The organism is Amycolatopsis coloradensis (assembly GCF_037997115.1).
In the GTDB taxonomy this organism is placed as follows: domain Bacteria; phylum Actinomycetota; class Actinomycetes; order Mycobacteriales; family Pseudonocardiaceae; genus Amycolatopsis; species Amycolatopsis coloradensis_A.
The window spans coordinates 3,209,556-3,301,486 of the sequence record NZ_CP150484.1; the positions used below are offsets into that span (position 1 = coordinate 3,209,556).

Genomic DNA, 91,931 nt, shown 5'->3' on the forward strand with positions numbered 1-91,931 from the left:
CGCTCTTCCGATCTGGCGACGAGATCCAGGTCCCGCAGGCCGACCTCGCCCAGCAGATCCCTGTGGAACGTTTTCGGTTTCGGCGGTCTGGTCTGCCCCCTCGGCAGGCCAGACCGCCGGTGTGCGCCGCGCCGCGGGTGGCGAACTTTCGGCTACACAAGAGAAGAGGCGGGCGGGGCTGCCCAGATACATCAAGATCGGCGTCCATTGGAGTGATCCGGGCCGCGAGCGGCGATCACGCAGAGCGACTAGGCCGTGTCCTGGAAGCCCATCGAACAGGCTCGCAGGACACACCTAGGCGCGAATGAGCCGGTTCGCCAAGGTCGACATCGTGTAGGCCCCGATGCCCATGACGACTTCGAGGGCGTTCCGTTCGGTGTATCCGTACCCGAAGAAGGTCCGCAGGGTCTCGTCGTCGACACCGCCGGCGGTTTCGAGTACGGCGAGCGTGAACTGCCGGACGGCTTCCAGGCGCTCGTCGGGCACCGGCTCCTGCGCGCGAAGCGCCGCGATGACGTCGTCGTCCGCGTGGAGAGCCTTCAGCTTGCCGGTGTGGATCTCGACGCACACCGCGCAGCCGTTGCGGGTCGCCACGGTCATCACGACCGTCTCCCGGGCGAGGGGTTCGAGTGTGGTCCGCTCGAAGCTCGCGCTCAGTTTCAGGAACCCGTCGAGCAGTTCCGGTGACGACGCCTGCCGGGCGACGGCGGTGGGGAGGTGGCCGAACTTCCGGATGGTCGCCTCCATCGAGCGACGCGAGGCTTCGGGCGCGGTTTCGACGGTGTGATCGGTGAACAAGGCTTTCCCCTTAAGATGGTCAACGTGGTTGACGAAAAGGTAAACCAAGTTGTCGATTCGGGCAAGCGCGATTCCGATCCGCCCGGCTTCGAGCTGCCGCTCCTGCTGTTCGCGGGCTTCCGCTCGATCATCGACCGGATGCACGCAGAGCTGGCCGAGCAGGGGCATCCCGACGTCCGCCCGGCGTACGGCTTCGCCATGCAGGCGATCGGCCGCGAGGGCGCGACGGCGAGCGAGATCGGGCGGCGGCTCGGCGTGAGCAAGCAGGCGGCGGGCAAGACCGTCGACAAGCTGGAACAGCTCGGCTACGTCGCGCGCGTCGACGACCCGGCCGACGCCCGGCGCAAGGTCGTGCGGCTCACCGGCCGCGGGTACGACTCACTCGGCCGGACGGCGGCGATCTTCGAGGAGCTGCGCAAGGAGTGGGCCGCCACGCTGGGCGTCGAAAGGGTCCGCGCGCTCGAAACGGACCTCCGCACGATGGCGCCCGCGGACGGCTTCCGTCTCGACGTGGCGGGCTGGTTCGGGGCCTAGAAAGGGCAACCGGGGTTCGGCGCGTCCTGCGACAGCGGGCTTCCGTGCGGCAGCACGTAGAGCACTTCCAGTACCACCGGCGTCGTCCCGAGATTTCGTCCGATGTGGACGGTGTCGCTCGGTTCGGTGAAGACGGCACCCTTGCGGTACAAGCCGTCGAGCCCGCAGTCGGCCGAGTTGTGCGTCAGCGTGCCGGCCTTGACGTACGCGTGCAGCGTGCCGTCGTGGTAGTGCCAGCCGGTGTAGCCGCCGGGCTGGATGACGACCTCGCGCAGCACGTAATCGGTGTCCCCGACCGTCTTCTGGTGGAAGATCGTCCCGGTCACACCGGAGCCGGGCGTCGCCTCGGCCGTCGCTGGGACGGCCAGGGCGAGAACGAGGGCGGCGAGCAGTGTGGTCACGGACCGCAGGCGCATGAGCGAACCGTACCGCGACAAGCACTGCCCGAAAGGGCCGTTCACTCCGCCCGAAGCGTCCGTCGCAGCATCTTGCCGCTCTCGGTCCGCGGCAGCCGCTCGCGGAAATCGAACCGGCGCGGCGTCTTGAACCCGGCGAGCTCGGCTCGGCAGTGCTCTTCGAGCCGCTTCGCCAGGGCGGAGTCCCCGATCGTCCCCTCGACCGGTTGGACGACCGCGACGACCCGTTGTCCCCACTCGGGATCCGGTTCCCCGATCACCGCGACGTCGGCGACATCGGGATGGCCCAGCAGCCGCGCCTCGATCTCGGCCGGGTAGATGTTCACGCCACCGGAAAGGATGAGATCCGTCCGGCGATCGCACAGGAATACCCGCCCCGCGGCGTCGAGATAGCCGACGTCCCCGACGGTGACGAACTCCCCGGAACGCGCGGCGGCCGTCTTGTCCGGATCGTCGTGGTAGTCGAATTTCGTGTGCGCGGAACTGAAGTAGAGCGTCCCGGTCTCGACGGCGGGGAGTTCGCGGCCGTCGTCGTCGAGCACCACGACCCGCACGCCGTCCAGCGGTGTGCCGACCGTGCCCGGCGCGGCGAGCCAATCGCGCGCGTGCACGGCCGCGATCAGGCCCTCGGACGCGCCGTAGTACTCGTGGACCACCGGTCCGAGCCAGGCGAGCATCCGCTCCTTGACCTCCTTCGGGCACGGCGCGGCATCGTGGATGACCGACGTCAGGCTCGACAGGTCGTACCGCGCGCGGACGTCCTCGGGCAGCCGCAGCATCCGGTGGAGCATCGTCGGCACCAGATGCGTGCTCGTCACGCGGTGCCTTTCGGTGAGCCGCAGTGTTTCCTCGGCGTCGAACCGATCCATCAGCACGAGCGTGTGCCCGAGATGCAGGATCGCCGTCGAGAACATGCCCGGCGCCGCGTGGTAGAGCGGGCAGGCGACGAGGTGCACACCGTGCCCCGGCCGGACGTCCAGGCGTTCGAGGACGTTCGCGTGGATCGGGTGCAGCGCGGGCGGCCGCCCGGACAGGGCGCGCCGGACGCCTTTGGGCCGTCCCGTGGTCCCGGAGGTGTACAGCATCGTCTGGCCCGCGGTCCGCTGGCCCGGCGTGGTGGTGGGCAGGTCCGCGCCCCAGGTCGCGTAGTCCGCCCAGCCGGCCGTCTCTCCGCGCGAAAACCGGTGCAGGCCATCCAGTTCCGCGGTGCACGTGGCGGCGATGTCCGTGTCCGCGACGGCGACCTTGGCGCCGCTGTTGGCCGCGATGTAGGCGATCTCGCCCGGTGAGGACCGGTGGTTGACCGGCGTGAAGTACATCCCCGCCTGCAAGGTCGCCAGCAGGAGCTCGTAATAGGCGAGTCCATTGTGGATGATCGCGACGATGCCGTCGCCCTCGCCGAGGCCGAGTGCCCGCAAGGCGTGGGTCAGCTGATTCGCACGCGCCGACAGCTCGCCGAAGGTGGTCTCGCGCCCGTCGACGTCTATCACCGCGACGCGGCCTGGATCCCGCTCCGCGACTTCGTAGAAGGTGCTCATTTCGTCTCCGATTCGGGGCGCCGCAGGCTCTCCAGATGCCGCCGGAGCACCGTGCGCATCAGCTCCGGCGACGTCCGGCCCGTCGACAACGCGAGCCCGTCCAGCAGCGCGGCCAGCCGTTCGGTCTCCACAGCCAGGTCGAGGCCTTCGAGGAGGCCACCCGCTTCGTTCGCGCCGTCGAGCACCCGCCGGACGAGGGCACGGACCCCGTCGTACATGCGGGCGGCCTCCTCGGCGAGGTCCGGGCGGTTCTTCGCGGCGGCCGAAAACGCCAGCCAGACGTCGGTCTCGGCCCGGGTCTGCTCGGTGAGCGGGAGTAGTTCGCCGAGCAGTTCTTCGGTGATCTCCTGCCGCCGCGAGCGCGGTGTCGCGGGGTCGAGCAGGTCGGGGAGATGCCCCAGCAGCCTCGCCTCGAGCCGGTCGCCGAGTGACCGCATGGCGAACACGATCAGCTCGTCGTGGCCGCGGAAGTAGTGCCGCACCGAACCGATCGCGAGACCGGCCTCCTCGGCCACGCTCCTGAGCGACGCCTGCGCGAGGCCGTCGCGCTGGATCACCCGGAAGACGGCTTCGGCTATCTCCAGGCGCCGGGCATCGGGATCGACGATCTTGGGCATGTTGCCTTTATAGCACGACCTTGCTATTTTATTTGGCACAGTCATGCCACAAAGGGGGAGTTCATGAGGACCTGGTTGCTGATCGCGCTGGTCGTCGGCGTGGTGATCGTGATCGTCGTGCGCAGGTTGCGTGGGGAGCCACTGGTCGCCCGCGATGTGTTCGGGGGGCCGGTGATCCTGCTCGCGATCGGTGCCTACGGCCTGAGCAAGCTGGCGATCTTCACCTTCACGGACGGCCTGTGGCTCGTGCTGGGCTCCGTGGTCGGCTGCGTCCTCGGCGCGGTCCGCGCCACCACCACGAAGCTCTTCGAGCGCGACGGCGTGCTGTGGCTGCGCTACACCGGCTGGACGTTCGGCGTCTGGGTGCTGTCGCTCGTGGTGAACTTCGGGGTCGGCTTCCTGGCCACGATGGCCGGGGCGCATCCCGACGCGCGGCCGGTGACGTTGTCGATCGGTGTCAGCCTGCTGGGGGAGGCGTTGGTGCTCGGCAAGCGCGCGAAGACGACGGGGCTGCCGTACGCCCCGCCGTCCGAGTCGGTGCTTTCCCGTCGCTAGGCCAGTTTCCCGACTTCGCCGATGAGGAGGGCGATGTCGTCTTCGGTGTTGAAGTAGTGCACCGAAGACCGGACCAGTGGCGGCAATCCACGCTCGACGAAATCGAACTGGGCGGACGTCGCTTCAGCGACACTGACGTTGATCTTCGCCGCGGCCAGGCGCTGTTTCACTTCCTGCGACGGTGTTTTCGCCACGCTGAACGTGACGATCCCGCACTGTCGCGTGCCTTGGTCGTGGACGCGGACACCGGGTACCTCGCGCAGCGCGTCGCGTAGTTTCGCCGCGAGGGCGGCGACGCGAGCTTCGATGGCGGGCATGCCCCATTCGAGGGCGTAGTCGATCGCCGCGCCGAGGCCGTGCAGGGCGGCGTGATCGCGTTCCCAGACCTCGAACATCTTCGCCGTCGGATCGACTTCGTAGGTTTCGGGCTCGGTCCAGGCCGCCGAGTGAAGGTCGAGCATCGCGGGCTCGACGCGCTCGCGCAGCCGTGGGTGCGCGTACAGGAATCCGGTGCCCCGCGGGCCGCGCAGATATTTGCGGCCGGTGACGCTGACGGCGTCGCAGTTCAGGCGCGCGACGTCGAGGTCGATCTGACCGGCGCTCTGGCACGCGTCAAGCAGGAACGGGATCCCGGCCTCGCGCGCGACCGCGCCGATCTCTTCGGCGGGGTTCACCAGCCCGCCCTGGGTGGGCACGTGGGAGACGGCGATCAGTTTGACGTCGCCGTCGACGCGGCGCTTGAGGTCCTCGACGTCCAGTTGACCGGACTCGTCGTTGCCGACCACCTCGACGACGGCGCCGGTGCGCTTCGCGATCTGCAGGAAGGAGATGACGTTGCTCGCGTACTCGGATTTCGCCGTCAGGATCCGGTCTCCCGCGGCGAACGGCAGCGCGTAGAAGATCGCCTGCCACGACCGGGTCGCGTTGTCGGTCAGGGCGATGTCTTCGGGGCCGGCGCCGACGAGGCGCGCGGCCGAGGCGTAGACGCCGTTCATCCGCTCCACGGTCGCCGCGGCCTGCTCGTACCCGCCGATCAGGGCTTCTTCCCGCAGGTAGCCGATTACGGTGTCGGTCACCCGGGCGGGTGGCAGAGACGATCCGGCGTTGTTGAGGTGGACCACTTCCGCGCAGCCCGGTGTCTCGGCGCGGGCGCGGTGCACATCGAAGTCCGTCATGCCTAACTGAATACAGTACGGCTGAAGTGCATGCAATACTGCACCGGTGACGAGGAACCTGCTCCGGCGCGACCTCGCGGAGGAGATCACCGCCCGCGTGCTCGACGGCCGCATCGCCGCGGACAGCCGCATCAACGAGGTGCACCTCGCCCGCGAACTGGGCGTCAGCCGGACCCCGTTGCGCGAGGCGCTGATCGGGCTGGCCGACCGCGGCCTGCTCGTCTCGGCGCCGAACCGGGGTTTCCTCGTGCCGCCGTTCGACCCGGACGAGGCCCGGCAGCTGTACCCGCTCGTCGCCGAACTCGAATCGCTCGCGTTGCGCTGGAGTTCGCCGCAGGACCTGGCCGGGCTCACCGGCGGACTGGACCGGATCACCGCCGAGATGGCCGCGGAACTCGCCCGGCAGGGCGATCTGTCCAATTTGGACGACCGGTGGCACGCGCTGCTCGTCTCGCGGTGTACGAATCCGCATCTGCTGCGCCTGCTCGAGCAGACGAAGCCGCTGCTGAAACGCTATGACGCGCGCTATTTCGGTGGCGTCGAACGCGCCAGGGAGAGTATCGACGAGCACCACCGGATCGCCGAGGCGATCCGCGTCTCCGACCTCGCGACGGCGATGGAGCTGCTCGTGCGGAACTGGGTGAAAACGTTGGCATATCTGGAAGACATGGGGTGACACGATGTTCGTGACGGCACATCTGAGCGACAACCATCTCGACGGCGGGGAGCGCGCCGACGAACGCACCGCACGGGTCATGCGGTACCTGGAAGGCCTGGCGACACCGGTCGACGCGATCCTGGTGACCGGCGACATCACCGACCACGGCACCCTCGAGGAATACCGGCGCGCGGCCGAGCTCTTCAAGACCGACGTCCCGCTCTTCGTCTGTCCTGGCAACCACGACAAGCGCGGCCCGTTCCGCGAAGGGCTGCTCGGCCAGGCGCCGGACGATGCCCCGGCCAACGCGGCGCACACCGTCGGCGACGTCACGTTCGTCATGGCGGATTCGACCATCCCCGGCAAACCCGACGGGCAGTTCGACGACGAGACAATGGCCTGGCTGGACGACGTACTCGGCGACGGCGACGGCCCCGCCTTCATCGCCTTCCACCACCCACCGGTCGCGCTCGGGCTGCCGCTGGTGGACGCGATGCGCCAGTACGGTGAGGAAAAGCTGGCCGAGGTGCTCGCGCGTCACCCGCGCGTGGTCGCCCTGCTCTGCGGGCACGTCCACGCCGCGGCGTCGACGACGTTCGCGGGAGTGCCGCTGCGGTCGGCGCCGTCGGTCGGGTCGAGCATTCTGTTCCCGTGGGAACGGGACGGACTGCGGTCCTGGGGTGAAGGCGGACCGATCGACTACGACCTGCCGCCGTCGCTGCTGTTCCACGTGCTGCACGACGACGGCAGGCTGACCACGCACCAGCGGGTCGTCCCGGCCTGACGAGGAGTCAGGCGAGGCGGCGCCGTCGCGAGGTGTCGCGAAAGCCACTTTCGCGACACGCTCCTGTGCTCTCCACCTCACTGGCCGCCGAACACCGGCAGCGTGATTTGGGACGGGTGCGCGGGGTCGTGGAAGATCTCGAACCGCGCGGGTTTCCCGTCCACCGCGCTGAAAACCGGCTCGCCGGTGCCGTGGTTGCGGGCGAAGCGCGGGAACGCGCCACCCGCGACCTGCACCCGCAGGCGGTGCCCGCGCCGGAACCGGTACGCCGTCGGGTCGAGCAGGATCTCGGCGGCGACCACACCGTCCACATCGGACCCGGGGTGACCGGGGCGCAGGCGGAGGATGCCGTCGGTCACGTTGCGAGAGACACCGCGACGGTCCACATCGCACAACCGGACGAAGACGTCACCATGCCCGATGTCGGTCCGGACGTGCACCAGCGCGGAGATCTCGCCGATGATGTCGAGATCGCGCTCCAGCACGTCACCGGTGAACAGCAGTACGTCCGGCCGGGCCTCGATGTCCTTGTTGTCCTGCTGTTTCTGCACACCCGACAGAAGCGGGCCGCCGACCGTCGGCGTCGGGTCGGCCGGATCGAAGGTGAACTTGCTCGGTTTCGACTCCACCGGCGCATCGGGGGAAAGCTTGCCGGGACGCAGGAAGTACGGGGTGGCGTCGGACTTCGGCGGCCAGCTTGCGAAGTCGAGCCACCGCCCAGAACCCTGGAGATACAGGCGCACTGGTGACTGCCTGAGCGGCGCGCGATCACCCAGGAGGTGGGCGGAGAGGAAGCCGATCTGGTCGGTGATCAGGGTTTTGAGACTGGCGGGTTCGCCGTGCGCCCACGGGCCGATGGTGATCCGCGGTGCGCGTCCGGCCGCGGCGAGTTCCTTGAAGTCGCGCAGCTGGGCGGAGATGAACAGGTCGTACCAGCCGGTCACCATGGACACCGGGGTCGTCAGCGCGGCGACCTCGGCGCTGTGATCCGACGGCGCCCAGAAGTCGTCGCCGGGTTCGGCGTGCGCGGAGACGTCCTGCAGGAACCGCACCTGCTTGCCGATGGCCGCGACGTCGGCGCCGGAAACCGGCAGATATGCCATGGCGCGGCGGGTCTTCTTCGTCTGCCAGGGATTCGGCAGGCCGGCGAACCGGCCTTCCTGGCGGCCGATCAGCGCCGACCACGAGACCATGTTGTCGACAGCGAGGATCCCGCCGGGATAAAAGGTCGACACGAACTCCGAAGCGGTGACGCCGAGACACAGCGCTTCGAGCGGCTCGTCGAGATACGGCGCGACGGCCCACTGCGTGTGGCCGAGGTAGCTCGCACCGGCCATCGCGACCCGGCCGTCACACCATGGCTGCTCGCGCAGCCACGCGACGGTGGCGAGGCCGTCCTCCTTCTCCAGGTGGAAGGGCCGGAATTCGCCGCCTGAGCCGAAGGTTCCGCGAGTGCTCTGGAGGACCACCTGCAGCCCATGCCGCGCGAACGTCTCGCCGAAGACCTTGCCCATCACGCCTTTGCGGCCATACGGCGTGCGGATCAGCACGACCGGCCGGGGCTCGTCGCCCGGAACGGCGTAACGATCCGCCAGCAGGCGGACGCCGTCGGGCATCGGGACGGGGATCGCCTTGGTCACCGAGGGGGCGGGGCCTTCGGCGGGTGGGAGGCCGAGGTACCGGTCGAGAAGTCGGTCGAGCACACTGGCCGCCTTTCGTGCGGAGGATCACCTTCCGCTTAAGACCGTACCCGCATGTCAGGAAAGTGGCTTTCAGGACGAAAAATGTCCTGAAAGCCACTTTCCNTGGGGTGCCTGTGCCGGACCAGCTCGCTGTGACCGCCGAACCTCTCGGTACCGCCCCGCGGGTCTCAGGAAAGCCGGGCGAGGGTCTCCGGCTTCAGCAGCTTCGCCAGCTCTTCGGCGGGCAGAAGCCCCTTCTCGACGACGAGTTCCGCCACGCCGCGCCCGGTCTGAAGCGCCTCTTTGGCGATCTCGGTCGCCGCCGCGTACCCGATCTTCGGGTTCAGCGCGGTCACCAGCCCGATCGAATTCTCGACGTAGCCCCGCATCACGTCCGCGTTCGCGGTGATCCCGGAGACGCATCGCTCCGCCAGCACGAGGCACGCCGACCGCAGATGCGTGATGCTCTCCGAAAGCGAGTGCAGGATCAGCGGCTCGAAAGCGTTGAGCTGCAGCTGCCCGGCCTCGGCCGCCATCGTGACGGCGACGTCGTTGCCGATGACCTCGAACGCGACCTGGTTGACCACCTCGGGGATCACCGGGTTGATCTTGCCGGGCATGATCGACGACCCGGCCTGCACCGGCGGCAGGTTGATCTCGTTGAGCCCTGCCCGCGGCCCGGACGAGAGGAGCCGCAGATCGTTGCAGCTCTTGGAAAGTTTCACCGCGATCCGCTTGAGCACGCCGGAAAGGTGCACGAACGCGCCGCAGTCCTGTGTCGCCTCGACGAGGTCCGCCGCGGACACGACGGGCAGGCCGGTGATCTCGCGCAGATGCGCGACCGCGGCTTTGGCGTACCCGGGTGCGGCGTTGAGCCCGGTGCCGATCGCGGTCGCGCCGAGGTTGATCTCGTGCAGCAGGGTCACCGCTTCGGTGAGCCGAAGCCGGTCTTCGCCGAGCATGACCGCGTAGGTGCCGAATTCCTGCCCCAATGTCATCGGGACGGCGTCCTGCAACTGCGTGCGGCCAATCTTCAGCAGATCGCGGAACTCGACGGCCTTGGCCGCGAAAGCCTGTTCCAGCACGACCATCGCCCCGGCCAGTTCGCGGACGGCGATGATCGTCGCGACGTTGACCGCGGTCGGGTACGCGTCATTGGTCGACTGCCCGAGGTTCACGTGCTCGTTCGGGTGCACACGGGCGTAGTCACCCTTCTCGTGCCCGAGCAGTTCGAGCGCGCGGTTCGCGATCACCTCGTTGGCGTTCATGTTCGTCGAGGTGCCCGCGCCGCCCTGGATGACGTCGACGACGAACTGGTCGTGCAACGCGCCTTCGCGGATCTCACGGCACGCCCGGCGGATCGCGTCGGCGACGTCCGGCTCCAGCAACCCGAGGTCGGCGTTGGCACGGGCGGCGGCCTCCTTGACCGAGGCGAGCGCCGCGATCAGGTGTGGGTACGCGGAGATCGCGGTGCCGGTGATGGGGAAGTTCTCCCTGGCACGGGCGGTGTGCACGCCCCAGTAAGCGTCGGCGGGGACTTCCTTGTCCCCCAGCAGATCGTGTTCCACGCGGTGCATCGAAGACTCCTCAGGCGGCGAGGTCGAGTTCGGCCAGCGCGCCGGTCACGCGCAGGCCGGGGGTGGGCTCCAACACGTTCTGGTCTACACCGCACAACGCGAGCGTGGCGGCGAGCACGGGCCGTCGCGCACGGTCACCGCCGTCGGCGATCTTGAGCGCGATCGCCGTCCCGTCCGGGAGGGCGGCGACCTGGACGGCTTCGAAACCGTCCTTGGCGATCAGGCCGGGCACCGCGCGCATGAGCGTGGTGACGTCGCGACGGGTGCCGGCGACCAGTTCCGGATGCTTCCGGATCCCTTCGGCGACAAGGCCTTCGGGTGTTCCCGGCGCCGACGCGGCGATCTTTCCGACCGCACGGGCGAGCCCGCGCAGCGAGACCGCGAACAGGGGAGCGCCGCAACCGTCGACGGCCACCTTCGGGACGCGTTGCCCGGTCAGGTCTGCGACGCACTCCGCGATCGCGCGCTGAAGCGGATGGCCGGGATCCAGGTAGTCCTTCGTGGACCAGCCGTGCAGGCGGCACGTCGCGAGCATGGCGGCGTGCTTGCCGGAACAGTTGTGCGCCAGCCGCGAAGCTTTCCGCCCCGAAGCGACCCACGCGTCGCGTTCGACCGGGTCGAACGGCAGGTCTTCCGGCGTCCGCAGATCCTCCGTGGTGAGCCCGGCGCCGTCGAGCGTCCGGCGCACCTCGGCCAAGTGGAACTCCTCGCCGGAGTGACTGGCCGCGCCGACGGCGAACCCGGCGGGGCTCAGTGCGACCCCGAGTCGCGCCATCGCCGTGGCCTGCAAGGGTTTCGCCGCCGAACGCGGATAGAACGCCGCCTCGATGTCGCCCGCGGCGAACAGCACGCGGCCGTCGGGAGCGAGTACCACGGCCGAACCGTGGTGCACCCCCTCGACCATTCCGTCGCGGAGGAGGTGCACCAGCGGTTCGTGCGCGGGGACGCGGATCTCCGGGATCACAGCTTCGTCTTTTCGAACACGTCCATGTTGATCCGCTTGCGGACCCCGAACCAGCCCGCCACCAGCGCGAGCCCGATGACCGGCAGACAGTACAGGGTGATCCGGCCGGTCTCGTCGAAGCCCATCAGCACCACGACCGCCGCGAGGAAGATCAGCGTCGCGATCTCGGTGTAGGGCGAGAACGGCAGGCGGTACGACGGGCGCTCGACCTCGCCGCGCTTGGCCTTGCGGACGAACAGCAGATGGGACAGCACGATGATCGCCCAGGTGCCGAGGATGCCGATGGCGGCGAAGTTCAGCACGATCTCGAAGGCCTGGCTCGGCACGACGGCGTTCAGGCCGACACCGACCACGCAGACCGCTGAGGTGAGCAGGATCCCGCCGTAGGGCACATGGTTCTTGTTCATCACGCCGGTGAACTTCGGCGCGGAACCGGCCAGCGACATCGACCGCAGGATGCGGCCGGTGGAGTAGAGGCCCGAGTTGAGGCTGGACAGGGCCGCCGTCAGCACCACCAGGTTCATGACGTTGCCCGCCTGCGGCACCCCGATATGCGAAAGCACGGTGACGAACGGGCTTTCCTGCTTCGAGTAGGAGTCCCACGGCATCAGCATCGCCAGCAGGATCACCGAGCCGACGTAGAAGATCCCGATCCGCCACATGATCGAGTTGATCGCCTTCGGCATGATCTTGCGCGGGTTCTCCGTCTCCCCGGCGGCGACGCCGACCAGTTCGACCGAGGCGTAGGCGAACACGACACCCTGGACGATCAGCACCATCGGCAGCAGGCCCGCGGGGAAGATCCCGCCATGGTCGGAGATCAGCGAGAAGCCCGGCGTCGTGCCGTCGATCGGCTGCTGCGTGACCAGCAGGAAGATCCCGATCCCCATGAAGGTCACCAGCGCGGCGACCTTGATGATGGCGAACCAGAACTCCATCTCGCCGAACAGTTTCACCGAAACCATGTTCAGCGCCAGCACCACCGCGAGCGCGATGAGCGCCAGTACCCACTGCGGGATCGGCGTGAAGAACGACCAGAAATGCGCGTACAGCGCGATCGCGGTGATATCCGCGATACCGGTCGTCGACCAGTTCAGGAAGTGCATCCAGCCCGCGACGAAAGCGCCCTTCTCGCCCATGAATTCCCGGGCGTAGGAGACGAAGGCGCCGGAGGAGGGGCGGTACAGGATGAGTTCGCCGAGCGAACGCACCACGAAGAACGCGAAGAGGCCGCAGACCGCGTACACGATCGCGAGCGCGGGGCCCGCCTGCGCGAGCCTGCCGCCCGCGCCGAGGAACAGGCCGGTGCCGATCGCGCCGCCGATCGCGATCATGTTGACGTGGCGGGGTTTCAGCGCCTTGTCGTAGCCGGCGTCACCGGCGTCGGCGAGCACCGGCGCGGATTTGCTGTCGTCCGCGCTGAGGGTCTGTTCGGTCACGATGTCAGTCGTCCTTGTCCTGCTGCGTCGTGTGGCCCGGCCGCACGATGGTGGTGAGCGCGTCCTCGACGTGTTCGAGATGGGAGGTCATCGCCGCGACGGCGTCGGCTTCGGAGCCGGCGGCGATGGCGGTGACGATCTCACGGTGCTCGGTGTTCGAGCGGGTCCGACGGTCCCCCAATTGGTTGAGAAAGGACGACTGGCGGGCCAGCGCGTCCCGGATCTCTTCGATGACCTTGCCGAACACCGGATTGCCCGAAGCCTGGGCGATGGTGATGTGGAACAGCGAGTCCAGCGCCACCCACGCGGTGTTGTCGGTTTCGACGTCCATCCGCTCGACGAGGTGACCGAGCAGATCCAGGTCGTCGGTGCTGCGGCGCAAGGCCGCGTAACCGGCGACGGGGATCTCGACGTGCCGCCGGACCTCGAACAGGTCACGGGCCGAGTAAGTCCCGAAGGTGGGGTTCTCGACCGGCCCGGTGGCGGTCACGAAGGTCCCTTTGCCCGTTTTGGACACGGTGAGCCCAAGTGCCTGCAGCCCCCGCAACGCTTCGCGGACGACCGAACGGCTGACCTCGAACTCCTTGCCGAGCGCGGATTCCGACGGCAGTTTCTGGCCGACGGGGTACTCGCCGCGTTCGATGGCACCGCGGAGGTGGGCCAGAACGGCCTCCATCGCGCTGACGCGTCGTGGACCACCTTGTCCGGCTGTCTGGCTGTCAGACAGGTTCATGGGACGAGATCGTGCGGTCAGCCCCAAGTCTTTGTCAAGCGTTCGGCCGAGTGCCTCGATCCAGCCTGCGAGGCCCGCTTCAGCGGGGTAAGGGGAAGCCGTACTGCGGGCTTCCACGGCCACGAACCTCTGGCGCGGCAGTGTTCTTGCCATCGGAGGTGGTGAGCGTCACAGCTCCGCGTGAGGTGATCGTGAGTGTTTGGGTCCGTCAGAGCCAAGGGTTCTTAAGTGCGTACTGCCGCTGCGCGGGTGAGCTTGGTCGCGGGCCTTCACACACTTCAGGCGGGTACGGGCGCCGGTACCGAGCCCACCGAACGCGTCGTGAGTGGCGATTCGGGTTAGAACCCGAATCGNGGGTTAGAACCCGAATCGCCACTCACGACCCCGCGAGCTTCAGACGCGGTGGAGCGCGATCACCGGGAATGGCCGTGTGGTCTTCGACTGATGTTCGGCCAACCGCGGGAAAGCCTTCGCCTGCTTCGCGAACAAACGGTCCCGAGCCGCTCCGGTGACCTCGACCGCGTGCGCGGTGAAGGCCTCTCCGTCCGCCTCGACGTCGACCGACGGCTCCGCGACCAGGTTGCGATACCAGTCCGGATGCCCGGGCGCGCCACCGTTGGCGGCGAAGACGACGTAGCGGTCGTCGTCGGCCAGGAACAGCATCGGCGTCACGTGCCGTCGTCCGCTGCGGGCGCCGGTGGTGGTGAGCAGCAACGTCGGGAGACCGTCGCCGTGGCGGCCGTTCGCGCGGAACTCCGCGATCACGCGCTCGTTCATGGCCTGCAGGTCGATCATCAACTCTCCGGGCGGTTCGGTGATCTTGGCGGCTGGCCAGTCTGCCCATCCACGCCCAGGTCGGCAAGCATTTTTCGATCCTGGCTGCTCACGGCGCCGAAACTGTCGGTGCCGGTGGCGATACTGATCCCGTGTCCCCCGTCAGCCGCGGCCGCGAGCCCGCCAAACGACCGAAGAGCCCGCGCTCCCGCCGTCCACGTCCGCCTCTGGACGTGGCCAGGGTGGAGCGCTGGCCGAAGCTGCTCCACGGGCCGATCGAGCTTTCGGATTGTGTGGCCCAAGGCCAGGTGGATCAGGACCTGGTCGTCCTGGCCGCCAGGTTGACCGCAGGCAAACGCTCGGTCGGGGTCGAGGTGGTGGTCAACGATCGCGAGGTCGACGTGATCGAGCTCCATCCCGGACCCGAGGACGCCCTGGCGGTTCTTCGCAACGGCTTCGAGGTGACCCAGGCACCGCTGAAACCCGAAGAGTTCCGGAGCCAGGTCGAAGCGGCCTTGATCGCCAAGGCGGACCGCGACGCCTGGATTCGGGAGAGGGTTCCCAAGCTCCTGGAACTGGGGACCGATCCGAGACCCGATCTGCCCGAACGCGCGATCCAGCTGCGCCGGTGGCTCGGTCTTCCCGGCTACGAACCGGTGCCCCGCCTGCCGTCGGACGATCAGCTGCCGCTCGTCCTGCCCCCGCCCGTGCCGGTCACCGGGCTCCGGCTGGCGGTAGCCCTGTCCGAGCAGGACGACGCGATCTGGCGACGGCTCGAAGTCCGCTCCGACGTCACTCTCGCCGGGCTGCACCGGATCCTCGCGGCCGCGTTCGACCACGACGAGCGGCGGTATCACCGGTTCGAGACCGCGTACGGAGGCTTCAGCGTCGATGCCCAGAGCTGTGACGGCGACCGTCTGGACGACGAAGTGATACTCGGCCAGGTCGTCGCGTCGCCGGGGCACCGGCTCGTCTACGAGGTGGAGAAGTGGACGCACTGGATCCGCGTCGAGCGGCGGGTCTCCCTCCCCGGAGGACCGAGCTGCCTCGACGGCGAACGCGCCGCCCCTCCGGCGGAGTGCGAGGACCAGCAGAGCTACGAGATGTTGCTGGAGGCACTGCGCGATCCGGACGGCGAAGACAACGAAGACCTGATCGAAGAACTCGGCGCCGGGTTCGATCCGGAGTGGTTCGACCGGGAGGTGGTCAACGAGCGGCTGGCCCGGCTGGGCTGATCCGGCGCCCCGTTCGGGGGTAACCGAGGTCATCGCGAACCGCGCCGAGTCGGTGCTTGGCGGCGGCCGGTCGGAGGTGGAGACTGGCCTTCGCCGGGGTGCCATCCCGCCCGGGCGCCGTCGAGCCCCGGCGCATAAGGTGGGAGGACCGGCCCGCGTCAAGCAGCCAGGGATCCGTCTGCCTAGGGGAGGTTTTCGCTGGTGTCGAACGATTCCTTCGTCCACCTGCATGTGCACACCGAGTACTCGATGCTCGACGGTGCGGCGAAGATCGCCCCCTTGTTCAAGGAGGCGGCGCGCCTGGGCATGCCCGCGGTCGGGATGACCGACCACGGCAACATGTACGGCGCGGACGAGTTCTACCAGCAGGCGGTCAAACACGACCTCAAGCCGATCATCGGCATCGAGGCCTACGTCGCGCCGGAGAGCCGGTTCCACAAGAAGCCGGTCTTCTGGGGTCAGTCGAACCAGCGCGGCGCCGACGAGTTCGGTGAGGGCGGTGACGTCTCCGGTGGTGGTGCCTACACCCACATGACGATGCTCGCCGAGAACTCCACCGGTCTGCGCAACCTGTTCAAGCTCTCCTCGCTCGCGAGCATGCAGGGCTACTACCGCAAACCCCGGATGGACCGCGAGCTGATCGCGGAGAACCACCACGGCATCATCGCGACCACCGGCTGCCCCTCGGGCGAGGTGCAGACGCGGCTGCGGCTGGGGCAGCGCACCGAGGCGATCCAGGCCGCGTCGGACTACAAGGACATCTTCGGCGCCGACAACTTCTTCCTCGAGCTGATGGACCACGGTCTGCCGATCGAGCGGTCGGTCCGTGAGGGCCTGCTCGAGATCGGCAAGCTGCTCGACCTCCGCCCGCTGGCCACCAACGACTCGCACTACGTCACCAAGGACCAGGCCGACACCCACTCCGCGCTCCTGTGCGTGCAGGCGGGCAAGACGCTGAACGACCCGAACCGCTTCAAGTTCGACGGCGACGGCTACTACCTGAAGTCGGCCGCCGACATGCGCGAGTACTGGGACAAGGAGGTTCCCGGCGCCGCCGACTCGACGCTGCTGATCGCCGAGCGCGTCGAGTCCTACAAGGACGTGTACACGCACAAGGACCGGCTGCCGTTCTTCGAGGTCCCCGAGGGCTACGACCAGGGCACCTGGCTGCGGGAAGAGGTCGCGCGCGGCCTCAAGTGGCGGTACCCGGACGGCGTGCCGGACCCGTACTACAACGAGCGCATCGAGATCGAGCTCGACGTCATCATCGGGAAGGGCTTCCCCGCCTACTTCCTCATCGTCGCCGACCTCATCAACTACGCCCGCAAGGTCGGCATCCGCGTCGGCCCCGGCCGTGGTTCCGCCGCCGGCTCGCTGGTCGCGTACGTCCTCGGTATCACCAACCTGGACCCGATCCCGCAGAAGCTGCTGTTCGAGCGGTTCCTGAACCCCGAGCGCGTCTCGATGCCCGATATCGACATCGACTTCGACGACCGCCGACGCGGCGAGATGATCCGTTACGCCACCGAGAAGTACGGCGTCGACAAGGTGGCGCAGGTCATCACCTTCGGCACCATTAAGACCAAGGCGGCCATCAAGGACTCCGCCCGCGTCCACTTCGGTCAGCCGGGGTACGCGATCGCGGACCGGATCTCGAAGGCGCTCCCGCCGCCGATCATGGCGAAGGACATCCCGCTCTCGGGCATCGTCGACTCGAAGCACGAGCGCTACGGCGAAGCGGCCGAGGTCCGCGCCCTCGTCGAGACCGACGAAGAGTGCAAGACGATCTTCGAGACCGCCCGCGGTCTCGAGGGCCTGATCCGCAACGCCGGCGTCCACGCCTGCGCGGTCATCATGTCGTGCGACCCGCTGACCGACGCCATCCCGCTGTGGCAGCGTGACGACGGTTCGATCATCACAGGCTGGGACTACCCGTCGTGCGAGGCCATCGGTCTGCTGAAGATGGACTTCCTCGGCCTGCGGAACCTCACCGTCATCGGTGACGCGATCGACAACATCAAGGCCAACCGCGGGATCGACATCGACCTCGACACCCTCGGCGTCGAAGACCCGGAGACGTACAAGCTGCTCTCCCGCGGTGACACGCTCGGCGTGTTCCAGCTGGACGGCGGGCCCATGCGTGACCTGCTCCGCCGGATGCAGCCGACGGTGTTCGACGACATCGTGGCGGTGGGCGCGCTGTACCGCCCCGGCCCGATGGGCATGAACGCGCACAACGACTACGCCGACCGCAAGAACGGGCGGCAAAAGGTAAAACCGATCCACCCCGAGCTCGAAGAGCCCCTGAAGGAGATCCTGGCCGACACCTACGGCCTGATCGTCTATCAGGAGCAGATCATGCACATCGGCCAGAAGGTGGCCGGTTACTCCATGGGCCGCGCGGACGTGCTCCGCCGCGCCATGGGTAAGAAGAAGGCGGAGGTCCTCGAGAAGGAGTTCGTCGGCTTCGAAGAGGGCATGAAGTCGAGCGAGCTGGTTCCCGGCGGCTTCTCGTCCGAGGCGATCAAGGCGCTCTGGGACACGATCCTCCCGTTCGCCGGCTACGCGTTCAACAAGAGCCACGCGGCCGCGTATGGCCTGATCTCCTACTGGACCGCGTACCTCAAGGCGAACTTCACGCCGGAGTACATGGCCGCGCTGCTCACCTCGGTGGGTGACAACAAGGACAAGTCGGCGGTCTACCTCTCGGAGTGCCGCCGCCTCGGGATCAAGGTGCTCCCGCCGGACGTCAACGAGTCGGCGCTGAGGTTCGCGGCCGTCGGGGAGGACATCCGCTTCGGCATGGGTGCCGTCCGCAACGTCGGCGCGAACGTCGTCGAGTCGATCATCAAGACCCGTGAGGAGAAGGGGAAGTACTCCTCGTTCACCGACTTCCTCGACAAGTCCGAGCTGGTGGCCTGCAACAAGCGGGTCATCGAATCGCTGATCAAGGCCGGCGGGTTCGACTCGCTCGGCAACACGCGGCTCTCGATGATCCAGGTGCACGAGGACGCGGTCGAGGCCGTGGTCCCGCTCAAACGCCAGGAGGCGATGGGCCAGTTCGACCTCTTCGGCTTCGGCGGGGACGACGACGCCGAAGCCGCGGTGTCCTCTTCTCCGCTCGCGCACCTGAAGTTCGGCGAAGAGGAGTACCCGCGCAAGCAGCTCCTGGCCTACGAACGGGAAATGCTCGGCCTCTACGTCTCGGCGCATCCGCTGGACGGCGCCGAGCGCATCCTGCGCAAACACGCGCCGCGGCCGATCGCCGCGATCCTCGCCGACCCGCCGAAGGAAGGCGAACTGGTCGTCTCCGGGCTGATCACCTCGCTGGAACGCCGGGTCAACAAGAAGGGCGAGCCCTGGGCGATCTGCACCATCGAGGACATGGACGCCTCGCTCGAGGTGCTGTACTTCCCGAAGTCCTACGCGATGTTCTCCGCCGACCTCATCGAGGACAACGCGGTGCTGGTCAAGGGCCGGGTGAACTGGCGCGAGGACAAGATGTCCATCTTCGGTGGCGGTCTCGTGCCGCTCGACCTGTCCGAGGTCGGCAACGGCGACGACGACCTGCCGCTGGTCCTGCTGGCCGCGGCGGAGAAGATCGACCAGTCGGTGGTCAGCGAACTGAAGCAGACCCTGCTGGCGCACAAGGGCGAGACTCCGGTGCACCTCAAACTGGTCGGCAAGAACCAGACGGTCTTCGCGCTCTACGACTATCCGGTCAAGGTGACGTCGATGCTGATCGGTGAGCTCAAGGGCATCCCCGGGATCGCCGCCAGCACCTGATGAGCGCGTACGAACCCGACCCCCGGCGCTGGAAGGCGCTCGCCGTCTCCCTCGCCGCCGGGTTCATGGGCCTGCTCGACGTCAGCATCGTCAACACGGCACTGCCCTCGATCCAGAAGGACCTCGGCGCGTCGAGCGGCGGGATCCAATGGGTGGTTTCGGGCTACGCGCTGGCTTTCGGGTTGGTGCTGGTGTCCGGCGGCAGGCTCGGCGACGCGCTGGGCCGCCGCCGCATGTTCCTGTTCGCGCTCGCCGCGTTCGTGCTGACCAGCGCGTTCGCCGGCGCGGCACCGAACGAGACGACGCTGATCATCGCGCGGCTCCTGCAAGGGTTCGCCTCGGGCATGATGACGCCGCAGAACAGCGGGATGATCCAGGACCTGTTCCGCGGCGCGGAACGGGGCCGCGCGTTCGGCATGTTCGGCGCCACCGTCGGAATCTCGACCGCGGTCGGCCCGGTGCTCGGCGGTGTGATCCTCGCCGTCTTCGGTGACCCGGAAGGCTGGCGCTGGGTCTTCTACGTGAACGTGCCCATCGGGATCCTGGCGTTCGCGCTGGCACTGAGATGGCTGCCGAAACCAGAGACACCGGCGAGAAGCCTGCGGGGTGAGATCGACTTCGTCGGCATCATGCTGCTGGGTGTCGCCGTGCTCGGTGTCCTGCTCCCGTTGATCGAGTCCGAACAGGGCGGGCTCAGCAGCCTGTGGTGGCTGTTCCTCGTCGCGGTGGTCTTCGGTTTCGCTTTCGTGCGCTGGGAACGTTCGATGGTGCGGCGCGGCCGTCCGCCGCTGCTGGACACCCGCCTGTTCACCGGAACCCCGGGCTACGCGACGGGTGCGGCCGTCGGCGCGCTGTACTTCAGCGGGTTCACCGGGATGTGGCTGGTCTTCGCCATCTTCTTCCAGCAAGGCCTCGGCTACACGCCACTGCAATCCGGACTCGCCGTCACCTCCTTCGCCCTCGGCTCGGCCGTATCGGCGGCGATCGCGGGACGGCTGGTGCCGAAGTGGGGCCGCAAGCTCACCGTCACCGGGCTGGTCATGGTGATCGCCGGGATGATCACGGTCGCCGTTCTCGCCGGTCAGGATCCCGGTGCCGCGGCGGGCTGGTGGTTCGCGCCGCCGTTGCTCGTCGCCGGGGTCGGTGGCGGCATGGTCATCTCGCCCAACACCACGTTGACGCTGGAATGCGTCCCGACGTCGATGGCCGGTGTGGCCGGGGGAGCGTTGCAGACCGGACAGCGGATCGGCACCGCGATCGGCACGGTGGTGCTGGCCTCGGTCTTCCACGCGGTACTCGGTGCGAACGGTGCCTATCCGTCGGCGCTGACCGCCGCGATGCTGTGCGCCGCCGTCCTGACGAGCTCGGCGCTTTTACTCGCCGTGATCGAACTTCGTGCCCGCCGGAAGCGGCGTTTGCTCACCGAGCGGGAGGAAGCCGAGCGGGCTGCCGCCGACAGTCAACGCGGCTGAGTCTTCCGCACGTGCCGATGACTACTTTCGGCAAGATCGGATGCTCCATCCGAGTGACTGAAGCTGTCATCCTCTGGTGCTACTCAGAGCAACCGGGTACACCTAACGGAGCCTTCACCGCTGTGACTTGGCTACCGACAGTGGTATTTCTGTCGATCGATCGGGGATGGATCGATCGGCGGGAGCGATCGTGGTGAGTCCGGAGTTCTCAGGAATGGACACCCGCGGTCACGAACCGGTGGACAGCCGTCGGCGTCCGCGGGGGACCGTTCGGCGGCGGCCGGCTCAACACCACTGGCGAGCCGAGTTCCGGTGAGGCATTCGCGCGGGTGGGTTCGTGCGGGGTCGCCTGGGGAGGTGCACCCGGCCGGACCCACCCGCCGCGCGTTTCCTCCGAGTGTGTGAACCGCTTTCGGCTGCGAAGATCTCCGCAGATCGACGTGGCGAGGAGCACTGATGGCGGAGAGTTCTGTACGGCGGAGCCGGCTGCGGGTCTGGTACCGGCCGATGACGATGCGCGATTCCGGTGAAGGGCACCGGGTCGCGACCCCGCTGGAGCTGCTGTTCGACCTGTGTTTCGTGGTCGCCGTCGCGCAGGCCGCCGCCGGTCTGCACCACGCGATCGCCGAAAACCACATCGGGCACGGGGTGCTCAGCTTCGGGATGGTGTTCTTCGCGATCTGGTGGGGCTGGCTGAACTTCAGCTGGTTCGCGTCGTCGTTCGACACCGACGACGTCCCGTACCGGCTGGTGACGCTGGTGCAGATCGCGGGCGGGCTGACCGTCGCCGCCGGCGTCTCATCCGCCTTCGAGGGTGACTTCAAGATCGTGGTCGCCGGCTACGTGCTGATGCGGCTGGCGATGGTCGTGCAATGGCTGCGCGCCGCGCGGACCGATCCGGAATGCCGTCCGGCCGCGCTGCGCTATGCCATCGGCATCACGATCGTCCAGATCCTGTGGGTCGTCCGCCTCGGCCTTCCGGAGTCGCTGGCGCTGCCGTCGTTCTTCCTGCTCCTGCTGGCGGAACTCGCGGTTCCGGTGATCGCCGAACGCAAGCGCTGGACGGGCTGGCACCCGCACCACATCGCCGAGCGCTACGGCCTGTTCACGATCATCGTGCTGGGTGAATCCATCCTCGGCGCGACCACCGCGGTCAAGGAGGGGCTGGACGAAGGCAAGCACACCGCCAGCTTGATTTCGCTCGCCGCCGCGGGTCTCGTGCTGGTGTTCTCCTTGTGGTGGCTGTACTTCGACCAGCCGGGTCACGTCCGGCTCGAAAAGGCGAAGAGCCTGTTCACCGTCGCGAGCTGGGGTTATGGGCACTACCTGATCTTCGCCTCGGCGGCCGCGCTCGGCGCCGGTCTCGAAGTCGCGGTCGACTACGACACCCACACCGGGCATGTCGCGTCCCTGCCCGCCGCCATGGCGACGACCGTGCCCGTCGCGATCTATCTGCTCAGCGTCTGGCTCATGCACATCGGACCCACCAACGAATGCCGTCCGATCGCGATCGGCTTCCCGGTGACCGCGGTGCTCGTGCTCGGCGCGTCGTTCACGCCGGCGCCCATCCACATCACCGCCGGGCTCGCCGCCGCCCTCGTCGTGCTGACGGTCGTCGCGACCCACGGCGAGCCGGTTCCGGGAGAGAGCCCGATCGATGCAGGTCAGAGCCCCGGCGCGAAAAAAGGGACCCCCCTGTAAACGCCGGTTTCGGGCCGTGTAATGTTCTCTTCGTCGCCAGGGAAACCGAGCGGCCGCCGGGAACACGAACCAAGCTCCCACCGGATGGTGGTAGAGTGGGTGGTCCCGAACCGGAGAGGTAACTCTACCCCCGCTGAAACGGCAGTTTCGAGCAGGTGCTAGAGTGTGCTCCGGACAAAAGCCAAGAAATGACTGCTTCGGATAAGGCCGCTTGGTTGCGGTGCGATCTGGGGTGTGTTGCTTGAGAACTCAACAGTGTGCTAGTGAACTAAGCCAGTAGAGCTTATGTATTTTGAACCTCGTTTTGGGGTTCCTTTGAGAGCATTAGATTGCCTCGATCAAATTTGACATTGTTGGAGAGTTTGATCCTGGCTCAGGACGAACGCTGGNCCCTTCAGCGCAAAATTTGCGATGAAGGGGCCTTTCATTGCACTCGGTGGCCTCGACCTGCCGAAGTTCTCTCAGCGTGTCGTGAAGCTTGCGTTCCGTTTACGCCGCCGATCTGGCACCCTGGAGTGGTGTTGCGGCTTGCAGGTGCACGGCTGCTCGATGATCGGGACTATCCCGCGGTCCGTGCCGCGCTCGCCACAGACCCGGTCGGCAGCTGCATGGTGAGTGCCAGGGTGGAGACCGCGGGTCTCGACCCCTGGCGGCTCGGTGGTGAGCTCTGGGCCGCGGATTCCCGCCCCGTTCGCGCGGGCAGGCTCCAAGGGCTGTGCTTCTCCGGGCCGAACTTGATCCCCTTGCGCGGCAACGCCTCCGCTTTGCGTTCCTTCGCCGATCGTGCCCTGCGGCGGCAGCGGACCTGTTCGTCACTGGTCGGCCCGGCCGAGCAGGTGCTGGGCCTCTGGGACGAACTGGAGCCGGAATGGGGTCCCGCCCGCGAAGTCCGGCACGACCAGCCGCTCCTGGCGCTCGACGGGATCCCGTCCGTCGCCACCGATCCGCTGGTCCGCGCGGTACGCCCGGAGGAACTCGACCGGTATCTCCCGGCCGCGATCGCCATGTTCATCGAGGAGGTCGGCGTCGATCCCCGCACCGGTGACGGCGGCGCCGGGTATCGCGCCCGCGTCGCGGAGCTGATCGCCGGCGGCCGGGCGTTCGCGCGGTTCGAGGACGGCGAGGTCGTCTTCAAGGCCGAGATCGGCGCGATGTCCTCGACGGTCGGCCAGATCCAGGGCGTCTGGGTGCATCCGGAACGCCGCGGCGGCGGGGTCGGCACGGCCGGGACGGCGTCGGTGGTGACCAGGCTCGTCCGCGGGATGGGCCGCACGGCGAGCCTGTACGTCAACGCCTACAACGGCCCCGCGCTCGCCGCCTACCGCAAGATCGGCTTCCATCAGGTCGGGCAGTACGCGACGGTTCTCTTCTAGGCCGTGTCGTGTCCGGCCGGAAAGGGCCGGGACTGGCAGGATTCGCGGCATGCCTGCAGGTCGTCGTGTCGCCGTCGTCGTGCTCGCGGGGGTGGTGGGCCTCTCGGCCGCCGGGTGCGGACTCTTCGCCGACTCCGGTCCTGAAGACGCCATCTCGGGCTTCCTCGGCGGACTCTCTTCCGGTGACGTCGCCGCCGCGGCCTCCTTCACCGATTCGCCGGAGGCTGCGCGAGCGTCGCTGGAGATGGCGCGGAAAGCGCTTTCGCCCGAGTCGATCACCGTCGTGGACAAGCAGGTCCGGCATTCGTCCGGGGCGGACGACGGGACGGCGACCTATCAGCTCAGCTGGAAGCTGCCGCGCGGCCGGACCTGGACGTACAAGGCCGACGCGCAGATCCATTCCACGCAGGACGGCTGGAAGGTGCGCTGGTTGCCGACGGCGCTCCATCCGCAGCTCGCCGCGCAGCAGAGCATCGCGCTGAAGGCCGATCCGCCGGATCTCGCGCCGGTGCTGGACCGCGACGGGATGCCGTTGCTGCGCCCGCAGACGGTCGTCAGCGTGGTGCTCGACCCGGCGAAGGCGGGCGATCTGGTGGCCGTCACCGACAAACTCGGCGCGGCGCTCAACCGGTTCGAGGCGTCGGTGACCGGCCAGTCGATCCGCGACGGGGTGAAGACGCTCAAACCCGGCTCCGGCTATCCGGTGGTGAGCTTGCGGGCGAACAGCTACCAAGAGGTGAAGCCCGAGATCTACGATCTGCCCGGCGTCCGGTTCAGTCAGCAGGAAAGGCTGCTGCCCGACGACAAGAACTTCGGCAAGCAGGTGCTGCCCGCGGTCCGGTCGCTCGTCGAGGACCAGGTGGAGGGCTCCGCGGGCTGGCGCGTCGTCACGCTCGACACGGGCGGCGGCGAGATCATCGACCTGCACTCCGAGAACCCCAAGCCCGCGCCCGCGGTCGTCAGCACGCTCAGCGTGAAGGCGCAGGGCTCGGCGGAGCGGGCGCTCGCGCCGGTCCCGACGGCCTCCGCGCTGGTCGCGATCCAGCCGTCGACCGGCGAACTGCTGGCGGTGGCGCAGAACGCCCCGGCCGATACCCAGGGCGCGATCTCGCTCACCGGCCGGTTCCCGCCCGGCTCCACGTTCAAGATGGCCACCGCCGTCGCGGGGCTGACCGCGGGTTCGGTGCGGGCGGACAGTCCCGTCGACTGCCCCGGCACGGCCACGTTCGAAAACCGGACCGTGCCGAACGAGGGCAAGTTCGCGCTCGGTGTCGTCCCGCTCTCCACGGCGTTCGCCAAATCCTGCAACACGACGTTCGCGAAACTCGCGACCGACCTGCCGCCCGCCGCGCTGACCGACGCCGCGCGCGACCTCGGCGTCGGTGCCGACTTCGTGATTCCCGGCCTGACCACGATCACCGGTTCGGTCCCACCGGCGAACACCGTCGCGCAGCGGGCCGAGAACGGCTTCGGGCAGGGGACCGTCGTGACGAGTCCGTTCGGGCTGGCGGTCGCCACCGCGACGGTCCAGTCCGGGAAGGTGCCGGTGCCGACGCTGGTGCGCGGGATGGCCACGACGTCGTCCGGGCTCGGCAAGCCGATCAAGCCGGAGGTGCTCGACGCGCTGCGCGGGATGATGCGTGAGGTCGTCACCGACGGCACGGCGACGCTGCTCAAGCCCTTGGCGGACGTCCGGGGCAAGACCGGGACGGCGCAGTTCGGCGACGGCACGCATTCGCACGGCTGGTTCGTCGGCTACACCGGCGACCTGGCGTTCGCGGTGCTGACGACCGACGCGGGGACGTCCAAGCCCGCGGTCGAGGCCGCCCAGCGCTTCCTGGCGGGGCTCGGCTAGCCGTCAGGTCGTAGGCTGGGCTCATGTCCGTTCGCTCCCCCTTGAAGCCCGGCGTCCAGACGCCGAGGCGAGTCGTCCCCGCCGGCATCGCCCGTCCCGAGTACGTCGACCGGCCGGCGCCGAAACGCGACACGGGCAACGGGGTCCGCACGCCCGAGGTCATCGAGGCGATGCGTGTCGCGGGCCGGATCGCGGCGCAGGCGCTCGAGGAGGGCGGCAAGGCCGTCAAACCCGGTGCGACCACCGACGACATCGACAAGGTGATCCACGAGTTCCTGCTGGACAACCACGCGTACCCGTCGACGCTGGGCTATCGCGCGTTCCCGAAGTCGTGCTGCACCTCGCTGAACGAGGTGATCTGCCACGGCATCCCGGACTCGACGGTGATCGAGGACGGCGACATCTGCAACATCGACGTCACCGCGTTCATCGGCGGCGTCCACGGTGACACCAACGCGACGTTCCTGGCGGGTGACGTCTCCGAGGAGGCGCGGCTGCTGGTCGAGCGCACGCGCGAGGCGACCATGCGCGCCATCAAGGCCGTCCGCCCCGGCAGGCAGCTCAACGTCATCGGCCGCGTCATCGAGTCCTACGCGAAGCGGTTCGGCTACGGCGTCGTGCGGGACTTCACCGGCCACGGCGTCGGCCCTGCGTTCCACACCGCGCCGACCGTCCTGCACTACGAGGAGCCGTCGGTCGACACGGTGATCGAGCAGGGCATGACCTTCACGATCGAGCCGATGATCACCCTCGGGACGATCGAGTACGACATCTGGGCCGACGACTGGACCGTCACCACCAAGGACAAGAAGTGGACGGCCCAGTTCGAGCACACGCTCGTGGTGACCGAGGACGGCGCCGAAATCCTCACCCTGCCCTGACGTGGGCTGAAAGGGCCCTTCACCGCATCCGATGCGGTGAAGCGGGCTCCGGCCGGGCCATCGCGAAATCTGCGATGAAAGGCCCCTTCATTGCGGGCTAGGGCCGGACGGACCGGCTCTGATCAGCTGTCGTAGCTGCGACGCGGGCGTCCGCCCGGACGCTGCGGACGGCCGTTGCCGCCACCGGACTCGCCACGACGCGGGCGGCCGCGGAAGCCGCCGGGACGGCCGCCTTCGCGGTGACCGTGACCCTCGCGCGAGCCCTGGTAACCGCCGCGGTCGCCGCCACCGTAGCCGCGGCCACCGCCACGACGCGGGGACTCACGACGACGCTCGACGACCGGCTCGCCGCTGGGCTGCTGCGCACCGGTGATACGAGCGAGCTCGGCGTCGCCCGGGCGGACCGTGGTCTGCTCGGCGCGGACACCGGCGCGGTCGGTCATCCGGCGCACCATGCGGCGCTGGTCGTGGGTGACCAGCGTGACCACGACACCGGACGCCCCGGCGCGCGCGGTGCGGCCGGCACGGTGCAGGTAGTCCTTGTGGTCGGCGGCCGGGTCGACGTGCAGCACCAGCGAGATGTCGTCGACGTGGATACCGCGCGCGGCGACGTCCGTGGCGACGAGGACGGGCGCGTAGCCCTCCTTGAAGTCCGCGAGTACGCGGTTGCGCTGGCCCTGGGTCTTGCCGCCGTGCAGCGCGGCCGCGTGGACGCCCTTCTCGCGCAGGCGCTCGGCGAGGCGGTCCACGTGGTGCTTGGTGCGGACGAACATGATCGTGCGGCCCTCACGGGCGCCGATCTCGGTGATGATGTCCTGCTTGTCCTGGTGCGACACCTGGAACACGTGGTGGTCCATGGTGGTGACGCTCGCGGTCGACGGGGCGACCGAATGCGTGACCGGGTCGGTCAGGTACGCGCGGACCAGCCTGTCGACGTCACCGTCGAGGGTGGCCGAGAACAGCAGGCGCTGGCCGCGGGCCGGGGTCAGGTCGAGGATCTCGCGGACCTGCGGCATGAAGCCCATGTCGGCCATCTGGTCGGCCTCGTCGAGCGCGACGAAGTTGACGTCGGACAGCGACGCGGTGCCCTGGCGGACGTGGTCCGACAGCCGGCCGGGGGTGGCGATCAGCAGGTCGACGCCGCGGGAAAGCGCGTCGGCCTGGCGGGTGAAGGCCATGCCGCCGACGGCGGTGCGGCACCACAGGCCGAGCGACTTGGCCAGCGGGGTCAGCGAGTCGGCGACCTGCATCGCCAGCTCGCGGGTCGGGACCAGGATCAGCGCGCGCGGGTGCTTCGGACGGGCACGGCCGCCGTTGAGCCGGGTCAGCATCGCGAGGCCGAAGGCCAGGGTCTTGCCGGAACCGGTCTGGGCGCGGCCCAGCACGTCGCGGCCGGCGAGCGCGTCGGGGATGGTCGCCGACTGGATCGGGAACGGGGAGGTGATACCGGCGTCGGCCAGTGCCCGCAGCAGCGGCTCGGGAAGCCCGAGCTCCGCCCAGGTGGTGGCCTTGACACTCTCGACGGCGTCGTTGTGCAGCATCGCGTCACCCGCGGGGCGGGTGCGCGGCTTGCGGTGCTGCCGGGCCGACGGTGAGGTGTGGCCGGAGTTGAACGTGACTGTCACAAATGCCTCTCGGACGTGGCACGTCACAAGGAGGCCCGGGCTGCCCGCACGCAGGCAAGGCAAGATGGTGTGCACAGATGGGCGTTCACAGGGACGAACCCGGCACACCGCGTCTGCGTGACACCGCGCGCCAATTGGTTGATACGGATACCGCGAGCCATTCGGTTGGCTTTGGAGGCGACGGACACCAACTCATCCACGCCGCCGGTTGCGGTCTGTCACTACTGTACCGGACCGTTATCCGGCCTCCCAACCGGAGGGACCGATTGTGGGCAGGGTCTCCACCGCGGGGTCCTTCCCGGCGTGATCGTGCCGGGAAGGACCCCGCGAGCCACTGTGGACGGTCACCGGAGACCGGCGATCTCCTTCAGCTCCTCGATCAGCTCCGGGACCGCCGTGAGCCGCTCCGGCAGCCCCCGCGAGTGGAACCACGTCGCGATGTTCCGCACGTCCCGCGCGAGGAACTCCAGCCCGCCGGGGTTGGCCACGATGTCGACCACCTGCGGCAGATCGATCACCATGATCCGCTCACGGTGGACGAGCAGGTTGTACGCCGAGAGGTCGCCGTGCGCGAGCCCCTGCGACGCCAGCAGTTCCAGCATCGCCGCGGTCTGGAACCACAGTTCCCGCAACTGCTCGGGCTCCGGCCGGACCTGTGCCAGGCGCGGCGCGGCCGTCTCGCCGTCGCCGAGGAATTCCAGCAGCAGCTCGGTGCCGTCGCGCTGCACCGGGTACGGCACCGGCGCGCCGACCGTCCAAAGCCTGCTCAGCGCGCCGAATTCGGCCACCGCCCACTGTTCGGCGATGAGGTTCCGGCCGAAGCTGCTGCGCGACTCCATGGCCCGCATCTCCCGCGACCGCCGCATCCGCCTGCCTTCGAGGTAGCCGGCGTCGCGGTGGAACAACCGGTGCTCGCCACTGCGATACCGCTTCGCGGCGAGCACGACACCCTCGGTGCCGGGCAGATTGCGCCGGACGAGATGGACGTCCGCCTCCTTGCCGGTCTTGAGGATGCCGAGTTCGGTGTCCACCGCCGCGAGTTCGGTGATCACCCAGTCCGGGCGCGGCAGCGGCCCGTGCTCCGCGTCTCCCCACGTGCTCCAGCGGTCGGCGCCGTCGGGGATGGCGGTCTCGGTGTAGGCGTCCTCACGCAGCCGGGCGAGCCGGACGCGTTCGGCTTCGGTGAGCCGTCCGCCGCGGGTGGGTTCGGGCTCGTCGTCGAACCGGGCACGACGGGTGCGGCGAGGGCGTTGTTCGTAGGACTCTTCGAGATCGTGCTTGCGCACTGGTGGGTTTCTCCTAGTCAGGGATGCCCCACCGGGCGAGCGTCGTGCTCAGCCTCGAGGGGCGAGTGGATGGGGGCGGCCAAGGCCCCGGACAGTCATCAGCACGAGGCACCTCCCTGTCGCATCCACCGGCTCCCTGCCGGATCGCGCACGATCATCGCGGACGCCGTCAGGCGCGCGCAACCGAATTAATTTCCGGCGCGTCGAAGTGACAAGCATGGCGGTGGCGCGGGTGCCCGGCTGGTCGACGTCCCGCCGATTCCGTGGCGGCACGAANGCGGACCTCGTCCGACGTCGCGGTCGTCACCGCGCTGCTGCGGCAGTGGCTCACCGAACCGCAGCCGTTCGAGTCGATGCGGGAGCCGGCGGGTAAGGCGCTGGAGGCGCTCATCGCCGCCACTCAGCTCCGTTTCCCGGTGGTCGGCACCAAAACGCCACTCACGACCTCCATCCGGGCCTCAATCGGACATTGAGTCAGCGAAAGTGTCCTTGGTGGACACTCAGGGGCGCGGTCGGCTCCTGTCGGCCAGGGCAACCGAGTGCGTGACCTGCGGCAACCCTCACCGCTTACGATCAAGACCCCCATCCAAGATCAACTTAAGCTACGTGGCATTGGGTTAAGACGCTCATTGCCGCTCACGACCCCGCTCCCCACTGCTGACTCGACCACCCGCGTGGGGGATCCCTTCGGACGCCGCCGGCACTTGCCCGCGGGTGAGGGGCAGCGGCCTTCAAGCGAGTCCTGCGTCCCAATCAGGTGCGACTTGTGGTGTTCATGTGGCCAAACAGCACAGTTGGGGTGCACAATGTGTTCACGCGTACCGGGAGGCGGCACGAGCCACCTGACCAGCGCAGCTCGCGAGGTCGTAGGGGAAGACGCCCCTCGTCGAGTAGCGGAGGTCAGCAGTGAGCACCCGTGGCAACACCCGTGGCGTGGTGTACGTCCACTCGTCGCCGTCTGCGGTGTGTCCGCACGTCGAGTGGGCCATTTCGGGCACCCTGGGTGCTCGAGTCGAGTTGAAGTGGACGGCGCAGCCCGCCAGTCCAGGACAGCTCCGCGCCGAATGTGGTTGGCGTGCGCCTTCGGGCACCGGCGGAAAGCTGGCGTCCGCGCTCAAGGCGTGGCCGATGATCCGGTTCGAAGTCACCGAAGAGCCCAGTGCGGGGGTCGACGGGGAGAGGTTCTGTTTCGCTCCGGGTCTCGGCCTGTGGCACGGCAGGACCAGCGCCAACGGCGACATCGTCGTGGGCGAGGACCAGTTGCGTGCCTTGGTGAGCAAGGTCCGCACCGGCGAATCGCTGGCGCACAAGCTGGACGAGCTCCTCGCCGCCAACTGGGACGAAGCGCTCGAACCGTACCGGCACGCCGGTGACGGCGCCCCGGTCACCTGGCTGCACCAAGTCGGGTAGACGCCGGTGATGACGGAAGAGGCGGGCGGCTAACCTTTCAGGGTGACCGCCCAGCCTCGCCCCCTCTCTCGCCAGCGGTGGCTGATCCCCGTTCTCGTGGTCGTGATCTCTTTGACCGTCGGCGTGGGGTTGCTGGCACGTGATCTCTACACCCGCCCGGAGGCCGCGCCCACCGAGCCGGTCGTGAGCGAGTCGCCGACGTCTGTCGCCCCGGAGCAGCAGCCCGGCTCGCCCGTCGTCGAGGTGACTCCGGACGTCTTCGCGCATCCGCAGTACCAGAGCGTCCGGCAGGTGCTGCAGGGGTATTTCGACTCCATCAACGACCGCGACTATCCGAAGTGGACATCGGTGGTCACCCGTGAGCGGGCCAAGACCAAGACCGCGGCGGAGTGGAAGAAGGACTATCAGTCCACTCGGGACGGCAGCATCCTCGTCTACCGCGTCGAGCCGAGCACGCCGACCATGCTCCGGGTGCTCGTCGCGTTCACCAGTACGCAGGACGTCGAGGACGCGCCGCTGTACCTGCCGGAGGGGTGCATCCGCTGGCGGCTGGTGCTGCCGCTGCGGCTGGAGAGCGGATCGTGGCGCGTCGACACCACCGACGGCGGCACCAACCCCGAACACGAAAGATGCTGAAGTAAGGGGCGACATGGTCCCCGAGGCTGACGCGAGGGGGGGCCGGGCGGAATAGAGTCGCGGGCATGGCAATTGATCAGCCGGCCCTGCTGACCGACGCCTCAAGGGGGCTCACCAGCGAAGAAGTCGCCCAGCGGGTGGCGGCGGGCCAGACCAACACGGTCTCGACGAAGACCAGCCGGACGACCGGCGAAATCATCCGGGCGAACGTCTTCACCCGGATCAACGCGATCTACGGCGTGCTGTTCGTGCTCATCCTGTCGACGGGATACTTCATCGACGGGTTGTTCGGCGGGCTGATCATCGTCAACAGCGCGGTCGGCATCATCCAGGAACTCCGGGCGAAACGGACGCTGGAACGGCTCGCGATCGTCGGGCAGGCGAAACCGACGGTCCGCCGTGACGGTCAGAGCACCGAGATCGCGCCGGAAGACGTCGTGCTCGGGGACCTCGTCGAACTGGGGCCCGGCGACAAGATCGTCGTCGACGGCCCGGCGCTGACGGCCGACGCGCTGGAGGTCGACGAATCGCTGCTGACCGGTGAATCCGATCCGGTGGTCAAGCAGCCCGGCGACAAGGTGCTGTCCGGCAGTTTCGTCGTCGCGGGCAGCGGCACCTTCCGCGCGGACATCATCGGCGACGAGTCCTACGCGGCGAAGCTGGCCGCGGAGGCCAGCAAGTTCACCCTGGTGAAGTCGGAACTGCGCCAGGGCATCGACAAGATCCTCAAGTTCATCACGTACCTGCTCATCCCGGCGGGCGCGCTGACGATCTACAACCAGCTCGCGGGCGACCAGGCGTGGCCGGACGCGCTGCGCGGCATGGTCGCGGCGCTCGTGCCGATGGTGCCCGAGGGCCTGGTGCTGATGACCAGTGTCGCGCTCGCGGTCGGGGTCATCCGGCTGGGCAAGCGCCAGTGCCTGGTGCAGGAACTCCCGGCGATCGAGGGACTCGCCAGGGTCGACGTGGTGTGCGCGGACAAGACCGGCACGCTCACCGAGAACGCGATGCGGCTCTCCGAGGTCCGGGAGATCACGCCGGGCCATCCGGTGGACGACGTGCTCGCCGCGCTCGCCGCCGCCGATCCGCGCCCGAACGCGAGCCTTCAGGCGATCGCGGAGGCGCACCGGGCCGATCCGGGCTGGCGGGTCTCCACGACCATGCCGTTCTCCTCGGCGCGCAAATGGAGTGGTGCTTCGTTCGGCCACGACGGCGACTGGGTGCTAGGCGCGGCCGACGTCCTGCTGCCCGAGGGCGAGCACCGGGCGGAGGCCGAGAAGATCGGTTCCCGCGGTCTGCGCGTCCTGCTGCTGGGCCGTGCCGAGCGGGCCGTCGACGCGCCCGAAGGCCCCGGCGAGATCGAACCGGTCGCGCTCGTGGTGCTGGAACAGAAGGTCCGCCCGGACGCGAAGGACACGCTGGACTTCTTCGCGCACCAGGACGTCGCGGTCAAGGTCATCTCCGGCGACAACGCCATTTCGGTGGGCGCCGTCGCGAGCACCCTGGACCTGCCGGGTGCGGACAAGCCCGTCGACGCGCGGAAGCTGCCGGACGACGCGGAGAAGCTGGCCGACACCGTCGAGGATCGCGCCGTCTTCGGCCGCGTGACCCCGTTGCAGAAACGCGCGATGGTCGGCGCCCTGCAGTCGAAGGGGCACACCGTCGCGATGACCGGCGACGGCGTGAACGACGTCCTCGCGCTGAAGGACGCGGACATCGGCGTCGCCATGGGCGCCGGCAGCCCGGCCACCCGCGCGGTCGCGCAGATCGTGCTGCTGGACGACAAGTTCGCCACCCTGCCGCACGTCGTCGCCGAGGGGCGGCGGGTGATCGGCAACATCGAGCGCGTCTCGAACCTGTTCCTCACCAAGACGGTCTACTCGGTTCTGCTGGCGCTGATGGTCGGCATCGCGCAGGTGCCGTTCCCGTTCCTGCCGCGGCACATCACGATCACCGCGTGGTTCACGATCGGCCTGCCCGCCTTCGTACTCTCGCTGGCGCCGAACAACGAACGCGCCCGCACCGGCTTCGTCGGGCGGGTGATGCGGATGGCCGTCCCGGCCGGGCTGGTCATCGCCACCGCGACGTTCGTGAGCTACCTGCTGGTGTACAAGGGATCCGGACAGTCCGAACTGGACAAGATCCAGGCTGGGACGACCGCGCTGATCACGCTCATCACGATCGCGCTGTGGGTGCTCGGGATCGTCGCGCGGCCGTACCGGTGGTGGAAGATCCTGCTGATCGGCGGGATGGTCGTGCTGACGCTCGCGTTGTTCCTGATCCCGTTCACGCAGAAGTTCTTCGCGCTGGACCCGAGCGTGAGCGCGTACACGCTGTCTGCGTTCGCCTGTGCCGGAGTGGGGATCGTGCTGGTGGAGGCCGCCTGGTGGATCGGGCGGCATCTGGTCAAGCGTCAGGAGGCATGACATCCGGGATCGCCAAGCGCCCGAAGTACGTGAAGGCTCCCTTCACCGCGCTAGATGCGGCGAAGGGAACGCGTGTCGTCCACCTGATCACGCCAGTCACGCCCCTGATCACACGAGTCACGGATTTGGGCACGTGAGGTGCGCGGCTGGGCAGACGAGTGGCGGGGGCGGCGTGGAGTTGGGGGTTACGGGGTCAGCGCGGGGAGGGTTTCGCTGAGGGGGCCGCGGACGACGACAGTGGCCATGGAGTCGTAGGGTGTTTCGGAGCCGTTGCAGATCACGACGGCGGATCCGGACCGTGAAGCGACACTCACCAGTGAGGCGGCCGGCTGTACCCGTAGCGAGGACCCGGCCACCAGCAGGAGGTCGCTGTCGGAGACGGCGGTCCGCGCGGCCCGGAGCAGGTCCTGGTCCAGGTGCTGGCCGAACGAGACGGTGGCCGACTTGAGGATGCCGCCGCACACCAGACAGGTTGGATCGGTCTCGCCCGCTCGGACCCGCTCCAGTGTCGAGCGCATGTCCCGGTGGTCGTCACAGGACAGGCAGACGGACTCGAACATCGTCCCGTGGAGTTCCAGCACCCGCTCGGGTGGAGAGCCCGCTTTCTGGTGCAGCCGGTCGATGTTCTGGGTGATGATCCGCGTCGGCGACAGGCGCTCGAGCGCGTAGTGCGCGGCATTCGGTGTCGCGTCCCAGCCGGGATGCACCAGGCGCGCCTGCCAGGTCCGCTCACGGACCTCACGGCTGCCTTGGTACGCCTTGAGGTTCGACATCTTCTCCGCGGCCGGGTCGCGGGTCCACAGGCCCTGCGGGCCGCGGAAGTCGGGAATCCCCGAATCCGTGGAGATCCCGGCGCCGGTCAGTGCGACGACCCGGCCGGCGCCGGCCACGAGTGAGCGGGCGGTGCTCAGGGTGCTGGTCACCGGCCCATCATGCCTCTACTTGAGCGCGCTGCCCGCCTGCCAGTCCGCCCACGACTTGGACCAGTCGCCGTAGAGGTCCCATACCGGCAGCTGCGGGCCGCCGGAGTTGGTCACCTCGACGACGTCGCCGAGCCCCATGTTCTGGTAGAACCACTGGGCGTTGGCGGCGTTGAGGTTGATGCAGCCGTGCGACACGTTCGAGCTGCCCTGCGCGCCGACACTGTTCGGGTTCTCGTGGACGAACTCGCCGTCGTTGGAGATCCGCAGCGACCACTTCTCGTTCGCCTTGTAGTACCCCGGCTGGCCCTGACAGACGCCGTAGGTGCACGAGTCCATCACGTAATTCTCGTGTTTGTCCGAAATGACGTGTGCGCCCAAATGCGTGGGTGTGGCGTCCTTGCCCATGGAAATGGGCATCGATTTCGCCAGTTGACCGTTATGGAAGACCTGCATCTGTTCGGTGTTGCCGTCGGCTTTCGCGACCCACGAATCGTGCACTTTGTACGTTTCGGTGCGATCGGTCGCACCGTAGACGCCATTGCCGAAATCGACGCCGTAGATCATCGCCGAAACCTTGAGCGTCGTCCCCGGCTGCCAGTACTCCTTGGGGCGGTAGTGGACGTTCTTGTCGTCGATCCAGTACCAGGAGCCCTCCTGCTTCGGCGTGGACTCCACGGACAGCTTCTTCTCGACCTCGGCCTTGTTCTTCACCGGCTGGCCGAAGGCGAACACGATCGGCTGCCCGACGCCGACACCGGCGGACGCCACCGCCGAGGGGGCCGGGATGAGGTTCGGGTTCGCCTGCTGCTTCGGACTCAGCGTGGAGACCCTGCTCTGCTGCTCGACGGGCTTTCCATCGGTGCCCTGGGCATGCGCCACGATCTTGTAGGTGCTGCCGTAGCCGAGCGGTTCGGTGCTCTTCCAGCTGAGCCCGTCGCTCGCCAGCTCGCCCTTTACCTGCTTGCCCTTGTCGGCGTTGGTGACGGTGACGTCGATCAGCTTGCCGTGCTCGGCCTTGACCACCACCGGGGTCGCCGGATTGACGTTCGCCCCGCCTGCCGGATCGATGGTCAGCGAAACCGGGCTCGTGGCCGGCTCGGCGCCGGTGCCGGGCGAATTGGTGTCGCCCGCGGGCGAACAGGCCGAGATCACCAATGCCGCGGCGAGTATTCCGGCCGTCGAAAGTAATGTCTTCTTGGGAAACATAGGGTTCTCTCTTTAAATGTAACCAGTTACGTCGCTCGATCCGCGGAATGTTCTCTCTTTCAAAACTACGCGACGAAGAAGACGTGATCGATGCCGGTCGGTTGCTCGTCACGCCACGACGAGACCAGGGGCACCATAAAGACCGGGGCCATCGACACTCAATTCGCCCAAATAGGTCTTCGCGGCCTCATAAGCCTCGGCGGTGAGTGTCGTGGTGTGGCTGAAGTCCAGCGGGCTGACCCGCACCGGTTTCGGCCCGGGCACGTACACCACGGGCACTTCGGCCGCCGCGATCGGCGCCTCCAGGACCGCCTGGTTCCGCATGCTGATCATCGCGGTGAACATCAGCACCTCGGCGAAGGTCTGCGGGGTGCCGGGCATCTTGCCGGGGAAGGCGCAGTCGAGGACGACGAGCGATTTCGCGCCCATGGCGAGCGCCTGGCGCATCGGGACATTGGCGACCAGGCCGCCGTCGTAGAGCATCCGGTCCCCGAACGGCACCGGCGGATAGATCCCCGGAATCGCGCAGCTGGCCAGCAGGGGTGCCAGAACGGGTCCTGTGCGGATGAGCAGCGGCTCGGCGGTGTCGACGTCCGTCGCGACGACACCCAACGGCAGCGCGAGATCCTCGAACCGGGCGCCCTCGCCGATGTGCTCGTCGACGATCGCGGCGAGACCGGTGTTGGGGAACAGGTTGGTCTTGCTGTGCCGGAGCGTCCGCACCTGGCTGAGCACGCCACCGGGGAACGCCTCGTGCCGGGTCATCCGCGACCAGATCCGGTCGAGCCGGTCGCCCGATTCGCCCCCGAGGGCGAGGACGGCGGCGTTCAGCGAACCCACCGAGGTACCGACGACGAGGTCTGGCGCGATGCCTGCTTCCGTGAGGGCACGCAGCATCCCGACCTGCATCGCCCCGAGACTGCCGCCACCACCGAGGACGAAACCGATCGGCTGGGGCAGGTTCAGGGCGGCCATGCCCGGAATCTAGTCGTCCGCGCCGACCTTCGCCGGGGTGGCTTCTTCGGCTGTGACCGCGAGCGCTTTCTTCTTCTTGTAGCGCAGCAGGAAGAACACCGCGACGCCGACGAGGACGCCGACGATCACCAGGCCGCCGGTGTTGAGCGCGCCTTCGACCTTCTTGGCGGCCTCGCCGAGAGCGGCGCCGATGCCGATGTGGATGGCCGACCAGCAGGCCGCGCCCGCCGCGGCGGCGGGCAGGAACTTGCGGAAGGGCAGGCCCGACGTGCCCGACGCCGCCGGGGTCAGCGTGCGGATCACCGGGAGGAACCGCGCGAAGAACACCGCCCACGCGCCTCGCCGTTCGAGCACCCCCGTCGCCTTGTCCCAGGCGTCGAGGCCGTACTTGCGGATCAGTTTCGTCTCGCGCAGACGCGGACCGAAGCGTTTGCCGATCGCGTAGCCGAGCGAGTCGCCGAGTGCGGCGCAGACCGTCACGACGGCCCACAGGGTCAGGAAGCGGGAGACCGACGTCGCCGTCGTGGCCGCGACCAGCAGCCCCGATTCACCGGGGGCGATGAAGCCGAGCCCGATGGTGCACTCGGCGAACACCAGTCCGCCGGTCGCCGCGACCAAACCCGGTTCCGGGAGACTCTGCAGCCAGTTCAGAAGATCAGTTACCAACGCCACCAGGTCACTTTACTGATTCGTGACCTGGTGGGTGGCGATGTCGCGAAGAGGGTGACCGGAGTCACCTGGCCAGCAGCGAGCTGGCTTCCTGCGCGGCCGGCCCTTCGGCGGCGAGATGGGCCAGGTTCTCCGACAGCGGCTCTCCGCGGTGGGCCTTCGTCTGGGCGAACAGCCGCCCGGCGCGGTACGAGGAACGGACGAGCGGCCCGGCCATCACGCCGGCGAAACCCATCGCTTCGGCGGCGTTCGAGTGCTCGACGAACTCTTCGGGCTTGACCCACCGGTCCACCGGGTGGTGCCGGGGCGAGGGGCGCAGGTACTGGGTGATCGTCAGGATCTCGCAGCCGGCGTCGACCAGGTCCTTCATCGCGGGCGCGACCTCTTCCGGGGTCTCGCCCATGCCGAGGATCAGGTTCGACTTCGTCACCAGGCCGGCCTCGCGAGCACGCGTGATCACTTCGAGCGACCGCGCGTAGCGGAAACCCGGCCGGATCCGCTTGAAGATGCGCGGCACCGTCTCGACGTTGTGCGCGAGCACCTCGGGGCGGGAGCCGAAGACTTCGGCGAGCTGGTCCGGGTCGGCGTTGAAGTCCGGGATCAGCAGCTCGACGCCCGTGCCCGGGTTCAACGCGTGGATCTGCCGCACGGTCTCCGCGTACAGCCACGCGCCGCCGTCTTCGAGATCGTCACGGGCGACGCCGGTGACCGTCGAGTAACGCAAACCCATCGCCTGGACGCTCTCGGCGACCTTGCGCGGCTCGGTGCGGTCCAGCTCGGCGGGCTTGCCGGTGTCGATCTGGCAGAAGTCGCAACGCCGGGTGCACTGGTCCCCGCCGATCAGGAACGTGGCCTCACGGTCTTCCCAGCATTCGTNCGGTCCCGTCGTCGATGACGGCGAGCTCGCCGCCGACCTCGACGGTCTCGTCCTCCTGAGCGCTGATCTTCACGACCTTGCCGGCGACCGGGGACGGGACCTCGGTGTCGACCTTGTCCGTGGAGATCTCGAGCAACGGCTCGTCGACCTCGACGGTGTCGCCCTCCTGCTTCAACCACCGGGTGACGGTGCCCTCGGTGACGCTCTCACCGAGCTCCGGCAACGTGACGGAGTAGGCCATCGTTCGCTGACTCCCTTGATATGTCTTGCTTGGTCTGGTTCTTCGACGGTGAGACGTCAGCTGTGGACGTGCAGCGGCTTGCCCGCGAGGGCGAGGAACGCTTCACCGAGGGCCTCGGTCTGGGTGGGGTGCGCGTGGATGAGGGGAGCCACGTCCTCGGGGAACGCCTCCCAGCTGTAGATCAGCTGCGCTTCGCCGATCAGCTCGCCGACGCGGTCGCCCACCATGTGCACGCCGACGACCGGCCCTTCCGGAGCCTTGATCAGCTTGACCCCACCGGAGGTCTTGAGAATCTGGCTCTTTCCGTTGCCGCCGAGGTCGTAGGTGAAGGTGGTGACGCCGGAGCCGTACTTCTCCTTCGCCTGCGACTCGGTGAGTCCGACCGAAGCGACCTCGGGGTGCGAGTAGGTGACGCGCGGGATGCCGCTCTCGTCGATCACTCGCGGCTCCTGGCCGGCGATCTCCTCCGCGACGAAGATGCCCTGCTGGAACCCGCGGTGCGCGAGCTGCAGGCCGGGGACGATGTCACCGACGGCGTAGACGTTCGGCAGGTTGGTGCGCAGGCGGTCGTCGGTGAGGACGAAGCCGCGCTCCATCTTGACGCCGGCCTCCTCGTAGCCGTGCCCGGCCGAGTTCGGGCCACGGCCCACGGCGACCAGCAGCAGGTCGGCTTCGAGCGTCTCGCCGGACTCCAGCGACACGCTGACGCCGTTGTCGTCCTGCTTGGCGCCGGTGAACCGGACGCCGGTCTTGAAGGCGATCTTGCGACGGCGGAAAGCGCGCTCGAGCTGCTTGGACGCGTACTCGTCCTCGTTCGGGACCAGGCGGGGCAGCGCCTCCACGATGGTGACGTCGACGCCGAAGGACGCCCAGACGGACGCGAATTCGACACCGATGACACCACCGCCGAGGACGATGGCCTTCTTCGGGATGTAGTCCAGCGAAAGCGCCTGCTCGCTCGCGATGATGCGGCCGCCCAGCTCCAGGCCGGGCAGCGTCTTCGAGTACGAGCCGGTGGCGAGGATGACGTTCTTGCCGGTGTAGCGGGTGCCTTCGACCTCGACGGTCGTGCCGCCGACGAACGTCCCGGTGCCCTCGACGAGGTTCACCTTGTGCGCCTTGGCCAGACCCTGGAGGCCCTTGTACAGGCGCGAGATGATCCCGTCCTTGTACTTGTTGACGCCGGCGATGTCGATGCCTTCCAGCACGGCCTTCACGCCGAAGGTCTCGGCGTCGCGGGTCTCGTCGGCGACCTCCGCCGCGTGCAGGAGGGCCTTGGTCGGGATGCAGCCTCGGTGGAGGCACGTCCCGCCAAGCTTGTCCTTTTCGATCAGGGTGACGGAAAGGCCCAGCTCGGCCGCGCGGAACGCGGCGGCGTAGCCGCCCGATCCGCCACCCAGGATCACAAGGTCGGCGGAGGTGTCGGTCACTTCAGTAACTCCTCGGCAAGCGGTAGGGGTGGTGCTCTGGCGCCGCTTCGCGCGGTATACGCGCGCGCGGACACTTGCCATCTTGTCACTACGTGTGGAGAGGCTGCGACCTAGGCCGCGTCCTGTGACCCACGGGACACGACCCGCCAGGGTCGCCACGGTGAGCACACACCCGAGTCGGGATAATGGACACTGGACGCGACTGGGAAGTGAGGTGGTCGGAGTGGGTCTGTTCGACTCGCTGCGCCGGCGCTCTAAAGGCGGGCAAAAGCCCGGCACGCTGCGGAAAGCCTCTTCGAACGACTTCAAGCATCTAGAGGAGTGGGCCTCTTCACGGACCGGCGTCGAGGCCTATGTCGAGCCGAAGACCAACGTCACGGAGACCACCGTCGTCCTCATCGCCCACGATGGTGAGTGGACCCGGCGCCGGATCGAGAGCCTGGACGCGGCGCAGCAGTTCGGTCACAAACGGTCGATCCCGGTGTACGAGGTGGCGCGGGTCGGCTACCCGAAGAGGATGCGGGAGTACACCGAGCGGAAGAAGCGCGGCGAAGCCTGAGGCGGGCCCGGCGGATTTCACGCGGATTGCGCCAGAAGGAGTAGGTGCCGCTCCAGCAGCGCCCGGAACGTCGGATGCACCGTCGTGCCCAGCGCCGGGTCGATTTCGACCGTCCGCCACTCTTCGCCGGCGGCCGTCAGCAGCACGACGGCCGGCTCCGCGATCACGACGACACCGCCTTCGGCGCGGAGTTCCGCGGTCCCGAGCAGCCGCGGGAAGACGACGTCGGCGGGCAGGCCGTCGCAGGTCTGGAGGAACTCGCGGTAGTCGCCGGGCAGCCGGAGGCCGAGCCGCGCCTCGGCGGCGCCGATGGTGCGAAGGGAAGCGGCCGGGGGAGCGGTGCCTCCGCCGCGCAGCCGCAGGATGCCCGCGATCATCTCGCGCCAGGAGCCGGTGTCCGGCGGGTAGCGTTCGTACAGCGCCGCGACCAGTGCCCCGGCGCAGACTTCCGGCCACTCGCCGAGCCCGAGCGGGTCGGCTCCCGCGACCAGACGTGGTGCGAGCCGTCGTGTCGCGGCCGCCATCGCGACGTCCGGGCGGCCTTGGCGCGACGCGATCTCCGCCCAGGCGTCCAGGTCGCCTCGCGCGACGGCTTCGCGCAACCGGTCCGGGCGCGACGGCCCGAGACGCGTGACGGCCTCGCCGATCGGAGAGCCGCCGAACAGACCGTCGAGATCGGACGCCCGCCGGGCGAGGTACTCGTCGTGCGCGCGTTCCTCGGCGTCGAGATCGAGCGGAGTCAGCGCCGCGGCCCACTCCGGCCGCGTCCCTTGTGCCTCGAAGAGCATCGCCCACGCGCGGGCCTGCAGCCCGCCGGGCACGAGCGCGGTGACGGGCCGTTCGGTGAGCGCGTGCCAATGCGTGATCAGCCTGCCGGCCTCCGCCATCGTCCCGGACGCGGCGAACAGCAGGGCCGCGTGCGCGATCCGATCGTCGAGCGCCGCGTCGTCACCGCTCAGCACGTCCCTGATCGCGCCTTCGAGGTACGCGTCCCTGTCCACGGCGTCGACCTTGCCATAAAGCGCGTGAAGGCCCCCGGCGGGCTGGCCGCGGGATTCGCCGTCGCCACCATCGCCCGCAAGGTCGCGCCCCCCCGCCGATCAGGAACGTGGCCTCACGGTCTTCCCAGCATTCGTAGATGTTGGGACAACCGGCTTCTTCGCAGACGGTGTGGAGGCCTTCGCGGCGCACCAGGCCTTTGAGTTCGGTGAACTCCGGACCCATCCGGGCGCGCGTCTTGATCCACGACGGCTTCTTTTCGATGGGAGTCTGGGAATTCCGGACCTCGAGCCGCAACAGCTTGCGGCCATCTGGGGCAGCACTCACACCGCCACCCTACGCCCGCCGGAGTAGTGGCCGCCGCTCACGCGGGGTCGGGGGTGACGCCCGTCAACTTGGTGGTCACGTCCCACAACGCGGCGCCCAGCGACTCGCTCCTCGCGGCGGCCAAAGGCCGCACCTTGACCGGCGCGCCGCGAAGCCCGCCGAGCCCGCGCGGGCCGATGTAATCGCCGCCTTCGGCCTCGGGGGAAGTCGCCGCGAACAGCTGCGGGAGCGTGCCCTGGCGGGCGTTCTGCGCGATGAAGATCTCGCCGATCCGGTTGCCGCCGGCGACGAGCGCGCGCACCACGGGGTTGCGGTAGGAGCGGGCCATCCCCGAACCGAGCCCGGTCCACGTGTAGCCAGGATGCGCCGCCACGCTGATGACGTCGTCGCCCGCGGCGCGCAGCCTGCGGTCCAGTTCGAGCGCGAACACCTGATTGGAGAGTTTCGACTGGCCGTAGGCCGAGCCGGGGTTGTACATCCGGCGCTCGAAGTTCGGGTCGGCGATGTCGATGCGTGCGCCCGTCGCCGCGACACTCGACAAGGTGACGACACGCGCTCCGGAGCCGTTCCGCAGGGACGGCATCAGCAGCCAGGTCAGCACCGCGTGCCCGAGATGGTTAGTGCCGAACTGGGTCTCGAAGCCGTCCTTGGTGTGGCCTCGCGGGGTCGCCATGACTCCCGCGTTGTTGACCAGGACGTCGAGCTTGCCGCCCGTGAGTTCCTGGACCTTCTTCGCGGCTTCGCGGACCGAGTCGATGTCGGCGAGGTCCAGCCGGACGAGTTCGGGCGCTTCCCCGGTCGCGGCCGCGCGCACCTGGTCCAGCGCCTTGGCGCCGCGCTCCGGTGATCGGCAGCCGAGCAGCACGCGGGCCCCCTTGCCCGCGAGCACCTCGGACATGCGCAGCCCGAGCCCCGAGTTCGCCCCCGTGACGAACACGGTCCGGCCGGTCTGATCCGGGATGTCGGCCTCGGTCCAGCGCGCGTGAGCAGCCATGCCGGTCACCTAACTACATCGTCGCCTGTGCCGCTACGCCAGGTCAGGCGCTCGGCGCGAGCAACCGGAGCAGGTGACCCATGGGGCTGCGGCGGCGGGCGGGCTTCGCGTGCCGTCCGTGCCGGAGCAGGGTGGCGAACGCGCTGCCGACCTTGGTGATCTCTTCGGCCGGTTCGTTGCCGTCGGCCAGCCCCGCCGTCAGCGCGAGGGTGCGCAGTTCGGCTTCGTGCGACGGGATCAGCGCGGGGCACCGTTCGAGGGCCGCGTCGAGAACGGCGCGGAGGGTCTCGTGCTCGGCCGTGGCGCTGTTCCAGGCACGGGTGACGGCTTCGACCCGGTCGAGCGCGAGATCCTGGTCGGCGTAGTCCGGATCGGTCATCTCGGCGCGGAGGCGACCTGCGAGCACCTGGTTCCACTTGTACCGAAGCGCGACCAGAAGCTCTTCCTCGGTCGCGAAGTACTGGGTGGCGCCAGGGATTTCTTCGAGTGAGATCGCGTCGGACGGGTGGTGACCCGCCTGGCGCAGTGCGGCTTCGAGGATGTCGCGCCGCCGGTAGAAGTCGTTCCAGCTCATGATGTGGGCTCCCCTCCGTGACCCGGTTCATACCGCAGGTTTGCGGCATACTCCCGGTACGGACCTGACAGCAGTCAACATACCATGGGTATGGAGTGGGACCGGCGGCGTAAAGTTGTGAAGGTGGCGACAATGAGGTCAAGGCGGCTGGACTATTCCGAGTCCACCCGGTCGGCACTCGTCGAGAGTGCCGTGGAGCTGTTCACCAAACGCGGGTACGCCGGCACGTCTCTCGACGAGATCGCCAAACGGGCCAGGGTGACGAAGGGCGCGCTCTACCACCATTTCAGTGGGAAGCAGGCGCTGTTCGAGGCCGCCTTCGACACGGTCGAGAGCCAGGTCTTCGACCGGCTCGAGAAGATCATGAACGGCCCGGCCTCGCCGTGGGAGCGGGCGCTAGCCGGGCTGCGCGGTTTCCTGCAGAGCTGCCTCGACCCGGCGTACCAGCGCATCGCGATCCACGAGGCGCCGGTGGTGATGGGCTGGGAACGCTGGCGCGAGGCCGAAGAGCGGTGCAGCTTCGGCCTGGTCCGCACCGGGATCCAGTCGCTCATCGAGGTCGGCGAGGTCGACGACGTCCCGGTGGACGTCACCGCGCGGCTGCTGTTCGGTGCGCTGTCGAGCGCCGCCATCGAGATCGCGAGCTCGCCGGAGCCGAAGAAAGTCAGCGCCCAGGTCGAGGAGGTCCTGGTGCGGCTGCTCGTCGGATTCCGCCGTGTCCCGCCCGCCGAGCACGGGAAAGCGAGCTGACCGCGCCCTGGCTAGGGTGGCGGCGTGGACCTCAGGATCTTTACCGAGCCCCAGCAGGGGGCCAGTTACGAAGACCTGCTCCGGGTGGCCAAGGCCACTGAGGACGCGGGCTACGACGCCTTCTTCCGCAGCGATCACTACCTGAAGATGGGCTCGGCGACCGGGCTGCCGGGGCCGACCGACGCGTGGATCACCCTCGCGGGCCTCGCCCGTGAGACCCGCCGCGTGCGGCTGGGCACCCTCGTCACCGCCGCCACCTTCCGGCATCCGTCGGTGCTCGCGATCTCGGTAGCGCAGGTGGACCAGATGTCGGGCGGCCGCGTCGAGCTCGGCCTCGGTTCCGGCTGGTACGACGACGAGCACACCGCGTACGGCCTCGACCTGCCACCGATGAAGGAGCGCTTCGACCGCTACGCCGAGCAGCTCGCCGTCGTCACCGGGCTGTGGGAGACGCCGGAAGGGGAGACGTTCTCCTTCGACGGCGAGCACTACAAGCTCGTCGACTCGCCGGGCCTGCCGAAGCCGGCACAGCGGCCCCGGCCGCCGGTGATCATCGGCGGTGGCGGCAAGAAGCGCACCCCGGCGCTCGCCGCGCGTTACGCGGACGAGTTCAACCTGCCGTTCGTGGGCCCGGACGTCGCCGCGGCGCAGTTCGGCCGCGTCGACGACGCCGCCCGCGAGATCGGCCGCGACCCCAAGGAGATCATCCGCTCGGCCGCGCTCGTCGTCGCCGTGGGCCGTGACGACGCCGAGGTCGCCAAGCGCGCCGGCGTGCTGGGCCGCGAGGTCTCCGAGCTGCGGGAGAACGGGCTCGCTGGGACGCCGTCGGAGGTCGTCGAGAAGGTCGGGCAGTGGCGGGAGAAGACCGGGATCACCCGGCTCTACCTGCAGCTGCTGGATCTCTCGGATCTGGACCAGATCGAGCTGATCGCTTCCGAGGTCGCCCCTCAGCTGGACTGAAGTACATGAAGGCCCCCTTCCTTGCGTTTCGCCGCGGGCAACTCGAGCTTCATCCTCTTNGACGGGGGTCGCGACCGAGGCCGGGGACGGACTGGTCGTCAACGGGCGCAAGGAAGGGGGCCTTCATGTACTGGCGGGTCACTGAATGTCGACGCCGATGTCCAGGATCTTCGCCGGCCAGGTGATGGTGAGGCGGGACTCCGCCCCGTGGACTGCCCATTCGCCCACCGCGTTGCCGCAGACCGGGCTGCAGTTGTACGCGGTGACCCGGTACATGCGGTCGCCATACGCGGTACAGCTGGCCCAGGCGTACTTCGCCCCGTCGTGCCCGCCGGTACAGCCGGGCGGCGGCGTGGCCGACGCCGCACCGGGCAGGCTCACCGAAGCGGCGACCGCGATACCGGCCGTCGCGAGAACGCGCGAAAACTTGCGCATGACTTCCTCCAGTACGACCACCGGCGTTTCCGGCGGTCGTACGGGTGATCTTCGCAGAGGTCAGTTCTGCAGAGCGAAAGTGACGCCAGGGGCCGCGGGTGCCTCGGGGCGCGGCAGCCAGCGCTCGTCGCTCACCGGCAGGTCGCCTTCCAGCGCCGCGAGCACGGCTTCGCGCGCCATCGGCAGCACCGACGCCACGGTGACCTCGCGGTCGAGCTCGTAGGAAAGTGACGTCACGCCCGCGTCCCGGATGCCGCACGGGACGATTTTGTCGAAGGCGCCCAGGTCGGCGTTGCAGTTCAGCTCGAAACCGTGCATGGTCACGCCGCGCTGGACGCGGATGCCGATCGCGGCGATCTTCCGCTCCGGGCCGCGGTCGTCGGCGGGGATCCAGACGCCGCTGCGCCCCTCGACCCGGCCGGTGTGCACGCCGAGCTGATCGCAGACGGTGATCAGGGCCTCTTCGAGACGCCGCACGTAGTGCACGACGTCGATCGGGTCGGCGAGTTTGATGATCGGGTAGCCGACCAGCTGGCCCGGCCCGTGCCAGGTGATCTTGCCGCCGCGATCGACGTCGATCACCGGGGTGCCGTCGGTCGGCCTGTCCTCGGCTTCCGTGCGCTTGCCCGCGGTGTACACCGACGGGTGCTCCAGCAGCAGCATGGTGTCCGGGCCGTCACCGTCGGCACGGGCTGTCACGTGCTCTCGCTGGAGTTCCCAGGCTTCGGTGTAGTCGATCGTCCCGATCTCGCGGACGTCGACGGGCTCGGCGGAGGCGCGGCATGACGTGGTCGAAGAGCTCACGTCAGCGACACTACGCCGGGTCTTTCGGCAGGGGGAGCAGGCCCAGCCCGGCCGCCGCGATCAGGCCGACGCCGCCCACCGCGAGCACGGATCCCGCGGTGTCGGTCAGCCAGTGCACGCCCAGGACGATGCGGCAGAGTGCGCCGGCCACCGTCGCCGCGGCGGCGACCGTGATCGCCAGGCGCGCGAGGTGCGGACGGGTCCAAGCGCACAGCAGTACCGCGACGAACCCGGTGCACGCGACGGCGACCACGTGCCCGCTCGGATAGCTCAGATCGGGGAATTCGCGCGGCCGCTCCCGGTAGAAGGCCGGTTTCGCGATCAGGCTGGTCATCCGGCACAGCAGCAGGACGACGGCGAGTTTGACGCACAACACGGTCAGGTCCCGGCGGCGCCAGGCGAGTACCACCAGCACCGCGCCCAGCACGAACGGCAGGACCGGGCCGAGGACGTTCGTGACCAGGCCCGCCACCTGACCGGCGGGCCTGGTGTGCTGACCGCGGAACGCGTCGGCGAGCGCGACGTCCACCGGCGGTGGACGCTCGTCGACGGACAGCCCGAGGAGGACGAAACCGATCAGCAGGACGGACCCGGCGAGGGTGTACAGACCGCGCCGCACGGTCATGTCGCGGCGGCCAGCGCGTCCTCGAGGGTCGGATGGCGGAACGCGTAGCCCGCCTCCTCCAGCACACGCGGCAGGGCGCGCTGCCCGAACAGCGCCATCTCCTCGGCCGCCTGCCCGAGGGCGAACTTCATGGCGAAACCGGGTACCTGCCAGATCGCCGGCCGGTGCACGGCGCGGCCCAAGGCCTTCGTGAAGGCGGCGTTCGTGGCGGGCTGCGGTCCGGAGAGGTTGACCGGGCCGGACAGCGATTCGTTCTCCAGCGCGAAAACGATCGCGCCGACCTCGTCGTCGAGCGAGATCCACGGCATGTATTGCTTGCCGTCACCGAGTTTTCCGCCGAGCCCCAGCCGGAACAGCGGTCGCAGGACATCCAGGAGCCCGCCTTCGCGCGCGAGCACCAGCCCGGTGCGGATGCGCACGACCCGGGCACCGGCGGTGGCCGCGGTCTTGGTGGCGCCTTCCCACGCGGTGCAGAGCCCGGCGAGGAAACCGCGTCCGACCGGGCTCGTTTCGTCCACAAGGGACGGACCGGCGTCGCCGTAGTAGCCGACGGCGGAAGCGTTGACCAGCACGGGGATCCCGTGTTCGGCGACGGCTTCCGCGAGGACCTCCGTCGGTTCGACCCGGCTGTCGAGGAGGACCTGTTTGCGGGCCGCGCTCCAGCGCCCCGGGAGCAAGGGGGCTCCCGCGAGGTTCACGACGGCGTCGACCCCGTCGAGCGCGCCGTCCGCGATCGCGCCGGCGGGGGGATCCCAGCGGCGTTCGTCGGCCGCCCGCTCCTCCCGGCGGACGAGACGGACCACTTCGTGCCCGGAACGGCGTAAGCGTGTCGTGAGGGAGGTGCCGATCAGCCCGCTCGCGCCCGCGATCAGAACTCGCATGATCCGATCGTGTCCTATCCGCGACCCGGGCGCACGCTCAGGTTCTTCAATTGCCCCGCGACGTCGGACGCGGCGGTGAGCAGCACCAGCACCGGGATCGTCGCGGCGGGCCGGAGCCGGTAACTGCCGCGTCTGTCCTGCTCGACGATTCCGGCGCCGGTCAGCGCTTTGAGGTGGTGGTACAGCTGGCCCGGCGATCCGAGTTCGGCGGCCTCCTGAAGGGCGGGCGCGGTCTGCGCGCCCTTTTCGGCCAGCGTCCGCACCAGTGCCACCCGTGCGGTGCTGGACAGTGCCGCGAGCACTTCGACCCGCGGCCCGTCCGCGAGCGCCAGCATCGGGCCGGGTGTGACGTTGATCGCCCAGCTCAGTTCGAACGGCTCGGTCAGCTCGCCCTGATAGCCGACCAGCCCGCCAGGGCCTGCCACCGGTTCGGCCCGCTGCTCGCCTTCAAGCGCGGCGACCCGTGCTTCGAGTGCGGCGATCCGGTCGGCGAGCTCAGCGTTCATACCGGTTATCTATACCGTCGATCAGCGGAGCGCTCGTTCCAGGGCGGTGAACCGGGCCGGGTCGGACAGCGCCGCGAGTACGAGTTCGATGAGCGGCAGGGCGTTCTGCATGTCCTGGTCGCTCACGCCGGTGAGCAGGACGGCCGCCGTGCCCGAACGCCCGCCCGGCCAGCGGACGGAAAGCCCGAGGGTCAGTGAACGCGGCAGGCTTCCGCCCTTGAAGAGCACTTCGTTCGCTCCGGGCGGTACGCGGTCCGCGAGCGGCTTCGCGAGGATCTCGCGCGCGGGTGCGTACAGGCCCTTCGCGATGCTGCGGTGAAGCGTGAACAGATCCGACGCCGAGCCCTGGCCGTGCCCCTTGATCCACGGCCATTGAGCGTCGGAGGTGCCCGGCATGTCGGGCCAGCGCTTGAAGGCTTCGGCGCGGAACCCCGGATCGCGCACGAACCGGCGCGCGACCGCGTCACCCATCGCCCGCCGGACGGCGACCGGGCTGCCGGGTGGGGGCCCGTACTCCGGCATCATCAGCATCAGGACCTCGCCGCCGAGCGATCGGGTGTCCGGCCGGAACCAGCCGCCCCGCGCCGCCGCCCGCTGGAGGGCGGGGTCGCCGAGGCGGACACGGAGATAGTCCGTGGCGGCGTTGTCGCTGAAGAGGATCATCGCTTCGGCGAGCCTCGCCAGGGGGACACGCTGCTCGGGATCCTTGGCGATGCCGTACTCGTCGCAAGGGACGCCCAGCCAGTTGAGCGCCTGGAAATGCGCGCGGCCGTCGGCGACGAAGGGATGGTGGGCGTCCCAGTCGCCCACCCGGATCTGTTCCTTCGGGTCGAGCCTGCCCTCGGCGACCGCGACGGCGTACGCGCTGAGATGCACGACCTTGACCGACGAGGCCAGAACGCGCCGGACGTCGGCGTCGCGCGCGGCGCGGCGGCCCGCGCCGTCGTCGATCAGGACGGAGACATCGCTTCGATGGGTGGCGATCCAGTCGAGCCAACCCTGTTCGGTCTTCGTGTCCGGCTTGGCCGCGGTCGCGGTTCCCGGTAGCAGCAACGCGGCCGATCCCGCGGCGGCGCCGGCCAGCAGATGGCGTCTGGTCAGCATGGGTGGCACCCTCCCTCTTGTTTTCCGTAATTCCGGAATACTAGAGTCCAGGCTGCCTGTCAAACCTTCGCATTCAGAGGACTAAATGCGGGAGAAAAGAGGAAGGCCCCCGCCCCGCCGAAGCGGAGCGAGGGCCTTCACGGACTACCGGAGGATCAGAGACCGAGCTCGTCCTCGAAGTTGCCCTCTTCCAGACGCTGCTTGATCGTCGTGACGAAGCGGCCCGCGTCGGCCCCGTCCACCAGGCGGTGGTCGTAGGTCAGCGGCAGGAACGCCATCGACCGGACGGCGATCGTGTCGTTGCCGTCGGCGTCCGCGATCACGACCGGGCGCTTCACGACCGCGCCGGTCCCGAGCATGCCGGACTGCGGCTGCACGATGATCGGCGTGTCGAACAGGGCGCCGTTGGAGCCGATGTTCGTGATCGTGAAGGTGCCGCCCGACAGCTCGTCCGGCTTGATCTGGCCCGAACGCGCGCGGCCGGCCAGGTCGGCGATGCGGTGCGCGAGACCGGCGAGGCTGAGCTCACCCGCGTCGTGGATGACCACCGACAGCAGACCCTTTTCGGTGTCCACCGCGATCCCCAGGTGCACCGCACCGTGGTAGGTGATCTCCTTCGTGTCCTCGTTGTAGGACGCGTTGACGTTCGGGTGCTGCTTGAGCGCCTCGACAGTGGCCTTCGCGAAGAACGGCAGGAACGTCAGGTTGACGCCCTCGCGCTCCTTGAAGGCCGCCTTCGCCCGCTGGCGGAGCTTGGCGATCTTCGTGACGTCCACCTCGTGGACCTGCGTGAGCTGCGCGGAAACCTGCAGCGACTCGCGGGTCTTCGTGGCGGTGATCTGACGGATCCGGCTGGCCTTCTGCACGGTGCCGCGCAGAGCCGCGAGCTCCGGCGAAACCGCGGCCTTGCGCGGAGCCGACGGGGCGGCGGCGGGTGCCGGGGCGGCGGCAGCGGGCTGCGCGGCGGGAGCCGGGGCGGCCTTCTGCTTGGCCTCGGCGGCCGCGAGCACGTCCTGCTTGCGGATGCGGCCACCGACACCGCTGCCGGTCAGCGACGACAGGTCGATGCCGTGCTCCGAAGCGAGCTTGCGGACCAGCGGCGTCACGTACGGCGCGTTGTCCGAGCCGTTGTCGCTGCTCGCCGCCGGCTTCGGGGCCTCGGCCTTGGGAGCCGGGGCGGCCTGAGGAGCCGGGGCGGGCTTCGGCGCGGGAGCCGCTTCGGCCTTGGGCTCGGGCTTCGGTTCCGGCTTGGGCTCCGGCTTCGGCTCGGGCTTGGGTTCCGGCTTGGGCTCGGCCTTCGGGGCCGGGGCGGAACCAGCGGCCCCGATCACCGCGAGCACACCGCCGACCTCGACGGTCTCGTCCTCACCGGCGCGGATCTCCAGCACGGTGCCGGCGACCGGGGACGGGACCTCGGTGTCGACCTTGTCCGTGGAGATCTCGAGCAACGGCTCGTCGACCTCGACGCTCTCGCCGACCTGCTTGAGCCACCGGGTGACCGTGCCCTCGGTGACGCTCTCGCCCAGCTCGGGCAGCTTCACCTCGGTGCCTTCGCCGCCCGAAGCCGGCGCGGTGTCCGGCTGGGACGGCGCGGAGGCCTCCTCCTTCGCGGGCTCCGGCTCCGGCTCGGGCTGCGCCTCTTCCGCGGCCGGCTCGGCGGAACCGGAGGACTCCGGCACCCCGCCGGTCCCGTCGTCGATGACGGCGAGCTCGCCGCCGACCTCGACGGTCTCGTCCTCCTGAGCGCTGATCTTCACGACCTTGCCGGCGACCGGGGACGGGACCTCGGTGTCGACCTTGTCCGTGGAGATCTCGAGCAACGGCTCGTCGACCTCGACGGTGTCGCCCTCCTGCTTCAACCACCGGGTGACGGTGCCCTCGGTGACGCTCTCACCGANTGACTTCGACACTGATCACCTTCCCTCGGCTCAGCCGAGGGAAGGGGGCCTTCACGCGCGAAAAGGGTCAGCCGTTCGCGGCGATGTCCGCGAGGACCGCGGCGATGGTGCGGACCGGGACGCCGGTGCCGCCCTTGCCGGTGTAACCCCACGGCCCGGAGGTGTTGAACGACGGGCCCGCGATGTCGATATGCGCCCAGGGCAGGCCCTCGGTGACGAACTCGCGCAGGAAGATGCCCGCGGCGAGCATGCCGCCCCAGCGGTGCCCGGTGACGTTGGCCAGGTCGGCGAGGCGCGAGTCGAGGTCGGCGCGCAGCTCCTCCGGCAGCGGCATGGCCCAGCCGCCCTCGCCGGTGGCCTGCGCGATCGAGGCGACGCGGTCGCGGAACTCGTCCGAACCCATGACGCCCGCGGTGCGGTTGCCCAGCGCGACGACCTGCGCGCCGGTCAGGGTCGAGGTCTCGATCAGGTAGTCGGGGTTCTCCTCGCCCGCGCGCACGATGGCGTCGGCCAGCACGAGACGGCCTTCGGCGTCGGTGTTGAGCACCTCGACGGTCTTGCCGCCGTACATGCTGAGCACGTCGCCCGGCCGGTACGAGGTGGCCGAGGGCAGGTTCTCCGCCAGCGGGATGTGCGCGACGACCTCGAGCGGGTACTTCAGCTTCGCGGCCAGCACCACGGAAGCGAGCACGGCGGCCGCGCCCGACATGTCCGAGGTCATGTGGTCCATGTTCGCGGCGGGCTTGATCGAGATGCCGCCCGAGTCGAAGGTGATGCCCTTGCCGACCAGCGCGACCTTCTTCGAGGCCTTCGCGGGCTTGTAGGCGATGCGCAGCAGGCGCGGCTGCCGCGACGAACCGCCGCCGACGCCGAGGATGCCGCCGAAGCCCTTGCGCTTGAGGGCCTTCTCGTCGAGGACCTCGAAGTCGAGGTTGTTCGCCTCGGCCAGCGTCTTCGCGCGGTCGGCGAAGGAGGCCGGGAACAGGTCGTTCGGCGGGGTGTTGATCAGGTCGCGGGCGATGATGACCGACTCGGCGATCAGGCCGGCGGCCTTCAGCGTCGCCTTGTGGTCCTTGGCGGTGCCCTCTTCGGGGCTCACGAAGTCGACCTTGGCGACCGGGCCGTCGCCCTTCTCGGAGCGGTACTCGGTGAAGTTGTAGGCGCCGAGCACGCTGCCCTCGACGGCGGCCTGCAGGTCGATCGCCGACAGCGTGACGAACGCGCGGTCGGTCCCGCTCAGCGCCCGCGCGGCGGCACCGGCGCCCCGGCGGACCTGCTCGGCGGTGACGCCCTCCGCGCCCGCCTTGCCGAGGCCGACGGCCAGCACGACACCGGCGGACAGCTTGCCCAGCGTCGGCACCTTGACGACCTCGTCGGCCTTGCCGGAGGCGCCGAGGGTGCCGAGGACCTCGGCGAGCTTGCCGTCGAAAGCGGCGTCGGCGACGGAGGAACCGGCGGCGAGAGCCAGACCGTCCTCACCCTGCAGGGTGCCGATCACGACGACGTCGGCGCGCGTCTTGGCAAGCGCCGCTTCGGCGTTCTCGGTCAGGGCAAGCTTCGGCACGGTCACTTCTGGCTCCTCGCGCGTTCGCGGTGGTACCGGGCGGCCGCCCGGTTGGATCGTGAGCCATGCTAATGACAGTGGGACCTGGGGGAACAGCGGGGCCGACCGGGTAACTGGACGAACTGGAAGGGAGACGGCGTGCGACTGGCTGGCGGTCTGCTCATCGCGCTGGCGGTGGGCACCTCCGGAGCGGACTACTGGATACTCGTCGCCGTCGTGGTCGCAGCCGTGCTCGCGGTCGCGGTCGAGGCGTTGCTTCCGCGGTTGGGTGACACCCGGGCCGAGCGGATCGCGGGGTCCGTTTCGCGGCTGGGCCTGGTCCTGGTCTTCGCGACGACGTTCGGCCAGTACCTCTTCCCGTCCGCGCCGGGAGCCGCCGCCGCGGTGGTCGCCGTCGTGGTGACCGTCGCCGACCTGGCCGGGGTCCGCCTCGGCGACTACGCAGCCCGCTGGGTCACCGGCCTGCTGCTGGCCGCGGCCGTGTCCCTGATCGCGATCTGCGTCGGGATCCCGCCGCTGGCGCAGTTCATCGCGCCGGACCCGCCGTCCGTGCCCGGGCTCGGCCTCGCCGTGCTGGTGCTGCTGCCGTTCCTGCTGCCCCGCCGTCCCGGCGCGGGCCGCGCCGCCGCGGTGGGGGCCGTGGCCGTCGCGATCACCGCCGTCGCCCTCTACCAGCTGGGCCCGATCCGGCTGGGGCTCTCGGCGACGTCGTTCCGTGAGCTCCTCGCCGCGGCCGACGCGGTTTCGCTGCTGCCGGTGCTGACCGTCGTGGCCGCCGTGGCGACCGTCCCCGTCGCGGTGGACGCCTTCACCGACGGCCGCGAGCGGCTTTCCCCGGAACGTCCGAAGGCGACACTCGCTTGTGGACTGATCGTGGCCGTCGCCGCGGCCTTCGCTGGGCCGGTCGTGGCCCTCGGGCTCGCGGGAGTGGGAACGCTCACCGAACTGGTTCTGCGGGTCCGCGCCCGTCGGTACCGTTCAAGGCGTGCGTGATCCTCACTGGACCCCGGGCGACACGGTCGTCGAACGCTTCCTGCGACCGGACGGCTCGATCGGCCAGCATCACCCGCTTCGCGTCATCTCCGACGACGGCACCGTGCTGCTCGGCTGGCTGCCCGCGGACACCCCGATCGTCGGCAGCAGGCTCGCCGACGGGCGCCTCTTCCGCGAGGCGCCGCTGGAGGAGCGGTTCCGGGTGCCGAGGGTGCGCGTGGCGGACCTCTGGCGCGACACCTCGACGCTGCGCCGCATCGCCGACGACGAATGGTCGTCGGTCTGGTGGTTCTTCGACGCCGGCGGCCGCTTCCTGAACTGGTACGTCAACCTCGAGGTCCCGCTGGGGCGCACGGCGTCGGGACCCGACCGCATCGACGGCATCCTCGACGTCGCCGTCGAGCCCGGCGGGCGCTGGCAGTGGAAGGACGAGGACGAGGCGGAGGAGGCCGTCCTCGCCGGCCGCATCACCGCGTGGCAGCTCGAACGCCTGCGTGCCGAGGGTGAGCGGATCGGGGCACTCGCGGACGCCGGGGCGTTCCCCTTCGACGGGACGTGGACCGACTTCCGGCCCGACCCGGACTGGCCCGCGCCCGGCCTCCCCGAGGGGTTGCTCTAGCTCACCTGGAGGAGCAGGAGCAGCACCAGCACCACGTTGATCACCGTCAGGATGACCACCGATTTGGTGGACAGCTCGCGCGGGAACACCTTGCCGTGAATGCTCTTCCACCAGAAGATGCCGAAACCGCCGGCGACCAGGCCGAGGAACGCGCCGAAGCCGCTGTCGAGCAGGGCCCAGCCGTCCATCATCAGCACGCCGGTGCCGAAGGTGAGCAGCACGGCCGTCGCGAACGTCTTGACGTCGGCCCCCGCGCCGGGGGTGGCGGGCTGGGCCGGGGTGGCGGGCTGCATCTGGTTGTACGTCACGCCGCCATCCTAGGGGCGCGACCCCTCTCGTGTTCGTCGTGACGGACAGATCGCGGGAGGTAAAGATATGCGGACGTCCGACTAACGTGGGTCCGACCAAGCGTTATCGTCTTGGGTATGACGACCTCGACGCAGTTCAGCCACCTCCCGCACCCGAGCCCCGCGAGCCCGGAACGCGTCGCGGACGTATTGGCCGCACCCGGTTTCGGGTTGCACTTCACCGACCACATGGTGACCGTGAAATGGAGCGCCGAGCAGGGCTGGCACGACGCCACGGTCGGGCCGTACGCGCCCTTCTCGCTCGACCCGGCCACCTCCGTGCTGCACTACGGCCAGGCGATCTTCGAAGGCCTCAAAGCGTACCGCCAGCCCGACGGCACGATCGCGGCGTTCCGCCCCGACGCGAACGCGATCCGCTTCCGCAACTCGGCCGAGCGCCTCGCCATGCCGCAGCTGCCGGTGGAGACCTTCCTCGACTCGATCCGCGAGCTCATCGCGGTCGACAGCCGCTGGGTCCCGACGAAGCCGGGCGAGTCGCTGTACCTGCGGCCGTTCATGATCTCCACCGAAGCCGGGCTCGGCGTCAACCGGCCCGCGAACGAGTACCTCTACGCGTTGATCGGCTCGCCCGCCGGCTCGTACTTCGCCGGCGGCGTGAAGCCGGTGAGCGTGTGGCTCTCGACCGAGTACGTGCGCGCCGTCCCCGGCGGCACCGGCGAGGCGAAGTGCGCGGGCAACTACGCGGCGTCCTTCGTCGCGCAGGCGCAGGCCGTCGAGAAGGGCTGCGACCAGGTCGTGTGGCTCGACGCGGTCGAGCGGCGCTGGGTCGAGGAAATGGGCGGGATGAACCTGTTCTTCGTCTTCGGCTCCGGTGACGAGGCCCGCGTCGTGACCCCGGAACTGACCGGGTCGCTCCTGCCGGGCGTGACCCGCAAGTCGCTGCTGGAGCTGGCGAAGTCGTTCGGGCACCAGGTCGAGGAGCGGCGCGTCTCCACCGACGAGTGGGAGAAGGCGGCGGCCTCGGGCGAGCTGACCGAGGTGTTCGCCTGCGGGACCGCGGCGGTCATCACGCCGGTCGGACACGTGAAGCACGCGGGCGGCGAGTTCTCCGTCGCGGGCGGGCAGCCCGGCGAGCTGACGATGAAGCTGCGCGGCGCGCTGACCGGGATCCAGGAGGGCACCCGGCCCGCACCGGAAGGCTGGATGTACCCGCTGGGCTGAGGCTCTGGCCCGGTGAGTCCGTGAAGGCCTCCTTCCCTACCTTGAGCGTAGGNCGGGGCGCATCCCGGCGACGATCATCGTGGCGCCGAGCAGGCGTCCCTTCCCTACCTTGAGCGTAGGGAAGGAGGCCTTCACCACTTCGGTGGCCGGAGGTGCTCGGGATGAACGGCCGGAGGTCTCAGGAAGCGGGAGCCTCGATCAGCGGCCCGCTCACCCCGGCCTGCTCGTGCGTGGCCATCTCCGCGAGCACCCGCGTCGCCATGAACACCAGCGGCAGCGCCGCGACCGCGCCCGTCCCCTCGCCTAGGCGCACGTCCAGGTCCAGGATCGGGTCCAGGTCGAGGTGCTCCAGCGCCAGCGCGTGCGCGGGTTCGCCGCCACGCTGGCCCGCGGCCCACCACTGCCGCGCGCCGGGAACGAGTTCCTCGGCGACCAGCGCGGCCGCGGAGGCGACCAGGCCGTCCAGGATCACCGGCGTCTTCCGGAGCGAGGCCTGCGCGAGGAAACCCGACATCGCGGCGATGTCCGCGCCCGCGGCGGTGCGCAGCAGCGCGACCGGGTCGGCCAGTACGGTCCGTGCGCGCCGCAGCGCGTCCCGGACCGCCGCGGCCTTGCGCATCCAGGTGTTGTCGTCGATCCCGGAACCGCGGCCGACGACGGCCACCGGTTCGCCGCCGGTCAGCGCCGCGACCAGCACCGAGGCCGGAGTGCTGTTCCCGATCCCGAGGTCGCCCGCGATGAGCAGGTCGGCCCCGCCGTCGACCTCGGCGTCGGCGATCGCCCGGCCCGCGCGGACGGCGGCACGCGCCTCCTCGTCGGTCAGCGCGTCCTCGACGTCGATCGAGCCGGAGCCGCGCCGCACCTTGAACTCGCCGATCGACCGCGTCGCGGGAGCGTCGCTGTCGACGGCCATGTCGACGACCCGGACGCTCGCGCCCGCCGAGGCCGCCAGGACATTGATGGCCGCGCCGCCGGTCAGCATGCTGCCGACGAGTTGCGCGGTGACCTCACCCGGATAGGCCGAGACGCCCTTCGCGGCGATGCCGTGGTCCCCGGCGAACACCACGACCCGGGGCCGCGTGAACGGCCGTGGCGGCGACTGGCCCTGGCAGGCCGCGACCCACACGCCCAGTTCTTCGAGCCTGCCCAGCGAACCCGCCGGTTTGATCAGTTTCGAGTGCAGGGCGATCGCCGCCGAGCGCGCGTGTTCATCAGGCTGCTCGACTTCGGCGAACTCGAGGATTTCGTCGTCCAACGCCCTGCCCCTTCGGATCGCTTCGGTGGCCGGGCCCAACCTACCCACCCGCCTGTGCCAGAGTTGCCTGTGGCTCAGACGAAGGCCGCCGGGGTGGTGCTCGCGAGCGGAGCGGGCACCCGGGTCGGCGCCAAACTCAACAAGGTCTACCTGCCGGTGGCGGGCAAACGGGTCGTCGCGTGGTCGCTCGGCGCCTTCGCCCGCGTGCCAGGGATCGAGGTGCTCGTGCTGGTCATCCGGCCGCAGGACACCGAACTCGCGCACGAGGTGCTCGCCGCGCATCCGGGCGAGGTCGAACTCGTCCACGGCGGCGCGACGCGTCAGGGCTCGGAGCTGAACGCCTTGCGCCACTTGGCTTCCCGTATCGAGAGCGGAGAGATCGACGCCGTACTGCTGCACGACGCGGCCCGTCCGCTCGTCACCCCGGAACTGATCGCGGACGTCCTCGCCGGCACGCGGCGCCACGGGGGAGCGGTGCCCGGCGTCGCGGCCGACGACATCGTGCGCGTCGACGACGACACCGTTTCCGGCGCGCTGCCCGGGGCGATCAGGGTGCAGACGCCACAAGGCTTCCGCGCCGCCCCGTTGCTCGAAGCCTACGAAACGGCCGAGCGAGAGGGTTTCGTCGGCACGGACACGTCTTCGTGCATGGAAAGGTTCTCCGCGCTGCCGGTGCGGTGGGTTCCGGGCAGCGCGGAGAACCTCAAGATCACCTACCCGCACGACCTCGTTGTCGCCGAGCAGGTGATCGGCCGAGGTTAGGGATCTCCCTGGTCGGCCTTGACCGGTATGGCGGGCAGGATGGTGACCGGCCGGCGCGCTTCCATCGGGATCACGCAGTCCGGATGTGGTTGCAGCAGCTGGATCGGCGCGGCGGACTCGCCGGGAGCCGGGATGGTGAGCACGGCGCGCAGGGTCCAGTCGGCCGTGGAGTGGTACTGCCATGAGACGAGTGCCGGCCGGAAGACATCCGTGTCGGCGACCGTGGTGACGCGGAAGGCGCTCGCCCGTTCCTCACCGCGGAGGATGAGGACGTCGGCGCAGGTGTCCCACTGGAACACCGCGGCCCAGACCTCCGGTTCCTCCCGGGGGCCGAAGATGTAGACGACCCACCGGCGTCTTCGAAGCTCTTCGAGCAGTTCGTCGATGCTCAGGTGGTTCATCGAGCCCCCTAACGGGTTTCGGGAACTTCTCGGAGAGTAACAGGTGTACTAGAGCACCGTCCAGAATGTGTACTAGTACGTAATAATGGGGTGTGAGCAGGATCCTTGGTGCTCGCCCATTGGTGTGCTAGAACGCTTGTGCGCACCGCGCGACCTTGTGAGGAGTCACCTTGCCCGCCGTCGATCGACCCGAACCGCCGTATCTCCAGATCGCGGGAAGCATTCGCGACGACATCGTTTCGGGCAGGCTCAAGGAAGGCGACACGGTCCCGTCCGCGCGGGAGATCGCCAGGAACTGGAACGTCGCGATGGCGACGGCGATGAAGGTGCTCTCGACGCTCCGCGCCGAAGGTCTGGTCCGCGCGGTACGCGGGGTCGGGACAGTGGTGCAGACCAGGGCGCTGCACCGCTCCGCGCGCGATCGGACGATCTCGATCGCGCGAACCGGCAAGGTCTATCCACCGGGCCACTACGCGAAAATCCGCGAAGCAGGCCTCCTGTCCGCACCGGACCGGGTGGCGGGCGCGCTCGGAATCGATGAAGGTTCTCCGGTGATCCGTCGGCGACGGACCACGTATGCGGGCGAAGGCCGGCCGGTGTCGACGTCGGTCTCGTGGTTCGACGGCGCTGTCGCGTCGAAGGCCCCGTTGCTCTTCGAGCCGGTGCGGATCGTCGAAGGCACGGTCAAATACGTGGCGGACCGGACAGGCCGTGTTCTGGCGTCGACTCATTCTCAGCACGCCGCGGGGCTGGCGGGTGCGGAGGAGGCGGCGGAACTCGGCGTGGCCGAAGGTTCGGCGATTCTGTTGAGTCGCAACAGGTTTCTGTCCGCCGAGGGTGACGTACTCGAGTACGGCGAATCGGCGGCCTTGCCGGACCACTGGATTTTTTACGAATACAACATCGAGGACGGGGCATGAAGCACATTCACGCGGGTAAGGTCCGGGACCTTTACGAAATCGACGGCGACATTCTGCTCGTCGCCTCGGATCGCGTTTCGGTCTACGACGTCTCGCTGCCGACCCCGATTCCGGACAAGGGCGCGCTGCTGAACCAGCTTTCCGCCTGGTGGTTCGAAAAGATGGCCGACGTGGTGCCGAACCACGTCATCTCCACGACCGACGTCCCCGCCGAATTCGCCGGCCGCGCCATGCGGTGCAAGCCGCTGAAGATGATCCAGGTCGAGTGCATCGCGCGCGGCTACCTCACCGGTCTCGGAATGCGTGAATACCGGCGCGACGGCAAGGTTTCCGGCGTCGAACTGCCCGCCGGTCTCGTCGAGGCGGACAAGCTGCCCGAGCCGATCTTCACGCCCACCACGAAGATCTCCGACACCGGCCACGACGAGTTCATGACCTTCGCCGACGTCGTGAACGAGATCGGCCAGGAGACCGCGGACCGCATTCGCGACCTGACGCTCGAGGTCTATACCAAGGGTGCGGAGCACGCGGCGAAGAACGGCATCATCATCGCCGACACCAAGATCGAATTCGGTTTCGACGCCGACGGTGTGCTGACGCTCGGGGACGAGGTGCTCACGTCGGACTCGTCCCGTTTCTGGCCCGCCGACGAGTACGAGCCGGGCCGCACGCAGCACGCGTTCGACAAGCAGTTCGTCCGCGACTGGTCCACGACCACCGGTTGGGACAAGACACCGCCCGGCCCGGCCATCCCGGACGAGATCGTCGAGGCGACCCGCAAGCGCTACACCGAGGTCTACGAGCGGATCACCGGGAAGACCTGGGCTCCCGGTGGTGCTCATGCCTGAGCAGCAGGTCTACGACCCGTACCGGTTGATCGACGACGTCGAGGGACTGCTGATCCAGCGGGGTCACCGGCCGGAGCGGCTCGACGGCCGGACCGGCGACCGGGTCGCCGGCGCGAGCAGGTTGCTGCGGGGCCTGGGCATCGATCCCTTGCGCGCTCCCGGTGACGCCCTCGACCTCGACGGCCAGGTCGCGTACCACTCGCGCGTGCACGGCGACTGACGCTTTCCCCGCATCGCACGCGGTGAAGGACGCTTTCCCCCCATCGCATGCGGGGAAAGCGTCCTTCAGCCACGTCAGGGGGAGCGGGTCAGCGTCGGGTCGGTCTCGGCGACGCCGTCGAGGGCCTCGTCGATCGCGGCGAGCAGATCCGCGTCCAGCTTCACGCCCGCCGCCTTCACGTTCTCGTGCACCTGCTCCGGTCGCGAAGCGCCGATGATCGCCGAGGCGACGTTCGGGTTCTGCAGCACCCACGCCACGGACAGCTGGGCCATCGTCAGTCCCGCCTTGTCCGCGATCGGCTGAAGCCGCTGGACGCGCTCGAGGACGTCGTCGTTGAGGAAGCGGGCGACCATGTTGGCGCCGCCCTTCTCGTCGGTCGCACGGGAGCCCTCGGGCAGCGGCTGACCGGGCTTGTACTTCCCGGTGAGCACGCCCTGCGCGATCGGCGACCAGACGATCTGGCTGAGCCCTTCGCGTTCGGAGGCCGGGATGACCTGCGCCTCGATGACCCGCCACAGGGCGTTGTACTGCGGCTGGTTCGAGATGAGGGGCACCTTCAGTTCGCGTGCGATCGCCGCGCCCTGGGTGATCTGCTCGGCGGTCCACTCGGAGACGCCGACGTAGAGCACCTTGCCCTGGCGGACGAGGTCGGCGAAGGCGAGGAACGTCTCTTCGAGCGGGACGGTCCGGTCGAACCGGTGCGCCTGGTAGAGGTCGACGTAGTCGGTGCCGAGCCGCTTCAGCGAAGCGTTCGCCGACTCCATGATGTGCTTGCGGCCGAGACCCTGGTCGTTCGGGCCCTTGGGGCCGGTCGGCCAGTAGACCTTGGTGAAGATCTCCAGGCTTTCGCGGCGCAGGCCCTTCAGGCCGCGGCCGAGTACCGATTCGGCGGCCGTGTTGGCGTAGACGTCAGCGGTGTCGAACGTGGTGATGCCGACGTCGAGCGCCGCCTTGATGCAGGCCTGGGCCTGGTCCTCTTCCACCTGGGACCCGTGGGTGAGCCAGTTGCCGTACGAGATCTCACTGACATTGAGGCCGCTGCGGCCCAGTCGTCGAAACTCCATGAGCGCGACTCTACCCCAGGCCGTTAGGCTGGCTAACGACCTGGGTTTCGCCTGCTCAGACCTTGTCGCCGGGGCTGACCCGCGGCTTCGGAACCCGCAGCTTGCGGATCTGGCTCGCGCGGATGAAGGAGTACCAGCCGACGGAGGTGCCCTTGATCGTCTCGTTCGGGAACTTCAGGCGGACCATCTTCGCGATCCGGCGCCCGCTGAGGAAACCCTCGACGATCATGCCGAGCAGCATCACGGTGCACAGGAGCGTCGCGTACCGCTGGACCTCGGGGTACGGCAGGATCAGCGCGACGAACACCAGGATCGCCAGCGGCATGAACAGGCCGAGCAGGTTGCGCCGCGAGTCGACCAGGTCACGGATGTACGCCTTGACCGGGCCGCGGTCACGGGGGAGCAGGTACTTGTCCTCGCCCGCCATCATCCGCTCACGGCGTTCCTTGGCGGCGTTGCGCTGCTTGAGCTTGTACTCCGGGTCGGCCTTCGCGGACTTCCGGAGCTCCTTGTTGCGCTTCATCGCCTCCCGCATGGTGGTCGGCGGGGGCGCCACCGGGCCGCGGCGCTTGGCCTCGGCCTCACGCCGCTTGGGGGTGGCCTTGCCCTTTCCGGGCGTGTACGACTTGGCCTGGACCTCGACGGCCTCGTCGCCGGGGGTCTCGGTGTCCGTCGTGGCGGAGTCTGTGGTGCTACGGCGCAGGAACCTCACCTCTCCAGGGTAGTCGCGGGCATCACGGTGCCACGCACCAGGCCGAGCGATATGTCACCATGGAGGGGAACAGATCGGGACTCCGACGTGTTGGACCATGTGCAAGACGAGTACCCGCAGCGAGTTCGACCAGAGGGAGAACCATGACGACCGCTGAGCAGGCAGCCGCAGCTCAGGCCGAAACCGCCGAGGAGACCCACGGCGTCACGTTGACCGACGCCGCCGCCAGCAAGGCGAAGGCCCTGCTCGAGCAGGAGGGCCGCGACGATATGCATCTGCGCATCGCCGTCCAGCCCGGTGGGTGCGCGGGCCTGCGCTACCAGCTGTTCTTCGACGAGCGCACGCTCGACGGTGACCTGTTCCGTGACTTCGACGGCCTTCGCGTCGCCGTCGACCGGATGAGCGCGCCGTACGTGTCGAGCGCCGTGATCGACTTCGTCGACTCGATCGAGAAGCAGGGCTTCACGATCGACAACCCCAACGCGACCGGCAGCTGCGCCTGCGGCGACAGCTTCCACTGATCCGCGTCGAAGCATGAAGAAGGGCCGCGAACCTCACGCAGGTCGCGGCCCTTCTTCATGCCCGGAACGGGATCAGACGTAGGCGTCCAGATCGGCGACCTGGGCGAGGCACCGCTCGTCCACGGTCCAGGGCGGAGCGATCTGCCGGGGCAGTGGCAGGTTCTCGGCCTGGAGGGAGGACGGGATGCCGGCACAGTCGGCGATGAGTTCGCCGATCGATTCCGGTTCGAGGTGATACGCGGAAGTGGTCACGAACGACAAGCTAATGACTCGTGTGCGAGTAGGACACCACTACCAACCGGTAGTGTCGATGGCCGTGCCCGAAGCAACCCGTATGGGGCATGACCTGCGGGTAACTTAGCCGTCCTCGCCTCGGCGGGGCCGACCGACCAAGGAGAACCGGTGGCAGACAACGCCAGGATCGCGGTATCCGGCAGTATCGCAACCGACCACCTCATGCACTTCCCAGGCAGGTTCGCCGAGCAGCTCATCGCCGAGCAGCTGCACCGGGTGTCCCTGAGCTTCCTGGCCGATGACCTCGTCGTCCGGCGGGGCGGGATCGGCGCGAACATCGCCTTCGGTCTCGGGGTGCTGGGCAAGCGTCCGATCCTGGTCGGCGCGGTGGGCTCCGACTTCGCCGACTACCGGTCCTGGCTCGAGCGGCACGGCGTCGACACCGCCGGAGTGCTGGTCTCCGAGGTCGCGCACACCGCCCGCTTCGTCTGCACCACCGACGAGGACCTCTGCCAGATCGCCACCTTCTACGCCGGTGCGATGGCGGAATCCCGCAACATCGAGCTGGAGCCGGTCGCCGCGCACGCCGGCGCGCTGTCGCTCGTGCTGATCAGCCCGGACGACCCCGAAGGCATGGTCCGGCACGCCGAGGAGTGCCGGCAGCGCGGCTACACCTTCGCCGTCGACCCCTCGCAGCAGCTGGCCAGGATGGACGGCGAGCAGGTGCGCGCCTTCATCGAGGGCGCGAAGTACCTGTTCAGCAACGACTACGAATGGGAACTGCTGCTGCAGAAGACCGGCTGGTCCGAGGCCGACGTCCTCGACCGGGTCGGCATGCGGATCACCACGCTCGGGGAGAAGGGCGTCGAGATCGTCGGCAAGGACGGCCTCGCGCTGCAGATCGGCGCCGTCCCGGAACGCGGCAAGGTCGACCCGACCGGCGTCGGCGACGGCTTCCGCGCCGGGTTCATCGCCGGTATCGACGGCGGGCTCGGCCTGGAGCGTTCGGCGCAGCTGGGCTCGCTGATCGCCGTGCTGGTGCTGGAGACCGTGGGCACGCAGGAATGGTCCTTCGACCGGGCCGACGTCCTGGGCCGCCTCAAGGAGGCCTTCGGACCGGAGTCCGCCGAGGAGATCGCGGCGATCCTGCCCGCTTGAGCTGAAGGGGACTTTCCCCTCATGTGATGCAGCGAAGGGGCCCTTCACCGCGTGAGACGCGGGGAAAGGCCCCTTCAGCCGCGCCTGGTCAGGATGGCGGCGAGTTCGGCGGGCCGCGAAATGTGGGGACAGTGCCCGGCGTCGATCTCGATCGCGGTGACGCCGAGCCGTTCCCGCGCGGCCCGGCGCATCCACTCCGGCCGAAGCGTGCGGTCGCGGGTGGGGACGACCACCGTCGATGGGATCTCCGGCGCGGCCCCGGCGGGATGCGTCGCGAGCACCGCGGGGGCGAACAGCCGCAGACTGTCCAGCGCCTGCCGTTCGGTCTCGGGATCGCAGTCGTGGAAGAGGAATTCCGACGCTTTCGCGGGATCCGCCGTCGGGTCCACGCCGATCCAGTCGGGTTCGAGCACGGCCGGTGCCTCGTCGCGCAGGCTCCGGCCGCCGGCGAAGTCGGGGATGTAGGCGGCGACCCACACCATGGCCCGCGCGTCGAGCGCTTCGGCGATCGCGGGAAGCAGCACCCCGGATCCGGAATGGGCCACGACGACCGGCCGTCCGCCGTCGTACTGGTCCCGCGCGTGCTGCGCGTAGCCCTCGATCGGCAGGTCCACCGGGGTCAGCAGGTCCACGGCGATCGCGCGGTGCCCGGCGGCGGTGAGCAGCTTGGCCACGCGGTCCCAGCCCGCCGGGCTCTGCGTCGTGCCGTGCACGAGGACGAAGTCCATCCCTCCATGCTGGCCTTCACCCAGTGACCGGTGAAGGCCAGTACGGAGTCGTGACTAGAGCTTCACCGGGTAGACGGGTTCCGGCACCTCGGGCTTGATGCGGTTCTCGACGAAGATGCCGTGCCACAGCATGAACACCAGCAGCGCCCACAGCTGACGGCTGCGGTCGAGCTGCCCGGCCTTGTGCTCTTCGAGCAGCGCCAGGACGGCCTTCTTGTCGAGCAGCGCGTCGGTCCGCGAGTCCGAGATGATGCCCTTCGCCCAGTCGTACATCTCGTTGCGCAGCCACAGCCGGATCGGCACCGGGAATCCCAGCTTGCGCCGGTTCAGCACGTGTCCCGGGATGATCTTCGCCAGCGCCTGGCGCAGCGCGTACTTCGTGGTGCCGTGCGCGAGCTTCTGGTCGAGCGGGATGGTCGAGGCGACCTTGAACACTTCGGCGTCGAGGAACGGCACGCGCAGTTCCAGCGAGTTCGCCATGGTCACCTTGTCGGCCTTGACCAGGATGTCGCCGCGCAGCCAGGTGTAGAGGTCGACGTGCTGCATCCGCGCGACCGGGTCCCAGTTCTCGGAGATCTTGTACCAAGGCGCGGTGACGTCCTTGAAGCCGATCCCGTCCTCATACGTGCGCAGTACCTTGCGGAGCTGGTCGTCGCGGAAGTTGCGCGCGTTGCCGTAGTAGCGGTCTTCCAGCGGCAGCGCCCCGCGCCGCAGCAGGTCCTTGCCGCGGGTGCCTTCCGGGATCTTCGTGGAGACCTTGCCGATGATCTTCCGCATCCCGCCCGGGATCTTCTCGAACGGAGCCAGCGAGATCGGCTCGTTGTAGATCGTGTAGCCGCAGAAGAGCTCGTCGGCGCCTTCGCCGGACAGCACCGCCTTGACGTGCTTACGTGCTTCGCGGGCGATGAACCACAGCGGCACGAGCGCCGGGTCTGCCACCGGGTCGTCGAGGTACCAGACGATGAGCGGCAGCGCCTCCATCATCTCGTCCGCCGACACCGTGCGGACCACGTGCTTCACGCCGATCGCGGCGGCCGATTCGGCGGCGACGTCGACCTCGGAGTAGCCCTCGCGTTCGAAACCGGTGGTGAACGCGATCAGGTTCGGGTTGTGCTCCTTGGCCAGCGTCGCGGTCGCGGTGGAGTCGATGCCGCCGGACAGGAACGCGCCGACCGTGACGTCCGGGTCGGAGATCATGTGCTTGCCGACCGAGTCGCGCATCACATCGGCGATGCGCTCGTACAGCTCGTCGGCCTCGGCCTGGTTGTTGACCGGCTTCGCGTTGAACTGCGGGTGGAAGTAGCGGGTGAACTCGACCTCACCGCCGGGGACGACCCGGAACGACGTGCCGGACTCGACGCGGCGGATTCCGGTGTGCATCGATTCGGGCTCCGGCACGTACTGCAGCACCAGGTAGTGCTGCAGGGCCGTCTTGTCCAGCTTGTCCTCGACCCCGAGCACGCCGGAGAGCTCCAGCAGGCTCTTCTTCTCGCTGGAGAAGGCGACCTTGCCGGGGCCGGCGGAGTAGAACAGCGGCTTGATGCCGAACGGGTCACGCGCGCCGAAGACGACCTTCTCCTGGGAGTCCCAGATCATGAAGGCGAACATCCCGCGCAGCTTCTTCACCGCGTCGTCGCCGAGGTAGTGGTACGCCGCGACGATCGCCTCGCCGTCACCCTCTGTGGCGAATTTCGCACCGTGTTCGGCGGCCAGCTCGTCGCGCAGCTCTTTGTAGTTGTAGATCTCGCCGTTGAAGTTCAGCGTGTAGCGCTCGGGTGCCTCCGGCGGACCCCAGATCAGCGGCTGGTGGGCGTGGTCGACGTCGATGAAGGCCAGCCGGTTGAACCCGTAGACGACCTCGGCGTCGGCCCAGGTGTCGTGCTCGTCGGGGCCCCGGTGCCGCTGGCAGCGCATGGCCGCGTCGACGGCGTCACGGGCGCTCGCCGCGTCGGCTTCGGTCGAACAGATCAGTCCAAGCAGGCCGCACACGTCTAGTTCACACACCTCTTGTTGGCCGAGCGGGGGAGAAGGGCCCAGTATGCCGGTGGGTGTGTACACCCGGATGTGGTGGGGGATACGCGTGTTGGGGTTACCCCTTAGTCAGCGCGGCGCCGCAACTCGGCTAGGCTCCGCCTGTCACGAAGATCGGTCGAGGAGGCTCTGGGTGAAAGGGCAAGGCGCAGTGGGAAATCCAGAGCGCATCCCAGTTAAGCGGGCTGGTCGCGTCGCAGCGCTCGCCGCGCTGGTGATGCTGACGGCGACGGGCTGTTCCGGGGACGAGATCCTCCGCTTCGGCTGGCCGGTCGGGGTGACCCCGCAGGCGCACGACATGCGCACCCTGTGGACGTGGACCGTCATCGCCGCGCTGGCCGTCGGTGTCATCGTCTGGGCGCTGATCTTCTGGACCGCGATCTTCCACCGCAAGAAGAAGACCGCCGACGGCGCGGAAGAGGAACTGCCCCGTCAGTTCCAGTACAACATCCCGCTGGAGATCTTCACGGTCGTCGTCCCGACGATCATGGTCTGCGTGCTGTTCTTCTTCACCGCGACCACCGAGAACCGCGTGCTCGCCGAGACGGACGATCCGGACGTCACGGTCGACATCGTCGCGTTCCAGTGGAACTGGGAGTTCAAGTACAAGAGCGACTCCAAGAACCAGGCCGACCCCGAGATCACCACGGTCGGCAGCTCGACCGAGATCCCGCTGCTGGTCCTGCCGACGAACAAGACGATCCAGTACAACCTGCGGTCGGCCGACGTCATCCACTCGTTCTGGGTGCCGGAGTTCCACTTCAAGCGGGACGTCATGCCGGACCCGGAGAAGAACAACCAGGACTTCACCTTCCAGAACTCGATCGACAAGGAAGGTTCGTTCGTCGGCCGCTGCGCCGAACTGTGCGGCACCTACCACTCGGGGATGAACTTCGAGGTCAGGGCGCTCTCGCCGGACAAGTACGCGCAGTACATCCAGCTCCGCGGCACGGTGAACCCGAAGAGCGGCAAGCCGAACACGGCCTCCGAGGCGCTGACGGCGATGAACTGCGGCGAACTGTGCTCGCCCTACGCCGTCACCACCACCCCGTTCAACACCGACCGCACCGCGCGGGTCGCGTCCAACTGACCCGGCTGTTCGAGCCCGAAACAGGAGTGAGGCAACGTCCATGAAGGTCGAAGGACGGATTTTCTTCCTCGTCGCGGTCTTCTCCGTCGTCGTGGCGGGTATCTACGCGTACATGACCGGAACGATGACCCGGGACGGCGTCGAGCCGGTCGGTGTGGTGGCCCTGATCCTGACCGGTGGCCTGGCCTTCCTGGCCGGGAGCTACCTGCAGTTCGTGGCGCGGCGCATCGAGCCGCGCCCGGAGGACCGGGAAGACGCCGAGATCAGCGACGGCGCCGGTGAGCTGGGCTTCTTCAGCCCTGGCAGCTACTGGCCGGTCGGTCTCGCGGCGGCCGCCGCGCTGACCGGTGTCGCGCTCGCGTTCTTCCACATCTGGCTGCTGATCATCGCGCTGGGCCTGGTCATCGTCGCCATCGGCGGGCTGGTGTTCGAGTACCACACCGGCCCGAACCACGAGTGACGTTCTGACGCCGAAAGCGGCGCCTCGGTCTTCGGACCGGGCGCCGTTTTTCGCATTCAGAGGACTAAACGCGGGCGGGTTGACGTGCCGGCGTGCGCCTCGGCGCCAGTGCGGCCGCCAGGACGGCCAGCATCCCCAGGCCTTCCGGCCAGGTCGGCCGGTGGCCGTAGGCGAGCACGTCGACGACCACCGCGACCACCGGATAGACGTAGGACAGCAACGCCACCGTCGTGGTCGGCAGCTTCCCGATGCTCGCGTACATCAGGACGTACATCAGCGCGGTGTGCACGGTCCCGAGCAGGACCAGCCACAGCAGGCCTGAGGTGTCCGTGGGCAGCGGCGTGACCAGCAGGGCGGGTGCGAGCACGATCGTGCCGGTCACCAGCTGGACGGCCGCCAGGACGTGCGGGCGGACGTGCTTGAGCTGCTTCGCGACGAAGGAAGCGCCGGCGTACAGCGCGGCCGCGCCGAGGGCGAGCGCGATCCCCTCCAGGCGCACGGGTTTCCCGTCGGCGCCGTGCGCGGACAGCGAGATGAGCGTCACCCCGCCGAACGCGATCAGCGCCCGGATCAGCTGGCTCTTCGCCATCTTCTCGCCGAGGAACGCCGCCGCGAGACCGACCAGCATCAGCGGCTGCGTGTGGTAGACGACGGTGCTGACCCCGATCGACGACAGCGAGTACGAGGCGAACAGCAGCACCCAGTTCCCGACCAGGAACAGGCCGCCGAGCACGGCGAGCAGGAGGTCACGGCGGCTGAGGGTCCACGGGCGGAGCCAGCCACGAGCCGCGCTCCACGCCATGAGCAGCAAACCGCCGACGAGGCTCCTCGCGAACGCCACGGCGGGGGCGTCGGCACCGCTTTCGAGGACGACGGCACCGATCGTGCCCGACAGCGCCATCGCGGCCGTCCACTGCAACACGGGGTTGTTCTTGTTCATGGCGACCACTTTCGCCCTCGTGTCCGCGTTCAACCAGTGTCAGAGATGACATCGACCGCAAAACTTGTGACACACTGCCTCGATGGATGTGAAGAAGGTCGCGGTCGTGCTCGCCGACCAGGTCTCGCCGTTCGAACTCGGCGTCGCGTGCGAGGTCTTCGGCACCGATCGCAGCGCCGACGGCATCGAGGGCTGGGACTTCGCGGTCTGCTCACCCGGCGGCGCGAACGTCCTGAGCTGGTCCGGCTTCGGGCTCGATGGCCTGGAGAGCCTGGACTTCGCGGCGTCGGCGGACCTGCTGATCGTCCCGACCTGCGCGCCGCGCAGCGCGAGCCCGCCGGAGCCGGTGCTCGAAGCCCTGCGTGACGCGGCGAGCCGGGGTGCCTGGGTCGCGGGCTTCTGCGCGGGTGTCTTCTCGCTCGGGTACGCGGGGCTGCTCGACGGGCGCAACTGCACCGTGCACTGGGTGTACGAGCAGGAGTTCCGGTCGCGCTTCCCGACGGCGAAGGTCGATCCGAAGGCGTTGTACGTCGACGACGGCGGCGTCCTCACCAGCGCGGGAACCGTCGCCGCCGTCGACCTCTGCCTGCATCTGGTGCGGGAACTGCGCGGCGTCGCCGCGGCCACCACGCTGGCCAGGCGGATGGTCGCGGCGCCGCACCGGGCCGGCGGGCAGGCGCAGTTCGTGCAGGCGCCGGTGCCCGAGACCGCCGCGCCGGACGACACCGTGCTCGCCGAAGCGCTCGAATGGATTGAGCGGCGCTTGGACCGGCCGTTCACTGTCGCGGAACTCGCCCGGCGCAGCGGATTGGGGGAGCGCACGTTCCTGCGCCGGTTCTCGGCGGCCACCGGGACGACGCCGCACCGGTGGCTCACCGAACGCCGCCTCGACCGCGCGCAGTCCCTGCTCGAAGAAGGCCGTCTGTCCATTGAGGACATAGCGGTCGCCTGTGGATACGCCTCCGCCGCCGCGCTGCGGCATCAGTTCGGCAAGCTGCGGGGGACCAGCCCGAGCGCGTACCGCAGGACGTTTTCCGCCGGCTAGATTTCCTGTCCAACTGTCACTTGGACGTGGTCGGGGACCTCGTCGTGCTGATCGCCGACGGAGAGCGTGCCGGTCGGTTCGAACAGCAGGAGCGACGCACCGTCCACTGAGGACGGTTTGTGGAAGGTGCCGCGCGGGACGACGAACACCGAACCGCGCGGCAGTGTGACGACGCGTTCGCCGTCTTCCTCGCGCAACGCGATGTCCAAGGTGCCGTCGAGAACGAGGAAGAACTCGTCGGTGTTCTCGTGGACGTGCCAGATGTGCTCGCCCGCGACCTTGGCGAGGCGGACGTCGTAGTCGTTGACGTGGGCGACGATGCGCGGGCTCCAGATCTCGTCGAAGCCGGCCAGCGCGGTGCCCAGATCGATCGGTTGCTTGCTCATGTCCCGATCCTCGTCACTGGACCGCCGGAGGAGTGAGTGCTAGGAATCGCATATGTCGCATGATTCCTCGCGCGAGGTCGCCGTCCTGGTCGACGAAGGGTCCAATCCCTTCGAAATGGGCGTCGCGACCGAGCTGTTCGGTCTGCGGCGGCCGGAACTGGACAGGCCGTGGTACGGCTTCACCCTGTGCGCAGCCGAGCCGTCCGTGCGCATGCACCTGGGCATGTTCACGCTCACCGGGGTCGCCGGGCTCGAAGCCGTCGAGGCCGCGGACACGGTGATCGTGCCCAACCGGCCCGATCCGGAGACCCCGGCCAGGGAAGAGGTGGTGGCGGCCATCCGCGCCGCGGCCGAGCGCGGTGCCCGGCTGGTGAGCTTCTGCACCGGCGCCTTCACCCTCGCGCAGGCGGGTGTCCTGGACGGACGGCGCGCGACGACGCACTGGAAATGGGCGGGACTGTTCCGCGAGCTGTATCCCGAAGTACTGCTGGAGCCGGACGTCCTCTTCGTCGACGACGGCGACGTCCTGACCGCGGCGGGCAGCGCGGCCGCGCTCGATCTGGGGCTGCACCTGATCAGCCGTGACCACGGCGCCGAGATCGCCAACGCGGTGAGCAGGCGGCTGGTGTTCGCCGGACATCGCGACGGCGGCCAGCGGCAGTTCGTCGAGCGTCCGCTGCCGCCGGTGCCGGACACCTCGCTGGCACCGGTGCTCGCCTGGGCGCGTGAACGGCTGGATCGCCCGCTCACCGTCGCCGACCTCGCCTCGCGGGCGGCGGCCAGCCAGGCGACGCTGCACCGGCGGTTCCGCGCCGAACTGGGGACGACGCCGCTCGCGTGGCTCACCACGGAACGGATCGCGCTGGCGTGCCGGCTGATCGAGCGCGGGGAACAACGGCTGGACAGGGTGGCGCGGGCATCGGGGTTCGGTACCGCCGCGAACCTGCGTACGCAGCTTCGGCGGGCTACGGGACTGACGCCTACGGCTTACCGGGCGCGGTTCAGCACCGCTTCGTAGCCGCTCGCCCCGTGCAATGAAAGGCCCCTTCATCGCAAAATTTGCGATGAAGGGGCCTTTTATTGCACGTCGTGAGTACTAGGCGAAGGCGATCCACCGGTTTAGCAGGTCGGCCGCCGCACCCGAGTCGATGGCCGAGGCCGCCCGCGCGAGCCCGGCGGCCAGGTCGTCTTCCAGCGATCCCGAGAACCCGGTGAAAGCCGCCAGCGCGGCCGCCGAGTTGAGCAGTACCGCGTCCCGTACCGGCCCGGTCTTCCCGGCCATCACCTGACGGAACACCTCGGCGTTGTGCGCCGCGTCGCCGCCACGCAGGTCCTCCGCGGTCACCCGGGGGATGTCCAGCGACGCGGGATCGAAGCTGCGCTCGGTGATCTCGCCGCCGGAGACCACCCACACCGAACTCGTGGTCGTGGTCGTGATCTCGTCCAGCCCGTCGTCGCCGCGCACGAGCAGCACGGTCATGCCGCGCCGCGCGAACACCTCGGCCAGCACGCGGGTCTTGTCCTCGTAGGCGCAGCCGATCAGCGAACTGCGCGGCTGCGCCGGGTTGGTCAGCGGGCCGAGCAGGTTGAACGTCGTCGGCACGCCGAGTTCGCCGCGGGTCGGGCCGGCGTGACGCAGGGCGGGGTGGAACTTCGGCGCGAAGCAGAAGCCGATGCCCAGTTCGTTCACGCTGCGCTGGACCGTCTCGGGCGGCAGGTCGATGGTGACGCCCAGCTCCTCCAGCACGTCGGCAGCGCCGGACTTCGATGACGCGCTCCGGTTGCCGTGCTTGGCCACCGGGGCGCCTGCCGCGGCCGTCACCACCGTGGCCATGGTGGAGATGTTGACCGAGTTGGACCGGTCGCCCCCGGTGCCGACGATGTCCACCGACGGCCCGTCGATCGTCACCCGCCTGGCGTGCGCCAGCATGGCGTCGGCCATGCCGGAGATCTCCGCCGGTGTCTCACCCTTGGCGCGCAGCGCGACGGCGAACCCGGCGATCTGGGAGGGCGTCGCCGCCCCGCTCATGATCTGGTCCATCGCCCACGCGGTGTCCTCCTCGGACAGGTCCGCGCGCGCGATGAGCTGGTTGAGCAGGGACGGCCAGGTCTTAGTGGTCACCATCGGAAATCCTCCGGGGGTCTCGACGGCCCAGCTTCCCACTGGACGCACGGGCCGCGAGATCCGAGTACAGCTCCGGTACGAGGACCTCGCGGCCGCACGCCCAGTGGAAACCTGGATCCGCCGAATACCCCCGAAGGACTTCCGATGGCAACCACTTGACGGCCGCGCTCATCGGCTCAGCCGTGCACGGCCGGCACCCGCCGGGCGCGCAGCACGTCGGCGACGGTTTCGGCGGCGGTCAGCGGGTCGAGCGGGTGGACCAGCACCGCGTCGGCCTGCGACCAGGTCGCGAGCCAGCGGTCGTCCTTGCGCCGGACCGAGACCACGATCGGCGGGCAGTCCTCGATCTCGTTCTTCAGCTGACGGGTCAGCCCGATGCCCCCGGTCGGCTGCGCCTCGCCGTCGAGGATGGCCAGGTCCACGTTGCCCGCGTCCATCTCGACGAGGACCTCGGAGATGCCGGACGCCTCGGTGTAGTCCACCCGGCCGAGGTCGGCGGCGGGCCTGCGGCCGACGGCGTTGATGATCGCCTCGCGCACCTCCGCCTTGTGGCTGAACACCAGGATCCGCATCGCCTGCTCGCCCATGAGCGCGCCTCCGCCTCGTCTAGTCATGTCGACCCCGCGATGTTATCCGCCATGACCGACATCACGTGGACGCACCCGACGGCTGGAGCGCGTCCCAGCCCAGCGAATCGCCGCCGAGCCGCTGCGCGAGGCCCGCCATCCGTGACCGTTCCTGCGCGCAGTGCAGCGCGTCGAGGGTCTGGACCCGCACCGCGTGCGCGAGGGCGAAATCCCCGTCGGGACCCTGTTCTCGCAGCTCCCAGCCGTCCTGGGCGAGGATCGAGGCCGCCTCTTCCACCTTTTCGGGCGGCAGTTTCAAGTGATGGCGCAGGATCGCGGGCGCTTCGGCGACCCAAGCGGGTGATCTCGCCAACGCCGAAGAATCCGCCTCGGCGGGATCGAAGGCCTCCACGACGATCTCCACGCCGGGCGTGTCGACCGTCAGGCCTGGGAGCTTCGGCTTCTTGACCAGGTCACGAAGCCGATCTAGTAAACCCATGAGTAGCCCTGTTCCCACTTTCGTTCAGATGTGACCCGACACGCACGCGACTTGCCGTGGACCCACCCGGCGGGCCCCGTGCGTGAGAGGACATAATGCGACGCGTGACAACGGCAGCTCCCACCATCAGCCAGCGGGTCCACTCGCTGAACCGGCCGAACATGGTCAGTGTCGGCACCATCGTGTGGCTGTCCAGCGAACTGATGTTCTTCGCCGGACTGTTCGCCATGTTCTTCACCGTGAAGGCGCAGAACGCGTCCGGCCAATGGCCGCCGCCGCTGCACGGTGAGCCCTTCCACCTGAACATCGCGCTGGCGATCCCGTTCACCGTGATCCTCGTGGCGTCGTCGTTCACCTGCCAGTTCGGCGTGTTCGCCGCCGAAAAGGGTGACGTGTTCGGCCTCCGCCGCTGGTACATCATCACGTTGATCATGGGCGCGATCTTCGTGGGTGGCCAGGCTTACGAGTACCTGAACCTGATCCACGAGGGGCTGACGATCCCGTCCGGCGCGTACGGCACGGTCTTCTACCTCGCGACCGGGTTCCACGGCCTGCACGTCATCGGCGGGCTCATCGCGTTCGTGTACTTGCTCATCCGCACCAAGCTGAGCAAGTTCACCCCGGCTCAGGCCACCTCGGCGATCGTCGTGTCGTACTACTGGCACTTCGTCGACATCGTGTGGGTGGGCCTGTTCGCGGTGATCTACATCCTTCCGTGAACGAAGCCGCCACCACGACCTATCGGCCTGAACTGACAGCAAGGGTTGCCGCAAGATGACCTCCAGCAAGAACAACACGGAGCGCCGCTTCCGCAAGCGGTCGAAGGCTCGCAGGCGGTTCGCCGGCGCGCTGGCGCTCGGGATCGCGCTGCTGAGCGTGGGCGGGTTGTACGCCGTTTTCGCCCCGGAGCCGCAGACCGCGCAGGCGCAGGGCGAGTCCGCCCTCCTGCGTGAGGGCGAGAAGCTCTACAACAACACGTGTATCGAATGTCACGGGCCGAAGCTCGAAGGTGTCACCGACCGTGGCCCGAGCCTCATCGGCATCGGCGACGCGGCCGTGTACTTCCAGACCTCCACCGGCCGCATGCCCGCGGTGCGGCAGGAAGCCCAGGCGCAGCGGAAGCCGCCGAAGCTGACCGAGGCCGAGATCAACGCGCTGGGTGCCTACATCCAGGCCAACGGCGGTGGCGCGCAGCGTCCCGCCGAGAAGGGTGACGCGCTGCGCGGCGAGGACGTCGCGCGCGGCAGCGAGCTCTTCCGTCTCAACTGCGCCTCCTGCCACGGCTTCACCGGCCGCGGCGGCGCGCTCTCCTCGGGCAAGTTCGCCCCGAACCTGGACCCGGCCACGGAAGAGCAGATCTACACCGCGATGCTCACCGGGCCGCAGAACATGCCCAAGTTCTCCGACCGGCAGCTGTCGCCGGAGGAGAAGAAGGACATCATCGCGTTCGTGAAGTCCGTGAGCAACGGGAACAACTCACCCGGCGGTAACTCGCTCGGCGGTCTTGGCCCGGCCTCGGAGGGCGCGATCGCGTGGATCGTCGGGATCGCCGCGCTGATCGGCGTGACGTTGTGGATTGGATCGAAGGCATGAGCGCCGAAGGGCCGAAGCCGCCGACAGAGGCGGAGTTGGCGGACATGGATCGCGACCAGCTGGTCAAGCTGGGTACCGCGCTCGACGGGGTTGAGATCGTCGAATACCCGACGCCCTGGCCGGTCGAGGGGACGAAGGCGGAGAAGCGCGCCGAGCGCGCCGTCGCCCTCTGGTTCGTGCTGGCCGCGCTGTCCGGCCTCGCGTTCGTGGTCCTCATCGCGTGGCCGCACTGGTTCGAGTACAAGGAGCCGGGCACGCACGGCTACACCCAGTACACGCTGTACACGCCGCTGCTCGGGATCACCCTCGGGCTGGCCGTGCTCAGCCTCGGTATCGGTGTGATCCTCTACACCAAGAAGTTCATCCCGGCCGAGGTCTCGGTCCAGGAGCGCGGGGACGGCGGTTCCAAGGAGGTCGACAAGGCCACCATCATCGCCCAGCTCGCCGACTCGGGCAGCCGCAGCACCATCGCGCGCCGCTCGATGATCAAGCGGTCCGCGGGCGCCGGTGCCGGTGTGCTCGGCCTCGCCGTCGCGGCGCTGCCGGTCGCGTCCTTCATCAAGGACCCGTGGAAGGACACCGAGAACCGCGACTCGCTGTGGCACTCGGGCTGGAAGAAGAACTTCCCGGAAGAGAAGGTCTACCTGCGCCGCAACACCGGTCGTCCGCACGAGATCTCCCTGGTCAAGGCCGAGGACCTCGACGCGGGCGCGATGGAGACGGTGTTCCCGTACCGCGAGTCCGAGAAGGACGACGAGCACGCGCTGTCGGCCGCCTTCAAACGCGTCGACAACCCGGTCATGCTGATCCGTCTCCGCCCGACCGACGCCGCCAAGGTCGTCAAGCGTCAGGGCCAGGAGGACTACAACTTCGGCGACTACTACGCGTACACGAAGATCTGCAGCCACGTGGGCTGCCCGACCTCCCTGTACGAGCAGCGGACCAACCGCATCCTCTGCCCCTGTCATCAGTCCCAGTTCGACGCGCTCCACTACGCCAAGCCGATTTTCGGGCCGGCGACCCGGCCCTTGGCCCAGCTTCCGATTACAGTGGACTCTGAGGGCTACCTGATCGCGCGCGGAGACTTCAACGAGGCCGTCGGACCGGCCTTTTGGGAGCGTAAGTCATGAGTTCACTCACCACCCCGACGAAGGGGACGAACCCGGTCGAGAAGGCCGCGGGCGCTGGTGCGAAGTGGGCCGACGACCGGTATCACCTGGCCAAGGGCATGCGGCACCAGCTCAACAAGGTGTTCCCGACGCACTGGTCGTTCCTGCTCGGCGAGATCGCGCTCTACAGCTTCATCATCCTGTTGCTGTCGGGTGTCTATCTCACGCTGTTCTTCGACCCCTCCATGGAGGAGGTCGTCTACAACGGCAGCTACACCGGCCTGCAGGGCGTCGAGATGTCGCGGGCCTTCGCGACCACGCTGGACATCTCGTTCGACGTCCGCGGCGGTCTGTTCGTCCGCCAGCTGCACCACTGGGCCGCGCTGATCTTCGTGGCCTCGATGATGGTGCACATGTTCCGGATCTTCTTCACCGGCGCGTTCCGGCGCCCGCGTGAGGCGAACTGGGTCATCGGCGCGCTGCTGCTGGTCCTGGGCATGTTCGAGGGCTTCTTCGGCTACTCGCTCCCGGACGACCTGCTCTCCGGTACCGGTATCCGCGCGACCCTCTCGGGCATCGTGCTCTCCGTGCCGGTCATGGGCACGTGGATCCACTGGGCGCTGTTCGGCGGGGAGTTCCCCGGCAACGAGATCATCCCGCGCCTGTACACGATCCACATCCTGCTGCTGCCGGGCATCATGCTCGGCCTGGTGGCCGCGCACCTCGCGCTCGTCTGGTACCAGAAGCACACGCAGTTCCCGGGCGTGCGCCGCAAGGAGACCAACGTCGTCGGCGTCCGCATCATGCCGGTCTTCGCGCTCAAGGGCGGTGCGTTCTTCGCGCTGGTCACCGGCATCATCGCGCTGATGTCGGGCCTCTTCCAGATCAACCCGATCTGGAACATCGGCCCGTACAACGCGGCGCAGGTCTCGGCGGGTTCGCAGCCGGACTGGTACATGGCCTGGGCCGACGGCATGCTGCGGATCTGGCCCGCGTGGGAGCTCTACCTCGGGAACTACACGGTCCCGGCGGTGTTCTTCCCCGGCGCGGTCGGGATGCCGCTGCTGATCGGGTTGCTAGTGATGTACCCCTGGATCGAGCGAAAGCTGTCCAAGGACACCGCGCACCACAACCTGCTGCAGCGTCCGCGCGACGTCCCGGTGCGGACCTCGCTGGGCATCATGGCCCTGACGTTCTTCGCGGTCATCATGCTCTCGGGCTTCAACGACATCATCGCGTTCGCCTTCGACATCTCGCTGAACGCGACGACGTGGGCGGGCCGGATCGGTGTCCTGCTGCTGCCGCCGATCGCGTACTACATCACCTACCGGATCTGCCTCGGTCTCCAGCGGGCCGACCGCGAGGTGCTGGAGCACGGTGTCGAGACCGGCATCATCAAGCGCCTGCCGCACGGTGAGTTCATCGAGATCCACCAGCCGCTCGGCCCGGTGGACGACCACGGCCACCCGATCCCGCTCGAGTACCAGGGCGCGTCGGTGCCGAAGAAGATGAACAAGCTCGGCTCGGCCGGACATGCCGTCGCCGGTTCGACCTGGTCCCCGGACCCGGTCGAGGAGACGATCGCGCTGGAGCGCGCCCGGTCCAACGGGCACGGCAACGGCAAGGTCGACGACATCGGTGGCGAGCCGTCCGCGGAGCGCAAGGAGATCACCTCCGGGCACTAGACCCGGGAGACACGCGTGAAGGCCCCCTTCCCTCGGCTTCAACCGAGGGAAGGATCCGCCGAGGCCTTGAGCCGGTCGATCTCCGCCATCGCGACCTCGGTGCGNGACGATCGTGTCCTACATCCTCAACCGCGAGTGGTCCTTCCGGACCCTTCAACCGAGGGAAGGGGGCCTTCACGCGTTTCGGGGGAAGCTCAGGCGCCTTCGACGCCGATGTCGAACGCGGACTCGCTGTCGGCCTTCGAGTACGAGCGGAACGCGATATGCGTGACCGTGTTCAGCACGCCGGGGACCTTGCCGATCTTCGCCGGGATCAGATCCGCGAGGTCTTCGTGGGCCGCGACGCGGACCGAAGCGATCAGGTCGACGTCGCCCGCGCAGGAGTAGACCTCGCGGACGCCCTCGATGTCCGCGATCGCCTGTGCCGCCTCGGGGATGGCATCGGCCTCGACCTGGACCAGCACGATCGCGGTGATCACTACAGCGCCTCCTGTGTTCGTTGTCGCGCGCTGACGGAAACGCGCCGAAGGAGCGCAGTCAGCAGGCCGGCCAGCTTGACCAGGCGGTGCGCCCCTTCATCGCGTTTCCGTGGGCCTTCGGCCCGAAAGAGGCGCGCGAGGTGAAGTCTCCGTCGGGCGCGGAGCGCCCTTGGGGAGACCGCATCGGTCCCGCCGAAGGAAGATCCTAGCCCGCCACCCGTTCCAGTGCCGTCGCGCTCGCCGCCAGGTCGAGCCACTCCTGCCAGCCGCCCGCGGCGGCGGGCTCCGCCCACGGATGCGTCGTGCGCACGAGCCGGACACCAGGGCGGGTCAGCCAGCGCAGGAGGAGGCCGATCTCCTCGGGGATCGCGCCGAAGAGCGGGCCGGGTCCCGGGATCACCGTCTCCGCCGAGGCCACGAGCATCTCGACGACCGGCATCGGCGGCACCCCGCGCCGCGCGACACCCGCCGACGCGAGCCTGCCGTGCCGGATCACCGCCAGTTCCCAGCCGCCGTTCCCGTCCGGCCCGGCGGCGATCAGCTCCGGGATGCCCGCCAGCGCCGACTGCCGGTGCGCGCGGCCGACCGCGCGGATCAGCCCGGCCAGGTGATCGCGATGCTGGGCGGCCTGTTCGTAGTGTTCCGCCGCGGACAGCCGGGCCAGGTGATCGGCGGCGGCCCGCAGCGGACGTCCGTCCGTCCCGGCGATGAGCCCGGACACCGCCAGCACACTCGGCCGGTACGCCTCGACCGTCTGTTTCCCGGCGCACGGCGCTCCGCAGCGCCCGAGCTCGGCGAGGACACAAGGCGTCCCGTTCGGAGCGGCGGCCGAGATGCGCTGGGTGCACGTCCGCAGGCCCGAGGCACCGGCGAGGGTGTCCGCGGCGGTCCGGGCGTCGGTCTGGGTGCGAAAGGGCCCCAGCATCCCGTCTCGCGGCATGCGGACCACCGAAAGGCGGGGGAACGCCTCCTCGGTCAGCGCGACCCACCACGCGTGCCGTGGGTTCTTGGAACGGCGGTTGTACATCGGGCGGTGGGCGGCGATCAGCCGCAGCTCCCGGACGGCGGCCTCCAGCGCGTGCGCGCATTCCACCGCGTCGACCCGTTCGGCCAGCGCGACCATCTCCCGGATCCGGCCGCGGCTCTCCGAACCGGTGAAGTACTGCCGGACCCGGCGGCGCAGATCGGACGACGTCCCGACGTAGAGGACCTCGTCGCTCGGGCCGCGGAACAGGTAGACGCCGGGCCTCGACGGCAGATGCTCGGCCAGCGAGCGTTTGCGGCGCTGAGCGGCGGTCACCTCGGGCAGGTAGTCCAGCAGTTCCTCGAGAGTGTGGACGCCGAGGTTGCCCACCCGTTCCAGCAGGGCGTGCAGGACGTCGACGGTGGCGCGCGCGTCCGCGAGCGCGCGGTGATTGGGCGTCGTGCGCGCGCCGAACAACGCGGCCAGCGCGGAAAGCCGGTAGCTGGGCGTCTCGTCGCGGGAGATGACCCGGCGGGCGAGCCGGACCGTGCAGACGACGGCCGTCTTCGGCCAGTGGTAGCCGTGGCCTTCGCAGGCCGCGCGCATGAAGCCGGTGTCGAAGGCGGCGTTGTGCGCGACGAGCACGGCACCGGAGATGAACTCGAGGAACGCGGGCAGCACACGCTCGATGCGGGGAGCGTCGTAGACCATCGCGCCGGTGATGCCGGTGAGCTCGACGATCTGCGGCGGGATCGGCATCCCCGGATTGACGAAGGTGGCGAATTCGCCGACGACCTCGCCGGCGCGGATCTTGACCGCCCCGATCTCGGTGATCCCGTCCGGACCGGGTTTCGTTCCCGTGGTCTCCAGGTCGAATACGACGAAAGTGATGTCCCGCAAGGGAGTTCCCAGCTCGTCGAAGGCGAGTTGCGCCGCGCCGGGCCGCCGTCCGGTGTCCATGGTCGGGCACAGTAGGGGCGGGCACCGACAATCCCGGGGTGTCCCATCGAGCGCGCCCCGAGGGTATGGGGCCTACGCTGGAGCGATGCAACCGCAGCCCGCAGTGCCCGAATCGTCCGAGGACGCCACCGGCGGTCCCTCGGGTGTCGTGGCGTCCGCGGGCGCGCAGGAGCCGTCCGAAGAGGTGCCCGCCGAAGGCTGGACGTCCTTGCCGGAGACCGTACGCGAGCGGATCGCCGAACTGGCGGCCGCCGCCGTCGGCAAGCTGCCGGTGGCCGACGTGCCGAGGCAGCTGCGCCCGGTCGCGAAGTTCGCCCCGGCGAAACGCGCGAAACTCGGCGGGACGGCTTTGCTCGCCGCGTTGGGGGAGTCGTCGCAGTTCCGGGTCGCGGTCACCGAATGGCTGCGCGACCACCGCAAGGACGCCCTCGACCCGAACGCCCCCGATTCCGTCGCCGCCGCTGCTGCCGCCGTGCTCCTCGGCGAGGCAGGCGCGGCCGGACGGGTCCGGCTGGTGGCGAAGAACGCCGAGGAGACGGCGTTGCGCGCCGAACGCGACTCCGCCCTGGCCCGCAACCAGCGGCTGGAGGCCGAACTGGCCCAGCTGCGCGAAGAGTTGCGCGAGGCCAAGGAGAGCGCGAGTGGCGCGAGGGGAGAACGCGACGCCGAGGTCGAGAAACTGCTGAAGCGTCTGCGGGAACAAGGTGTCCAGCTGCGCCAGGCGAAGGACGCCGTCGCCGAGGCTCACGCTCGGCTGGAGAGCGGAGGCGCCGAGAGCGCTGAGGAGATCAAGGCGCTGAAGGCCCAGCTGGACCGTGAGAGGCAGCGTGTCGCGGCGGAGCGGGCGCGGGCGGAGAAGGCCGTCACGGACGCCGAGATCGCCCGTCAGTCCGCCCGCGAGGCGCGTCAGGCCGACGAGGTCAGACTCGGGTTGCTGCTGGACACGATCGAAGGCGCCGTCGGCGGGCTGCGCCGGGAACTTTCGGTGAGCGCGCGGGGGCAGCGGCCGGCGGACATGGTCCGCGGCGCGACGTCGGGTCTCGGGGCCGGCGGCAAGATCCAGGACGTCACCGGGCTCGACCGGCATCTCGCGCTGCCCAACGTGCACCTGATCGTCGACGGCTACAACGTCACGAAGACCGGATATCCGGAGCTGGCGCTGTCCGACCAGCGCGACCGGCTGATCCACCAGCTCTCCGCGCTCGCCGCGCGGACTTCGGCCGAGGTCACCGTGGTGTTCGACGGCGCCGGTGTGCTCTCCGTGCCCGCGGCGGTGCCGCGCGGGGTGCGGGTGCTGTTCTCCGAACGCGGTGTGCTCGCGGACGACGTCATCCGGTCCCTGGTCGCGGCGGAGCCGCCCGGGCGGCCGATGGTGGTCGCGAGCACGGACCGGGCGGTGGCGGACTCGGTGCGGCGCAAGGGCGCGCACCCGGTGCCTTCCGCGGTGCTGGTGTCGCGGCTCAGCCGGGTCTAGAGGTGTGAATCGCTACTTGAGTGGTCGTGCGTCGAGTGGGCGTTGGGGCGCGTCTCGTGAGTGGTGAGGACGGTTAGAACCGTCCTCACCGCTCACGAGGCCCGAAACTGTCGGTGGTCGCTCTTAATGTGCACCTCACCACTGAAAGTGAGGAGTCCGAGATGCACGACAAGGCCATCGCCGACATAGCGGACATAGAGACGCTCGTCATCGATTGCGACCGGTGCGCGGTCCGCGGTGACGCGTGTCATGACTGTGTCGTCAGCGTCCTCCTCGGCGCGCCACCGGCGCTCGAATGGGACGCCGACGAACGGAAAGCGGTCGACGCGCTCGCGGAGGCGGGGATGATCCCGCGCCTCCGGATGGTCGCGATCGTGGAGCAGGAGCGCCGGAAGTCGGCCTGAGACACGCCACTACCGGGACATTCGACGAGTGGTCGATCCGGTCGGGTGAACGGTAGGTAGTCACGACAGGTCCCAGGATGTAACGCCCGTCACATCTTTCCGCTCATGCTGGTCCGAAGGTGTTTCGGCGCATCACGGAGAGTTTTTGCGCCCGCCATGGTGGACGTCGTGCCCGCGGTTTCGTAACCTGTCCGAGATCTCGTGGCCGGAAGTCGTCGCCAGACGACGACACGGGATCGCCACCGAGGCAGCTTTGTCGGGGAGTTGCATCAGAACCAGCCGTGCGCCAAACCTGTTGCGATAGCTCTCGGCCAGGCGCAAGGCGGGAACGCGGGGAACCGCGCGGGCCTCACGGCCGGCGTCGCGGCTTCGCGGAAGAGGGCCCCCGACCTCTTCGTCCCGGGTTTCGAGTCGGTGGCCGACAGCAAAGGAGACACGCGCGACCGTGCAGTCGCATCCAGTGAAGCGCGTGGTGTCAGGAGCTTTGGCCGCGGCCGCGGTGATCACCGCGGTGACCGTCGTCCAGCCCCCCGCCACTGCCGCCCCAGGCCCCGCCCTCCAACAACCCCCGTCCGGCTCGGACGCGCTCGCCAAGTACCGCGACCTCGCGGCACAGGCGGAGAAGGCGAACGAAGACCTCCTCAAGGCGAAGGACGACCTCGCCGCGAAGCAGAGCGAGCTCGACAAGGCGACCGCCGACGCAGCCGCCGCCAAGGAACTCGGTGTCAAGGCGGCCGGTGACGAGAAGACGTTCCAGGCCGAGGTGAACAAGTTCGCCGGTGCCTCCTTCACCAGCGGTGTGCAGCTGAACAAGCTGTCGTCGCTGCTGTCGGGCGCCTCGACCCAGGACTTCCTGGAGCGCTCCTCGGCGCTCGAGGTCCTCGCCGCGAACAAGAACACCGCCCTGAACAACCTGAGCGGTGCCGTCGCCCAGGCCGCGGCCGCGGCCAAGCAGGCGGCGGACGCGCAGAACGCGGCCACCGCCGCCCGTGACACGGCCGCCAAGCTGACCACGGACATCGAGGCGCGCCAGAAGACGCTGAACGACCAGCTCGCGGAGATCCAGCGGGCCGGCAACAACCTCAGCGCCTCGGACCGCAACGCCCAGAAGGACAAGGGTGGCGCGTTCCCCAACGTGCCCGCTCCGGGTCCCGCCGCGGCGACCGCCCTCGCGGCCGCGAAGAGCAAGCTCGGCAGCCCGTACGGCTGGGGCGACGTCGGCCCCTCGTCCTTCGACTGCTCCGGTCTGATGCTCTGGGCGTACAAGCAGGCGGGGCTCACCCTGCCGCGGTCCAGCCGCCAGCAGTCGACCTTCGGCGCCGCGGTGCAGCGTTCGCAGCTCCAGCCGGGTGACCTGGTGTTCTACAACTCGCCGGTTTCGCACGTCGGCATGTACGTCGGCAACGGCATGATGGTGCACGCGCCGACCACCGGTGACGTCGTCAAGGTGTCGCCGCTGCAGAACAACTACGTCGGCGCTCGTCGCCCGACGGCCTGACGAACGACCGAAACGGGGCGGTACCGCACAGGCGGTGCCGCCCCTTTCGCGTGCCAGGGGCCAAGTAGCCTGCAGGGGTGCTGAGGACCCTGCTGGTGACCAACGATTTCCCGCCCCGGCCAGGCGGTATCCAGAACTACCTGAACTCGCTGGCCACTCGCCTGCCCGCGGACGACCTGGTCGTCTACGCGCCGTCCTGGGAATCGAGCACCGGCTCGCACGGCGAGTTCGACGCCGCCGCCCCCTTCGAGGTGGTGCGCCATCCGACGTCGCTGATGCTGCCGACCCCGGACGTCCTCAAACGGGCCAAGGAGATCATGCGTGCCCGAGACTGCGAGGCCGTCTGGTTCGGCGCCGCGGCGCCGCTGGCGTTGCTGGGGCATCCGCTGCGGTCGGCGGGCGCCCGCCGGGTGCTGGCGTCGACGCACGGCCACGAGGTCGGCTGGTCGATGCTGCCGGGCTCCCGGCAGGCGTTGCGGCGGATCGGCGACACCGTCGACGTGATCACCTACGTCAGCAAGTACACGCGTTCCCGGTTTTCGGCCGCTTTCGGCCCGATGGCGGGCCTGGAGATGCTCCCGTGCGGCGTGGACACCGCGCTCTACCGCCCGGATCCGGCTGCGGGCAAGGAGATCCGCGAGCGGCACAGGCTCGGCGACCGTCCGACGATCGTGTGCGTTTCGCGGCTGGTCCCGCGCAAGGGCCAGGACATGCTGATCAAGATCCTGCCCGAACTCCGCAAACGGATCCCGGACGTGGCGCTGCTGCTCGTCGGCGGCGGCCCGTACCGCAAGACGCTCACCGGGCTCGTCGAGGCGCTGGGCGTCGAAGACAGCGTCGTCATCACCGGCTCGGTGCCGTGGAAGGAGCTGCCCGCGCACTACAACGCGGGTGACGTCTTCGCGATGCCGGCGCGGACGCGCGGGAAGGGGCTCGACGTCGAAGGCCTGGGCATCGTGTACCTGGAGGCCTCGGCGACCGGGCTGCCGGTCGTCGCAGGGAATTCCGGTGGCGCGCCGGAAACGGTGCTCGACGAGGTCACCGGGCACGTGGTCGACGGACGTGACGGGCAGCAGCTGCGGGAGACGCTGGCCGCGTTGCTGGCGGATCCGGTGCGGGCGCGGCGGATGGGTGCCGCGGGCCGCGAATGGGTCGGCGAGAACTGGCGCTGGGACACCATGGCGGGCAGGCTTTCCGGGCTGCTCGACGGCGACCCTGTCGCGGCGGTGCGCTGAGGAGTCAAGGTTCGTAGCGCGCCGGATGCTTCGGATCGTCGACGCGGATCACCACGTCGGACAACGCTGACGGGTCGACTTCCCGTTCGTAGCGTTCGTAGGCGGGGAGCGCCCATTCCTCGGGCACCCGCCGCTTGAGTGCTGCGGGCGAGAGCCACAGGTGCACGCTCAGGTCGAAAGAAAGCCCGGCGCCGAAGAGAAACTCACCGTCCAGCAGGACGACGCCGCCCTCGGGCAGTGCGACGCGTTCGGCACGCGTGGCGCGATCACGGACCGGGTCCCACAGCGACGGGAGAACCAGGCCGCTGCCGTCTTCGGCGAGCGGGTCCAGCACCTCGCGACGCAGGGCGCCGAGGTCGAGCCAGTCGCTGTAGCGAGAATCCGGGTCCTCCTTGCCGCGTTCGAAGCGCAGCGAGGCCGGTCTGAGGAAGTCGTTCGCCGAGATCCGCAACGCCGCGTGACCGGCGATCCGCAGGGGATCGACCAGGGCGTCGGCGAGTTCTGTGGTGTTGGTCGCACCGGCCGCGCCGTCGATCGCGACCGCGATCCGGCGGCGGCCCGTGATCGCCGTGATGCGCTGGGTCAGTTCGGAGACCAGCAGAGCGGGAGAAATCGGACGGTAGCGCACAGACAGAGATCCTCCACCCGGACCGGTGACTGTCGCACGGTACACCCGATGGGATGATGGCCCGGTGGCAAAAGCAACGGCCAAAACAGCCGGAAGTGGTTGGCAGGTAGGCGTTTCCCAGACGGTGCCGTACACCAGCACCCAGGTCTGGGACTTCCTGGTCGGACGCGAGGGCGTGGGGATCTGGCTCGGCCCGGGCGCCGAGCTCGGCACCGAGCTGGGCGCGGCGTACGAGACGGCGAACGGGACGACCGGCGAGATCCGCGGTCGCTCCGAGGGCGACAAGCTCCGGCTGACCTGGCGGCCGAAGGACTGGGACCACGACTCGACCCTGCAGATCACGGTGAGCGGCACCGACCAGAAGACCACGCTCCGTTTCCACCAGGAATGGCTCGCGGGCGCCGACGAGCGCGAAGAACAGCGGGCATACTGGACGGAAGTGACCGAGCGAGTGGTGGCCGCGCTGGCCGAACGCTGACCCGCGCGCCGGGGGAGACGTACCGATGGGGGCAGCCGAAAGCGTGCGGAACCTGGCCGAGGATCTCGTCCAGGAACCACACCGGGTCTCCGAGCTGTTGCGAGCGGAAGGCCCGGCCCGCAAGGTGCGGATGCCGCGCGGCCTGGACGTCTGGATCGTCACCGGATACGCCGAGGCCCGCGCGCTCCTCTCGGATCCCCGCGTCGGCAAGGATCCGGCGGCCATCCGGCGGCTCTTCGAGCGGGACGGCTTCGAATCCGCGGCCGACAACGCCGTACGCGCGCTCGGCGGGCACATGCTCAACTCGGACCCGCCGGACCACACCCGGCTGCGCAAACTGGTCAACCAGGCCTTCACTTCGCGCACGGTGTCCCGGCTGCGGCCCAGGATCGAGCAGATCACCGCGGAACTGCTGGACGGCATCGGCGACGCGGAGCGTGCCGACCTGCTGCCCGCTTTCGCGGTTCCGCTGCCGATCCGGGTGATCTGCGAACTGCTCGGCGTCCACGCGGGCGACCAGCCGGCGTTCGCGACGTGGTCGAACACGATGGTCGCCTGGTCGACGCCGGAGGAACTCCAAGCCGCGGCGGCGAAGATGCACGCGTATCTCGTGGACCTCATCGAGGAAAAGCGCGCCGAACCCGCCGACGACCTGCTTTCGGGCCTGATCCACGCCAGCGACGAAGGCGATTCGCTCTCCGCGGAGGAATTGCCGGCCATGGCGTTCCTGTTGCTGGTGGCGGGGTTCGAGACGACGGTCAACCTGATCGCGAACAGCGTTTTCGCGCTGCTGCGCGAGCCGGACCAGCTGGCCGCGCTCCGTGCCGATCCCGCCCTGCTGCCCGGCGCGATCGAGGAGTTCCTGCGCTACGACGGCGCGATCCACCTGGCGACCATCCGGTTCACCCGTGAACCCGTCCCGGTCGGTGACGTCGAGATCCCGGCGGGCGAATTCGTGCTCGTCTCCCTGCTCGGCGCGAACCGTGACGCCGGGCGGTTCGAAGACCCGCATCGGCTGGACGTCACGCGGTCGGCGGCCGGGCATCTCGCGTTCGGGCACGGCATCCACTACTGCGTCGGCGCCCCACTGGCCCGGCTGGAGGCCGAGATCGCGTTGCGCGGGCTGCTGGAGAGGTTCCCGGCGCTGAGCCTGGACGCCGAGCCGGAAACCTTGCGGTGGCGGGAAAGCACCCTCGTCCACGGGCTGGAAACCCTCCCTGTGCGCCTGCGCTGAGGAGAGGGTGTCGTAGGGTCGCCGGATGGACGCCGCCGAACTCCTCGCGCTCGACGCGGAACACGTCTGGCACCCGTACGGGCCGATGCCGAGCACGATCGATTCCCTGCTCGTGCGTGAGGCGAGCGGTGTCCGGCTCACCCTCGACGACGGCCGTGAGCTGGTCGACGGCATGTCGTCCTGGTGGGCGGCGATCCACGGCTACCGGAACCCGGTGCTGGACGCGGCGCTGGCCGAGCAGGCGGGCCGGATGAGCCACGTGATGTTCGGCGGGCTCACCCACGAACCGGCGATCATGCTGGCGAAGACGCTGGTCGACCTCGCCCCGGACGGGCTGCGGCACGTCTTCCTGTGCGATTCGGGGTCGGTGTCGGTCGAGGTCGCCGTCAAGATGTGCCTGCAGTACTGGCAGTCGGTGGGGCGCAAGGAAAAGCGGCGCCTGATGACCTGGCGCGGCGGCTACCACGGCGACACGTTCACGCCGATGAGCGTCTGTGATCCCGAGGGCGGGATGCACTCGCTGTGGCGCGGGATCCTGCCGGAGCAGCTGTTCCTGCCCCAACCGCCCGGCGGTTTCGCCGACGAGCCGGATCCGGCGTACCTCGAACTGCTCGCGACCGAGATCGAGCGGTATGCGGGCGAGCTGGCCGCGGTCATCGTCGAGCCGGTCGTGCAGGGCGCCGGCGGGATGCGGTTCCACCCGCCCGCGTACCTGCGTGCGCTGCGCGAGATCACCGAGGCCAACGACGTCCTGCTCGTCTTCGACGAGATCGCCACCGGTTTCGGCCGCACCGGCACGATGTTCGCCGCCGAGCACGCCGGCGTCACGCCGGACGTCCTGTGCCTCGGCAAGGCGCTGACCGGTGGTTACCTCACGATGGCGGCGGCGTTGTGCACGCCGGAGATCGCCGACGGGATCTCGCGCGGTGAGCTGCCGGTGCTGGCGCACGGCCCGACGTTCATGGCGAACCCGTTGTCCTCGGCCGTCGCCAACGCCTCCCTCGGAATCCTGGCCGAAGGCGGCTGGAAGTCCGACGTCCCGCGGATCGAGACGGCGCTGAAGGCCGGGCTCGAACCGGCTCGCGAGCTGCCCGCGGTCGCCGACGTGCGAGTACTCGGCGCCATCGGCGTGGTGGAACTGGACCATCCCGTGGACATGGCGGTGGCGACCGAGATCCTCACCGCGAACGGGGTCTGGCTGCGCCCGTTCCGGAACCTGATCTACACGATGCCGCCCTACATCTCCGAGGCGGACGACCTCGCCGCCATCACCTCCGCAATGGTCTCCGCCGCACAAAAAGCGTAAAAACGGCGAAATTCAACCCAAAGAGTGTGACTGCGGCCACAGCAAACCGAAGAGGCCACGCTGGGTACAGAGCGTGGTCGCGAGTTGATCTTGGTCAAGCGAACGGGCGAGTCCGATCGAGGTCCAACTCGGGCACTTTGTCGTGAAAGCGTGATATGTCCTAGTTCCCCGGCGCACAAGCAAACCTGAGAAACCTTTGCGTAGCGGACTTTTGCGCGCCGATCGGGTTTCCTGCCCCCATGATCGACATCGTTGGTGACGAGCACGACACCGGACCTCCGGGCCGCCGCAATCCCGCATCGACCCTCCTGAGAAACCTCCGCCACGACCTCCCGGCTTCGGTCGTCGTCTTCCTCGTGGCAGTCCCGCTTTCCCTCGGCGTCGCACACGCCGCCGGCGCACCCTTGCTCGCCGGACTCATCTCCGCCGTCGTCGGCGGAATCGTCGCGAGCCTCTTCGGCGCCTCCGTTCTGCAAGTCAGCGGTCCCTCCGCCGCGCTGACCATCGTCATCGCCGAGACCATCGCCACCTTCGGCTGGGCCGCCACCTGCGCGATCACCGCCGGGGCGGGCCTGGTCCAGATCCTCTTCGGCGTCTGCCGCGTCGCGCGGGCGAGCTTGGTGATCTCACCCGCCATCGTGCACGGCCTGCTCGCCGGGATCGGCCTGATCCTGGTCCTCGGCCAGCTGCACGTCGTGCTCGGTGGCACGCCGCGGAGTTCCGCGATCGAGAACGTCCTCGCGCTGCCGGGCCGGATCGTCGGGCACCACGACCAGGCCGCGCTGATCGGTGTCGTCACCGTCGGTGTTCTGCTGGCCTGGACGCGGATGCCGCGTTCGGTGCGCCGCGTCCCCGGCCCGCTCGCCGCCGTCGCGCTGGCGACCGGCCTTTCCGTCGCGGCCGGGATGGACCTGCCGCGCGTCGACCTTCCGAACGGCTTGCCAGGGCTGGGTTTCGTTCCCGAGGCGCCGTCCGGGTCCTGGGCCGCGATCATCGCGGCCGTCCTCTCCATCGCGCTCATCGCCAGCCTGGAGAGCCTGCTTTCCGCCGTCGCCATCGACAAACTCCGCGACGGGCCGCGCACCGACCTCAACCGCGAACTGATCGGACAGGGCCTGGCGAACGCCGCCGCCGGGTCGCTCGGCGGATTCCCGGTCACCGGCGTCGTCGTGCGCACCATGACCAACTTCGAAGCGGGCGCCCGTACCCGGATGTCGGCGATCCTGCACAGCGTCTGGATCCTCGGCTGCTGCCTGTTCCTGGCGGGCGCGCTGCGGCTGATCCCGCTCGCCGCGCTCGCCGGTCTCCTCGTCTACGTCGGCGCCAAACTGGTCAACCTCGCCAACCTCCGTGAGGTCCGCCGCCACGGTGACGTGCCGGTCTACCTCGCGACCCTGCTCGGCGCGGTCGCGGTCAACCTGCTCACCGGTGTCGCCGCGGGGATCGTGGTGGCGCTCGCGCTGATGCTGCGCCGGATGCTGTTCTCCGGGATCCACGTCGAACGGGACGGCCCGCGGATCCGCGTCGTCATCGAAGGGGCGCTCACTTTCCTTTCCGTGCCAAGGCTTACGACCGTCTTGGCCGAAGTCCCCGAAGATTCGGAAGTCACGCTCGAACTGTTCGTCGACTACCTCGACCACGCCGCTTTCGATTGCCTGCGCGGGTGGCAGCGCGCGTACGAACGTGCCGGGGGAACCGTGATCGTCGACGAGATCGGGCATCCGTGGTTCGGGCGCGGGAAGGCGGGCGTGCCGACCGTGCGCCGCGGCGTCGCCTCCCGCGTGGTGCCGCGATGGCTCGCGCCGTGGTCGCAGTGGCAGGCCGAACATCTCGAACTGCCGAGCCAGCGCGGCGGCAGCGTTCCGTTGTGCCGTGGCGCTTCGGAGTTCCAGCGGCGGACGGCGCCGCTGCTGCGGAGCACGTGGGACGGACTGGCGGACGGGCAACGGCCGCACACGTTGTTCGTCACCTGTGGCGACGCGCGGATCGTGCCGAACCTGATCACCACCAGCGGGCCGGGAGACCTGTTCACCGTGCGGAACATCGGAAATCTCGTCCCGCACGCCGGCGCCGAAGCGGATTTCTCGGTGGGGGCGGCGATCGAGTACGCCGTCGGGCTGTTGCGGGTGCGGGAAGTGGTGGTGTGCGGGCATTCCGGCTGCGGGGCGATGAAGGCGCTGCTCGGTGACGCGCCCACCGGTCTCGCGCACCTCGGTGGCTGGCTGCGTCACGGCGAGGCGACGATGCGGCGCAGGGAAAGCGATGGGCCGGTGCTGCTCGACGGCGTCCGTCCCGGTCACGAGGCGGATCTGCTCGCCTTGCACAACGTGGTGCAGCAACTGGAAAACCTGCGCTCGTACCCGGTGGTCGAGGCCGCGCTGGCGCGTGGCGAACTCCGGCTGACGGGGATGTACTTCGACGTCGGGAAGGCGAACGTGTACCTGCTCGACGAAGCGCTGCGGTCGTTCACTTCGGCGGCGAGCCCAGTGAAGTCCTGAGCGCGTGAAGGCCCCCTTCCCTCGGCTCAGCCGAGGGAAGGCGAGAGGG

87 protein-coding genes and 3 pseudogenes are annotated in these 91,931 nt (G+C 69.0%); 42 read left to right on the forward strand and 48 right to left on the reverse strand.

Annotated features, from left to right (window positions below):
• Nucleotides 1-294: 294 nt before the first annotated feature.
• The gene (locus tag LCL61_RS15315; protein ID WP_340687436.1) at nucleotides 295-798 is read right to left on the reverse strand and encodes a carboxymuconolactone decarboxylase family protein; all 504 of its coding nucleotides are present in this window, start codon (nucleotides 796-798) and stop codon (nucleotides 295-297) included.
• Nucleotides 799-813: 15 nt separating this feature from the next.
• Here LCL61_RS15315 and LCL61_RS15320 point away from each other — a divergent pair, with 15 nt between their 5' ends.
• Nucleotides 814-1,332, forward strand: a complete 519-nt coding sequence (locus LCL61_RS15320; RefSeq protein WP_340687437.1) for a MarR family winged helix-turn-helix transcriptional regulator — start codon at nucleotides 814-816, stop codon at nucleotides 1,330-1,332.
• Here the strand turns inward: LCL61_RS15320 and LCL61_RS15325 are convergent.
• The 3 genes from LCL61_RS15325 to LCL61_RS15335 are packed head-to-tail and all read right to left on the reverse strand — an operon-like array spanning nucleotide 1,329 to nucleotide 3,903.
• A complete protein-coding gene (locus tag LCL61_RS15325) occupies nucleotides 1,329-1,748 on the reverse strand; it encodes a cupin domain-containing protein (protein ID WP_340687438.1) in 420 nt (139 codons plus the stop codon). The two genes, LCL61_RS15320 and LCL61_RS15325, sit on opposite strands and share 4 nt — an antisense overlap.
• A 41-nt stretch (nucleotides 1,749-1,789) precedes the next feature.
• A complete protein-coding gene (locus LCL61_RS15330) occupies nucleotides 1,790-3,286 on the reverse strand; it encodes an AMP-binding protein (protein ID WP_340687439.1) in 1,497 nt (498 codons plus the stop codon).
• Entirely contained in the window at nucleotides 3,283-3,903 is a 621-nt protein-coding gene (locus LCL61_RS15335) for a TetR/AcrR family transcriptional regulator (RefSeq protein WP_340687440.1), read from the reverse strand. Before LCL61_RS15335 ends, LCL61_RS15330 begins: the two co-directional genes overlap by 4 nt.
• 63 nt (nucleotides 3,904-3,966) lie before the next feature.
• Here LCL61_RS15335 and LCL61_RS15340 point away from each other — a divergent pair, with 63 nt between their 5' ends.
• Complete coding sequence (locus LCL61_RS15340; RefSeq protein WP_340687441.1) at nucleotides 3,967-4,458, forward strand: DUF1453 domain-containing protein; 492 nt, start codon at nucleotides 3,967-3,969, stop codon at nucleotides 4,456-4,458.
• On the opposite strand, the gene LCL61_RS15345 is transcribed toward LCL61_RS15340, so the two are convergent.
• On the reverse strand, nucleotides 4,455-5,633 hold the full coding sequence (locus LCL61_RS15345; protein ID WP_340687442.1) for an aminotransferase class V-fold PLP-dependent enzyme: 1,179 nt from the start codon (nucleotides 5,631-5,633) through the stop codon (nucleotides 4,455-4,457). The genes LCL61_RS15340 and LCL61_RS15345 overlap by 4 nt on opposite strands.
• A 46-nt stretch (nucleotides 5,634-5,679) precedes the next feature.
• Here LCL61_RS15345 and LCL61_RS15350 point away from each other — a divergent pair, with 46 nt between their 5' ends.
• Complete coding sequence (locus tag LCL61_RS15350; RefSeq protein WP_340687443.1) at nucleotides 5,680-6,309, forward strand: GntR family transcriptional regulator; 630 nt, start codon at nucleotides 5,680-5,682, stop codon at nucleotides 6,307-6,309.
• A gap of 4 nt (nucleotides 6,310-6,313) precedes the next feature.
• Nucleotides 6,314-7,075, forward strand: coding sequence for a metallophosphoesterase (locus LCL61_RS15355; protein WP_340687444.1), 762 nt, complete (start codon nucleotides 6,314-6,316; stop codon nucleotides 7,073-7,075).
• Nucleotides 7,076-7,152: 77 nt separating this feature from the next.
• Here LCL61_RS15355 and LCL61_RS15360 read toward each other — a convergent pair whose 3' ends face one another.
• The 6 genes from LCL61_RS15360 to LCL61_RS15385 all read right to left on the reverse strand — a co-directional run bounded on the left by LCL61_RS15360 (nucleotide 7,153) and on the right by LCL61_RS15385 (nucleotide 14,265).
• A complete protein-coding gene (locus LCL61_RS15360) occupies nucleotides 7,153-8,778 on the reverse strand; it encodes a CocE/NonD family hydrolase (RefSeq protein ID WP_340687445.1) in 1,626 nt (541 codons plus the stop codon).
• A 167-nt stretch (nucleotides 8,779-8,945) separates the two neighbouring features.
• On the reverse strand, nucleotides 8,946-10,334 hold the full coding sequence (gene aspA, locus LCL61_RS15365) for an aspartate ammonia-lyase (RefSeq protein WP_340687446.1): 1,389 nt from the start codon (nucleotides 10,332-10,334) through the stop codon (nucleotides 8,946-8,948).
• A 10-nt stretch (nucleotides 10,335-10,344) separates the two neighbouring features.
• Nucleotides 10,345-11,298 carry an asparaginase gene (locus LCL61_RS15370; RefSeq protein ID WP_340687447.1) on the reverse strand — a complete coding sequence of 318 codons (954 nt, stop codon included), beginning with the start codon at nucleotides 11,296-11,298 and terminating at the stop codon, nucleotides 10,345-10,347.
• The gene (locus tag LCL61_RS15375) at nucleotides 11,295-12,737 is read right to left on the reverse strand and encodes an amino acid permease (protein ID WP_340687448.1); all 1,443 of its coding nucleotides are present in this window, start codon (nucleotides 12,735-12,737) and stop codon (nucleotides 11,295-11,297) included. Before LCL61_RS15375 ends, LCL61_RS15370 begins: the two co-directional genes overlap by 4 nt.
• A gap of 4 nt (nucleotides 12,738-12,741) precedes the next feature.
• Nucleotides 12,742-13,413, reverse strand: coding sequence for a FadR/GntR family transcriptional regulator (locus LCL61_RS15380; RefSeq protein WP_340688591.1), 672 nt, complete (start codon nucleotides 13,411-13,413; stop codon nucleotides 12,742-12,744).
• A gap of 450 nt (nucleotides 13,414-13,863) precedes the next feature.
• Entirely contained in the window at nucleotides 13,864-14,265 is a 402-nt protein-coding gene (locus LCL61_RS15385; RefSeq protein ID WP_340687449.1) for a nitroreductase/quinone reductase family protein, read from the reverse strand.
• Between the two features lie 131 nt (nucleotides 14,266-14,396).
• Between LCL61_RS15385 and LCL61_RS15390 the strand changes: the two genes are divergently transcribed.
• The 7 genes from LCL61_RS15390 (at nucleotide 14,397) to map (ending at nucleotide 26,547) form a co-directional block, all read left to right on the forward strand.
• Nucleotides 14,397-15,479: a plasmid pRiA4b ORF-3 family protein gene (locus LCL61_RS15390; protein WP_340687450.1), complete on the forward strand. Its 1,083-nt coding sequence runs from the start codon at nucleotides 14,397-14,399 to the stop codon at nucleotides 15,477-15,479.
• A 201-nt stretch (nucleotides 15,480-15,680) separates the two neighbouring features.
• On the forward strand, nucleotides 15,681-19,265 hold the full coding sequence (dnaE, locus tag LCL61_RS15395; protein ID WP_340687451.1) for a DNA polymerase III subunit alpha: 3,585 nt from the start codon (nucleotides 15,681-15,683) through the stop codon (nucleotides 19,263-19,265).
• Nucleotides 19,265-20,737 (forward strand): MFS transporter, encoded by a 1,473-nt coding sequence (locus LCL61_RS15400; RefSeq protein ID WP_340687452.1) that lies wholly within the window; start codon nucleotides 19,265-19,267, stop codon nucleotides 20,735-20,737. The genes dnaE and LCL61_RS15400 overlap by 1 nt, the downstream gene beginning before the upstream one ends.
• A 456-nt stretch (nucleotides 20,738-21,193) precedes the next feature.
• Nucleotides 21,194-22,438 (forward strand): low temperature requirement protein A, encoded by a 1,245-nt coding sequence (locus tag LCL61_RS15405; RefSeq protein ID WP_340687453.1) that lies wholly within the window; start codon nucleotides 21,194-21,196, stop codon nucleotides 22,436-22,438.
• 518 nt (nucleotides 22,439-22,956) lie between these two features.
• Entirely contained in the window at nucleotides 22,957-23,811 is an 855-nt protein-coding gene (locus LCL61_RS15410; RefSeq protein WP_340687454.1) for a DUF4081 domain-containing protein, read from the forward strand.
• 49 nt (nucleotides 23,812-23,860) lie between these two features.
• A complete protein-coding gene (locus LCL61_RS15415) occupies nucleotides 23,861-25,666 on the forward strand; it encodes a penicillin-binding transpeptidase domain-containing protein (protein ID WP_340687455.1) in 1,806 nt (601 codons plus the stop codon).
• Between the two features lie 23 nt (nucleotides 25,667-25,689).
• Nucleotides 25,690-26,547, forward strand: coding sequence for a type I methionyl aminopeptidase (gene map / locus LCL61_RS15420; protein ID WP_340687456.1), 858 nt, complete (start codon nucleotides 25,690-25,692; stop codon nucleotides 26,545-26,547).
• Nucleotides 26,548-26,669: 122 nt separating this feature from the next.
• Here map and LCL61_RS15425 read toward each other — a convergent pair whose 3' ends face one another.
• Nucleotides 26,670-28,172 carry a DEAD/DEAH box helicase gene (locus LCL61_RS15425; protein WP_340687457.1) on the reverse strand — a complete coding sequence of 501 codons (1,503 nt, stop codon included), beginning with the start codon at nucleotides 28,170-28,172 and terminating at the stop codon, nucleotides 26,670-26,672.
• 344 nt (nucleotides 28,173-28,516) lie between these two features.
• Nucleotides 28,517-29,458 carry a serine protein kinase RIO gene (locus tag LCL61_RS15430; RefSeq protein WP_340687458.1) on the reverse strand — a complete coding sequence of 314 codons (942 nt, stop codon included), beginning with the start codon at nucleotides 29,456-29,458 and terminating at the stop codon, nucleotides 28,517-28,519.
• 906 nt (nucleotides 29,459-30,364) lie between these two features.
• On the opposite strand from LCL61_RS15430, the gene LCL61_RS15435 reads away from it, so the two are divergent.
• The 3 genes from LCL61_RS15435 (at nucleotide 30,365) to LCL61_RS15445 (ending at nucleotide 33,930) form a co-directional block, all read left to right on the forward strand.
• Nucleotides 30,365-30,868, forward strand: a complete 504-nt coding sequence (locus LCL61_RS15435; protein WP_091599164.1) for a DUF3145 domain-containing protein — start codon at nucleotides 30,365-30,367, stop codon at nucleotides 30,866-30,868.
• A gap of 42 nt (nucleotides 30,869-30,910) precedes the next feature.
• Nucleotides 30,911-31,504, forward strand: coding sequence for a hypothetical protein (locus LCL61_RS15440; RefSeq protein WP_340687459.1), 594 nt, complete (start codon nucleotides 30,911-30,913; stop codon nucleotides 31,502-31,504).
• Nucleotides 31,505-31,569: 65 nt separating this feature from the next.
• Nucleotides 31,570-33,930 (forward strand): cation-translocating P-type ATPase, encoded by a 2,361-nt coding sequence (locus LCL61_RS15445; protein WP_340687460.1) that lies wholly within the window; start codon nucleotides 31,570-31,572, stop codon nucleotides 33,928-33,930.
• A 185-nt stretch (nucleotides 33,931-34,115) separates the two neighbouring features.
• On the opposite strand, the gene LCL61_RS15450 is transcribed toward LCL61_RS15445, so the two are convergent.
• The 7 genes and pseudogenes from LCL61_RS15450 to lpdA form a co-directional block, all read right to left on the reverse strand.
• Nucleotides 34,116-34,853, reverse strand: coding sequence for a Sir2 family NAD-dependent protein deacetylase (locus tag LCL61_RS15450; protein ID WP_340687461.1), 738 nt, complete (start codon nucleotides 34,851-34,853; stop codon nucleotides 34,116-34,118).
• 15 nt (nucleotides 34,854-34,868) lie between these two features.
• Nucleotides 34,869-36,059 carry an Ig-like domain-containing protein gene (locus LCL61_RS15455; protein ID WP_340687462.1) on the reverse strand — a complete coding sequence of 397 codons (1,191 nt, stop codon included), beginning with the start codon at nucleotides 36,057-36,059 and terminating at the stop codon, nucleotides 34,869-34,871.
• A 108-nt stretch (nucleotides 36,060-36,167) separates the two neighbouring features.
• A complete protein-coding gene (locus LCL61_RS15460) occupies nucleotides 36,168-37,034 on the reverse strand; it encodes a patatin-like phospholipase family protein (protein WP_340687463.1) in 867 nt (288 codons plus the stop codon).
• A 9-nt stretch (nucleotides 37,035-37,043) separates the two neighbouring features.
• Nucleotides 37,044-37,706: a DedA family protein gene (locus LCL61_RS15465; RefSeq protein WP_340687464.1), complete on the reverse strand. Its 663-nt coding sequence runs from the start codon at nucleotides 37,704-37,706 to the stop codon at nucleotides 37,044-37,046.
• A gap of 61 nt (nucleotides 37,707-37,767) precedes the next feature.
• Nucleotides 37,768-38,577 (reverse strand): annotated as a pseudogene (locus tag LCL61_RS15470) (lipoyl synthase); the annotation flags it as partial.
• A 4-nt stretch (nucleotides 38,578-38,581) separates the two neighbouring features.
• A pseudogene (locus tag LCL61_RS15475) lies at nucleotides 38,582-38,821 on the reverse strand (biotin/lipoyl-containing protein); the annotation flags it as partial.
• Nucleotides 38,822-38,877: 56 nt separating this feature from the next.
• Entirely contained in the window at nucleotides 38,878-40,251 is a 1,374-nt protein-coding gene (gene lpdA / locus LCL61_RS15480) for a dihydrolipoyl dehydrogenase (protein WP_340687465.1), read from the reverse strand.
• A gap of 214 nt (nucleotides 40,252-40,465) precedes the next feature.
• Here lpdA and LCL61_RS15485 point away from each other — a divergent pair, with 214 nt between their 5' ends.
• Complete coding sequence (locus LCL61_RS15485) at nucleotides 40,466-40,810, forward strand: hypothetical protein (protein WP_020630431.1); 345 nt, start codon at nucleotides 40,466-40,468, stop codon at nucleotides 40,808-40,810.
• Between the two features lie 17 nt (nucleotides 40,811-40,827).
• Here LCL61_RS15485 and LCL61_RS15490 read toward each other — a convergent pair whose 3' ends face one another.
• From LCL61_RS15490 to LCL61_RS15505, 4 genes and pseudogenes are all read right to left on the reverse strand, one after another.
• Nucleotides 40,828-41,811, reverse strand: a complete 984-nt coding sequence (locus tag LCL61_RS15490) for an SMI1/KNR4 family protein (RefSeq protein ID WP_340687466.1) — start codon at nucleotides 41,809-41,811, stop codon at nucleotides 40,828-40,830.
• A gap of 91 nt (nucleotides 41,812-41,902) precedes the next feature.
• Nucleotides 41,903-42,136, reverse strand: a pseudogene (locus LCL61_RS15495) (lipoyl synthase); the annotation flags it as partial.
• 37 nt (nucleotides 42,137-42,173) lie between these two features.
• On the reverse strand, nucleotides 42,174-43,130 hold the full coding sequence (locus tag LCL61_RS15500) for an oxidoreductase (RefSeq protein WP_340687467.1): 957 nt from the start codon (nucleotides 43,128-43,130) through the stop codon (nucleotides 42,174-42,176).
• 43 nt (nucleotides 43,131-43,173) lie between these two features.
• Nucleotides 43,174-43,704: a hypothetical protein gene (locus tag LCL61_RS15505; RefSeq protein WP_340687468.1), complete on the reverse strand. Its 531-nt coding sequence runs from the start codon at nucleotides 43,702-43,704 to the stop codon at nucleotides 43,174-43,176.
• Between the two features lie 132 nt (nucleotides 43,705-43,836).
• Between LCL61_RS15505 and LCL61_RS15510 the strand changes: the two genes are divergently transcribed.
• Both LCL61_RS15510 and LCL61_RS15515 read left to right on the forward strand, forming a co-directional pair.
• A complete protein-coding gene (locus tag LCL61_RS15510) occupies nucleotides 43,837-44,454 on the forward strand; it encodes a TetR/AcrR family transcriptional regulator (RefSeq protein ID WP_016336085.1) in 618 nt (205 codons plus the stop codon).
• A gap of 24 nt (nucleotides 44,455-44,478) precedes the next feature.
• On the forward strand, nucleotides 44,479-45,414 hold the full coding sequence (locus tag LCL61_RS15515) for an LLM class F420-dependent oxidoreductase (RefSeq protein WP_340687469.1): 936 nt from the start codon (nucleotides 44,479-44,481) through the stop codon (nucleotides 45,412-45,414).
• Nucleotides 45,415-45,552: 138 nt separating this feature from the next.
• Here the strand turns inward: LCL61_RS15515 and LCL61_RS15520 are convergent, their stop codons facing one another.
• The 8 genes from LCL61_RS15520 to LCL61_RS15555 form a co-directional block, all read right to left on the reverse strand.
• Nucleotides 45,553-45,849 (reverse strand): hypothetical protein, encoded by a 297-nt coding sequence (locus LCL61_RS15520; RefSeq protein WP_340687470.1) that lies wholly within the window; start codon nucleotides 45,847-45,849, stop codon nucleotides 45,553-45,555.
• 60 nt (nucleotides 45,850-45,909) lie between these two features.
• A complete protein-coding gene (gene lipB, locus LCL61_RS15525) occupies nucleotides 45,910-46,653 on the reverse strand; it encodes a lipoyl(octanoyl) transferase LipB (RefSeq protein WP_340687471.1) in 744 nt (247 codons plus the stop codon).
• A gap of 10 nt (nucleotides 46,654-46,663) precedes the next feature.
• Nucleotides 46,664-47,278, reverse strand: a complete 615-nt coding sequence (locus LCL61_RS15530; protein WP_340687472.1) for a phosphatase PAP2 family protein — start codon at nucleotides 47,276-47,278, stop codon at nucleotides 46,664-46,666.
• On the reverse strand, nucleotides 47,275-48,159 hold the full coding sequence (locus LCL61_RS15535; protein ID WP_340687473.1) for a TIGR01777 family oxidoreductase: 885 nt from the start codon (nucleotides 48,157-48,159) through the stop codon (nucleotides 47,275-47,277). Before LCL61_RS15535 ends, LCL61_RS15530 begins: the two co-directional genes overlap by 4 nt.
• Nucleotides 48,160-48,173: 14 nt before the next feature.
• On the reverse strand, nucleotides 48,174-48,665 hold the full coding sequence (locus LCL61_RS15540; RefSeq protein ID WP_340687474.1) for a helix-turn-helix domain-containing protein: 492 nt from the start codon (nucleotides 48,663-48,665) through the stop codon (nucleotides 48,174-48,176).
• A 21-nt stretch (nucleotides 48,666-48,686) separates the two neighbouring features.
• The gene (locus LCL61_RS15545; protein WP_340687475.1) at nucleotides 48,687-49,769 is read right to left on the reverse strand and encodes a serine hydrolase; all 1,083 of its coding nucleotides are present in this window, start codon (nucleotides 49,767-49,769) and stop codon (nucleotides 48,687-48,689) included.
• A 155-nt stretch (nucleotides 49,770-49,924) separates the two neighbouring features.
• A complete protein-coding gene (sucB, locus tag LCL61_RS15550; protein ID WP_340687476.1) occupies nucleotides 49,925-51,679 on the reverse strand; it encodes a 2-oxoglutarate dehydrogenase, E2 component, dihydrolipoamide succinyltransferase in 1,755 nt (584 codons plus the stop codon).
• Nucleotides 51,680-51,734: 55 nt separating this feature from the next.
• Nucleotides 51,735-53,237 carry a leucyl aminopeptidase gene (locus tag LCL61_RS15555; protein ID WP_340687477.1) on the reverse strand — a complete coding sequence of 501 codons (1,503 nt, stop codon included), beginning with the start codon at nucleotides 53,235-53,237 and terminating at the stop codon, nucleotides 51,735-51,737.
• A gap of 132 nt (nucleotides 53,238-53,369) precedes the next feature.
• Between LCL61_RS15555 and LCL61_RS15560 the strand changes: the two genes are divergently transcribed.
• Nucleotides 53,370-54,224, forward strand: a complete 855-nt coding sequence (locus tag LCL61_RS15560) for a hypothetical protein (RefSeq protein ID WP_340687478.1) — start codon at nucleotides 53,370-53,372, stop codon at nucleotides 54,222-54,224.
• Complete coding sequence (locus LCL61_RS15565; RefSeq protein ID WP_340687479.1) at nucleotides 54,217-54,843, forward strand: DUF402 domain-containing protein; 627 nt, start codon at nucleotides 54,217-54,219, stop codon at nucleotides 54,841-54,843. The genes LCL61_RS15560 and LCL61_RS15565 overlap by 8 nt, the downstream gene beginning before the upstream one ends.
• On the opposite strand, the gene LCL61_RS15570 is transcribed toward LCL61_RS15565, so the two are convergent.
• Nucleotides 54,840-55,151 (reverse strand): hypothetical protein, encoded by a 312-nt coding sequence (locus tag LCL61_RS15570; RefSeq protein ID WP_340687480.1) that lies wholly within the window; start codon nucleotides 55,149-55,151, stop codon nucleotides 54,840-54,842. The genes LCL61_RS15565 and LCL61_RS15570 overlap by 4 nt on opposite strands.
• Nucleotides 55,152-55,268: 117 nt before the next feature.
• On the opposite strand from LCL61_RS15570, the gene LCL61_RS15575 reads away from it, so the two are divergent.
• Nucleotides 55,269-56,372: a branched-chain amino acid aminotransferase gene (locus tag LCL61_RS15575; protein ID WP_340687481.1), complete on the forward strand. Its 1,104-nt coding sequence runs from the start codon at nucleotides 55,269-55,271 to the stop codon at nucleotides 56,370-56,372.
• A 178-nt stretch (nucleotides 56,373-56,550) separates the two neighbouring features.
• Here LCL61_RS15575 and cobT read toward each other — a convergent pair whose 3' ends face one another.
• A complete protein-coding gene (cobT, locus tag LCL61_RS15580) occupies nucleotides 56,551-57,627 on the reverse strand; it encodes a nicotinate-nucleotide--dimethylbenzimidazole phosphoribosyltransferase (protein ID WP_340687482.1) in 1,077 nt (358 codons plus the stop codon).
• 93 nt (nucleotides 57,628-57,720) lie between these two features.
• On the opposite strand from cobT, the gene LCL61_RS15585 reads away from it, so the two are divergent.
• Complete coding sequence (locus LCL61_RS15585; protein WP_340688592.1) at nucleotides 57,721-58,389, forward strand: IspD/TarI family cytidylyltransferase; 669 nt, start codon at nucleotides 57,721-57,723, stop codon at nucleotides 58,387-58,389.
• On the opposite strand, the gene LCL61_RS15590 is transcribed toward LCL61_RS15585, so the two are convergent.
• Nucleotides 58,386-58,790, reverse strand: coding sequence for a hypothetical protein (locus tag LCL61_RS15590; protein ID WP_340687483.1), 405 nt, complete (start codon nucleotides 58,788-58,790; stop codon nucleotides 58,386-58,388). The genes LCL61_RS15585 and LCL61_RS15590 overlap by 4 nt on opposite strands.
• A 170-nt stretch (nucleotides 58,791-58,960) precedes the next feature.
• Between LCL61_RS15590 and LCL61_RS15595 the strand changes: the two genes are divergently transcribed.
• From LCL61_RS15595 to LCL61_RS15605, 3 genes are read left to right on the forward strand one after another with little or no spacing between them, the layout of a single operon-like run.
• The gene (locus LCL61_RS15595) at nucleotides 58,961-59,710 is read left to right on the forward strand and encodes a GntR family transcriptional regulator (protein WP_340687484.1); all 750 of its coding nucleotides are present in this window, start codon (nucleotides 58,961-58,963) and stop codon (nucleotides 59,708-59,710) included.
• Nucleotides 59,707-60,558: a phosphoribosylaminoimidazolesuccinocarboxamide synthase gene (locus LCL61_RS15600; protein ID WP_340687485.1), complete on the forward strand. Its 852-nt coding sequence runs from the start codon at nucleotides 59,707-59,709 to the stop codon at nucleotides 60,556-60,558. The genes LCL61_RS15595 and LCL61_RS15600 overlap by 4 nt, the downstream gene beginning before the upstream one ends.
• On the forward strand, nucleotides 60,551-60,778 hold the full coding sequence (locus LCL61_RS15605) for a hypothetical protein (protein WP_219150104.1): 228 nt from the start codon (nucleotides 60,551-60,553) through the stop codon (nucleotides 60,776-60,778). The genes LCL61_RS15600 and LCL61_RS15605 overlap by 8 nt, the downstream gene beginning before the upstream one ends.
• Nucleotides 60,779-60,852: 74 nt before the next feature.
• Here the strand turns inward: LCL61_RS15605 and LCL61_RS15610 are convergent, their stop codons facing one another.
• Nucleotides 60,853-61,842 carry an aldo/keto reductase family protein gene (locus LCL61_RS15610; protein WP_340687486.1) on the reverse strand — a complete coding sequence of 330 codons (990 nt, stop codon included), beginning with the start codon at nucleotides 61,840-61,842 and terminating at the stop codon, nucleotides 60,853-60,855.
• 55 nt (nucleotides 61,843-61,897) lie between these two features.
• On the reverse strand, nucleotides 61,898-62,554 hold the full coding sequence (locus tag LCL61_RS15615) for a DUF3043 domain-containing protein (protein ID WP_340687487.1): 657 nt from the start codon (nucleotides 62,552-62,554) through the stop codon (nucleotides 61,898-61,900).
• A 143-nt stretch (nucleotides 62,555-62,697) separates the two neighbouring features.
• On the opposite strand from LCL61_RS15615, the gene LCL61_RS15620 reads away from it, so the two are divergent.
• Nucleotides 62,698-63,075 (forward strand): HesB/IscA family protein, encoded by a 378-nt coding sequence (locus tag LCL61_RS15620; RefSeq protein WP_016336060.1) that lies wholly within the window; start codon nucleotides 62,698-62,700, stop codon nucleotides 63,073-63,075.
• Nucleotides 63,076-63,147: 72 nt separating this feature from the next.
• Here LCL61_RS15620 and LCL61_RS15625 read toward each other — a convergent pair whose 3' ends face one another.
• Nucleotides 63,148-63,336: a hypothetical protein gene (locus LCL61_RS15625; RefSeq protein ID WP_101609500.1), complete on the reverse strand. Its 189-nt coding sequence runs from the start codon at nucleotides 63,334-63,336 to the stop codon at nucleotides 63,148-63,150.
• Nucleotides 63,337-63,477: 141 nt separating this feature from the next.
• Between LCL61_RS15625 and LCL61_RS15630 the strand changes: the two genes are divergently transcribed.
• Nucleotides 63,478-64,467, forward strand: coding sequence for a carbohydrate kinase family protein (locus tag LCL61_RS15630; protein WP_340687488.1), 990 nt, complete (start codon nucleotides 63,478-63,480; stop codon nucleotides 64,465-64,467).
• Between the two features lie 74 nt (nucleotides 64,468-64,541).
• Here LCL61_RS15630 and LCL61_RS15635 read toward each other — a convergent pair whose 3' ends face one another.
• Nucleotides 64,542-65,195: an alpha/beta hydrolase gene (locus LCL61_RS15635; protein ID WP_340687489.1), complete on the reverse strand. Its 654-nt coding sequence runs from the start codon at nucleotides 65,193-65,195 to the stop codon at nucleotides 64,542-64,544.
• Between the two features lie 54 nt (nucleotides 65,196-65,249).
• On the reverse strand, nucleotides 65,250-67,184 hold the full coding sequence (gene asnB / locus LCL61_RS15640; RefSeq protein ID WP_340687490.1) for an asparagine synthase (glutamine-hydrolyzing): 1,935 nt from the start codon (nucleotides 67,182-67,184) through the stop codon (nucleotides 65,250-65,252).
• Nucleotides 67,185-67,443: 259 nt separating this feature from the next.
• On the opposite strand from asnB, the gene LCL61_RS15645 reads away from it, so the two are divergent.
• Both LCL61_RS15645 and LCL61_RS15650 read left to right on the forward strand, forming a co-directional pair.
• On the forward strand, nucleotides 67,444-68,316 hold the full coding sequence (locus tag LCL61_RS15645) for a cytochrome c oxidase subunit II (RefSeq protein WP_125689451.1): 873 nt from the start codon (nucleotides 67,444-67,446) through the stop codon (nucleotides 68,314-68,316).
• Between the two features lie 40 nt (nucleotides 68,317-68,356).
• Nucleotides 68,357-68,776 carry a cytochrome c oxidase subunit 4 gene (locus LCL61_RS15650; RefSeq protein WP_034321396.1) on the forward strand — a complete coding sequence of 140 codons (420 nt, stop codon included), beginning with the start codon at nucleotides 68,357-68,359 and terminating at the stop codon, nucleotides 68,774-68,776.
• Between the two features lie 64 nt (nucleotides 68,777-68,840).
• Here LCL61_RS15650 and LCL61_RS15655 read toward each other — a convergent pair whose 3' ends face one another.
• A complete protein-coding gene (locus LCL61_RS15655) occupies nucleotides 68,841-69,716 on the reverse strand; it encodes a DMT family transporter (protein ID WP_340687491.1) in 876 nt (291 codons plus the stop codon).
• An 82-nt stretch (nucleotides 69,717-69,798) separates the two neighbouring features.
• Between LCL61_RS15655 and LCL61_RS15660 the strand changes: the two genes are divergently transcribed.
• Nucleotides 69,799-70,761, forward strand: a complete 963-nt coding sequence (locus LCL61_RS15660; protein WP_340687492.1) for a GlxA family transcriptional regulator — start codon at nucleotides 69,799-69,801, stop codon at nucleotides 70,759-70,761.
• Here the strand turns inward: LCL61_RS15660 and LCL61_RS15665 are convergent.
• On the reverse strand, nucleotides 70,758-71,147 hold the full coding sequence (locus LCL61_RS15665) for a cupin domain-containing protein (RefSeq protein ID WP_340687493.1): 390 nt from the start codon (nucleotides 71,145-71,147) through the stop codon (nucleotides 70,758-70,760). The two genes, LCL61_RS15660 and LCL61_RS15665, sit on opposite strands and share 4 nt — an antisense overlap.
• 52 nt (nucleotides 71,148-71,199) lie before the next feature.
• On the opposite strand from LCL61_RS15665, the gene LCL61_RS15670 reads away from it, so the two are divergent.
• On the forward strand, nucleotides 71,200-72,165 hold the full coding sequence (locus tag LCL61_RS15670; RefSeq protein WP_340687494.1) for a helix-turn-helix domain-containing protein: 966 nt from the start codon (nucleotides 71,200-71,202) through the stop codon (nucleotides 72,163-72,165).
• A gap of 78 nt (nucleotides 72,166-72,243) precedes the next feature.
• Here the strand turns inward: LCL61_RS15670 and trpD are convergent, their stop codons facing one another.
• The 3 genes from trpD to LCL61_RS15685 all read right to left on the reverse strand — a co-directional run bounded on the left by trpD (nucleotide 72,244) and on the right by LCL61_RS15685 (nucleotide 74,337).
• The gene (gene trpD / locus LCL61_RS15675) at nucleotides 72,244-73,272 is read right to left on the reverse strand and encodes an anthranilate phosphoribosyltransferase (protein ID WP_340687495.1); all 1,029 of its coding nucleotides are present in this window, start codon (nucleotides 73,270-73,272) and stop codon (nucleotides 72,244-72,246) included.
• 176 nt (nucleotides 73,273-73,448) lie between these two features.
• Entirely contained in the window at nucleotides 73,449-73,859 is a 411-nt protein-coding gene (locus tag LCL61_RS15680) for a hypothetical protein (protein ID WP_016336048.1), read from the reverse strand.
• 61 nt (nucleotides 73,860-73,920) lie between these two features.
• On the reverse strand, nucleotides 73,921-74,337 hold the full coding sequence (locus LCL61_RS15685) for a hypothetical protein (RefSeq protein ID WP_340687496.1): 417 nt from the start codon (nucleotides 74,335-74,337) through the stop codon (nucleotides 73,921-73,923).
• Nucleotides 74,338-74,432: 95 nt separating this feature from the next.
• On the opposite strand from LCL61_RS15685, the gene LCL61_RS15690 reads away from it, so the two are divergent.
• From LCL61_RS15690 to LCL61_RS15705, 4 genes are read left to right on the forward strand one after another with little or no spacing between them, the layout of a single operon-like run.
• Nucleotides 74,433-75,056 (forward strand): cytochrome c oxidase subunit 3, encoded by a 624-nt coding sequence (locus LCL61_RS15690; RefSeq protein WP_091599208.1) that lies wholly within the window; start codon nucleotides 74,433-74,435, stop codon nucleotides 75,054-75,056.
• Nucleotides 75,057-75,111: 55 nt separating this feature from the next.
• Nucleotides 75,112-75,930, forward strand: coding sequence for a c-type cytochrome (locus LCL61_RS15695; RefSeq protein ID WP_192741101.1), 819 nt, complete (start codon nucleotides 75,112-75,114; stop codon nucleotides 75,928-75,930).
• Nucleotides 75,927-77,060 carry a ubiquinol-cytochrome c reductase iron-sulfur subunit gene (locus LCL61_RS15700; RefSeq protein WP_340687497.1) on the forward strand — a complete coding sequence of 378 codons (1,134 nt, stop codon included), beginning with the start codon at nucleotides 75,927-75,929 and terminating at the stop codon, nucleotides 77,058-77,060. Before LCL61_RS15695 ends, LCL61_RS15700 begins: the two co-directional genes overlap by 4 nt.
• On the forward strand, nucleotides 77,057-78,724 hold the full coding sequence (locus LCL61_RS15705; protein WP_340687498.1) for a cytochrome bc complex cytochrome b subunit: 1,668 nt from the start codon (nucleotides 77,057-77,059) through the stop codon (nucleotides 78,722-78,724). Before LCL61_RS15700 ends, LCL61_RS15705 begins: the two co-directional genes overlap by 4 nt.
• A 194-nt stretch (nucleotides 78,725-78,918) precedes the next feature.
• Here the strand turns inward: LCL61_RS15705 and LCL61_RS15710 are convergent, their stop codons facing one another.
• Nucleotides 78,919-79,203: an Lrp/AsnC ligand binding domain-containing protein gene (locus tag LCL61_RS15710; RefSeq protein WP_340687499.1), complete on the reverse strand. Its 285-nt coding sequence runs from the start codon at nucleotides 79,201-79,203 to the stop codon at nucleotides 78,919-78,921.
• Between the two features lie 205 nt (nucleotides 79,204-79,408).
• Nucleotides 79,409-81,127, reverse strand: a complete 1,719-nt coding sequence (locus tag LCL61_RS15715) for a DEDD exonuclease domain-containing protein (RefSeq protein ID WP_340687500.1) — start codon at nucleotides 81,125-81,127, stop codon at nucleotides 79,409-79,411.
• An 85-nt stretch (nucleotides 81,128-81,212) separates the two neighbouring features.
• Between LCL61_RS15715 and LCL61_RS15720 the strand changes: the two genes are divergently transcribed.
• From LCL61_RS15720 to LCL61_RS15735, 4 genes are all read left to right on the forward strand, one after another.
• Entirely contained in the window at nucleotides 81,213-82,601 is a 1,389-nt protein-coding gene (locus LCL61_RS15720; RefSeq protein WP_340687501.1) for an NYN domain-containing protein, read from the forward strand.
• A gap of 161 nt (nucleotides 82,602-82,762) precedes the next feature.
• Nucleotides 82,763-83,005, forward strand: a complete 243-nt coding sequence (locus LCL61_RS15725; RefSeq protein WP_340687502.1) for a hypothetical protein — start codon at nucleotides 82,763-82,765, stop codon at nucleotides 83,003-83,005.
• A 445-nt stretch (nucleotides 83,006-83,450) separates the two neighbouring features.
• The gene (locus tag LCL61_RS15730) at nucleotides 83,451-84,503 is read left to right on the forward strand and encodes a C40 family peptidase (protein WP_340687503.1); all 1,053 of its coding nucleotides are present in this window, start codon (nucleotides 83,451-83,453) and stop codon (nucleotides 84,501-84,503) included.
• Between the two features lie 77 nt (nucleotides 84,504-84,580).
• Nucleotides 84,581-85,738 carry a glycosyltransferase family 4 protein gene (locus LCL61_RS15735; protein WP_340687504.1) on the forward strand — a complete coding sequence of 386 codons (1,158 nt, stop codon included), beginning with the start codon at nucleotides 84,581-84,583 and terminating at the stop codon, nucleotides 85,736-85,738.
• A gap of 4 nt (nucleotides 85,739-85,742) precedes the next feature.
• Here LCL61_RS15735 and LCL61_RS15740 read toward each other — a convergent pair whose 3' ends face one another.
• On the reverse strand, nucleotides 85,743-86,366 hold the full coding sequence (locus tag LCL61_RS15740; protein ID WP_340687505.1) for a uridine kinase: 624 nt from the start codon (nucleotides 86,364-86,366) through the stop codon (nucleotides 85,743-85,745).
• Between the two features lie 124 nt (nucleotides 86,367-86,490).
• On the opposite strand from LCL61_RS15740, the gene LCL61_RS15745 reads away from it, so the two are divergent.
• From LCL61_RS15745 to LCL61_RS15760, 4 genes are all read left to right on the forward strand, one after another.
• Nucleotides 86,491-86,844 carry an SRPBCC domain-containing protein gene (locus LCL61_RS15745; RefSeq protein ID WP_340687506.1) on the forward strand — a complete coding sequence of 118 codons (354 nt, stop codon included), beginning with the start codon at nucleotides 86,491-86,493 and terminating at the stop codon, nucleotides 86,842-86,844.
• Between the two features lie 25 nt (nucleotides 86,845-86,869).
• A complete protein-coding gene (locus LCL61_RS15750; RefSeq protein WP_340687507.1) occupies nucleotides 86,870-88,078 on the forward strand; it encodes a cytochrome P450 in 1,209 nt (402 codons plus the stop codon).
• A 25-nt stretch (nucleotides 88,079-88,103) separates the two neighbouring features.
• On the forward strand, nucleotides 88,104-89,384 hold the full coding sequence (locus LCL61_RS15755) for an adenosylmethionine--8-amino-7-oxononanoate transaminase (protein ID WP_340687508.1): 1,281 nt from the start codon (nucleotides 88,104-88,106) through the stop codon (nucleotides 89,382-89,384).
• Between the two features lie 239 nt (nucleotides 89,385-89,623).
• Complete coding sequence (locus LCL61_RS15760; protein WP_340687509.1) at nucleotides 89,624-91,882, forward strand: bifunctional SulP family inorganic anion transporter/carbonic anhydrase; 2,259 nt, start codon at nucleotides 89,624-89,626, stop codon at nucleotides 91,880-91,882.
• The last annotated feature ends 49 nt before the right edge of the window (nucleotides 91,883-91,931 follow it).

What these genes read in the sequence shown, in the direction of transcription:
- LCL61_RS15620 (WP_016336060.1), top strand. Translation starts at nt 62,698, where the DNA reads ATGACGACCGCTGAGCAGGCAGCCGCAGCTCAGGCCGAAACCGCCGAG.
- LCL61_RS15500 (WP_340687467.1), bottom strand. Translation starts at nt 43,130, where the DNA reads ATGGCTGCTCACGCGCGCTGGACCGAGGCCGACATCCCGGATCAGACC.
- LCL61_RS15685 (WP_340687496.1), bottom strand. Translation starts at nt 74,337, where the DNA reads ATGGGTTTACTAGATCGGCTTCGTGACCTGGTCAAGAAGCCGAAGCTC.
- LCL61_RS15720 (WP_340687501.1), top strand. Translation starts at nt 81,213, where the DNA reads ATGCAACCGCAGCCCGCAGTGCCCGAATCGTCCGAGGACGCCACCGGC.
- LCL61_RS15650 (WP_034321396.1), top strand. Translation starts at nt 68,357, where the DNA reads ATGAAGGTCGAAGGACGGATTTTCTTCCTCGTCGCGGTCTTCTCCGTC.
- LCL61_RS15325 (WP_340687438.1), bottom strand. Translation starts at nt 1,748, where the DNA reads ATGCGCCTGCGGTCCGTGACCACACTGCTCGCCGCCCTCGTTCTCGCC.
- LCL61_RS15385 (WP_340687449.1), bottom strand. Translation starts at nt 14,265, where the DNA reads ATGATCGACCTGCAGGCCATGAACGAGCGCGTGATCGCGGAGTTCCGC.
- LCL61_RS15725 (WP_340687502.1), top strand. Translation starts at nt 82,763, where the DNA reads ATGCACGACAAGGCCATCGCCGACATAGCGGACATAGAGACGCTCGTC.
- trpD (WP_340687495.1), bottom strand. Translation starts at nt 73,272, where the DNA reads ATGGTGACCACTAAGACCTGGCCGTCCCTGCTCAACCAGCTCATCGCG.
- LCL61_RS15660 (WP_340687492.1), top strand. Translation starts at nt 69,799, where the DNA reads ATGGATGTGAAGAAGGTCGCGGTCGTGCTCGCCGACCAGGTCTCGCCG.
- LCL61_RS15345 (WP_340687442.1), bottom strand. Translation starts at nt 5,633, where the DNA reads ATGACGGACTTCGATGTGCACCGCGCCCGCGCCGAGACACCGGGCTGC.
- LCL61_RS15405 (WP_340687453.1), top strand. Translation starts at nt 21,194, where the DNA reads ATGGCGGAGAGTTCTGTACGGCGGAGCCGGCTGCGGGTCTGGTACCGG.
- LCL61_RS15590 (WP_340687483.1), bottom strand. Translation starts at nt 58,790, where the DNA reads ATGAACCACCTGAGCATCGACGAACTGCTCGAAGAGCTTCGAAGACGC.
- LCL61_RS15520 (WP_340687470.1), bottom strand. Translation starts at nt 45,849, where the DNA reads ATGCGCAAGTTTTCGCGCGTTCTCGCGACGGCCGGTATCGCGGTCGCC.
- LCL61_RS15750 (WP_340687507.1), top strand. Translation starts at nt 86,870, where the DNA reads ATGGGGGCAGCCGAAAGCGTGCGGAACCTGGCCGAGGATCTCGTCCAG.
- LCL61_RS15380 (WP_340688591.1), bottom strand. Translation starts at nt 13,413, where the DNA reads ATGGAGGCCGTTCTGGCCCACCTCCGCGGTGCCATCGAACGCGGCGAG.
- aspA (WP_340687446.1), bottom strand. Translation starts at nt 10,334, where the DNA reads ATGCACCGCGTGGAACACGATCTGCTGGGGGACAAGGAAGTCCCCGCC.
- LCL61_RS15605 (WP_219150104.1), top strand. Translation starts at nt 60,551, where the DNA reads ATGCCTGAGCAGCAGGTCTACGACCCGTACCGGTTGATCGACGACGTC.
- LCL61_RS15460 (WP_340687463.1), bottom strand. Translation starts at nt 37,034, where the DNA reads ATGGCCGCCCTGAACCTGCCCCAGCCGATCGGTTTCGTCCTCGGTGGT.
- LCL61_RS15645 (WP_125689451.1), top strand. Translation starts at nt 67,444, where the DNA reads ATGCTGACGGCGACGGGCTGTTCCGGGGACGAGATCCTCCGCTTCGGC.
- LCL61_RS15330 (WP_340687439.1), bottom strand. Translation starts at nt 3,286, where the DNA reads ATGAGCACCTTCTACGAAGTCGCGGAGCGGGATCCAGGCCGCGTCGCG.
- LCL61_RS15540 (WP_340687474.1), bottom strand. Translation starts at nt 48,665, where the DNA reads ATGAACGCTGAGCTCGCCGACCGGATCGCCGCACTCGAAGCACGGGTC.
- LCL61_RS15610 (WP_340687486.1), bottom strand. Translation starts at nt 61,842, where the DNA reads ATGGAGTTTCGACGACTGGGCCGCAGCGGCCTCAATGTCAGTGAGATC.
- LCL61_RS15340 (WP_340687441.1), top strand. Translation starts at nt 3,967, where the DNA reads ATGAGGACCTGGTTGCTGATCGCGCTGGTCGTCGGCGTGGTGATCGTG.
- LCL61_RS15755 (WP_340687508.1), top strand. Translation starts at nt 88,104, where the DNA reads ATGGACGCCGCCGAACTCCTCGCGCTCGACGCGGAACACGTCTGGCAC.
- LCL61_RS15510 (WP_016336085.1), top strand. Translation starts at nt 43,837, where the DNA reads ATGAGGTCAAGGCGGCTGGACTATTCCGAGTCCACCCGGTCGGCACTC.
- LCL61_RS15705 (WP_340687498.1), top strand. Translation starts at nt 77,057, where the DNA reads ATGAGTTCACTCACCACCCCGACGAAGGGGACGAACCCGGTCGAGAAG.
- LCL61_RS15530 (WP_340687472.1), bottom strand. Translation starts at nt 47,278, where the DNA reads ATGACCGTGCGGCGCGGTCTGTACACCCTCGCCGGGTCCGTCCTGCTG.
- LCL61_RS15335 (WP_340687440.1), bottom strand. Translation starts at nt 3,903, where the DNA reads ATGCCCAAGATCGTCGATCCCGATGCCCGGCGCCTGGAGATAGCCGAA.
- LCL61_RS15700 (WP_340687497.1), top strand. Translation starts at nt 75,927, where the DNA reads ATGAGCGCCGAAGGGCCGAAGCCGCCGACAGAGGCGGAGTTGGCGGAC.
- LCL61_RS15535 (WP_340687473.1), bottom strand. Translation starts at nt 48,159, where the DNA reads ATGCGAGTTCTGATCGCGGGCGCGAGCGGGCTGATCGGCACCTCCCTC.
- LCL61_RS15655 (WP_340687491.1), bottom strand. Translation starts at nt 69,716, where the DNA reads ATGAACAAGAACAACCCCGTGTTGCAGTGGACGGCCGCGATGGCGCTG.
- LCL61_RS15695 (WP_192741101.1), top strand. Translation starts at nt 75,112, where the DNA reads ATGACCTCCAGCAAGAACAACACGGAGCGCCGCTTCCGCAAGCGGTCG.
- LCL61_RS15690 (WP_091599208.1), top strand. Translation starts at nt 74,433, where the DNA reads ATGCGACGCGTGACAACGGCAGCTCCCACCATCAGCCAGCGGGTCCAC.
- LCL61_RS15760 (WP_340687509.1), top strand. Translation starts at nt 89,624, where the DNA reads ATGATCGACATCGTTGGTGACGAGCACGACACCGGACCTCCGGGCCGC.
- LCL61_RS15400 (WP_340687452.1), top strand. Translation starts at nt 19,265, where the DNA reads ATGAGCGCGTACGAACCCGACCCCCGGCGCTGGAAGGCGCTCGCCGTC.
- LCL61_RS15600 (WP_340687485.1), top strand. Translation starts at nt 59,707, where the DNA reads ATGAAGCACATTCACGCGGGTAAGGTCCGGGACCTTTACGAAATCGAC.
- LCL61_RS15545 (WP_340687475.1), bottom strand. Translation starts at nt 49,769, where the DNA reads ATGCTGACCAGACGCCATCTGCTGGCCGGCGCCGCCGCGGGATCGGCC.
- LCL61_RS15575 (WP_340687481.1), top strand. Translation starts at nt 55,269, where the DNA reads ATGACGACCTCGACGCAGTTCAGCCACCTCCCGCACCCGAGCCCCGCG.
- LCL61_RS15670 (WP_340687494.1), top strand. Translation starts at nt 71,200, where the DNA reads ATGTCGCATGATTCCTCGCGCGAGGTCGCCGTCCTGGTCGACGAAGGG.
- LCL61_RS15505 (WP_340687468.1), bottom strand. Translation starts at nt 43,704, where the DNA reads ATGAGCTGGAACGACTTCTACCGGCGGCGCGACATCCTCGAAGCCGCA.
- LCL61_RS15635 (WP_340687489.1), bottom strand. Translation starts at nt 65,195, where the DNA reads ATGGACTTCGTCCTCGTGCACGGCACGACGCAGAGCCCGGCGGGCTGG.
- LCL61_RS15680 (WP_016336048.1), bottom strand. Translation starts at nt 73,859, where the DNA reads ATGGGCGAGCAGGCGATGCGGATCCTGGTGTTCAGCCACAAGGCGGAG.
- LCL61_RS15445 (WP_340687460.1), top strand. Translation starts at nt 31,570, where the DNA reads ATGGCAATTGATCAGCCGGCCCTGCTGACCGACGCCTCAAGGGGGCTC.
- map (WP_340687456.1), top strand. Translation starts at nt 25,690, where the DNA reads ATGTCCGTTCGCTCCCCCTTGAAGCCCGGCGTCCAGACGCCGAGGCGA.
- LCL61_RS15320 (WP_340687437.1), top strand. Translation starts at nt 814, where the DNA reads ATGGTCAACGTGGTTGACGAAAAGGTAAACCAAGTTGTCGATTCGGGC.
- LCL61_RS15665 (WP_340687493.1), bottom strand. Translation starts at nt 71,147, where the DNA reads ATGAGCAAGCAACCGATCGATCTGGGCACCGCGCTGGCCGGCTTCGAC.
- LCL61_RS15715 (WP_340687500.1), bottom strand. Translation starts at nt 81,127, where the DNA reads ATGGACACCGGACGGCGGCCCGGCGCGGCGCAACTCGCCTTCGACGAG.
- LCL61_RS15415 (WP_340687455.1), top strand. Translation starts at nt 23,861, where the DNA reads ATGCCTGCAGGTCGTCGTGTCGCCGTCGTCGTGCTCGCGGGGGTGGTG.
- LCL61_RS15455 (WP_340687462.1), bottom strand. Translation starts at nt 36,059, where the DNA reads ATGTTTCCCAAGAAGACATTACTTTCGACGGCCGGAATACTCGCCGCG.
- LCL61_RS15355 (WP_340687444.1), top strand. Translation starts at nt 6,314, where the DNA reads ATGTTCGTGACGGCACATCTGAGCGACAACCATCTCGACGGCGGGGAG.